This is a genomic window from Streptococcus sp. Marseille-P6264 (assembly GCF_902460355.1).
In the GTDB taxonomy this organism is placed as follows: Bacteria; Bacillota; Bacilli; order Lactobacillales; family Streptococcaceae; genus Streptococcus.
In genome coordinates this window covers 57,472-162,264 of record NZ_CABPTO010000006.1, presented here as the reverse complement: position 1 = coordinate 162,264, position 104,793 = coordinate 57,472, and the positions used below count along the sequence as shown (strand labels likewise).

Genomic DNA, 104,793 nt, shown 5'->3' with positions numbered 1-104,793 from the left:
AAAATAACCATTTATAACTATATCGAGATAATATAAATGAAAGTAACACGACAGCAATATAATATATAGACTCACTAATCGTTAATATATCAGAGACATTATTGATTACATCTTTCTGTTCAGTAACAATCAAATGGTATACTAAATAATGGTTAATTAAAACGAATAATATAACAATACTGGTCAGCAATAAACCATATTGTTGCAAAATTTTTTTCATCCTCATATTTACTCAATCACCTATAATCCTCTTCACAATATACTTAATTGCTCTTGCTGGTCCAATAAAGATGTATTTCATCGCCCCCTTGATTCCACCAATCTGGTTAAAATCTACAAAGGTATGAGGCTGTAAATCTTCTCGATTATTTAGTTGCTTGTTATCAATAAAAGCTGTTAGACCGAGTTGATTATAAGAAATCTTAAAGTCATACTGCTTGTCCCAAGCAATATAAACCAAAAGTCTTTCTATCGCATGAAGAATGGAATTTTGTGGAAGTGGTTCACTCGGAACATCCTCCTCCGTCAAGTTTAAATCAAATAAAGGAGACAAGGCATCATATTTAAACCAAACAAAGGTTCCATAGCTCATGACAAAGGTATTCATTTGCTTAAAGTCAACTTCTTTTTGACAATTCATGTGCTCCCACAGTTTATTCATCTCAGGAGAAATCAGAGCTTCATTCCAGGCTACTACAATCCTGTTAAAGCGGAAGAAGCTAGGAATGTCAGCTATGACCAGCCCTAAGCGATCATCTTGTCCTAATTGACTAACTATCTGGTCTGCTGGATGAACAAGCATGTTAATTAGCTCTTTACGCCAACTTTCTCCAGCCCAATAATCAGCTTCTTTGGATTTTTTTGTATGAAAATGCCCAATATAGTCATACTGAGATAGATGTCTCTTTAATTTGAGCATAGGAAGAACATCTCGCCCAACATTTCCTGTTACAAAAACTTCTGCTTTTGCTTGTTTTTCCTCTAAAATACCAAGTATCTCGTTCTTTTTCTTTTCGCTATCTGTTGTAATGAATAAGTCATAAGAGAAATGGAAAGATTCAAATGCATGAAGGAATTCAGCTAGTAAATCCACATAAAAAACATGAAGGTGGACAGCTATTTTCTTATCAGGTAGAGAAATTGGAAGAGACAAATCTAAAATTTTCCTTCCAAGCAAGTAAGGATAGTCAGGCAAATCAATACGAGACATATGTTTGACAATTAAATCAACAGGATAGTCCGTTGTATTTTCAATGTCGTTTAAAATATAAGGTGTTAATCCTTCATTTGCTGCTATTGTTTTTACTTTGATAAACGGCACTCTATTTTTTAGGATAGAGGTTGGATTATAGTAAGAAAAATCCGGATAGAGCATACCTGAAGCATCTGCCTGAATTGTATTAAAAACGGTCTGATAATGAAAACCTGCCTGAACTAAATTGGTTGTAACCTGGGTTTCATAATGATCTATGACATCTTGAACTTCTGTAAAATCCTGAATGTTTTGCCAGAATAGTTGAAAGGCTTCTGAATTGACTACATTTTGCTTAAAAGATAGATAATAACTTTGGATATGCTCGTTAAAATCTTTGTCTTTACGATAATTCGTCATTCCCCAGAAATCAACGTTTCTATCACTTTCAAAATCCTGGTAAATAGGCTCCAAATCCCACAGAGGTCCAAAACATGTGTCATTCATTAAAGTGACTGAATCATAGCATTTTAATTCTTCAAAGCCGACCTTTTTCATTCCATCTCGCCAAGCAGCAAAATCAAAACCGATGTTCTTTCTCAAAAGAACTTCATCAACTAGTTCTTTCTTCAGTTCATCTTCCTGATCTTGGCTTATTTTGCTGTTTGAAATGAAAATCACCTTCCTAAAGAGAGGACGCATTTTTTCAAGCTGATAAAGTACATGTTCACTAAACTGATTGAATTTATTAAAGTGAACATATAAAAGTAATCGTTCCATTTTATTTCCTTATTCTTAAGAATTTCAAGATCTTTGTTGGGATTGTCCAACGTCTTGAATTTATAACAGTCTTGTAAGCTTTTTTCGTAGCCTCTAATTCATCTTCAAGCTCTTCAATCTTATTGCTACTATCCAACATTTCCGCTGTAAATACTTTTCCGATGTAATCAGGAGCATACGCATCATCCATAGAAATCATCTTATAGCTCAATTGATAGATCGCTTCTCCTTCAACTTCATAAATCAACTGCGGGTCAGGTTCGTTAAAGAGATACAAGTCATCAATAATGACACCGTTCGTATAGATAGGAAAGGAGACATTCCCATCAGGCCCTCTCAATTCTACTTCAGAATAGTAACTTGGACGTTCCGAAAGATCTACACGAATGACAGAAGCTCCTTTAGGAATTTCAAAACTTATGCTATCTTCTTTTTGAAGTAGTTTAGTAAAGGTACGATCTTCTGAGTAAGCATTCTCCTCATTGCCAAAATAAACTGTAACAGACTCCATCCCAATATGAGACAGAGAATCCATAGGCTTGGATAGACGAATTTCGTAAGTATTATTTCGTTCAAGAAGAATCTTAGTCATCTCTTTAAAATTTGCGTTGGGATATTTATCAAGATAATCTAGTTGTGTTTCTAACAACTTTTGAAAACGACGTTCTAATTTTCTAAAATCACAAGGCCGCGAATCCGAACCTTGATTAATTGTATACGCAACCATCGCTTCATCTAGGAAAGCTAAAGAAGTACGTTGAAAGAGCTCCATTTGCAGATTAAAGGTGTCATCTGATGTAGTCAAATCCAACTCTTGATTCACTTCTAACATTAGATCCCTATCAACCAACCAGGTGGATGCCATAGTAAAACCCCGAGTGGCAAGCATTTTTTCATAGGTATCTGCAAGAAGGATTGTTTTATTGGCAAATCCTGCCTTCGAAACAAGATCTCCCTTTTCATTATAGATATCAAAATCTGTATTAGACCATTTACAATCAGGCTTGCTCTTTAATAAGTCTACTTGCTTCTGAAGTTTTAGAGGATCCAACCAGAAATCATCTCCGTCACAGCGCGCTATATAGTTCCCTCGCGCTTCTCTACAAATGGAAACCCATGTTTTAGCAATTCCTTGATTTTCATCCTGGTAAAAGGCACGAATCAAATCAGGGAAATTAGCTTGATAATCTTGTATAATTCGGCGAGATCCATCACTTGAGGCATCATCCACCAAAATAATCTCAAAAGCGAAATTTGTTTTCTGAGCTAAAAAACTATCAATAGTTTTTTTCAACCACGGTTCTTTGTTAAAAACAGTACAAATAATTGAAACAAAAGGTATCATGTCCATATCTCCCTCAGTCTAATCCATCATTGACCAGGTTCCATTGCGCTGGATTAAGCCACTTGCTGAATCCATTGCTGATTTATCATCTAAAGCTATATCATCTCGATTGATAAAGATCAGTGGGGTTTGCGTAGCATCTGAAAAAGCCAGCATTTGCCCTTCAGCATCCCGTACTGTCACTTCTAATTTCATTTTCAAGTCATTCACCGTTGGAAGGGAACAAGTGTAGTGAACCGTTTTATGACCAACCCCACTCATCAGCTGATCCATAGAATTATCATTGTAGATCCAAATATTCCGATCGATATCTGTTAAAGAAAGAGCAATATAAGTTTGAATATCCTCTCGAACATCAAAGTCAATCTGGAACTGAATTGGATCTTGTGGGCGTAACTTATTCGAACTTATCAACTGTAATTGAAAGTTTTCAACCAAAACTTGTTCATCCGAAGAAGCTTGTACATCTCCAGTCACTTCTCCTCCGTGTTGCAAAGGTGCTGTATTATCAAAACTATACTGGTTGGCTACATTTTCTGGACTACCAATTGCCTTTACCAAACCATTTTCAATCAAAACAGCCTTGTTACAATACTTCTTGACAGCTCCCATATCATGGGTGACAAGGATAGTGGTCTTCCCTGACTTTTTTCGTTCTTGGAAGTAATCATTACACTTACGCTGGAAGGCCTCGTCTCCTACTGCGAGAACCTCATCCAAAATCAAAATATCACCTTGGGCCTTTATCGCAACCGAAAAGGCAAGACGAACCTGCATCCCAGATGAATAGTTCTTGAGCTTTTGGTTCATAAATTCATGCAATTCAGCAAAGTCTACGATGTCATCATACATGGCATCAATTTCAGCTGTTGAGAAGCCGAGCATGGCACCATTCATGTAGACATTTTCACGACCCGTCAGTTCGGGGTTAAAACCGACTCCTAGCTCAATGAAAGAAACTAACTTTCCATCGATTGTGACAGAACCTTTTTCAGGAACGTAGATTTCAGAAATAATTTTTAAGAGAGTAGACTTCCCTGAACCATTTCGACCCAAGATTCCAAAAAAGTCTCCTTTTTCTACTTCAAAGGAAATATCATTAAGAACGTGCTGTTCTTTATAGCCTTTAATTCCTTTAAAGCGATTGACCATAGCAGTACGAAGACTGTTAGTTGCCTCAGTTGGTAACTTAAAGTACTTGCTGACATGGTCTACTTTTACTGCAATTTGTTTATCTGTCATTAGAGAATCTCCGCAAATTTCTTAGCATGTTTGTTAAAGTAAGCAAAGCCAGCTAGGAAAATAAGAATTGGCAATACATAAGGAATAAGAACCAAGAACTTATTTTCAACCAAAAGCCAGACTGGTGTATTGGCCTTATCAATCAAGAAATAACGCATGTCTTGGATAATCTGAGCCAGTGGATTCATCATAACTAATTTGGCAGCCCATGGATTGCGATCCGCAATAAATGTAATGGGATAAATAATTGGTGTCGCATATAAGCCGGCTTGCAGCACTACTTCCCAAATTTGAGATAAATCACGGAAGCGGACAAAGAAAGTTGATAAGATCAAAGCACAACCTGTTGCCATCAAAAACAACTCAAAAAAGAGAGGGATTACCATCAAAGCCGACCAACTGAAGGTCACTCCATTAAAAAGTGAAAAAAATAAGACCACGACTAAATTGATGGAAAAGTTAATGGCAGCACCTGAAATAGCTGACAAAACAATAATATGCTTTGAAAAGTTTAGCTTACGCAAAAGATCGCCCCTACTAACAACTGATACCATCCCCATAGAAGTTGCTTCTGAGAAAAATCCCCAAATAACGTTGGCTAATAACAAAGCAACTGGGAAATGAGGAACATCTCCACCTAAGCGTAAGAAACGGATGAAGACGATATACATAATACTAAAGGTCATCAATGGCTTCAAAATCGACCAGAGATAGCCAACTAAGGATCCTTGATAACGTAATTTGAAGTCTGTTTTAACCAATTCTCTCAAGAGAATCCAGTTTTTTTGGCTAAAATAATCTAGCATGCATATTACTCCTTATAAGCAAATTTTGTGAGAATAAGTGTCGTGAAAACCAAAGTATGAAAGGCACGATTTTTTCTGTAGCCATACTTTCGAATACGTCGCAGTCGCTCTACAAAAGGAACTTCCATGATTGTCACAAAATTTTCAATAATTTCTCTATTTTCAGTTGTCAGAGGCTGGCTGAGAAGGTTGCGAGCCTGTGTCTGACTGTCTTTTATCAATTTCCAATATTTAGCAAATAGACGGCTAGGATGAATCCAGTTCTTCATTCGCTTGCGTAAAGTCCGGGCTCCTAACACATTATTGGAATGTTGGCGGTAGAGTTCACCTGGCTGATCTAGATAAACGAGTTTCCCAAAGGCCGAAGCCAACAAGCCCAGATACCAATCGTGCATAAGCAGTTCATGCTCCTCCTGCCCTGTCCACAAATCAGCCAGAGCGCGGTTGATCATCGAAACGCCACCTGTCACCGTATTTTCCGTCAATTCTTGAATCAATTCTGTATTGGCATGGTCAGACTGCGTCCGAATCATACTTTCGTGAACAACATTTAGCTCCTGATCTACTACTTTTAAATCCGTATAAACCAGCAAAGGTACGGAAGCATCATAGTTTTCTGCTGTCGCCAACTGAATCGCCAACTTATCTGGCAACCAGACATCATCCTGATCGCTAAAAAAGTAAAAATCCGAATCCTGATATTTAAGCAAGCTATGAAAACTCTTAATGACACCCAAATTTTGAGCTTCTTCTGGATTGATAAAGCAAATCCGGCTATCTTGACGACAAAAATCCTCAATAATCGCTCGCGTCCCATCACTAGAGCCATCATCTCGAATCAAAAGCTGCCAGTCCCTATAAGTTTGGGCTTGAATGCTTTCAATCTGCTCTGCCAAAAACTTCTCACCATTATAGGTCGACAGAAGAATGGTCACTTTCATGATAAAAATAGCTCCTCGTATTCACCCACAATTTTTTCCCAGGTGTAGTTTTCTTTCATATTTTCTTTGGCCGCCTGACCTAGCTCCGTAGAATCTGTTTGAGCATCTACTCGGTCAATCAGCTGAGCCAACTGCCCCTCTTCTTTTTGCCAATACAAAGCTGTTTCTTGGGCTACTTGATGGTTGAAGTCCACGTCCAAAACCAAATTGGCATCAGTCTGAGCCAGAGCTTCCAGAAGTCCAGGATTAGTTCCACCGACTTCGTGTCCATGCAAATAGGCAAAGGCTTGATTACGGATATATTTGAGTAGTTCCTGATCATAGACTGTCCCGACAAACTTAATCCGAGAATCCTTATCAAAACCCGTTTTCTGCTTAAGCTCTTCATAATAAGGATTTCCCTCATGATTGCAGATAATCAGCAAGTCACGTTGGGTTTTGGATTTCATAAATTCCTGAATGATGGTCTCGTAGTTGTTTTCTGGCACAAAACGTCCAACAATCAAATAATATTCCTTTTCTCTGCTCTGCCATTTCTCAAAAAAATCACGCACGCGAGCATCCTGAGAGTCAAGAGAAGATAGCTGGAGGTCTGTCCCATAGGCAATGAAAGACGTCTTAGACCAAGGATAGGACTGTTTTATATAGCTTTCAATGCCTTGGTTGTCCGCAATGACCAGATCAGCATGCTTGGTCATAACCTTCTCAGAATATTTAAGATAGGATTGAACTGGCTTAGGCCACTTAGCTCGCTTCCATTCCAGACCATCTGGATTGATAAAGAAAGTCCCGCCTACTTTATGAATTTTATGAGCAAAAGGTGCCACAAATGCCCCAATCGTATTACCCAAAATATAAAAAATTGGACGCTCAATCTGCTGCTCTTGCACTAACTTTAAAGAATAATTGATGGCCATCATATCATAGGCAATCACCCGAGCTGGCCCCAACTGAGGAGCCTTAATTGTGAAGCAATCCACTCCCTTGTAATCAAAATGATGAAAAGCTTCATCATCCGACAAACAAGCCACATGATACTGAATTTGGGAAGAAACCTTATTTTCAACTAATTTTTCAACAAAAGTTTCAAATCCGCCATATTTAGCAGGAAGTCCGCGACTTCCGATGATGAAGACATGTCTCATGCTTTTCCTCAATTCAAAGATTTACAATCTAATCTATTATATCATTTTCTTGGTGATTTGTGGAACTTTCAACTAGGCTTAATAAAGTGGTGAAGCCTTAAATAGACTAGTTCGAAGCGAACTAGTCTATCAACGCCCTATTTCCTTACTTCCTGCTTGTAAAACTCTTTCAAAGCATCCTGCCAAGTTGGAATGACAAAGCCTGTAGCCTTGGCCTTGGCCAGACTCATAGTTGAGTTGAAAGGTCGCTTAGCCTTAGCTGGGAATTTGCTAGAATCAACTGGCTGGACTTCCACATCCGTATCTTTGAGAATTTCCACTGCAAAGTCATACCAAGTTGTATCCTCTGCCGCGTCATTAGACAGATGGTAATAACCAAATTCCTTTTGATTTTCAGCCAGATAGGTCATAAACTCAGCCAGCGTACGAGTCCAGGTCGGACGGCCATGCTGGTCATTAACTACTGTCAGAGTTTTATGTGTCTTAGCAAGATTTTGCATGGTAAAGACAAAGTTTTTACCGTAGTTCCCAAAGACCCAAGCAGTACGGATAATGTAGAAACGGCTGGAATATTTCTCAACCAGCTCCTCACCCATGCGCTTGGTACGGCCATACTCGGTCTGCGGATCTGGTCGATCGTCTACTTCCCACTCCTCTCCGACAGGCTTTTGTCCGTCAAAGACATAGTCTGTTGAGATGTAGACCATGGTCGCCCCGTGCGCTTCTGCTGCTTTTGCCACATTTTCGGTTCCGGTCACATTGATGGCATAGTCCAGCTCTTTTCCTTCGTCCTCAGCCGCATCAACTGCAGTATAAGCTGCGCAGTGATAAACCAAGCTTGGCTTGACTTCCGCAAAGACCTTGTCTACCATTTGGGCATTGGTAATATCCATTTCTGCCACATCAACAGCTACATACTCCTCATTGCGTTCATCCAAAAGATAGCGAAGCTCTGTACCCAACTGTCCATTCGCACCTGTAATTAAAATCATTTGTTTTTCCTTTCAGATCATAAATATTCGATGAATTTATTATACCAAAAAAAGCAGAAAAAATCTGCTTCTTTACTTACTCTTCTCCTTAATCACATAAACAGGGCGTTTCTTGGTTTCCATGAAGATTTTGCCGATGTATTTACCTAGGATACCGATGGTCAGCAACTGGAAGCCGCCGATGAGTAAAATGACAGTCATGAGGGACGGCCAGCCCGATGTTGGGTCCCCAAAAACCAAGGTACGGATAATAATAACCGCCATCAGGATAAAGGCTAAAATCCAAGACAGGATACCTCCTAAAAATGCAATGTTGAGCGGCGCATCAGAGAAATTGACGATGCCTTCCAAAGAATAGTTGAACAGAGACCAGAAATTCCAAGAGGTCTTACCAGCCACTCGTTCGACATTTTTGTATTCCAAGTACTCGGTATTGAAGCCAACCCAGGCAAAAATTCCCTTGGAGAAGCGATTGTACTCTGAAACTTCCAGAATGGCTTCTACCATCTGGCGGCGCATCAGTCGGAAGTCACGCGCACCATCTACCATCTCTACCTGACTAATCTTGTTAATCAGCTTATAGAACAAATTGGCAAAAAAGCTTCGGATTGGCGGCTCTCCCTCGCGAGTAGTCCGACGAGTCCCCACACAGTCCAGCTCAGGATTCGAGTCCAGCATGGCCTTCATCTCAATCAGGAGCTCGGGCGGATCCTGCAAATCCACATCCATGACTGTCACCAAATCCCCGCTCGCCTCTTGCAAACCAGCATAGAGGGCTGCTTCTTTTCCGAAATTACGAGAAAAGGACAGATAGTGCACATCTGGACAGCGACTGCTGAGCTCACGCAAAACAGCCAAGGTTTGGTCTGTCGATCCGTCATTGACAAAAATATATTCAAACTGGTCACGGATTTGATATTTCACCGCTTCCATGGCTTCATGAAACAGAGGAATAGACTCTTCTTCATTGAAGCACGGAACGATTATTGATATTATCATGATTGCTCCTTTAAGAGTTCATTGTAGGATGAATTGCTATTATATAAAACAACCCATCCTCTTATATTATAGTAGATAGTAAAATAAAAGAGAAGCAAATATCCAGATAGAAAATCATATCAAGTAATGTCTTCAAATAACAATTATCAATTTTCATATTACAGTCATATTATAAAAGTATATGATCTAACTTCGTATAACCTTAATAAGTAGGATTAAAAATCTAAAACAAGCGATTCTTTCCGTAGTCAATATAGTCTAACTAACAACAAGCATTAATATTTCTAAGAAAACAAAAGCGATTGTTAAGGAAAAGGAGATAATAATCGAATAAACTACACAAAAATTAGGCAGATATTATAAACACAAAAGGAAAGTAAATATGAATAGCCAGAAATTCATTTGACAATGATCAGAAAAACAGGCCAATATAACTAGTCCTATATTAGATATAATATTGAACGATTGTGGTCAGAAGAGTCACCATTATAAATAATATTGCTATAAAGAATAAAGAATCTTCAACCTTTTCTTTTTTACATTCTTTTATAGAAAGGTTGTTGTCTTGAATCATTAGCTGAGCAGAAATATTTACAGCCAGTGCAAGCAATACAATGACACCTGAAAAGTACCTTCCTTGTATTCCTTTAATAGACATATCCGTTATTTCTCCCCACATTAAATACGCAGTCATTAGAATTCCAAAGATAATACCTAATGAAACAAAACAGACACCCAGTTTACTAATCTTATTCATTTTAGGTGCTTTCGGAGAAATTAAAATCGCGATACTTATAAAAACTAAATAAAGCCAAATAAAAGCTTTTACATCATACGAAAGCCAACCGAAAGTAAAAAGAGACTGGAGTTTAAAAGGAATAAAGTTTACACCTTCTTTTACCATCATTCGAACAAACTCAGGCATATTCTCAATTGTATACTTTATTTTCTCTAGTGGATTTATATGGGGATTTACATTAATAACATTTAAGTTTAGAGAGCTGGTTATTTTTAACCATAGTAAACTACACAAAGCCGCCGTTCCTATCAATAATGCTACAGTTAAATACTTCTTCTGAGACATCTTCTCTTTAGGAATGAATAAAAGTAAGCCAATTAATAACACATACGGCAATTTAGATAAGGCTATTAATACAGATAAGAGGAAATAAATAAATAAATCTTTATAGCTAACCTTATCCTTATCTAAGAAGGAATAAAACAGGCCAATTGCTAAAAATATAAGACCATTTGCCACTGCATCCTGATTAAAGGAAGCAGCAATATATATATTGATTGGTACTATTGCTAATATACCAAAGATTTGTTGGCGCGGACCTGATTTTTTAACAGCTAATCTACATAGGAGAGCAAAGGCTAATAGATTAAAAAACCTACCAAGTAAAATGGATGCGGAAATACTTAAATGGAATACCTTGGCTATCAATATCCCAAAAGTTTGTGGTATATAACTGGCAAAGGAATAACCATTTGTATTAGCTAAATTATTATACTGAACTTTTTTTGAAGACACTTCTTTTCTTCCCAAATCAGTATTCACTAAAGGTTTTTTGAAAAATTTTTCAACATCAGAAATATCTGACGAAACTAATAAATCCTGTTTATTGCTAGGTAAATAAAGATGCCCTTCACTAATGTACAAGGCTCTTGAATAATGAAAATTTTCGTCTGGCGAATCCATTACAGGAGTAAAAAAACAAAAGAAAGATCCTGTCAGTATTATAATCGAGAAAACCTTGTTATACACTTTCCCCTTTATAAATAATAGAGCACTTAAAGAAAGCCCCAGCAATAGAAAAGTTTTCTTTGGAAGAAATGCTAAATGTCCATCTAAGTATACATAAGTTATAATCAACGTTACCCAAATAGTAATTAAATAATATTTCTTTTCATACAGTTCTTTAAGAAAAGAATGTGAAAATTTAGATGATCTTTTTTCCATCACTATTTTCCCTTGTCTAGTTCTTCAAACAGCTGATACCATTGATTTAAAATTATATCCTCTGAATAATAATCGATAATATGTTTCTTTCCCTTAAGGGCAAGTTCTTCCAATTGATGAGGATTTTGTAGATAAAATTTCATTTTATCAGCTAACTCTTCAATAGAATTGTTTACTAATAGTTCTGAAGTTGCCGATTGAATCTCCTCAACTCCTTGACTACAATTATAGGTTATTGCCGGAGTTCCAGCTACGATAGATTCAACAACAGACATTGGAAAAGCTTCAGATTTTGAAGTTAACAGAGTAAAGTATGATTTTTGATAAACTTCTAAAACCTTACTCGTTCTTCCTTTCAGTTTAACAAACTCTTCTAAAGAAAGTGATTTGATTAAAGATTCTAACTTCTGTCTCTCACCCCCCTCACCGTAGATTTCCAAAGTGATATCAGGAAAATATTGTTGAATTTTAGAAAAAGCTAAAATAATATGATCAATCTGCTTAACTGGATCCAGGCGTCCAACAAATGAAATAATCGATTTATTAAAACTAGTTCCACTGTTAGAAATATTTATATAACGGGGTAAAGGATTTGCAATTGCTCCCAGTTTCTTTAAAGGTATTTGATAGACTTCACTAATCTTCTTAGAATAATCGTCTGATAGAAAGAGAATCTTATCTAGTTTCGGATACTTATTTTTAATTATATAAGGGTAAATAGAATAAAGGCCCTTTGAATCAAAAACAAAATCAGCAGAACTATGCATTTGTCCAATGAATATAACTGTATTAGAGTATAATTTTATCACTCTCTCCATCAATAAGTAAACAATTGGATTTGCAAGAATAACTATTGGATTTTTAGCCTTTTCTAAGACTTGAATCAAATTTTTCTCTAATTTTTTAGTAATAAATTTTTCTTGAAAAAAAATCCAAGGTTTTTGAAAGAAGATATCTTGAGGATATAATAAGATTTCTTCATAATTTTTTGGTATTTTCTGATAACTTTCACCAGATTGAACACCACAACCAAAGACTGTTACTCTATTACCTGAACTTGCAAAACTTTCTGCCAGCTGATCTACAACTCTTTGTACACCTCCCAACCCTCCAAGGTGATGGGTTACAAAAATAATGTCTCTATTCATTTTCCATTCTCTTTCTATGTATAGTAATCAGATACATTGCCCCGTTTCCCATAACATAAACTAACATAACAATAAAAAAACTAATCGCGGCACCAAGCATACCTTTTTGATAAATAAATGGTTCTGTGATCAATTTAGTAAGTATCAAAAGAACAATATACAAGCCAACTAAAAGATGCTGTTTACGTATAATCGTTAAAATATTCTCAAAAACAATTGCTAAAGCATATAAAACTCCTGAGAATATCAGAATAGTAAAAGAAAATACATATTTGTTTAAATCCACGCCAAATATTAGACTAAGTACTGGCACACCAAATAAATAGGCTATAAATGTGACGAACAAACCACCTAAAGATAGGAATCCTAATAATCTTTTTATAATTAATGAGAATTCTTTATATTCTTTTTTATTCCATAAAATGGCTAATTTTGTAATAAGGGGTCTAACAATTAAAATAATAAGACTCATAAAGAACACAGGCATAAACAGAATATTAAAATCACGTTGCATGCCAGTTTGTAAAAAGCCCTGATTAAGACCTTTTTCAATGATTATTTTAGGCTCATTTAAAATATATAACAAAATAAATCCATTTACAAATAGTGGCCAACAAGCTAACAATATATCCTTTATATCTTTTTTATAGCGAGTAGACAACAATTCTCGGACTTGAATTTTTTCGAAATATGCTACAAAACGCATCTCGTAGGAAAAAATGAGTAGCCCATTCCACAGAACTAAAGAAAGCAAAGCAAGCAGAACAGACTCTGATAATAGCAACGTTATTAGTAATACTAAAACACTCGTAGAATATCGCACAAACATTGTTTTACCAGCAATGTCCATACGCTCTCTTTGCTGAAACAATCCTTGAAATAGATCTGATACTGCATCCCACATGCGATAAAGAATCATAAGAAAGGTTAATAGAAGAGTTTCTAATGAATAACGGCCTTCACCAATTATATATAAATATGGAAACAAGGTGAGGATCATCATCGTAATTGTGAGGATGCGCGTCTGAAAATAACCTATAAAAGTATGCCGCTGCTTTACATCTGTTCCTTGATAATTCCGAACTTGAAATAAACCGATAACTATCCACAGTGTTCCGATGGAATTAGCTAGGCTAAATTGATCTGCTACTTTAGCAGAACTCAATCTTGTGATAATTAAAAGATATAATACTGATACCCCAGATGCTGCTAGATTTCCCAACAAATTCCAAAAATATATTTCTTTATCCGAGGGATTAGTTCGTATCTTCATCTTTATTCCTCAATGCAATTATCTGTACTAGATTTTTAAACTTTGTATCTAATTTTGATAACTTTAAAGTTAGTTGAAACTGATTAATCAACAATAAAAAAATGATAAATAAAAAGATAAAGTTAACGGCTGAAACTATTCCTAAAGCATTCGCAATTTTTTCTGCTAATTTTGGGAAAATACTGAAGACTAATAAAACTATTGAGAAAAATATCCAAAATAAGGCATCATTAATTTGAACTTGTGATTTTCTGATACTACGTAAAATGAAACTACATGTCAAAATAGATACAACCGTTAATACAACTTGAAACCAAATCGTCATTCTTTTAGCCTCTCTTTCTAAAGTTTTGGATAATCAAAATAGATGCAAACATATGTGTCATATACTGAATAGAGCGCGAAAGCGTCAGATAACTTTCACCTGCTTGACGCTCTTCCATCCGTACCTGAGCTTCTGCGACCTTTACTCCATGACGAATTAAATAGGAAACTGTATCTGGTTCTGGCCCATAATTGATATTAAGTGCAAATTCTTTGATCAAATTCTCAGAAAACATCCGCATCCCTGATGTAGGATCATTAATCGTTTTACCTGTTGTTAATTTAATTGCTCCGCTAATCAACGTATTCCCTAACATTCTGAGAGAATTTTCTCGTTTTTCTGTAACAAAACGAGAACCAATCACCATTTCATACCCCGAATCAATCATTTCTTCTAAAACAGATATATATTCAGGTAAGTGTTGGCCATCGGCATCAAACTGCACTGCTTTTTTATATCCTTTTTCATAAGCATATCGAAGCCCCGTCTGAAAAGCTCCTGCCAACCCCAAATTTACTGGTAAATCAACAATATTATAGCCTTTAGCATGAGAAATTACTGATGTTTGATCTTTTGAACCGTCATTAATAATAACATAGTCATATTGAGAATAATTTTGAATAATATTATCTACAACACTAACAATTGATGCTTCCTCATTATAGGCTGGAATAATAATTAACAAATCTGAAGATTTCACTGATTTGATCTCTCCTTAAAATAGTTTACTCCTATTATACAATATATAGGCCTCATTTTCTACTGTGTAAATGATTATAATAGGCTCAAGCATAAAACAATTTAGAATACTCAAAGACTGAGATTTCTTTATATCTAACTTTTATAAGCCAAAATAAGATAAAAATACGAATAAACTCAGATTAGTGTTCACTAATTCCGAGAATTTATTCGCATTTATCTGTCAATATAGAAGAAACTAGATTTTCACTTAAAACACCCTAGTCATCAAAACCATTCGGATGCTTACTCTGCCAACGCCAAGCATCTTGACACATTCGTTCAATATCAAACTTAGCTTCCCATCCTAGTTCATCTTTAGCTTTTTTTGAATCTGCATAGCAAGAAGCTATATCTCCCGCACGCCGTTCTGTAATCTCATACGGAATTTTCTTTCCAACTGCTTTTTCCATATTTTTTATAATTTCTAGAACAGAGTAACCTTTTCCTGTTCCGAGATTATAAATATTCAGTCCAGACTTACCTTCTAGCTTCTGAAGCGCAGCAACATGCCCTCTTGCCAAATCTACAACATGAATATAATCTCTAACGCCTGTTCCATCAACTGTAGGATAGTCATTACCGAATACTCGTACTGATGTCAATTTTCCTACCGCAACTTGAGTTACATAAGGAAGAAGGTTATTTGGGATTCCATTCGGATTTTCCCCTAAATCTCCGCTTTCATGTGCACCAATAGGGTTAAAATAACGAAGAATCACCACATTCCAACTCATATCGGCTTTATAAATATCTGTCAAAATTTCTTCTGTCATTAATTTTGTTCGGCCATATGGATTTGTAACTGAAAGTGGAAAATCTTCTAAAATTGGAACTGTGTGAGGATCCCCATACACAGTTGCTGAAGAGCTAAAAATAATGTTTTTACAATTAACCTCTTCCATCACTTTTAAAAGCGTCAAAACACCTGTGATATTATTCTTATAATACGCAAGAGGTATTTGCGTAGATTCCCCTACTGCCTTTAATGCAGCAAAATGAATGACCCCCGTAGGTTTTTCTTTCGTAAAAATTTCAAACAGTTTTTCCTCATCACAGACATCTGCTATATAAAATGGAATGTTTTGCCCAACAATTTTTTCAACAATTTCAATACTTTTTTTGTTGCTATTGATTAAATTATCAACTACTACTACTTCATGACCAGCATTAACTAGTTCAATAACAGTATGAGTACCTATAAAACCGGCCCCACCTGTAACTAAAATTTTATGTCTCATTTAAATCAACCCTCACTAATTAAAATATACTGACATTATCTCACAAAAAATCATTATATTCAAAAAAAAAATAGAATATTTAAAAATTCAATTTCTAAATATTCTAAATTATAGCTATTATTTGTTAAATAGATTCCAAAGCGATTCTCAAATCCTCTATCAAGTCATCCACGTTTTCCAAGCCGATAGAGAGTCGGATTTGATTTGGTGTAATGCCTGCTGCCAGCTGAGCCTCTGGAGACATCTGTCCGTGAGTTGTCGTAGCTGGATGGACAACCAAGGACTTAGCATCTGCTACATTGGCCAAGTCAGAGAAAATCTCCAGACTGTCAATAATCTTACGAGCTTCTTTCTCCCCACCTTTGACATTAAAGGTAAAGATAGAGCCCACGCCTTTAGGGAAATATTTTTCTGCCAAAGCATGATAAGGACTGTCAGCAAGCTTGGGATAATTGACCTGCTCAACCTTAGGATGCCCTGCTAGGAAATCTACAATCTTCTCGGCATTAGACACATGGCGCTCTACGCGCAAAGAGAGAGTTTCTAACCCTTGCAGGAAGAGAAAGGCATTGAAGGGAGACATGGCAGCGCCTGTATCGCGCAAGAGCTGAGTCCGGACAGCAGTGACAAAAGCTGCCGCTCCGACATCGCGCGTATAACTGATATCATGATAACTCGGGTCTGGATCAACAAACTGCGGAAACTTGCCAGAAGCTTCCCAATCGAAACGACCGCTGTCCACAATCACACCTCCGATGCTAGTTCCATGACCGCCAATAAACTTAGTAGCAGAATGAACTGCAATGTCCACTCCATGAGAAAAAACATTGATCAGATAAGGTGTAGCAAAGGTATTGTCAGAAATCAGCGGAATTTTATGAGCATGAACCAGCTCAGCTAGAGTATCAAAGTCAGGAATATTAATCAGCGGATTACCCAAACTTTCAATCAAAACCAACTTTGTATTGTCCTGAATGGCTGCTTCTACTTCAGCCAGATTTTCAATATCCACAAAAGTCGTGGTAATGCCATAGCGAGGCAGGGTTTCCTTGAGCAGATTAAAGGTACCACCGTAGATGGTAGAGGCTGCTACTACGTGGTCGCCAGCATGGGCCAAAGCTAGAATGGTGTAGGTAACAGCTGCCATACCAGAAGCTGTTGCTAGAGATCCAACCCCACCCTCCAAAGCCGCAATCCGCTCTTCAAAAGCAGACAGGGTCGGATTGGTAATCCGAGTGTAGATATTGCCCGGTTTGCGTAGGGCAAAAAGATCTTCTCCCTCCTGAGTATCGTCAAACACATAGGAAGTTGTCTGGTAAATAGGCAGAGCCCGCGACTTAGTTGTCGGGTCAACTGTCTGTCCGGCATGAAGCTGCAGAGTTTCAAATTTGAATTCACGTGTCATAAGGTCACCTCACTATAGTTATGTGATAAGTCTACCACTAAACGGCTCGCTTGACTAATAGAATTTCCTTATCAAAAGAAATAAAGAGAAGCTATATCTTATAGCTTCTCAGATATAATCTCAAAAGTCGCTTGATTACTTTGCCAGTACAGCTGCGACGAAACTTTGTCTAACGCTATCCACTGAGCTCCCACATGCTCATCAGAAATCCGGATTTCCTTCTGTTCTGTCAGAACTAGAAAGAGATTTTTGTGGATGGTCAGATTTTCATCAATCTTTACTGTGAAATTTCCAAGACCTGTCAGGTTTGAACGATGTAAGAGCAAGCCAGTCTCTTCTTTTATTTCACGAAGGCAGGCTTCTTCTGGACTCTCGCCGCTCTCAATCCCACCCGTAATGGGCTGCCAAAAGGAGACTTTCTCATCCTCAACTTTCAAGAGCAAGATTTCTCGCTCCTCTGGATGATAGATCCAGGCTTCAATTGACTGTCTTATCATGATTTTTTCTCAATTGGCGCTATGCTGGCCAGTACTTTCTTCAGCCCAACTTCTGGGAAATTAATTTTAAGCTCTTGGCTGTTTCCACTCCCGGAGACTGCCAGAACTGTACCATCGCCCCATTTTTTATGGTGGGCAATATCCCCGATAGCCCAAGCAACTTCTGGTTTAGATGGCTGGCTCTGACTGTTCTTTCCAAAAGGCAGACTGTTTGTAGAAATCGAACTAGGAGCCGCTTGACGTTTCCGCTCTTGTAGCGCTTGAGCCAGACTCATGCCCTGACCAAATTTGCTAGTATCGCTATTGGTATAACTAACCTTAAAAGAGCTGTTTGCCGGTCGAGCCAGTCCCTGATAGTCTAGCAAGTCTGAGCTGATTTCTCTCAAGAAGCGGGTCGGCTGGTTGTAGTTGGTACGACCGTAAAGTAGGCGGGAATTGGCATTGGTCAGATAGAGAATCTTTTCTGCTCGGGTGATACCGACATAGGCCAGACGCCGCTCCTCTTCCAGCTCATCCTCATCTTCAGAGGCTCGGCTCAGAGGAAAGACATTTTCCTCCATACCGACTAGAAAGACGACTGGAAACTCTAGTCCCTTGGCCGCATGGAGGGTCATCAGAGTCACTTCCGAACTCTCCTGATCTCCGTCATCTGTGTCTGCGATCAAGGCTAGGTCATTGAGAAAACGGCTGAGCTTATCCAGACCCGTCTCATCAGCAGGATTGTCTGGATTTTCATCAAAGTTCTTGGTCACAGACAAGAATTCTTCAATATTTTCAATCCGAGCTTGGCTTTCCAAGGTTGCCTGAGCTGCCAAAGCGGCAGAGTAACCTGTCTTTTTCAGAACAAGCTCGACTAGCTCAGTCACACTATAGTCATCCAAACGATCCCGCAAGTCGAGTATCAAATTGGCAAACTCATATACCGCCTGAGCCGCCTTGCCCTTGACTGGCGAAAGCATGATATTGGCTGACGCATCCAGCAAAGAAATTTCTTGACTAGCCGCAAAATTCCGAATCTTGTCTACCGTTCCCGGTCCGACACCACGTTTGGGCTCATTGACCACGCGCTCATAGCTGATATTGTCGCTAGGATTGGCGATGAGATTGAGGTAAGAAATAACATCACGGATTTCTTTACGGCTGTAAAACTTAGTGCCGCCCACCATGGTGTAGGGAATATTGGCCTTGAGCAGGGCTTCCTCCACCGTCCGTGACTGGGCATTGGTCCGGTAAAGAACTGCAAAATCCTTATGACTGTAACCTTCTCGGCTCAGCTGATCAATAGTCCGAGCGACAAAGAGAGCCTCGTCCTGCTCATCATTAGCCCGATAGTAGACAATTTCCTCACCGTCTTCGTTTTGAGTCCAGAGATTCTTAGGACGGCGGTTGCGGTTGTTTCGGATGACTTCATTAGCCGCCCGAAGAATGGTCTTGGTGGAACGATAATTTTCCTCAAGGAGAACTACCTTAGCTTCTGGATAATCCTTTTCAAAGTCCAAGATATTCTGCATATCGGCTCCCCGCCAGCCATAGATAGACTGGTCAGCATCTCCGACCACGCAGATATTCTTAAAGCGGGAAGCCAAGAGTTTGACTAGTTGGTACTGAGCATGGTTGGTATCCTGATACTCGTCTACATGGATGTACTGGTAACGTTGCTGGTAATAGGTCAGGACATCTGGATTTTGGTCAAAAAGCCGCAAGGTCAGCATAATCAAATCGTCAAAGTCCATGGCCTCAGACTGGCGCAATTCCTTTTGATAGGCCGTGTAGCACTTGGCCACAATCTCCGTATACATATCACCAGCTAGATTCACATAGGCCACCTCGTCAATCAGGTCATTCTTAGCATTGGAAATAGTACCCAGAATGGCGCGCTCATTCCACTTTTTAGGATCTAGATTGAGGTTTTTGAGAATCCGTTTCATCAGTGTTCGCTGCTCACCCGGATCAACGATCGTAAAGTTGCGATTGTAGCCAATATGGTCAGCTTCTCGCCGCAGAATACGCACACACATGGAGTGGAAGGTAGCGATTAAGCAATCTTGGGTGGCTGGATTGAGCGCTGCTGCCCGCTCTTTCATCTCCCGCGCCGCCTTATTGGTAAAGGTAATGGCTAGGATATTCCAAGGATTGATCATCTTCTCGTCAATCAAATAGGCAATGCGATGGGTCAGGACTCGAGTCTTTCCCGAACCAGCTCCCGCCATAATCAACAAGGGGCCTTCTGTCGTCTGGACCGCTTCGGCCTGACGGTCATTCATACCGTTTAATAAGGGATTCATCTTCTATCCTTTCAATGTAAAATCAAACTGAAAATCAATGCTTCCATTATATCAAAATTCGAGCGAATTTGTTATCGAAAAGGCAACTGTCCTCAATTGAAATTCAAGTGTGAAAAAGCTATAATAGTAGTCTAGAAAGGAGCAGCCATGCACAATCATCCAAGCGACAATCTCAAACTTGCCGAACGAGGCGCCCTCCTAGCCATTGCCACCTACATTGGCCTATCCGTTACAAAAATCATTGCAGGTGCAGCACTGACATCCTCCAGTTTGATGGCGGATGGTTTCAACAACGTCTCCGATATCGTTGCCAATCTAGCAGTCTTAATCGGCCTACGCATGGCAAGAAAACCAGCGGATAAGGACCACCGCTTCGGCCATTGGAAGATTGAAGATCTGGCCAGCCTAATTACTTCTTTCATCATGTTTTTTGTCGGTTTCAATGTCCTCATTGATACGGCTCAAAAAATCATTAATAAGGAAGAAACCTTGATTGATCCTGTGGGGGCCATCGTTGGGATTGTATCGGCCATCATCATGTTTGGTGTTTATCTTTACAATAAAAACCTAGCCAAAAGGGTAAAATCCAAAGCTCTGGATGCGGCTGCCAAGGACAATCTCTCGGATGCCATCACTTCTCTGGGCACATCGGTTGCCATTATTGCCAGCTCCCTGAAATTCCCTATCGTTGATAAGCTAGCAGCCATCATTATTACGTTTTTCATTCTAAAAACAGCTTATGACATCTTCATAGAGTCCTCCTTCAGCCTGTCAGACGGCTTTGATCAGGACCTTTTAGACGATTACAAGCGCGCTATCCTGGAAATTCCCAAAATCACACGCGTCAAATCCCAGCGTGGCCGGACCTATGGTAGTAATATCTATCTGGATATTATACTAGAAATGAACCCTGACCTCTCTGTCTTTGAAAGCCACGAAATCGCTGACCAGGTAGAGGATATGCTCAAGGAAAACTTTGGCGTCTTCGACATTGATATTCATATTGAGCCAGCTCCAATTCCTGAAGATGAGATTCTGGATAATGTCTATCAAAAACTCCTGATGCGTGAGCAATTAGTCGACCAAGGCAGTCAATTGGAGGCGCTCCTTTCCTCTGATTTTGTCTACATTTCCCAAGATGGTCGCCAGCTGAACAAAGAGGAATTTCAACTAGAGAGAGCTCAAACTTCTCCTATCAAAAATTTAGAAATTACATCCGTCAGCCAAAAAACTAAACTGATTCGCTATCAAATCGGGGATGTCATCCATACCAGCCTCTGGCGTCGCCACGAAGTCTGGCAAAATATCTTCCACCAAGAAACACGAAAAAACAACTAGCAGAAAACTAGTTGTTTTTATATGCTTTCACTTGGTCTGTCGCAACATCCTCTCCAAACCACTTCTCAGCGATTTTCTGGAATTTTCCCTCTTGGTATAATTTCCCAAAAGCAGCATTTACTTTTTCTACTAAAGTACGGTCCGCCTTTCTAGCTCCGACCGCAAAGGCCTCGCTCTCAAATCCAACTGAAAAGACTGAATATTGATCTAAAATTCCTTCTTCTGTCAGATAATAATTGGCATAAACGCGGTCAATCAAGAGACCATCAATTCGGTCGTTTTGCAAGTCAATCAAAGCCTCGTTGAAGCTTTGGTACTGAGTCGCTGTATGATTTTTGACAAAGGTTTTCAATATTTCAGGATTGCTTTCAAATGCTACATAGCCAGAAGATCCCGTTTGAGCACCCAATACTTTTCCTGCCATATCACTGGCCTGTGAGATATGAGAGGACTTTTTGCTGACCAAAACCTGCTCATTTTTCATATAAGGAATGGTAAATTGCACCTTTTCCATTCTCTCATCCGTTGCGGAGTAGCCATTCCAGATAAGGTCAATCGTGCCGTTGGTCAACTCTGTTTCTTTCATATCCCAATCAATCGGCTGCCATTTCACCTTAATTCCATATTCCTCAAAAACAGCGTTGGCCAAATCAATGTCAAATCCTGCATAAGTGCCATCTTTTTGCTCAAATCCCATGGGGACAAAGGTATTATCAAAGCCGATTGTAATCTGTTTTTTCTCCCCATACTTGCTCCAGTTGTCTAGGCTGGGGTCACTGACATTGGAACTACAACCATCGAGCAGAAAAGTTAGGATCAAGGTCAAACAGGCCAAAAAAATATTCTTTAGTTTCATCTGGGCCTCCCTTATTTTGGTGTGACTTTGAGAATAGAATCCGCAATGTTTTCCGCAAACTGCAAATCATGTGTGACCACAATTTGTGTCATCCCCATTTCCCGATTTTGGAGGATGAGTTTTTCTACTTCCAAGCGTAAGGCAGGATCCAAGGCAGAAGTCGGCTCATCATATCCGATAATTTCTGGATTAATCATCATAGCACGAGCCAAAGCGACCCGCTGTTTTTGCCCGCCTGACAGCGAATAAGGATAGGCCTTGGCATGCTCGGACAAGCCTAAGCGGGCCAATAAGCCCTGCGCCTTCTCTTCAGCTTCTTCTTTGGAAACATTCATTGTATGTATTGGTGATAAGGTCAAATTTTCCAAGACAGACAAATGAGGAAAGAGCTGAAAATCTTGAAAGACGAAGCCTAGAAGATTGCGCTTTTCAAGTTCAGTGACATCCAAAATCTCTCCATTATAAATTACTTGTCCCGAATCAATTGTCTCCAAGCCTGCCAGCATACGCAGAAGGGTCGTCTTCCCTCCGCCTGAAGGTCCAACAATGGCCAATACTTGCTTTTCAGGCACAATCAAATTAAAATCCTTTAGAATCTGCTTATCACCAAATTTTTTACTAATATTTCGTAATTCTAACATAATAGCACCTACTTATAATAACTGAATTTCTTTTCGACCTGTTTTGCAACCAGCGTAGCCAGACCGATTAAGAGTAAATAAATCAAGCCTGCAACAAACATCGGTGCCAGACTGGCATCTCGGTTGGCCGCTGTACGACTAGCCAAAATTAAGTCTGAAATGCCTAAAGCATAAACCAAAGAGGTATCTTTCACCAAAGTCATGATTTCATTAAAGACACTAGGTAGCACAATTTTTACGACTTGCGGCAAAATAATCAGGCGAATCGTCTGAACAGGAGTAAATTTCAAAACCTTCGCAGCTTCGTACTGTCCAGTCGGAATGGAAGAAATGCCTCCGCGGAAGATCTCCGCAAAATAAGCAGCATAGTTTAGTGTAAAGGCAATAATCGCTGCAGGAATCCGATCCAGCCGAATGCCGATACTTGGCAACACATAGTAAATGAAGATTAACTGCAATAAAAGTGGCGTCCCGCGCATGATCCAAATATAAATATTAAGCAGCCATTGCAGAGGCTTCAAGCGAATTTGCATCGAAAATGCCAGCATAATTCCCAAAGGAATCGAAAAAAACAAGACCAAAGCAAACACTTGCAAGGTAGTTGCCGCTCCACTTAGAAGACTGGGTAAAATTTCCAAAATATAGCTCATTCTCTTCCTCCTAAATAAATATTATACCATTATAGCAGAATTTTAAAAAAATACAACCAGAAATTACAAAAAAATTATAGTACAAAAGTCGAAGTCGAATAAAATTAAAATCCGACTCTCTTTTCAAGAATCGGATTTATTTGACTATGGGGAGCTTCGTGTCGTTTTGGAACCATTCGAAACAACACAGCTCTAAAACTGACAAATAACCTTCCAACCAAAAGGAGAGGTTAGCTCTTTGTTAACCGCAGTAGGTTCCATTCTGGGAGGGAGCGACTGGTTATTTTGAGGTTATCAAGCGTGAGGGTGTTATTTCAATCCACGCCCCCGTGAAGGGAGCGACATAGCCCGATTTGCGGGGCTTTGTTTAAATACAAATTTCAATCCACGCCCCCGTGAAGGGAGCGACAGCTTATTGACCTGCATAGCGTCAAACAGTCTATAATTTCAATCCACGCCCCCGTGAAGGGAGCGACATTAACAGGCTCAACGAGCGAGTCGAACAGCTCATTTCAATCCACGCCCCCGTGAAGGGAGCGACGATAATTATCGTTACATGAAGGGATTTCCAAAAATTTCAATCCACGCCCCCGTGAAGGGAGCGACAGGTTACTTCCAAAGATACTGCCCTATTTGCATAATTTCAATCCACGCCCCCGTGAAGGGAGCGACCTTGTTAGAAAATGACTACTTTAGCTGGATCAACATTTCAATCCACGCCCCCGTGAAGGGAGCGACATTTAGGCTATAGTATAAATTACCTCTATACTTTATTTCAATCCACGCCCCCGTGAAGGGAGCGACGCTAATCCCTTCTGTTAATAGCAATCCAAGACCAATTTCAATCCACGCCCCCGTGAAGGGAGCGACAGAAGATTTGTCTAGAGTGAATTACTACACACCTATTTCAATCCACGCCCCCGTGAAGGGAGCGACTGATGCCATTGTAGGTTTCGGGAAAGCTGCATTTATTTCAATCCACGCCCCCGTGAAGGGAGCGACCGTATTTTATCCATGCGCTAAATGTGACCTTGCGATTTCAATCCACGCCCCCGTGAAGGGAGCGACATTAAGGAACTGTGGCAAAATAATGAAGGTTTTAGATTTCAATCCACGCCCCCGTGAAGGGAGCGACAGTTGTCTTGGCGGACTATTTATTAGATATTTAGATTTCAATCCACGCCCCCGTGAAGGGAGCGACAAATTTAGGGCGTGGGATAAAGAGACGCAAACCATATTTCAATCCACGCCCCCGTGAAGGGAGCGACGGCCTGCTGGTAAGGCTTCGACTACAGGATTGCCAATTTCAATCCACGCCCCCGTGAAGGGAGCGACCAACACGATCATCAACACAAACTTGTCCAGTGAGATTTCAATCCACGCCCCCGTGAAGGGAGCGACGAAGCGAAAGCGGAAAGATTTAGAAAGAGACAAAATTTCAATCCACGCCCCCGTGAAGGGAGCGACGGAAAGACTGCTCATAATATGTTAGCAGGTATGATTTCAATCCACGCCCCCGTGAAGGGAGCGACATTATAACAAAAGGAGTGATTAAATGCAAAATTTTATTTCAATCCACGCCCCCGTGAAGGGAGCGACTAGGCCCAGCGTCTTCCGTCGATCTCCAGGAAGATTTCAATCCACGCCCCCGTGAAGGGAGCGACTAATTGTTTTTTGACGTAGGGTAACCCCATCGTATTTCAATCCACGCCCCCGTGAAGGGAGCGACAGTGTTGTGACGCAGGCGATGACGCCCGGCGTCTGATTTCAATCCACGCCCCCGTGAAGGGAGCGACTAGACCCTTCGATTTTTGCTACGTCTGTATCATAATTTCAATCCACGCCCCCGTGAAGGGAGCGACATGTGACAAAAAGTATTGACGAGTGATAGAAAAATTTCAATCCACGCCCCCGTGAAGGGAGCGACAGTGCTATTGAGTTATGATGTAACAGATTCATTATTTCAATCCACGCCCCCGTGAAGGGAGCGACTTACATTCAAAATCGAATGGAAGAGTTGCAAGATATTTCAATCCACGCCCCCGTGAAGGGAGCGACGTGATATTATGGTATTGTCGAAAAAGTGAAAACATTTCAATCCACGCCCCCGTGAAGGGAGCGACATTGCGACCTCCAATGCTGGATTAGCTGAAATCATATTTCAATCCACGCCCCCGTGAAGGGAGCGACGAATGCCATTCACATGGAACTACCGCATTGTAAATTTCAATCCACGCCCCCGTGAAGGGAGCGACAAGCAAGCCCTCTGTCAAAAGGACATTTTTAGTTATTTCAATCCACGCCCCCGTGAAGGGAGCGACTTTGGTTAATTACTCATCGATGGAGATGGAGTTTATTTCAATCCACGCCCCCGTGAAGGGAGCGACTTGCATAACCTGACCTGCCTGTACCTCTCGGTTAATTTCAATCCACGCCCCCGTGAAGGGAGCGACGGTTACTAACCTATCCATTTGTTCAAGTGGCAGACAAATTTCAATCCACGCCCCCGTGAAGGGAGCGACGAACTTTAGCAACTTGATCGTGCCTACGAAAAATCTATTTCAATCCACGCCCCCGTGAAGGGAGCGACGATTTGGTCGGACATTCAAAAGATAGTCCCAGTTGATTTCAATCCACGCCCCCGTGAAGGGAGCGACGCAGGTTCACCATCAGCTGTATTACTTTCGATGAATTTCAATCCACGCCCCCGTGAAGGGAGCGACCAAGCTTACCTATGTATTGTCTGTAACCAATCGAATTTCAATCCACGCCCCCGTGAAGGGAGCGACACCTCAAAACGCTAGATATTTAGCTATATCATTTATTTCAATCCACGCCCCCGTGAAGGGAGCGACCAAAGTTGTTTACGACTTTTTAAACGATCGCAATATTTCAATCCACGCCCCCGTGAAGGGAGCGACGGAATGGAGAGATGTGGGAAAAGCGCATCGACACTATTTCAATCCACGCCCCCGTGAAGGGAGCGACTATACAAAGAGTTAAAAGAGCAAACAAGCGATCAAATTTCAATCCACGCCCCCGTGAAGGGAGCGACGTTAAAGGGTGAAAAAAGGTGTATAATTTTATTAATTTCAATCCACGCCCCCGTGAAGGGAGCGACGCAAGTCTGAGCTCACGCAGACTGCGGAAGAGCTATTTCAATCCACGCCCCCGTGAAGGGAGCGACATGAAGTATAAAAAGTTTAGATGGCACTGAAAAATTTCAATCCACGCCCCCGTGAAGGGAGCGACAGAAGCTGTAAAGAGTAAAGCAATATGGTCATAGATTTCAATCCACGCCCCCGTGAAGGGAGCGACTCTTCGTTATCAATAATTGGAATACCTGCTAATTATTTCAATCCACGCCCCCGTGAAGGGAGCGACGAACTGGACGAGTCCTGTCAAGTTATGACGATCCAATTTCAATCCACGCCCCCGTGAAGGGAGCGACTAGAGAAGGACTGCAAAATCCGACACGTCCAATTGATTTCAATCCACGCCCCCGTGAAGGGAGCGACTTTTTCGTGTGTTATAATATAGATAAATTACAGATTTCAATCCACGCCCCCGTGAAGGGAGCGACGAAAACCGTGATATTATTATTTTTTTCTAATTTTATTTCAATCCACGCCCCCGTGAAGGGAGCGACATTTTGACTTTGTCGCTGGCGCGACCATGGACAGAAAATTTCAATCCACGCCCCCGTGAAGGGAGCGAATAGACCCTTCGATTTTTGCTACGTCTGTATCATAATTTCAATCCACGCCCCCGTGAAGGGAGCGACCTGACAAATTCTCATGTTGAAAAGGTGTATTAGAATTTCAATCCACGCCCCCGTGAAGGGAGCGACGCACGCGCCTTACAAAAATCCACTACTCATTTATATTTCAATCCACGCCCCCGTGAAGGGAGCGACTATCTCCTCCTAGACCTTGTAACAAGGTCGCTGAATTTCAATCCACGCCCCCGTGAAGGGAGCGACTTAACAGGGGTTCCATCTGCATTCTGGATTGTTATTTCAATCCACGCCCCCGTGAAGGGAGCGACACTACAGCCTTGATTACGGTTGAGAAATAATCACATTTCAATCCACGCCCCCGTGAAGGGAGCGACGGGAATAGCAATGGAACAGAAAACCACTTGGGATAATTTCAATCCACGCCCCCGTGAAGGGAGCGACAGCAAAAGGTTGTAAAGGGTTAATACTGATTCGTATTTCAATCCACGCCCCCGTGAAGGGAGCGACAGCGCGTAGTTGCACTGTTTTAGGCAAAAATTATCTTTCGAGGAAAGTAAACTCTTCTAGAATTTCGAATTTTTGCCTTATTTTTGTTTATTTTTTGCGCGAAAGTCCTGCTTTTTTCTGAGTAACATCCATTCGCACTAGACTATTTAAAGGAGTAATACCCCTATATCAGGATCATAACTTGTATCACGTCCAATCGTTTCTAGACGATTTTGCCAGTTTTTTCCTAGCAAATAAAAACGAATACTGTCAGACTCAGTGTCAATTATACTCAAAAGCTTAGCTTTTATTTCTACAAATTCTGCAGGAGTTACCGAGCATTCAAAAACTGAATTCTGCACGCGTTGCCCATAATCAACGCATAATTTTGCCACATGACGTAATCTTTTCCTGCCTTGCGCAGTTTCAGTATTCACATCATATGTTACTAATACCATCATAAACCGGCTCCTATATTAAAAACGGTGGATAGGATTCCAATTCTCCACGGATTGCCTTGGCCAATAACTGTGCTTGGACATAGGGCAGTAACATCAATTTCACTTTTTCTTTAGTGAAAGGATGTTCTACTTCCTGATGTTTCCGCTTTTGCCAGGCTTCAATAAAAATTGCACGCCCTTTTTCAGTTAATATGACACTTCCATTTTCCTTAAAGTCAAAATGTTTTTTGCTTAACTGAGCTTTATTTATCAAAGAAAATACAAATCTGTCAACTATATAAACACGAAATTCTTCGACTAAATCCAATGCCAAGCTAGCACGACCTGGCCTATCTGTATGAAAGAAGCCAACATAACTATCCAGCCCTACTGCTTCCAAAGCAGATTGGCATTCATATGTTAATAAACTATAGCCAAATGATAACAAAGCATTGACACAATCTAATGGAGGGCGTCTAGTTCGCCCATTAAACTGAAAAGTCTCCTTATCAGTTAATACTAAATCATTAAAAATACGAAAATATTGGTTTGCTGCCTGACCCTCTATTCCTAAAAGAGAATCCTTGTTTTCAGCTGCTTGAACCTGTTCCAAGGCCCAAGTCAATTCCGTATTCACTTCTTCAAATAGTTGGCTATCAATCCGATCGCGATGATCACGCTTAAAACGTAGTAAATATTTTCTAGAATTTGAAATTTTAGCAAGAATAAAATGTTTTGCATATTCTAGAGATTGTTCTTCATCAGCCAAACGATAATGCTGCCTTCTTAGCAAAACATTCCCATTTGTTTGCCCAACAAATCGACCGCAAAAGCGTCCTTGCGGGGTATGGAAGGACAAATTAATCTGATTCTCAGCACAGAGTTCAATCAAAGAAGGAGACGCTCCCAAATAAGAAAAACAAACAATTCCGTCAATAATTCGATATGGGAAACGACTGATAACTTTACCTTCTTGCTTGATAACGATATTATCTCTTTCACGGGTTAAATAAAAATTATCTTGAGTCAAATATAGAGTATTAAGTAGCTTTTTCATAAGCTATCCTCACTTTTTAATGCTTGGAAAATGTAATTGTCAATATTGCGCGCCTTTTTACTCAAACGCGGCATGCAAATATCAACTAAGGAGCATAACTGACAGTTTTTAAAATATTCAGCTTTTGGAATAAGCTTTTTGTCATAATATTCATGCATTTGGCAAGCTAACTCGGCTACTTCTTTTCGTAAATCAGAGGTGATTTCTATTTGCCTCTTTTGATTCACACTATGGTAATAAAGATAACCATACTCGATTGCGCACCCAAGAGTTTCTTCAAGACAAATCGTTTGAGCAACCAGCTGAACAATATCCCGAGTATCTCTTTTTGGTTTTCCACGCTTATATTCAATAATGACAGGAAGCCATTTGCCACGTTTTCCTTTTAGCGGAACTCCTTTTTCATCCTTATGGAATTCAACCACATCCAATATCCCATAGAGACCAAGCTCTTTTGATGAGACATGCATAGCTCGTGAGGTTATGACATCCTTTCGCTTTTCTTTAATATAAGGATTATCCGCCTTTTGATGCAAAATCTGCCCATGAGCTGTCGCTTCGTTTTCAACCCACTGCTGCTCAATATGAATCAAACTCCATTGGCGCTTGCAGAATTGGAAATGCTGAATACCAGATAACATCAAATAGTCACTTTCAGCATAAACCATTTTACAGTCCTTCTAAGATATCAACTTTCAATCCTTTAGCTTCATATTCTGCTAATTTTTCTTGATTCAGATGAATGCGGTAGTCATCGTAACTATCTTTATCCTGTTTTTCTTTGTCAAATTCAATCAAATCAAAAACACGCGCACTGGAAACATTTCCTAACTTATTAGAATGAGTAAACCAGAAGACTTCCCTCACGCGCATAGAACCTTCTGGACGAGCAGAAGAAGCATCGTTTTCAAAAAGACTAACGAGCACTTCCTTAATAACTTCAGCATCTTCGTTAGAGAATCCTGTTTTTTCAGCAAAATTTGGATTAATAGAACCTTTGATGACATAGACACCATAGTCCACAAAATGCTTGGTCCCCATCGTATCAGATGAACGTCCACCTGCTTTTTTAGGTTCGACACCATTTGTGCTTCGAGTAATCTGTAAACTAGAGATGATGATTGGATCCAAAGATTTAGCCATGCTGACAGAAACCGGTCCACGAATAGCAAACGAGCGATCTTTTAGATAAGTGAACACTTGACCAAACGAACGGACATCCATCCATAATTGATTGGCTTTTTCATTAATTTCTTCATCTGATTCTTTTCCTGTAAATTGAGTCTTAAACCGTTTCTCAAGTGAATTAAGCCCATCCTCAATGCGATCGTTTGCTTGTACAAAGATGGTGTGGCCAAAATCCTGCATCCGATTGCGGATTTTTCGCTTGATGGCTACATCGCTGATTAAGCCTTGATTGGCTGCATTTGTTCTTGGCATATTTCCTGACAAGGGATCTCCATTTGCATTAGCTTCCCTCACTTCAACCGTTACCATAAAATCAATCTTGTGTTCCAACATCTGCTATTCCTCGCTTTCATTTTTTTCTTGTTTTGTATAAAAGAATTGCTTTTCAGCATAGTAACCAAAAATAAATTGATAATCCAAGGGATCATTGATATCCTTCTTTGCCATTAGGGGGCTGAGTAATTGGACAATTTCTGCTCGCTCTTTGTCTAATTTATGAAAGATTCCATGAGCGTTTAATTTCACAGCCTCTTCATAAGGCTTGATTTTATTTACTAAATTCATCATTAATTTAGCTGGCTGGCTGGTATAGGCATTCCAGTACCTCTCGGCATTTGTTATCCTATTAGATTCTTTCTTGTCCTTATTTGGATTCTCAATTTCATATTTTTTCAATTCCATCAATTCAAAAATAACTAATAATCTTCCGAAGAGATAGGAACGATTAGTATTTTCGTGATCTAACATTGGTTTAAACTCCCTTCCATATTGTTTGTGTAAAATCGCTAAACTTATTTGCTGCACCTGAGACCAGTGATTAGGGTACTTTTGTCGCTGTTTAATATTCGTTTCTAACTTCTTAACGATAGTACTAGGCACTGGATTCCCATCAATCAAAGCTGTTACTAATTGCTGATATTGATCGCTCTTAAAACTGTCATTGTCCAATTCTAAATATTGTTCTCTATCAACACCGTAAGCAGCATTAATAATCTCACTAAAAGTAGGCGTTCTAAATTTATAATTTTCTACTTTAGTTTTTGGTTCCCAAGAGTAATTTTCCTGCCATGATTCCAGATTTTTCAATAATTGTGAGATCTGGAGCTGACGGAAATATTTTAAAGCAATACGACCATTGCTTGTTTTATTTAGTATTGCAACGTAGTAGGTTGCATCATTGCCAAATAATTTTCTTCCTTTAATAAACGAAGACCTTATTTTTTTATTTACTTGGTTCGGTTTGAGGAAAACCGAACTGTCTTTTTGGTCTATATCATCTTCAAATAATTCATTAAAAACCGGCTTAACAATATCCAATTGACTCTCATTCGCTAAATCATCACTAAACCAATTGATGAGATATTGTGACGATCCTAGCCAAGTACTACTGTTTTTATTTTCTAGCAGATACTTAATCATTAAATGAATTTTTTCTGAAGTTTCATAGCCAACACTAAAAACATCTTCTCGCTCCTTAAAGCGCCCTTTATAGGCCTCTCCTTTATTACTAACCGAAATAATTTTAGCATTCCCCATCAGTCCTCGATGCTTATTGGTAATTTGCTCCGTTCGTCCGCTAATATTACATATTCCCAAATTATCCTGATTAGCTCTTACAAATGAAATATATGATTGATGTAATTCCTTGTAGCTAGTCACTGATTCATCTTTAAAATCATTAAATCGTACAATTGAAAACTCTAGGAAATAAGCGGATAAATCAACAGTCTTGTTTTTTCCATCAGAGTCAGAATAGGTGATTTTCAATCCCTCTCTTTGGTAATGCTCACCATATAAAGACTGAAGAATGCTACTTAGAAAATCTGTTTGGAGAATAAAATGCTGAATTTTTATCAAAAATTCCTTGACTCTACCTTCCTCACAGTAAGCAATCCAACTAGCTAATTGTTTATGAAAATCATCATATTGCGATTGACTCACTTCTGGTATATAATAAGAAAACTTGTCTACAAGAGGATGTGGAGCAGGATTGCTACCAGATCTTGCTACAGAATTTGCAGTCACAGGAAATATAATCGTTTGATTATCATACATGAATTCTGCCTTATAGAAACTGCCATCCTGATCCAACTTAACTGCAATAATATTTTTACCATTTGACTTCAAACTAGTATGATAAATCGGAAGCAAAACAGGATTGTCCCCACTTTGTTGGTCAACTAAGCCAATTTCTTCTGCTTTTTCATAAGCTTTTAAGAGAGAAGTAAAAAAATCCATTAGCCTTCTCCTTTCTCCATAGCATCATATTCCCTAAGTTCATCATCAACGGACTTAATCTGGCCAGGTGTCTTAAAGGTGTAACTAGATAAAGTATTTACAATTTCACACTCAGACTGAGGCTTAAACTTAATCAACCCATTCTCCATCACTGTTTTTGTGAAATAAGATTTTAACGGTGTCGTTTCGTCTTTTGGGTAGGCGAAAGAATGAAACATAATACCCAAATCAATAGTAATGCCATCGTAGTAAGAAGGAGTATTCTCATACTCTTCCTGACTAATTTCATCGACTAAGCCAAAGCATTCGCTGGTTCCTAAAAAAATATTGCGTCGCCCACCTTTTCGAATGGAACGTTCCATAATGGCTTCATGCTTTTTAGGTAGCCTATCTTGCATCAAATCTTCACGATTTTCATTCCAAATGAAATGGAATTTCACTAGATATTCCACATCACTCAAGTATGAAACATAACTCAAATCCGCACTGTAATCATGTAACAAAGCACGAACACCATGTAGCTCTGTCTGAATTTGATTCATGACCTTAACTTCAGTAACAACATTTGTGAAAGTCGGCTTGTAGTACACAGCATCAATTATGCCTTGGAGAGCTTGTCGAGTAGGAACTTGGTACGACGATCTCTCTCCACCACCTTTAGTTGCAGGATTTGTAAAAAGAGCCTGTCCGCTACGTATCTTTACATAGAAATTTCTTGATCTGTACAAGGTTAAAACCTCCTTCTGTGATTCTATAAACCTATCTTAGCACTTGAGATTTCAAAAGTCAATTATTTTCTTTCTATATTTAGTGTTTATAAAATAGTTATTGATTATATGGATCAATTTTGATATAATCTAGCCATCATAGTGCTATCTATGTGGATTGAAATTATATTTAGTGCTTATTTATACTGAATTACAGGTCAACGAAGTCCTCTACTGACTCTCGTCGACCTGTTTTCTTTTAATTTTTACATCAGAAAACTTCCTGACTCTAGGGTGATCCCCTTTTTCTCATCATAATAACCATCTGACAATATCTGAATTTGCCCATTCAAATATGATTTTGTCGCTTCAAGTATTTGATCGTGCTGACGAACATTTACCGTATAGGGCTGCAATTCCTTTAAAAGCGCTTTTATTGTTTGATAGTCTTCGACAGATGGGTAATCATATTCACACAATTCTTCTAAAACCAACAACTTTTCAATAGCGTCTCCATACGGAACCAACACCCCTATTGTGTCATTGTTTATTAAATTCATTTTCAAACCAGCAGTTTTAAAGGCTTGTTTTAACTTTCCTTTAAAATCATTACTGTCTTGATATGAATTTATGCTTAAATAATCATAAACTGATTCACCATGCGATAAAGGATAATCCATTGAACCTTGATTATTAGCATAATAATATTCAAAAAAATCCCGATTTAAAAGTGACATTTCAATAGGCGATGAGATCTTATGGATAATATGCTCTGTGGCGTCTTTCTTAGCTTTTATTTCTTTCAAGCGTGATAGATTTTCCTCTTCAGAGGTAAGATTGACTAAGGTAACTTGACCTTTATCACGTTTACCTTCACGATTGCATCGGCCACTAGCTTGCACAATTGAGTCAACTCCTGCATAAGATCGGATGACGCGATTAAAATCAATGTCAACTCCAGCTTCAATTAGTTGCGTACTAATACAAATAATAGGTATTCCTTTTTTAAGATGTTGTTTAATTTCCGCTATAATGTCTAATCTGTGCTGAGCACACATATTAGTCGAAAGTTGATAAATAGGTCTATCAGTCAATCCTTCAAGCATCATATAGAATTTATCAACTGTCTTCTTGGTGTTAAAAATCGCAAGAATAGACTCGTCATTTTCCAGTACAAAATCTACTAAATCTGACAGGTTCGAATGTTGATTATTTTCATCAAATTTTCTAAGTTCTGTTCTTGAAAAGACTGCTTTTTCTTCATGAGTTAACTCAACAATATCAGCAGCTTCACCATATTTCCCACCATAGAAAAGTTTATGTTTGATAGTAGCAGAATCATAAGCAGGCTGTGTAGCCGTACATAAGATAATAGTCGTGTTCATAACTTTATTTAAGAAATTCATGGTTAAATTAAATAAAGTTGTCACCTCAATAGGCAATGATTGCACTTCATCTAAAATCAAAACACTATTCGCTAAACTAGAAAAACGGCGAATATTTGCTGATTTAGTTTTAAATAAAGTTTGAAAAAATTGAACCATTGATGTCAAAACGACTGGACTATCCCAACTTTCTATCAGGTACTCTGGTAATAAGCTCTCTTTTTCGTCTCCCTTATCCTCGTTCTCTTGTTTGTTCTGTACAACATTTGAATGATGCTCTAGTACCCCATCTTCTCCAATAACTTTTTTAATAGCTGCCGCATTTTGTTCTAAAACAGATAAAAAAGGCGTAATATAGAAAAATCTTGATTTATTTTGATCAACTAACTGATGAAAGGCATATCTCATACTAAGATTCGTTTTCCCAGCGCCAGTAGGAAGATCTAAGCGATAGATTCCCGTTGAATCTTTTTCCCCTCTACTCTTAACTCGTTCACCAATTTGTGAACGAATCTCATTCAGTCTTGTAGTTGGATGACCAAAGCTACGATATTTTCGCTCAATAGCTTCAAGATAAGAAGCATTTAGTTTTTGTTTTTCTTCATCTTTTAAAGGTTCAATGATCAGGCCATAAGCATTGACAGTATCTAGTATATCTGCATTCTTCAAAAAGGATAAGTACATCCGAATAAAACAACCACTATAATATTCTTTCTCACTTTCATCAGACCAACTAAGTTTAGACCAGGCTTGCTGGTAATTTGCAAATGCTTTTTCGATTAAATCGTTTAAATCACAGTAACCATGAGGATTTAATTCAGCTTCTAATTCTTGAGCAAAAGGTAGAATATCTTCTTGGTAAGCAAGATTATTCATACATTTTGTCATTCTATGCCTTAATTTATTGAATGCAAATTGTTCTGCTTGAACACCATCATCTTCCAGAAAAATATTATACATACCGTGGTGAGCTGAAATAACATAAGCACTGATCTCCTGAAAAAGTATCCTATCTTCCATTGGAATACTTGATTTTTTTAAACATGCTTGTATACTTTGAAAGAGATAGATAGCTCCAGCAGATGAATGATCAACATGCTTGTTAGGTTGCATTTCCAATTTATCTTGAAAAGCTTTATTTGCCTTGCCTAAATCATGATATAAGCCTAGCAAAAAAAGCACATCACCCTGTCCTAAAAGTTTCGCTTCTTTTCTTCCACTTTCAGCAACATTTATTAAATGTATTTTTAGCGATTGCATTTCGTTCGTATCACGATTATAATGAGCTTTTATCATTTTTACCCTCATTTCATTTAGTGTTAATGTTGGAAAAAATAATCCAACCTTAAATTTATAATTTAGATTAAAGCGCCTAAAAAAATAAAGCGCTTTCATTTTTAAAGACAATAGTTTTTGAAGTATTATAGACAGATTACAGAATACTTAAAAGAATAATGCCTTAGTCCTAGAAAATGAATCCTTTATCAATGCGACCATATAGATTAAAACATTACTAATGACCTATACTATAATTATTTATCTTCAATAAAAATCACTGATAATCTTCATAGGAACATATTCAAAACACTATATTGATATCATTGTAAACTTAAAAACTAAAAATTTCAATAGATTATGAGTATTTTTGTTACTTTCTATTAAAAAACGCTACAACATTTGCTGTATCACTCATTTTCCATTCTTCTATATCTCCATATCTACAGTTATAAAGACTGATATTACTCTCGTTACTCGGTAATGACAGTAAGCCATCTGGCTCCTTTAGGCTGAGGATTTCCACTAATCCTAGAAGAAAATAGTTTTGTTGTAATTATTTTAGAACGATTTTATGAACAATCTTTTGTCCACACTCCTCTTTAATTTTTGTAAAAAGTGAGCGCTAATGCTTGTGTGCTCCACTGCAAAAAACTTACTTTCATCATCTAGCTTCCGATAGACCAATCTCTTTTGAGCATGTATAAGTCTATACCCATCATTTAAAACAACAAAAAGAAGAAATCATAACCAAATCAGAAAAATCTTTGCCCATTTTGTGCCCCTTGGCTAAAATTTAGACACACTAAAACCCTTGAAAACACTGTATTTTCAAGGGTTGTTTCAATATGATATATGTCCCCTGCCGGAATCGAACCAGCAACTACTCCTTAGGAGGGAGTTGTTATATCCATTGAACTAAGGGGACTAGAGAAAAACTCTGCCAAGTGACAGAGTCATTTCTGATATTAACGACGGATTTCTTTGATACGCGCTGCCTTACCTTGCAATGCACGAAGGTAGTACAATTTAGCACGACGAACTTTACCGTAACGAACGACTTCAATCTTGTCAACACGTGGAGTGTGGATTGGGAAAGTACGTTCAACACCTACACCGTTAGAGATTTTACGAACTGTGTAGTTTTCTGAGATTCCAGCACCTTTGCGAGCGATAACGACACCTTCAAAGATCTGGATACGTTCGCGAGTTCCTTCGACAACTTTCGCGTGAACGCGGACAGTGTCACCAGGACGGAATGCAGGGATATCTGAGCGAAGTTGACCTTCAGTCAAGCTTTGAATTAATGGATTCATTTTTTCTCCTATCTTGCTAATCTTGTAGCTCTAGACGACAGCGGATTAGCCGTTTTTTTAGTGCATCCATTTATGCACAAAGTATATTATATCAAAATTCTAGTAAAAGTAAAGATTTTTAGATAAAAATTCCTAAAATAATCGCTAAAAATCCTAAAAAGTAAGTCAGCATCAGATAGAAGCTAAACTTCTTCTTATCTGAGAACAGCTCTGCTAATTCCGCATTAAAGGTGGAAAGAGTTGTTAAACCGCCACAGAAACCTGTTGCCAAAATGCTATACAGCTGCTTATCTTGGATATGATTGTAAAAATATCCAATCAAAGAGGCTCCCAGTACATTAGCCATCAAGGTGCCTATTGGCAAAGCAGCTCTGCTATTAACCTTAGAAAAAAAGTAACGGACAAGAGCGCCTAGACCGCAAGCAATGAGCAAAAACAAAATCATGCGGTCACCTTCCTTCCAGCCCATAAAGCAATGCAAAGGCTACCTCCGATACTCAAGACAAGATATACGATTAATTCTGGATAACGGCCTAAATCCAGCAATTTGAGCGAATCTAATAGAAGACTAGAAAAAGTTGTCAAGCCACCACAAAATCCTGTCGACAAAGCCAATAACAAACGCTTGGAAACTTGCTTGCGACGGAGATAGCCTTTAACCAAATAGACTAACAAGAAAGTTCCCAAATAGTTGACCAAAAGTGTCGCTAGCGGAAAATGTCCCGTAAATGTGAAAAAGGATGAGCATTGATAACGAAGTAAACCGCCTAGCATAGCTCCAAAGAAGATTGCTAAAGAATTTTTTACTTCACTCATCTTATTTTCTTCTCCTGAAAAGCGCGTGAATGCTTTAGGATATCCGTAAAGGTTGCAAGAATCGGCTCTTGATAATTCGTATTTTCGATCTTACTCGCAACTTTAGCAAAAATCCTTTCTTCTCGTTTAGGATCTGCAACGGCCTTCCCAGTCGATTTTTTAATAGCCACAACTTGGCCGACCAGATTCATGCGTCTCTCTAGTAAGGCAACGAGCGCATCATCCACTTGATCAATTTCCTGTCTAATTTCTTCTAGCTTCATCTACTTCCTCCTTGTATGCTATCTATCATAACAAAAATTAGGAAAATGTTCTAGTTTTATCCTAAATAAAAAAGGTCCTAAAGACCTTAAATTAAAAGAAAACTCGCTTAAGCGAGTTTTTATCCGCAACCTAAAATAGTCCCCTGGACTGTTTTAGCCAACGGACCCTTCCATGCTCATGTTGATGAGTTGGTTGAGTTCAACGGCGTATTCCATTGGAAGTTCTTTGGTAATGGGTTCCATAAATCCGTTGATAATCATAGCTGTAGCTTCTTCTTCACTGATGCCTCGGCTCATCAGGTAGTAGAGCTGATCCTCGGACACTTTGGAAACCTTGGCTTCATGCTCTAACGCGACATTGGAATTATGGATTTCATTAAAAGGAATGGTGTCCGAACTGGATTCACCATCCATCAGAATGGTATCGCATTCGATATGGGATTTGGAGCCAGCGCTATTCTTGCCAAAGCGAACCTGACCACGATAGTCAGTCTTTCCACCATCCTTAGCCACTGATTTAGAAATCAAAGTACTGGATGTCTTGGGCGCATTATGAAAAACCTTGCAGCCCGCATCTAAGTGCTGGCCATAGTTGGCAAAAGACATGGATAGAACAGAAGTTCTTGCGTTGCGGCCGTTGAGAACACTGCAGGGATATTTCATATTGACCTTACTGCCTAAGTTACCATCAATCCACTCCAAGGTTCCGCCTTCTTCAACAATCCCCCGCTCCGTTACGAGGTTATAGACATTGTCCGACCAGTTTTGAATGGTCGTATAGCGGAAAAAGGCATCCTTTTTGACAATGATTTCGACATTTGCTGCATGAAGGCTATTAGTCGTATAAGTTGGTGCTGTACAGCCCTCAATATACTGGATGGAGCCGCCCTCCTCGATAATCATCAAGGAACGCTCAAACTGGCCGGCATTTTCACCATTGATACGAAAATAGGTCTGAACAGGAACTTGGCACTGGACGTTCTTGGGCACATAGATAAAGGTTCCGCCAGACCAAACCGCACTATTAAGCGCAGAAAATTTATGCTCAGCATTTGAAATCACTGTACCAAAATACCGCTTAACCAAGTCTGGATATTCCTGAACAGCCGTATCCGTATCAGTAAAGATAATCCCCAACTTGGCAAACTCTTCCTTCATATTGTGATAAACCACTTCCGATTCGTACTGTGCCACAGCTCCAGACAGAAACTGCTTCTCAGCTTCTGGAATTCCCAAGCGGTCAAAGGTCTCCTTAATCTCTTCTGGGACTTCATCCCAACTACGAGCCCGATCTCCGCTTAGTTTCTGGTAGTAGATAATATCATCAAAGCGAATACCTGATAAATCTGGTCCAAAGTTAGGCATGGGTAACTTATGAAAAAGTTCCAAGGAGCGGAGGCGATAATCCAACATCCACTGGGGCTCATTCTTGATTTCTGAGATTTCTCGAACTACTTCTTCGGTCAAACCTTTACCAGTTGAAAAGAGTGGCTTGACATTATCATGAAAGCCAAAGGCATAGTCGCGTTCTTTCATAGAAATTCCTCCTTTATCTAAGGGATAACGCTTACTTATATTATACTCCTAATCATGAGAATTGTCAGAAAATAATACTTTAACAAAAGAAAAACGGCCACAGCCGCTTTCCATATTGTCTTTTTAAACTTTACTTACCAACTCTTCCGCAAATGCTTCCAAGCGCTCAATATCATCTTCCTCTGCAGAAAGATCTACTTTGACACATTCTGAACCTTTCACTGCTCCTGTAGCCGCAAAAACAGCATCAAAATCATCAACAGCCTTGCAGAATTCATCATAGAAAGTATCGCCTGAACCGACCACTCCGTAGACCTTGCCAGACAAGTCCAAACCAGACAAGTCTTCGTAGAAGTCCATCATCTCATCCGGCAGCTCACCGTCACCGTAGGTATAGGTCGCTACAATCGTAATATCCGCTTCCAAGAAATCTTCTGCATCGACAGTGGTACACTCGTCCACTTCAACTTCTACATCTAGTTCTCTTAGCTTATCCGCCACAATATCGGCAATTTCCTCGGTGTTTCCAGTCATACTGGCAAATACAATTTTCGCTAAGGTCATAGTTCCCTCCAAATTATAATCTTCATTCATTATAACACATCTTTTTTATTTTAAAAATAAAAATTCTTGTGCTACAATAACTAGAGAAAGTTTAAGAGGTTTACAATGAGTATCTATAGTAAAATTCTGAAAAAAATGAAAGAATACGATAAAATTATCATCCACCGCCACATGCGCCCCGACCCAGATGCAATTGGCAGTCAAGTCGGCTTACAAAAACTTCTCCAGCTCAACTTTCCTGAAAAATCTATCAAAGTAACAGGTTACGACGAGCCTAGTCTTACTTGGCTAGCAAAGATGGATGAGGTCACAGATGCGGACTATGAGCAGGCCTTAGTAATCGTATGCGATACAGCCAACACTCCCCGCATTGATGATCAGCGCTACAGCATGGGCGACTTTTTGATTAAAATCGACCATCATCCCAACGATGATGCCTACGGAGATTTGCTGCTGGTTGATACAGATGCTAGTAGCACAAGCGAAATTATCGCTCTTCTTGCCTTCGAAAATCACTTAGAAGTAAATGACTATATCGCTAAACTTCTCTATGCTGGCATTGTTGGAGATACAGGGCGCTTCCTCTATCCAGCGACTACTGCACTCACATTTGAAGTTGCTGGAAAACTTCGCCAATACGCTTTTAATTTTTCAGAGCTTTCTCGAAAAATGGACTCCATCACACATCAAGTTGCCAAACTTCAGGGCTATGTCTACGATAATCTGGAAGTGGATGAAAATGGTGCTGCGCGTGTTATCCTATCTCAGCAATTATTGAAAGAAAATCAGCTGACAGATGCTGATACTTCAGCTATTGTAGCTGCACCCGGACGGATCGAAGATGTCCAGATGTGGGCCATCTTTGTCGAACAGCCTGACGGCCATTATCGTGTGCGGATGCGCAGTAAATTTACTCCAATCAATGAAATTGCCAAGCAACATGATGGAGGTGGCCACCCACTTGCCAGCGGTGCCAATGCTTATTCCAAAGATGAAGTGGACTTAATTTATCAAAAATTAAAAGAAAGAGCAAAAAAGTAAGAAAATCATCCAAAAGACTTGTCAAATCATTTAGAATTTGATAAACTATCAAAGTAACTAATCTATGGCTCGCAAAGAGTCCATGGCAGAAAGGATTTTTTTAAAATGAGAAAAGACATTCACCCAGAATACCGTCAAGTTGTATTTATGGACACTACTACTGGCTACAAGTTCCTTAGCGGTTCAACTAAACGTTCAAACGAAACTGTTGAATTCGAAGGCGAAACTTACCCATTGATCCGTGTCGAAATTTCATCAGACTCACACCCATTCTACACTGGACGTCAAAAGTTCACTCAAGCAGATGGACGTGTGGATCGTTTCAACAAGAAATACGGTCTCAAATAAGAACCGTATTGACATTAAAAAGAATGTTGATACAAAGCCATTTCCGAGAAATCGGATTTGGTTTTTTTATTTTTCCAATAGAAAATCCTTTGGAAGCTGGAATGAGGCAGCATGACTACTGTCACTCATTCCTTCATCTCAAAGGACTGGTTTCAATTATTGATCTTCTTTCAATTTTTCTCGCTCAAGGCGAAGTTTGCGATTTGGATTCAGCCGGTTGAATAGTTCTTCCAGCTTTTTTGCATTCCAAACATCTGCTGCTGAGACAAAGTTGCCATTTTCATCTCGAAAAGATATCGGTTTATCACCCATTACATATCTCCTTAGTCAACAAATTCAAACTCAAACTTACCGATGCGAACCAGATCTCCGTCCTTGGCACCACGCGCACGAAGTGCTTCGTCAACGCCCATACCGCGCAACTGACGGGAGAATTTCATGATGGACTCATCGCGGTCAAAGTTGGTCATTGTAAAGAGTTTTTCTAGTTTATCACCTGAAAGTACCCATGTAGCATCATCATCACGGGAGATTTCGAAGGCTGGTGCTTCTTCATCAAAGCCATAATAAGCCTCGTCTTCCATATCGGATTCTTCATAAAGCAGAAACTCAGGTGTCTTATCCAGCAGCTCAGCCGTCGCATCCAAGAGCGTGGCAAGTCCCTGCTTGGTCAGACTAGAAATAGGGAAAATCTGTGGTAACTCTTCAAATTCATCATAGTTGGCAGCTAGTTTTTTCTTGAATTCTTTCAAGTTTTCTGCGCTATCAGGCATATCCATCTTGTTGGCTACAATGATCTGCGGCCGTTCCATCAAGCGCAAATTATAGGATTCCAATTCCTTATTGATCGCAAGGTAATCCTCATAAGGATCGCGTCCCTCACTAGCAGACATATCAATAACATGCAAAATGACCCGTGTCCGCTCAATATGTCGAAGAAACTGGGTACCTAGGCCCACTCCCTGACTGGCTCCTTCGATCAAACCTGGTAGATCGGCTACAGCAAAAGATTCTCCAGACTGAGTCCGAACCATGCCCAGATTAGGAACAATCGTAGTAAAGTGATAGGCTCCGATTTTTGGCTTAGCTGATGTAATCACACTCAGAAGGGTTGATTTGCCAACCGAAGGAAAACCAACCAAACCAACATCGGCCAGCACTTTTAGCTCCAGCAGTAATTCTCTTTCCTGACCCGGCTCCCCATTTTCAGAAATCTCAGGAGCAGGATTTTTAGGTGTAGCAAAGCGAATATTGCCACGACCGCCACGACCGCCATGCGCTACGACGAAACGTTGACCGTGTTCAATCAAATCCGTAATGACCTTGCCAGTTTCAGCATCACGCACAGTCGTCCCCTGTGGTACACGGACAATCAAATCCTCCGCTCCTCGACCATGCATTCCCTTAGTCATTCCTTTTTCACCTGATTGAGCCTTGAAATGACGATTGTAACGGAAATCCATCAAGGTGCGCAGACCTTCATCCACGACAAAAATCACATCGCCACCACGGCCGCCATCGCCGCCCCAAGGTCCGCCATTGGGTACATATTTTTCTCGGCGAAAAGCCACCATGCCGTCGCCGCCCTTGCCAGCCTTGACCTGAATCTTGGCTGTATCTAAAAACATACTCATATAAATTCTCGCTTCTTTTTTACTCTAAAAAAACGCCTTGCAGCGTTTAGGATTAGAAGATTACGCCGATAGCTTGTGCAAAAATTGCACCAATCGTTACAAGTAACATGATTACCACGACCAGCATTGTCAATTTTTCAAATCCAGTTTTTTTACGTTGTCCATTATCTCCAAAAGCCACTTTATTACCTCAATTCCTAGATTACTCCCTATATTTTAACACGATTAGCATACTTTTTCAAATATTTACGAGATGAAAAAGAAAAAGAGAGATTTTGCTCTATTAGCCAAAGAATTCTAAAGGATATTTATGAAAATAATTTAAAAAGATTGAAAAACTCACTCCAAATAGGAGGCTTCTCCAATCTTTTGACTTTTATTCGATACCAATTTCAGCACGGACGACATCCGCAATTGTGTCCACATAATAGTCCACTTCTTCGTGAGTTGGCGCTTCAGCCATGACACGCAGAAGCGGTTCTGTCCCACTTGGGCGGACAAGGATACGGCCGTTTCCTGCCATTTCAATTTCCATTTTTTCAATAATGGCTCTGATGGCTGCTACTTCCATTGCCTTATCTTTCATGGCATTTTCGACACGGATATTGACCAATTTTTGTGGGTAAATGGTCACTTCTGCCGCAAGTTCAGACAAGCTCTTGCCAGTTTCTTTCATCACTTTGGTTAATTGTACCGCTGACAATTGACCATCACCAGTGGTATTATAATCCATGATAATAACATGTCCAGATTGCTCGCCACCTAGATTATAACCGTTCTTGCGCATTTCTTCTACCACATAGCGATCACCAACGGCAGTCACTACTTTATTGATGCCTTCGCGCTCTAAGGCTTTATGGAAACCAAGGTTGGACATAACGGTAGTCACAATTGTATTTTGAGCCAATTGGCCTTTTTCAGACAGATGCTTGCCGATGATGTACATAATCTTGTCACCATCTACAATATCGCCATTTTCATCAACGGCAATCAATCGGTCACTGTCGCCATCAAAAGCGAGTCCAATTGCCGCCCCTGATTCACGGACTGTTTCTTGTAAGCCTTCTGGATGAGTAGAGCCTACATTTAAGTTAATGTTGAGGCCATCTGGATTTTCTCCGATAACAGTCAGCTGGGCACCCAAATCAGCAAAAATTTGACGGGCACTAGTTGAAGCAGCGCCATTTGCCGTATCAAGGGCAACATGCATTCCTTCAAGATCTAAACCAGTTGACACGATATATTGTTGGTACTTACGCAGACCTTCTGGATAGTCCACGACTTTTCCTAAGCCCTCTGCACTTGGACGTGGAAGGGTATCTTCTACTGCGTCCAGCAAAGCTTCGATTTCAAGCTCGCGCTCATCATCCAGTTTATAACCATCGCCACCAAAGAATTTGATGCCGTTATCGAGAGCAGGATTGTGGCTAGCTGAAATCATGACACCCGCGCTAGCTTTTTCGGATTTAACCAAGTAAGCAACACCTGGAGTAGCAATCACACCAAGTTTGTAGACGTGAATCCCCACAGAAAGCAGACCTGCAATCAAGGCACTTTCCAGCATTTCTCCCGAAATGCGTGTATCACGGCCAACAAACACTCGAGGAACTTCACTTTCGTGTTGGCTCAGAACATACCCACCAAAACGGCCCAGTTTAAAGGCCAATTCCGGCGTCAATTCCACATTGGCTTCTCCACGAACACCATCGGTTCCAAAATATTTACCCATTTTTAAAATTTTCCTTTCAAATCTTGCATTTATTTACTAGATGAATTCGAACTTGAGCTCGATTTGGAGCTTGACGAATTCGAATGTGTGGTTTTGGTCGTAACTTTCATCGTTGTTTCAAACGGTGTCACAACACTTGGCAAAACATTCCCATTGGCATCCATGGCCTGCAAGGAGGCTACCCCACTATAATTTCCTGAAATAGTGACATTGCTTGGTAAGACTGCTGCGACATGATTAACTTTTTCCAAAGTTTCTTCATCGCTTGTCACTGTAACTTCTTCGTGCTCCAAGCTCACATTTGTGATAGAGATATCTTCTGCAACCTGACTGCCTGTGATGAGATACTTCACTGGCACTTTCTTGCTTGCTTTTTTACCTATCTTGACTGAAATTTTTTGCGGATTAACCGTAGCAGACAGGCCGCTAGGTAGATTTTCGACTTTCAGCTGCACTTCGACTGTTCCTTCTGATGCATTGGATAAATCCGCTACCACATGGAACTTCCGTGTACTTTCCTGCATTTCGCTACTTAAAGCCACTCTATTAGAACCCGTCAAAACAACGCTAGCTTCGGAAGTGAAGCCACTAATGAAGTACCGTTCACTATCATACTTGATATCAATCGGGACATTAGAAATCGTATTGCTGTAAGTTTCCGAGGTCACTTGGCGAATGCTGATACTATTTTGAAAACTACTGGACGTCGCATAAATAAACAAAACCAAAGCAAAAAATATGGAGGAGATAATATAGAGAATTTTTTTACTTTCTTTCATTCTTCCATCCTCCTAGGATACGATTCTTTAGGCTCATTTTCTCATGCTTGTCTGATAAGAGAACTTCCCGCAGTTGTGATTCGAACTCGCTCAAACTCAAGTCATGCTTGAAGACTCCATTATGTGTCGTAGAGATACCGCCTGTCTCCTCAGACACGACAAAAGTAAAGGCATCTGAAACTTCTGAAAGGCCAATCGCAGCCCGGTGACGAGTCCCAAATTCCTTGGAAATACCTGTGCTTTCTGTAAGCGGCAAATAGGCACACGAAGCAGCAATCTTATTATCTTTGATAATAACCGCCCCATCATGCAGAGGCGTATTAGGAATGAAAATATTGATCAACAGTTCCCCAGAGATATCCGCATCCAGTGGGATTCCCGTTGCAATGTATTCCTGCAACGTTCGAGCGCCCTGAATAGCCACCAAGGCACCGATCTTACGCGGACTCATGTAAGCTACTGCCTTAACAAAGGCTTGAATCAATTTCTCCTCGCTGCTGACTGGCGTGGCTGAAAAAATCTCGGTCGCTCTACCCAACTTTTCGAGACCAGTCCGAATCTCAGGCGAGAAAATCACCACCGCCGCAATGACCCCGTAGGTAATAACCTGATTGATCAACCATGAAATGGTCGTCAAACCAATAATATTCGCTAAAAACTGTGCCAAGATGAAGAAGAGCACTCCTCGAACCAGAATCATAATTTTAGTCCCGGCAATTGCTTTAGTAAAATGATATAAAATCCAGGTGACTAAAGCAATATCAATAATGTTGATTAAAATATTCCAAGGATTACTGAATACATTAGCCCAGTATTGGAGATTGGTTAATTGTTGAAAGTTCATTGCATAGTGGCCCTCCCAGTCAAAAACAAACAGTTCTCAACCATTATATCACTTTTAAGGATATTTTTCTGTAACCTTCTTTACTTTTTTATGATAAAATATTTCTTATGAAGATAAATACAGCATTGGGCCTCTTGGCAGGCAAGTCCTCTCACTTTGTTCTCAGCAAAATGGGACGCGGCTCGACTCTGCCAGGGAAAGTTGCCCTCACATTTGACAAAAACATTCTGCAAAACTTGGCCAAGAACTACGAAGTTGTGGTTATTACAGGAACAAACGGAAAAACGCTGACTACAGCTTTGACAGTAGGCATTCTCAAGGAAGCTTTTGGCGAAGTGGTGACCAATCCCAGCGGCGCCAATATGATTACGGGGATTACCACAACCTTCCTAACCGCTAAGAAAGGCAAATCTGGCAAAAATATCGCTGTGCTGGAAATAGATGAAGCCAGCCTGTCTCGGATTTGTGATTACATCAAGCCTAGCCTCTTCGTCTTTACCAATATTTTCCGTGATCAAATGGACCGCTACGGTGAGATCTACACGACCTACCAGATGATTTTGGATGCTGCTGCAAAAGTGCCTGAAGCGACTGTACTGATGAATGGTGACAGCCCGCTCTTTAACTCGGTCAGCCTGAAGAATCCTGTCCGCTACTATGGATTTGACACGGAGAAAAGTCAACCTAAGCTAGCCCACTACAATACAGAGGGCATCCTCTGTCCTAAGTGCGAGCATATCCTCAAGTACGAGCTCAATACTTATGCAAATCTAGGAGCTTATATCTGTGAAGACTGCGGCTTCAAGCGTCCTAAGCTAGACTATAGCCTGACCACTCTCAAGACACTTGAGCACAATCGCTCTGCCTTTACCATTGATGGGCAAGACTATCAGATCAATATCGGCGGTCTCTACAATATCTACAATGCCTTGGCCGCTGTGTCAGTTGCTCAGTTCTTCGGAGTTGAGCCGGCTACCATCAAGGCTGGCTTTGACAAGAGCCGGGCTGTCTTTGGTCGTCAAGAAACTTTCAAAATCGGCGATAAGGAATGTACCTTGGTCTTGATCAAAAATCCGGTCGGAGCTACCCAAGCCTTGGAAATGATTGAGCTGGCACCTTTTGATTTTAGCCTATCTGTCCTGCTCAATGCCAACTATGCGGACGGTATTGATACTAGCTGGATCTGGGATGCTAATTTTGAGAAAATTCTAGAGATGAATATTCCTCAGGTCATTGCAGGTGGTGTGCGCCACTCAGAGATTGCTCGTCGACTGCGGGTAACGGGTTATCCAGCAGATCAGATTACCGAAGTCAAAGATTTGGAAGCAGTCTTTAAGTTGATTGAAGAACAAGAAACCAAGCACGCCTATATCCTAGCTACTTATACCGCTATGCTGGAATTCCGCGAGTTGCTGGCAGAACGACAAGTCATCAGAAAGGAGATGAACTAATGGTTTATAGATCCCTCGTTTCTCCTGAAAACCAGGATTATCACTATGACTTAAAAATTGCTCATCTCTACGGCGACCTTATGAATACCTATGGCGACAACGGCAATGTCCTCATGCTCAAGTATGTGGCCGAAAAGCTAGGCGCTAGGGTTGAGGTCGATATTGTCTCCCTAGAGGATGACTTTGATAAGGATAACTATGACATCGTCTTCTTTGGCGGAGGTCAAGACTATGAGCAAACGATTGTGGCTCGTGACTTGCCAGCTAAAAAGGAAGCTTTGGAAAATTTTATCAATGAAAACGGCGTTGTACTAGCTATTTGCGGTGGCTTCCAACTCTTAGGCCAATACTATATCGAAGCTTCTGGTCGACGAATCGAAGGTCTGGGTATCATGGGACACTACACTCTCAACCAAGTCAAGAATCGCTATATTGGTGACATTAAGATTCATAACGAAGAATTCAATGAGACCTACTACGGCTTTGAAAATCACCAAGGACGGACTTTCCTCTCCGACGACGAAAAACCTCTGGGCAAAGTCGTCTATGGAAATGGCAACAACCAAGAGGATGGTTGCGAAGGTGTTCATTATAAGAATGTCTTTGGCTCCTACTTCCATGGCCCCATCTTGTCCCGTAATGCGAACTTGGCCTACCGTCTAGTAACCACTGCTCTGAAAAATAAGTATGGCTCTGCCATTGAACTGGCGGCTTATGAGGATATCCTAGCCCAAGAAACTCAAGAAGAATATGGCGATATCAAGAGCAAGGCTGAATTTGAATAATTGGGAGATCGTTATGAAAGAAAAATTACACTATATCCTTCTATTGATTACCATCCTATTGGTTGCTAGCATTTCCTTAGCAAATATGCAGAGCGTCAATGTTAGCTTTATCCTCTTCAGCTTTAAACTTCCCTTAATCATTTTGATTTTGGTCTCTGTCCTCCTGGGCTCGGTCACGACCTTTCTCATCAGCATGTCAAAAAATTTCTCGCTGAAAAAAGAGCTTAAAAAAACCAAAGAAATTCTTAAAACATCTCAAAAAGAAAACTAGGCTGGAAATTCCAACCTAGTTTTTTTGCTACTTTGTTTCAACAAAACCAAATTTATTTAAGGGAGAAATACGGAATTCTACAATTCCCTTAATCTGCTCCTTTTTGATCAGACCAAATTCTCGACTGTCTTTGGTATTTTCCCGTCGATCATTCAAGATGAGAAAAGAATTTTTAGGGATGGTATCAGAAGTCGCTCCTTTTAAGTCAACAACAGAAAAATCGTGGGTATAATAGCCCGTGCTGGTAGCCGAAGCCAGATATTTCTCTCGCATCTTTTCGATATATTGCTCTGATTGCACCTGATTGTTCAAATACAGCAAGTTATCCATATAGGTCACCTTGTCATTTTCCTTAGCAATGACACGGCCGACATACTCTTTTCCATCGACCTCATAGAGGGCAAATTCCCCACGAGCAAGCTTGGCTGTCTTATCCGCCAAGACCAAATCATTTTCCGCCAAGAAAGAATTGGCATCTTGCTTGGTGATACGATAAGGTGTATAGACAAACAAGCGTAGCCCCACCAGAATGGCAATAAATACCGTCACAATGATAATATTTCTCAGTAAATCTCTCTTTAACATCTCTCTCCCCTGTCCTTTTATTCTATTATATCATTTTTCATGGGATTAGACAAAACACTGAGATGAGAGAGGGTTACGTTTAACAAAATTGTAAAAAATGAAAAGGCAAAGCCTATTGAGGAGCTCTCTCAATCGAATTTGCCTTTTTTATTTTAATCTTCTTTAGCCACGCGTGATTTGTTGGCAATATCAGCAAGGATAGCTTGAACAAATTCATCAACTGAAACAGTTTGTGTTTCTTTTTGTCCATAGCGACGAACGTTGACTGTTCCGTCTTCCATTTCCTTGTCTCCAACGATCAATTGGTAAGGAATTTTGCTAGTTTGTGAAGCGCGGATCTTGAACTGCATTTTTTCATTGCGCTCATCTACGTCTGCACGGACACCACGGTCACGGAGTTTCTTAGCCACTTCCCAAGCGTAGTCCACGTGTTTTTCGTTAGATACTGGGATGAGGGTTACTTGGTGCGGTGCCAGCCATGTTGGGAAGGCACCCTTGTAGTTTTCAATCAAGATAGCTGTGAAGCGTTCCATGGTTGAGATAACACCACGGTGAATCATAACTGGACGGTGCTCTTCGCCATCAGCTCCGATGTATTTGAGGTCGAAGCGTTCTGGAAGCAAGAAGTCAAGCTGGATAGTTGAAAGTGTTTCTTCTTTACCAAGGGCAGTTTTAACCTGAATATCCAATTTTGGACCGTAGAAGGCTGCTTCACCTTCGGATTCAAAGTAGTCCACACCCATTTCATCAAGGGCAGCACGAAGCATGGTTTGGGCATTTTCCCACATCTCATCGTTATCAAAGTACTTGTGAGTATCTTGAGGGTCGCGAAGAGAGAGACGGAAGCGGTATTCAGTCAAGTTGAAGTCTTCATAAACATCGATAATCAACTGCAGAGCACGCTGGAATTCTTCTTGGATTTGTTCTGGGGTAACGAAGAGGTGACCGTCGTTGAGAGACATTTCACGTACACGCTGAAGACCTGTGAGGGCACCAGATTTTTCATAGCGGTGCATCATTCCGATCTCAGCAATACGGATTGGCAATTCACGGTAAGAGTGAACATGGTGTTTGAAGACTTGAATGTGGTGTGGGCAGTTCATTGGACGAAGGACAAATTCTTCCCCGTCACCCATGTCCATGGTTGGGAACATATCTTCACGGTAGTGATCCCAGTGACCAGAAGTCTTGTAAAGTTCCACAGAGGCAAGTGGTGGAGTGTAAACGTGTTGGTAGCCTGCAGCTATTTCCTTATCGACAATATAGCGTTCCAATTCACGACGGATTGTCGCACCATTTGGCAACCAGAATGGCAAACCTTGTCCAACTTCTTGAGAAATCATGAAGAGGTCAAGCTCTTTACCAAGTTTACGGTGGTCACGTTCTTTGGCCTCTTCACGCATTTGAAGATAGTTCTTCAAATCTTTCTTGTCAAACCAAGCTGTACCATAGATCCGTTGCATCATGGCGTTATCGCTATTCCCACGCCAATAGGCACCAGCTACATGGAGAAGGTGGAAGATTTGGATACGGCCTGTTGATGGAACGTGAGGTCCACGGCAAAGGTCCACGTATTCACCCTGACGGTAGATGGTCAAACCACCCTCATCTTCTGAGTGTTCCTCGATCAATTCTAACTTGTAAGGGTCGTTTTTGAAGATTTCACGGGCCTCGTCTTTAGTAACTTCCTCACGAATAGATGGGAAGTTTTCTTTGACGATTTTTTGCATTTCTTCTTCGATACGAGGCAGGTCTTCGTTAGAGATTTGACCAGCTGTGTTGTCCGTATCGTAGTAGAAGCCATCTTCAATCGCTGGACCAACACCCAAGTGAATATCTGGAAAGAGGCGACGAGCTGCTTGGGCGAACAAGTGAGCCGCTGAGTGGCGCAAGATTGGAAGGGCATCTTCGTGATCAGGTGTCACGATTTCGATGCTTCCATCTTCAGTGATAGCGCGAGTCGTGTCGATGAGTTTGCCGTTAAATTTACCAGCCAAGGCTTTTTTTGCTAGGGAATTGCTGATACTTTGTGCAACTTCAAAAGTAGTCACGCCAGATTCGAATTCACGAACAGCACCATCTGGGAAAGTAATCTTAATCATGGTTTTCTCCTTAAAATTTTATCATATTTTATAACTGAAGGTTGAAGAACTGGGAAACTAGCTATCAACAAAGAATGATAACAATCGATTTGCTCAATCAATTCATTTTAGCTTTTTCATTCTGAAAATAAAGAAAAGTGTAGAAATACATAGATAGCATACCAAGGAAAGAATGAGAGAAAGATATTCCTCCTGAGTCATTTCACCTCTCATGTATATTCTTATAGGATAGCTTTTTGTCGCATTGACCAAATAGATAACAGCTGTCCAACTTAAAAGATACCCTGTTATAATAAGTTTCTTGTTGTTGAAAAACATTAAGATACCAAGAAAGGGGGCAAGAAAGGGCAAGAGAGGAATGAGTAGAAAAAATGAAAAGACGACAATATTTTCCGTTCCCCATAGACTGAGCGTATTCATTAGCCAGACATAGACAAATAGGAAGCTACAAGTCATCATCCAAGATAATATTTTCTTCAAATCTATCACCTCATTCAATACTTGGCTAAATTCATTTTAACTTTGTCGTAACTATTCTCCATACAAAAAACGACATCCTCAAAAGGACGTCGCAACGTGGTTCCACCTACATTTATGTTCCTCAAAAAAGAGGAACACCTCTGATTGGCTCTAACGTAGCCACCGTTTTATGTTTTCATAAAAGCCAGTAGAGTAGTCCCAACTGCATCCTCTGCGCGATTTCCAGCTCCACGCGCTCTCTAAAAGATTTCCTGCAGGTGATATGTCTCTAAAAATTATTATAGCACGATTGAAAAAATTTGCAAGAACTTTTATTGGTTTTCAGCTCTGCTATTTTTCCTACTAAATAGATAAATCAAGTGTCCCAAGCCATTTCCAGCTAGTGAGAAAAGGAAATAAGCGGCATGATAAAGAGGAATCCATTCCCCACAGGTGAAAATAGTCAGGAAAAATAAGAGGGCAACCAAGAAAGAAAAGCGCAAAGAAAAGCCATGAAAAGCTGCATAGAGCAGGGACACCAAGAAGGTTGCCAGAGGGGAGTAGATGAGAACATTTCCAACTACCAGCCCCTTACTTAAGATGGCATCCATAGGCAAATATCGTAACAGTATATAAAAGACAAAATAGAAAAAGAAAAGGGGGAGCAAAAAGAAAATTTCTTTTTTATGAACTTTCATAAGAGCACCTCCATTCATTAGGTCTTATAAGGAAGTTTATTCCCAATATTTCCGAATATTCTTAATCTGCTTCTTAGATGCTTTCATGATTCGTGTAGAACCACTTACTGGCAGAGAAATAATCTTACCTGGCAAATAGACAATGGTCTTGGCTAAGCGTTTGGCCATCGTTTCTTCAGGATTGAGATCATTATGAAAATCCTTGCTAATGGTCAAATCTAGGTAAAATTCATAGACACGACGACCAAAATTCTCGGCGGAAATCTCGTATAATTTATCAGCTAACTTTTTCTCGTCCATATCTGGCGTTGCCAAAATGGCCTCCAAAATAGCTCCTGCCAAATCTCGACTTTCATAATACAGTGTACCAAAAGTTTTATCGCTGATGACATTGTCCAGATAAGGATTGCCATGGGCGATGATGGGCGTACCGCTGGCTAAGCTTTCCAGATAAGTCAGCCCCTGAGTCTCACTGGTTGAAGCCGAAATAAAGAAATCTGCCGCCTTATAGTAGAGTGCCGTATCGCTCGGTGCAATCATTCCTGTGAAAATGACAGCATCCTCAATATGAAGCTGGGCTACCAAGGCTTTCAAGTCCTCAGCATAAGGCCCATCTCCAACAATGACCAACTTCACCTTGGCATTTTCTTCCAAAACCATTGGCAGTGCTTCAACAATCGCCTGGATATTCTTCTCATAGGAAATTCTTGATAAACTGAGCAACATGATTTCGTCTTCTGCTATGCCCAGTTTAAAGCGCAGTTTCTTAATGTCTTCCTGTGAAAGTTCTGGGCGGTCAAACTTGGCCAAATCGATTCCTGTTGGAATGACCCGTTTTTCCGCCTTGATTTTGTAACCTACCAAAAGATCATAAACAATCTCAGAAGGACAAATGACACCATCCAAATCGCTCATAAAGCCACGCACGATGTACTTGACCATACTTGGACGAATCACCATTCCCTTGGCAAGATAGTGCACATAGTCCTCATACTGGGTATGGTAGGTATGAACCACTGGAATCCGTAGTTCCTTGGCAATCCAGATGCCCAAGAGCCCCAGCGAAAACTCTGTCTGGGTATGGATGATATCGAGCTGGTACTGGCGGGCAATTTCTAAGGCATTGGAAAAACCACGATAAGCTACGCGCCGATCCTTAAAAGCGAAGAAAGGCACGCTGGGAATACGGATAATCTGCCAATCCTCATAGCGGTTGACATCCTTATCCGTCGTAGTAAAAATAAAGACTTTGTGACCTAGTTTCTCTAGCTCAGTCTTGAGGGTGCGAATGCTCGTCGCCACCCCGGAAACCTGAGGAAAATAGGTATCTGTAAAAAGACCAATCCGCATATCACATCTCCAAAACTGTTTGGTAAGCCTTGACTAACTGAAGTGCGACGTCATCGATAGAGCGGCTCTCCGCAACACGATAACCTGCCTCACGTTTATCCACTTTTCCGTCAAGAACCTTACGAAGCGATTCGACAAACTCATCTACATTATGACAAAGCTCCGCCGACTCTTCATCAATCCAGCCATTATAAACAGGAATATCACGCAGGACCACGTGTTGTCCGCTGGCTAACGCTTCTAGGACCACAATCCCTTCTGTCTCTTCATAAGACGGGAAAAAGAAGGCGTCACTACCTGACATGGCTCCTTGGAAGACTGCACCTTTGAAATAACCTGGAAATTCCACGTTTTCTGGATGATTATAGAGGACAAGATCTCGAATCTTACGTGGAATAAGCCAAAGATTGATAGAACCCAGCCAGATAAAGCGGACATCTGGCATTCTGCGAGCTACTTCGACAAAGTCTTCGATTCCTTTTCGTCTGAAATAAAGACCGGCACAGATTACGACTTTCTGCCCATCTGCAATCTGAAAATGTTTTTTAAAGACTTCTTCCTTGCGTTCATCTTTCTTGTATTTCGACAGGTCAATGCCGTTTGAGACAGCCATGATGGGGGTCGTCACACCGTAGGATTCAATCAATTTTTTCGAATACTCAGACGGAGTAATGATAAAGTCCGCCATCTTATACATGTGCGCTAGATATTTGCCAAACAAGGGCGCAAAAAGATTAGAACCAATAAAAGAATTTTCGAAGTCTTCTTTGGTCGAATGTCCGTGCATGATCACTTTTTTGCCTCCCCGCTTAGCCGCGTGAAGAAGAAGCAAGCTACGAGGTCCGTAAGTGTTGATGTGCACGACATCATAATCTCCTAAAACATCTGTTGTATAAGGAATTCCTGCCAGATCCAGTGCATGCATTTGATGCTGCAGGGCACGGCCGATGCCTGATTTTTCTAAAACAGACTTTCCTTCTAGATATAGTAATACTTTCATATCTTCTATTATACCCAAAAGAAGCAAAAAAAGAAACGCCAAGGGAAGATTGGCAGTTAAATAATGCACTCAACCTTCCCACAAGCATTTTCCTTAGTAATATCCATTCTCGCTGGGATTTATTCAGTTCACAAGCAGACTAGTCCACCTTGACTACCTGCAGTTCAGTACCTCCCAGTAGAATCAGATATTTGTCTACTTGGCTAAGACCATAGGAACGGCTGAGTGCTTCAGCATAGAGATCCAGCTGAGCTCGGTAGCGATCCACCAACTCTGTCGGCTCATGATAGCGATCAGTCTTATAGTCAAAGAGGACAATACGATCATCAAAGAGCAAGTAGCCGTCTAAGATTCCCCGAACAACAAAGTCTTGACCACTGGCCCGATCCTGCTTGAGCATGGCAAAAGGGGCTTCCCGATGGAGATGATTGGCCTCCTGCTGGATTAGCTGACCTAGTTCTGTAGTGAAAAATGCTTCAATCTTAGCTAAATCAATCCCTTTCTTGACTGACGCATCTGCCTGAACCTGAGTCAAGGCTTGACGAATGCTAGTTTTAGTAATAGGACGATCCAGCGGAATCCTTTGCATGAGTTCATGGACAGCAGAACCGATTTGAGCTCCTGTGATTTGCTTCTTCTTGCCAAAATCAGGCAGATCAAAAGTCAGCTGGGGCTGATAACTTCGAGGCGCATCCATAATGTCCAGCCCTTCTGAGTCCATAACTGGTTCATAGAACTTCTTGATTTGGCTGGGCGTGCGGACACTAGGTAATTCAATAGCTGCTTGATAAAGACTGTTGAGCCGGTCTACATTCTCCAAGATATCCAGAGCTCGGCGGATATCTTCTGACTGACGGTTGCCCGTCAAATCATCTACTGGAATAGGATCAGCCTGCTCCACTACTCCAATCTGCTCGTCTGTCAGCTCTTGATCGGTCACAAAACGGGTCTGATAAGCCAGATTTTCCTCCTCAAACACAGACTGGATGGCATAGAGCCAATCCTGAAAATTGGTCAGCTGGCTTCGAAGACTGCTGGATAAGCGGCCATTTTGGCTAGTCCCCCACTTGCGCTCTTGGAGCTTGACTTGATTGCCCTTGCCGACCAAATAAAGCTTGGTCTCAGCCCGCGTCATGGCCACATAGAGTAGACGCATCTGCTCAGACAGGCTAGCCAGCTTGAGTTCTTCGGCATTCTGCTGATAGGGTAGGGTCTCCATGGAAATGCGGATCTGCTTGGGCGCATGAGGAGCCTGAGCCTCAACATCCACATCAGCCACATATTTGATTCCGATGCCTTTTTGTCGGCTGAGGATAATAGCAGAGCTGCTATCCTGACGATTGAAGGCCTTGTCCATATTTAGCAGAAAGACATACTTAAACTCTAAACCCTTACTCTTATGGATGGTCATTAGCTGGACAGCATTTTTCGGAGCAGCTAGAGGGACACTGGCTAAATCGTGCTCATTTTTCAAAATTCGGTCAATCATGCTGATAAACCGGGACAGTCCCTTGAAACTTGACTTTTCATAATCGTTGGCCCGCAAGGACAGGGCATAGAGATTAGCCTGACGCTGTTCGCCGTTTGGAAAAGCCCCTACCATATCATAGTAAAAACGATCCTGATAAATCTTCCAGATTAAATCATAGAGAGAATGGGTCTTGGAATAGCTGCGCCAGTCATTCAGCGTTGTCTGGAAATGCTGCAGTTTCTTGCGCAATTCACCATGGATGAGCTGAGGTTCCAGACCTTGATCAGCCAGAGCATTCCTCAGCTTTTCGTAGAGATTTTCCATAGACTTGGTACTGGAGGCTTGCAAGGCTAGCCGAGCCAATTCATCCTCATTAAAGTCAAACATCGGCGACTTGAGAAGGGCAGTCAGAGCAAAGTCATTGAGAGGATTGTTAATGGTTCGCAAGGTATCCAGCATCACCATTACCTCTACCGACTGGAGATAATTGGTCTCGCCATCATCAGGCACAATCGGGATATGATGTCGGTCAAACTCTGCCAAAATCAGATCATTGCGGGTCCGCGAAGCTGTCAGCAAGGTCATGTCCTTGAAATCCACTCCTTCTTGATTATGAAGGCGGATGATTTCCTTGATTACTAAGGCTACCTCACCCGCTGAAATGCTGGGCAAACCTTGGTCAGAATCCTCTTCTTCGCTATCAGCGCTACCGTCATAAAGCAGAAATTCTGCCTGATTGGCTGGGTTAGGCTCCCGTTTGGCTGGATTTCCCGCCACCAAGTAGTGGGTCTCATTGTAGTCAATCTCGCCGACTTCCTCGTCCATGAGTCGTTTAAAAACATCATTGGTCGCTTCCAGCACCTCGATGTGACTGCGGAAATTTTCCTTGAGGATAATCAACTTGCCCTGACTAGGATCGGCCTGATAGAGTTTAAATTTATCATTAAAAATCTGCGGATCGGCCTGACGGAATCGATAGATGGACTGCTTTATGTCGCCGACCATAAAGCGATTATTTCCTCGAGCCAGCAATTCCAGCATTCGCTCCTGAGTATGGTTGGTGTCTTGGTACTCATCGACCATGATCTCATGGTACTTATCCTGATAAAAACGCCGCACTTCTGGATAATTTTCTAAAATTTCAATAGCAAAATGACTGATATCACCAAATTCAAAGGCATTTTCCGCTACTTTGCGCTCCAGATAAGCGTATGAAAAATCTCGGACAAAATCGCGTAACAAATCCAGTAGGGGAAGAGCTTCCGCCTGATGCTGCTCCATAAAGTTCAGATGATAGAGGCGGACATCCAGCTCTTTAATTCGCTCTATCAAGGGCTTGCGGGCTTCATTATAGGTCTGAGCCAGCTCTTTTTTTAGTTCGTCCGCATTCTTACCGACTCGGGCAGTAAAAGCCTGATGGTTAGAGGTCTTAGCCAATTCTAAAAAGCGCTGAATTAGGTCTAGCAACTGCTCAGATCCAGTCTGCTCTGTCAGCTCAGCCAAGATATCTAAGGCCGCCTGAACATTTTCCTGATATTTAGCGCCAGCAAAGGCTTGGCCTTCATGAGCTAGATGGCTCTGGAAAAAATCTTCCAAATCCAGCAAAGACTGCCTAGCTCCAGATAGTATTCGCTCCCGCTCTGCTCCAAAATCACTGGTTTCATAACCTAGAAGAAAGGTTTCCTCCAACCATTTCCGCGGATTGCTGGTAGACTGGAGAAAACTATAAATACTATAAATCTGCTGGCGGAAACCAGCAATGTCCTTGCGCTTGCCAGTGAAATTTTTGACCAAGCGACTGAATAATTCCTGTCGATCACTCTCATAGTAGGTATCGAAAAGCTGGTCAAAGACTTCATTTTGCAGAATGAGCTGCTCACTAGCCGACTGTAAAATCCGAAAATGCGGTGCCAGCCCCAGCAAATAGCCGTACTTATTGACCACTTTCTGGGTAAAGGCATCCATGGTGCCAATATCCGCATTGGCAATCTCAGCCAACTGCTGAGCCAGATGCTGGCGGAGTTCCTGATCTGAAGTCTCCTTGAGTACCAGACTCAGCTCCTTCTCCAGCCGTTCCTTGAGCTCACCTGCCGCCTTGACAGTAAAGGTGGAGATGAAGAGTTGGATGACCTCCACACCCCTGAGAATCTGGTCAATAATCCGCTGAACCATAACATAGGTCTTACCAGATCCAGCCGAAGCTGAGACGAGAATATTCTGACCAGAGGAGTAGATGGCCTGGATCTGCTCTGGTGTGCGCTTTTGTGGCTTGTCAGAAGCAGCTTCCTCAGCCTGCTTGACTAGGATATCCTGCTCGTTTAAAAAGGGGATCCGTCTCATTTGTCCAACTCCTCCTTGATTTTTTCTAGCCAGGCTTGACGCAGCTTCTCGCCTGTCGGCCGTTTATCGTACTGCTCAAGATTTAACTTGGTCAGCTGTCTAGCCTGCCCCAGATGGAGATTAGCCTCAAAGCCTGTAATAGCCTTAAACTGGTCCACGTAAGGGGCAATACTGCGGCCATTTTCTGTATAAGGATTGATGGCAAAACGGCCAGCTAAAATGCCTTCTGCGGCTTGCTGATAGAGATAAGCATTATAAGCCAAAATCACTTCCAATTCTTCCTTAGTCAGCAGATTAACCTTGCTTTTCTCATAGTTAGCGCCCAAGTCCTTGGCTCGATCAGCCAGAAAGAGGCCCTTATATACCTGACTTTTCATGACTTGTTTCACAGCCTCGTCCAGTGCCTTGGTCTCCTTGAGGCTGGCTAGGGGCTCCGTCATCTGTAGGTACATGGCTCCGAAAATCCCCTTGTCTTCTTGGTATTCTGGCATTTCTCGGATAGCCGCTAGGTAGGTCGGCAACTGAGAGTTAAGCCCATTAAAGAACTTCTCAAAGCTGAATTTGGTATCGCCAGACTTGTAATCCACAACTCCCAGACTCCCCGTCTCCGTCAGACGATCAATCCGATCCACCTTACCGCTCACTTGAAGAGCTCTGTCATTTTCCAAAATCAAGAAAGGCCGATCATCCCGACCAAAGTCAGTTTCCTCACCGATGATCTCCAGCCCATCCGACTGAGCTAAGATACGGCCAGTAGCTCGAGCTGTGTCCAATAGTAAACGACGAGCAAATTGGGTCTCCCCATTTTCACCATAGACAGTTTCAAACTCAGGCTCCCAGCTAGTCTCCTCCATAGCCCGTTGTAAGCGAGTGTCGAAGTCCTGATCCAAGTGCTCCTTCATAACCTTTTCAAAGATTCGGTGGAGGAAAATCCCGTGACTGCGCGCATCCGGCTGAATCGTCCACTCCTCCTGCAGCCGCAAGACATACTTAAGAAAATAGGCATACTGGTTTTTAAAGTATTCATTGAGGGCAGAAGCCGACAGTTTCAAAGGCTGCTCTGAAGGATAAAGAGCTTGGAGGGTTTCTGACTTGAGAGTCTCCGTCTTCAATTCCTTGCTGATCTGGGGAATGGAAATTCCCTCAGCTGCCAACTTCTTGCGCAAGACTCGAACCGCCACTGCCCAGAAGGTCTGTTCCTCCGGCGTCCATTCACGGTCAATATCTTCTTGATAAAGGTCAATCACGCGCGCCAACAAAGCCCGATAAGTCCCAATATCGTCGCTACTAGCCTGTGGCTGCTTGCTGATGATAGGCAGGGAAATAGGCGCTATTTCCAGCTCCGTCAAATAGGAAGACATGGCATCTTCTACTTCATTGGTCAAGACAGGAGCAGACAGAACCAAATCCTCTGTCGCTGAATTAAGCAAAGATAACGCTGCAAATCGGTTTTTCTTGAGATTTTCGCTGCTGGCTACCTGCAACTCTGACTCGTCCCCAGTTGCTTGATTTAAGGCCTGCCGTTCTTCGTCACTGAGCAGACTTTTATTTTGCGCTAACTTGGGCAAGCGCTCCTGCGTCAGCCCGATAGCATAGACATAAGGCGCAGCCATGGGCTCAATCAAATCATAGGATTGAACGGTCACCACATCCACTGTCGCTGGTACCATTCGATATTTAGCCAAAAGCATGCCAGACAGAATCAGAGCCAGAAAATCATCTATCTTGAGCTTGCTACCATCAAACACCTGACCAAGCTGCTCCAAGACATGGCAGAAGGTCTTCCAGACTTCATCCTGCCGTTCTACTTCCTGCTGGCTTGCTCCTTCCAGCAGCCTCATCAGATTGGCATCCAAGCGAACCTCTTTGATAAAGTTGGTAAATTTAGCCAAGAGACCAGTCGCTGTCTGACTACGAGATTTGAAAAAATCTAACAGAGGCGTGATAAGACTCCGACGCATGACATTGAGCCGCTTCAGGTCAAATTTCTCCTGACGGTTGATGGTGAAATCTCTCCCCAGTTTGGCTGCCCCTTTAATCTCAGCAAATCGAAGGTACTGCTCAAAACTATCCAGCTCCTCCTGACTCAAATCACCATACAGGCCAGTTTTTAAAAGATTGAGTAAATCTTCTGTCTGAAAATTATAGCGTTTCAAGCGCTCCAGTGACTCTAAAAACTGGACCAAAGGATGCTGAGACATGGACTCAGACCGCCCTAAATAAAAGGGAATCTGATATTGGTCAAAAATAGTCTTCAGCTGGAGTTGGTAGGCCTCCACATCACCCAAAAGCAGGCGGATATCCTTGTAGCGGGCACCATCATGAAGCCGCTGGCGGATGGACTTGGCCACATATTCCAGTTCTTCTTTTTGATTGCGTACCGACCAAATCTCTAGGTGAGAGCGATCCTCCGCAGTCAATTCCACATGGGTTTCAGAAAAATCATAGCGACTCTCTAAAATCTTGGAAATCTTGCCAAAGGCATCATCAGATTGATTCGAATCGCCTGCCAGATACTCTGGCTTGACCTGATAGGTTTGAGCCAGCTTGAGCAAAAATTCGACGCTGGCCTGATAAAGATTGCCCTCACAAAAGGCTGTCCGATAGGCTTTTTGACTAGCATAAACGCCAATGACAATCTCCACTCCCTTACGATGCAGCAAATCCACTAGGTATTCCTCCTCTGCCGAAAAGCGGGTAAAGCCGTCAATAACCAGCGCGAGATTAGCCAATTCCCCATCCAAATCTCCAGCTAGAATATGCTGAGCGAAGATTGTGAGCTTAGAAGTCGCATCATAATTTCCCGCCTGAAGAGCATCTGAAAAGGCCGTGAAAATTTTGAGCAAATCCTCACGCTTCTCTGGCTCCTCTAGATGGCACAAATCCGCAAAAGTCATCTGGGCTGTCTGAAGCTCATGATAAAGGTCTATCAGTTGCTGGATAAATTGTGCATCCTTTTTAATCCACCCATAAACCTTTAGTTCTCGATCATCCATTTCCGATAATATTCGGTAAAATAGCATACCTAGGCCAATGTCGTCCAAAGGCTGTCCATCTTGAACATCATTAAGGACAAAATAGCGAGCCATCTGAGCAAAACGTGTCACCGTAATAGCAAAAGAAGCCTGATTTTCCAATGCCTCCAAAACTGCTCGCTCCTTTTCAAAAGAAAGCGAGTTGGGTGCTATATAAAAGACCCGCTTGCCGGACGCTGCTAAGTCCTGAGCTTGCTTAGCCAAATGCGCCGTCAAAGGACTGCGGATGTCCGTATAAAGTAATTTCATACCGTCTCTTTTCAACAACAAAATATAAAAACATTATATCATGTTTGCGAGAAAAAGGCTTTGTCTAAAAGAAAAAGCCCCGCCGAAGCGAGACTTTTCGTGTCTGATTTTATAATTGTTATCTGGGAACGAAATCGAATTAAGCTTCGATTTCAGTAACCATACCTGAACCAACAGTACGTCCACCTTCACGGATAGAGAAAGTAGTACCTTGTTCAACGGCGATTGGGTGGATCAACTCAACGTCGATAGTTACGTTATCACCAGGCATTACCATTTCAGTACCTGCTGGAAGTTCGATTGAACCTGTAACGTCAGTTGTACGGAAGTAGAACTGTGGACGGTAGTTGTTGAAGAATGGAGTATGACGTCCACCTTCTTCTTTAGTAAGGATGTAAACTTCACCCTTGAATTTAGTGTGTGGGTTGATTGAACCTGGTTTAGCAATAACTTGACCACGTTCGATTTCATCACGTTGGATACCACGAAGAAGCACACCTACGTTGTCCCCTGCAAGACCTTCGTCAAGTTGTTTACGGAACATTTCAACACCAGTAACAACTGCTTTTTGGATTTCTTCTTTGATACCAACGATTTCGATTTCGTCGTTAACACGAACAGTACCACGGTCGATACGTCCTGAAGCAACTGTACCACGACCAGTGATTGAGAATACGTCTTCGACTGGAAGAAGAAGAGGTTTGTCAGTATCACGTTCTGGTTCTGGGATGTACTCATCAACAGTGTTCATCAATTCCATGATGATGTCTTCGTACTTAGTATCACCTTCAAGAGCTTTAAGAGCTGAACCTTGGATAACTGGAAGATCGTCACCTGGGAAGTCGTATTCTGACAAGAGGTCACGGATTTCCATTTCAACCAATTCAAGCAATTCTTCGTCATCTACCAAGTCAATTTTGTTCATGAAGACGATAAGGTGTTTAACACCAACCTGACGAGAAAGAAGGATGTGCTCACGAGTTTGTGGCATTGGTCCATCAGTTGAAGCTACTACAAGGATAGCTCCGTCCATTTGAGCGGCACCAGTGATCATGTTTTTAACGTAGTCTGCGTGTCCTGGAGCGTCGATGTGAGCATAGTGACGTTTTTCAGTTTCGTACTCAACGTGCGCAGTGTTGATAGTGATACCGCGTTCGCGTTCTTCTGGAGCAGCATCGATAGACGCATAGTCTTTTGGTTGGTTAACTGATGAAGGCAAGCGACGTGCCAATACAGTTGTGATAGCTGCTGTCAAAGTAGTTTTACCGTGGTCAACGTGTCCGATAGTACCAATGTTAACGTGTGGTTTACTACGATCGTATTTTTCTTTTGCCATTTGAGTAAAAGCCTCCAATAAAATATATTTTATAGATAGACAGTAGGCAATACAGTCTAACTTTCCTTACTATTTTATCAAATTTCACTGAAAATGCAAGCCTTTTACACATTTTTTGTCAATTATTCCTTATCTAGCTTATAGTAAGGCTGATTGGGAACGGAAGCACCAATACTGGAAGCATAAATCCATTCTTTTTCTTCTAATTGAGCGAAATTTTCAGCTTTTCCAGTCAAGATGACGCCAGAGAAAGTTAATTGATCACGATTTTCTTCTTCACGAATATCTAGCTGACCAAATTTCTTGAGATAGGACTCCACATCATTGTACGTGTTGTACCCACTAACACTTGGGAAAAGATTTTTATCTGCCTTTTTCAGATAATCCAAGAAAGTCTGCTGCTCTTTCTTAGCCTCTTTTGCCTTCTTTCTAACATCTGAATCATAAGTAAAGAGAAGACCAGCGTTAGCTCCGTAAGTCGTCTTAGGATCAGTGCGCAATGCCCCAGTATTGTCAACATCTTCTGACTGACTGCCAATCCAGTACCAGTTAATCTTGAGGTTGCTCGGTATCATCTGCTGGATTTCCTTATAGGTATAAGCTTTATCAAAAGTCAAAGCTACTTCCACCAATTGATTCGGCATTTCTTTGACAGAAGCAAGTTCTTGAGGGATTCGCTTTGTATCTATTGTTCCTTTAGCATTAATATTGTAAAAGACCGGATATTTCTGCCGAAGTTCTCGCGTATAGGTTCCTGAGAGAGACAAATAAGTCCCTTCCGCAGTCGGATCCCTAAAAGCACCTATGAGAGAATAGTTTCCCTCATAGGAAGGATAAGTTACCTTCACTCCATCTAAATCCTTGAAACGATCAGAATGTAAGGTTCCTGAAAACAAAGAATTTTGAGTGTAGTAAAGACTGTCATAGTCAACATTAGGGTAGGCGATTTCCGACATAACTTCATACTCTTTCTGCAAATTTCGACCATTACTAGAGGCTAATTCTATCAATCCCTTCCCTAGTAGAAGCAATAAAGCTAAGGAAACAAGGCTACTGATGGCAACTGTCTTCCAAAGTCGTTTTCTCTTACTTTTCTTCGCTAAAATTTCAAATGTTTCCATTTCTATATCCTTTCTTTTCCAATTTATGGCGAAGCTTAACTCGGCTACGCATGAGTTGTACTTTCACTTTACTTACAGAATACGACATAATATGAGCGATTTCCTTTACTGTAAAATTTTGGAAATAATAAAGATCTAGAAGCATTGCTTCCTTAGTTGGAAGCTCTTCTATCGTCGACCTTAACAGCTCATAATGGTCGTTTTCAAATGGTTGAATCACATCTTGTTTGAAAAATTCCTTTTGCAAAATTTCTAGATAATGCTGATCGCGCCTATAGCGATCGATATAGCGGCGGATAGAAACCCGATACATCCAAGCTCGCATCTTCTCTGATGGGATAACCAGATCAGTCTCTAACATTTTGACAAAAACATCCTGCACCACATCCTCTGCCTCTGCCTTAGAAGCTCCTGACTTTTGCAGGTAGAAAACAATCTCTCGAGCAAAGCCAACCAAGATGTTTTCGTATTCATCCAGTTTGATAATCTCACCTCCCCACAACTTCTCCTCAAATCTCTCCTTACTTGCATTCCTTTAAATAGCAGAATAATAGTAAAAAGTCTTTCTAATCCAAAGCTCGCAGCTGCTACTTCTCATTTGAAACTGCTTTTCTCTATTTAATACTTTTTTATTCATCCCCTTTTCTACTAGTATAACGAATCGAAAGTCATTTTGGTTACAAAAATTTCAAACATGACAAAGAAACCCCAGATAGGTTGAAACTATCTAGGGTTGATATCTTATAGATTTTACTGAGAGATTGACTCTGAGTTAGTGATTTGTTCAGAAGCAGTTCCCAGAGCCTGTTCTGCAGTTGCAGCTTGAGACTGATGAGCTTCTACTGAATGAACTGATTCAGCTGATCCTGAAACTGATGCTGAAAATGCTGATTGGGTTGACTCTTGAGTTTGGGCTTGGCTAGCAGCAAACGGTTGAGTTGGCTGGTTCACTTGATTTTGACCAAAAGGTTGCTGAGGCTGACCAAATTCTGGATTCTGAACTGGTGCTTGTTGCTGAGCAAATGGTTGCTCTTGGTTAACAGGCTGACTAAACTGTTGGTTTTGAGCTGGCTGTTGAGCTTGACCAAATTGTTGGTTTTGTGTCGGCTGTTGTTGTCCTTGGAATCCAGGCTGAGCAAACTGTTGGTTTTGAACCGGTTGTTGTGCTTGGCCAAATTGCTGACCTTGGAATCCTTGTTGACCATAAGGAGCCCCATTAACTGACTGAGCTGGTTTGCTAGCTTGGCAAAGGAGGACTATCAAGGCAATACCACATGGCAGAGAAACCAAAGCAGCCAAAATATTCAAAACTGGAATGAGTGAAGCTATTGATGGCCCTACTCCCAGAAAAATAAATGCCCAGTGGAAACCAGCGTCGCGAAGACGACGAACTGTGATAGCAAGATGAGGAACGATCGTTGCAAGTCCATAGATAGCAAGCAAGAACATTATGAACGCAGCAAAACCAGCGCCAGCCATAGCTCCAGAAAAATCTGGTTCATAACCGTACAATCCCGCATAATAAACTTCACTAAAAAGCGGAATGAGAAAACCAAAAAGGGCAATCAACGAAAATGGTAAGGTAATCAAAAAATTACATAGGACAACCCACCAGTAATCCGAACGACTTGAACGACCACTAAAGTCTGCATAACGAGTCCAAAATTTTTTATAAGCAGAAAACATAGAAATCTCCTCTAAATTTTTATTAACAGGATTCATTGTATCATAATTTTAGCTCGAAATCAAGGTAAGTTAATCCTAGCTCCGTCTCAGAGCAAGGAAACAGGAATTACTTTACCGTTTCGATTTCCCATGAATCCCAGCCACTGAAGCGAATGGCTCCTTGTTCATCTGTACGGAAAATCTGTGTCTGAATGTTCTCAAATCTGTCCAGAGTTTCCTGATGAGGATGCTTGTAGCGGTTATTCCTACCTGCAGATATGAGGGCAATTTTGGGCTGAAGCTGATGTAAAAATTCTGGGCTAGAGGAGCCCTTAGAACCGTGGTGGCCTGCTTTTAAAACATCCACCTTGAGTTGCGGAAAACGCCGCATCAAGGTAGCTTCGCCATTCTCCTCTAAGTCTCCCGTAAACAAAAAGCTAGTTCCAAAAAACTTCCCGTACAAAACGACAGAGTCATCATTGCTACCGTCGCCTGTATCCTCAGGATAGAGAACCTGCAGAGCACTATCAAAAATCGGAAGGCTATCTCCTACTTCTACCGCATGGACTCTCGTCTGCATCCGCTCCAGTTTCTCCACAAAATCCGACTGGGTCAAGCTTCCCTTAGATACATAAATTTCCTTTATAGAAAAATGCTCGGCTACTTCCAACATATCGCCCATATGGTCCGTATCGGTGTGGGTCAAAACCAGCACATCCAAGTGACTCACTCCCCGACTTTTCAGATAGGGAATCAAGGTCTTTTCTGCATTTGTCGCAGAAATCCGCTTTTGCCAAGCTTCTTTCTTGCCAATCTCCACTCGACCACCCACATCAATCAGAACAGATTTCCCCCGCCAATCGCGCAAGAAAATGCTATCTCCCTGCCCAATATCGATAACTGTAATTTCATTTTGCAAGGGATGCTTTGTGACGAAAAAGAGCAGAGCAAGAACCAAGCTAAGTAAGGTCACAACTTTTTTCTGTCTGCGAAAATCATAGAGCAAGCAAAGAGTGATAAGCAGGCCTAGCATCATCCAGATAGATGGCTGACCAAAAACCACTGGCCGTGAGGAAATAGCCGCCGTCCAGCGAATCAGCCCTTCCAGCAGTTCAAATAAGGCATTGACCTGACTGATTTTCAAAAGAGGCGATAGGGCAAAAATAAAGGTTAGGGCTGGAAGCATAAAAAGATCAAAAACAACTGAAAATAGAAAAGTCAGCAGAATAGACCAAGGCTGAAATTCAGAAAAATAGAAAATCAGAATCGGCAAAATCCCCAGTGAAATGGTCAGACTTTCTGCCAGCACCTTTCGCACGGGAGGTAAATGCTCAAAATCCATGACCGAAATAACAAAAGCATAGGCACAGGAAAGAACGCCACCCGTCGTCAATAGAAAATTGGGCATAAAAATGGATAGGAGCATGATCGTTAAAGCAAAATTATCCAGCTTAGTCACACCAAACTGCGAGAGCAGCTTTTGCACTAAACTCCTCACGACCGATACTGAAAAGCCCGTCAAACCCGCATAGATGAAGGAAAAGGGCAACTGAAGCCAATCGACGGTTTCCCTTTTTAAACCAGATTTCAGGAGAAGCCTGCGAAAACCATCCATGAAATAGCCGACCTGCATGCCAGATAGGGCAAAGAGATGGATAATCCCCAGACTAGAATAAAGTTCATTCATCTCAGCAAAATCTGTGTCCAATTCACCAAACAAGAGTCCAGTCATATAGTGACTCATGGGGCTAGGAAAATTTTCCTTGATATAAACCAAGGCTTTTCTGCGCCAGACCGACAGCCAATCCCAAGGATTAAGACTGCTAAAATGTTGACTGGACTTAATTTGATTGATTTTCAAAATCCTGTAAATCCCCTGCGTTTTCAGATAAGCCCGATAGTCAAAACCTGAAAAATTACGCTGGTCTTCTGCTAAACTAAGCTCTCCATCAATCTCCAAAAGCAGTTGATCGCTCAGCTTTTGAAAAGCTTGTTTTTCCTGTTCTGACTGGATTTTATAAAAAGCCTGATAAGTCCGACCATTGGAATAGCCACGAAAAGAAAGCGAATCCCCATTGACTTTGATCGTATCCGGCTTCATCACAATGGCAGGGATAGTTTTCGGTTCATCTTGAAAGGCTTGATTAGCCATTTCTCTCCGAAATAAGAAAAATCCTGCAAAAAGACTCAAAAACATCAAAACAAGCAGACTATTCTTCGTCGAATAAAGGCAAAATAGCCGAACAAGGAGAGCTGCCAAACCCAGATAAGCTGGCAGACTGCCTGTGTAAACAGCAAAGTAGGTCAACACTAGCAACAGACAAAAATAGATAGGTTTGATGGGAAATTCATTTATCCACTGTGACATAGTCTTTTAACTTTTCTAAGGTTTTAGCACCGATTCCTGAAACATTTTTCAGCTCATCTACTGACTTAAACTTGCCATTGGCTTCCCGATAAGCGATGATGTCTTGCGCTTTCTTTTGACCGATACCTGAAACCGTCTGAAGTTCAGCTTCGGTCGCCGTATTGAGATTGACCAAGCCAGGCTTCCCCTTTGCCGTTTCTCCATTTCCAGCGGGCGTCTGACTAGCTTGTGTCACATCTGCGCCTTCCTCACCGACTCTAGCTACATAAACAACCGCCTCATCTGTTAATTTTTGAGCTTGGTTGATGGATTTTGGCTCAGCATCTGGCAGTAGACCACCTGCTTTTTGTAAGGCATCATGCACACGCGCTCCTGCCCGCAACTGATAAACTCCAGGATTTTTGACAGCTCCTTTGACATCAACGGTGACTTCTTCATCAGATTCCTCTGAATGCATATCCTTTTCTGAGTTGATCTTTTCTTGATTGATATTTCTTTTTTCTACATCGGTTTCAGATGAAGCCGATGTGACCACTTCCTGAGCCAGTGCAGGGACCTGATTCTGTGGCTGATCGTTGCCCTTCAGCAAGAAAAATCCAGCCAAGATGATTCCCAGCAAGGAAAGTCCAACAAAAATCTTGTATTCCTTTAATTTTTCAACTATTTCTTCAAACATCATTTTTCTCCTTTATCTTTCTATTCGTAAAAGAAAAGGAAAAAAATAGAAATCTGAAACAAAGTTTCAAATACAAATAAGAAAAACTAAAACAGAGGCTGGGACAAAAGTCCTAGCCTCTCAATTATCTTTGGATTGTCGAGCAAGACGCAGTGGTTGAGTGGGCTCTATTACGCTGATTTCATCAGCTTTTACAGCCCTACTCAACTGTGAGGAGGTGGAACGACGAAATCGAATTCTAACGAATTACCGATTTCTGTCCCACTCTCTGTCGGCATTATTTTCTGTGCTTCTCTGGATCCCAGACGAAGCTTGCAAGGAAACTAAAAATGAAGGTCAGAATACCAATCAAGGCAGCTGGAATAAAGGCTAATGCTCGTAAAATCCGCCAGAAGATATTTGGTTTTTTACCTGTCTGATAAGGCGCCACTTCTGCGTCTAAACGGTCAAATTCAGCCTGAATCCGACGAGCCACTTCCTCAACTCCCTCATCGTTCATCTTTTTGATGTCAGAAATATCAATAGGATTGCCGAAGTTCATATCCACGCGCTCACCAGCTGCCAAGCCCTTGAGGCTCATGGGACCAGCATAGACTACTGGCATGATACGGACTTTAGCCATCTTGGCAATCACTGCCACTCCTCCCTTTACATCCGTAGAATGGCGGCTACCGCTCGGGAACATAATCAGGGAACGATTGCTCTTTTTCAGCATATTGACAGGGTATTTAATCGCTGACGGACCAGGATTTTCCCGGTCGATAGGAAAGGCACCACACATGCGAATCCACCAGCCAAACACCCGATTTTCAAAGAGCTGTTTCTTGGCCATGAAAATGAACTGCTTGGGCTTGGTCGCAAAAGCCATGTAAACAGGATCCCACCATGTCCGGTGAGGGGCCACCAAGATATAATTTTCATCTTGTGAAGGAATCTTCTCTTTATTATGGTAATGGGCATTTCCATTCAAAGCCCAGAGGATAAAAATCACCAGACCTCGCAAATAGGTATAAAACATAAACTCTCCTTATTTCAAACCGTGATTGTACTTGAAATTTATTACATCCTTTCTCATTATACCCTATCCCCTTATAGTCTGCAATATTTTTCCAAACTTTGGCTGTAACAGCTGATTCTGATAGCTATTTCTATAAAAAAATGGTATCATTAATCTCATGAACAAAAAAGAATTAATCGGTTTAAACCAAACCCAAGTAGATGAGAAGATTTCGCAGGGCTTGACCAACGATTTTACAAGTGACACCAGTACTAGTAACTGGCAAATCGTTAAGCGGAATGTTTTCACCCTTTTTAATGCCCTTAACTTTGTTATTGCTGTAGCCTTGGTCTCTGTCCAAGCCTGGAGCAATCTGGTCTTCTTCGCAGTCATCAGTTTTAATGCTGTCACTGGTATTATTACAGAGCTGCGAGCCAAACACATGATTGACAAGCTCAATCTGGTCAGCCGAGAGCTGGTCACAGTCATCCGCGACGGCCAGGAAGTCAAGATTCAGCCAGAAGAAATTGTACTGGGCGATCTGATCAAGCTGTCAGCCGGCGAGCAAATTCCCAGTGACGCCCATGTAGTAGTGGGTGTTGCCGAGGCCAATGAAGCCATGCTGACAGGTGAGAGTGATTTGGTTCTCAAGGAAGAAGGCGCCGAGCTGCTGTCTGGTAGCTTTTTGGCCAGTGGGCAGATCTATGCTAAGGTGCACCATGTCGGCGCAGACAACTATGCCAACAAGCTCATGACTGAGGCTAAAACACTCAAGCCTATCAACTCGCGCATTCTTTACAATCTTGGCAAAATTTCCCGCTTTACTGGAAAAATCATCATTCCTTTTGGATTGGCACTCTTCTTTGAAGCCCTGATGATAAAGGGACTGCCTGTCAAAAACTCTGTCATTACCAGCTCGACAGCCCTTTTGGGTATGCTGCCTAAGGGAATCGCCTTGCTGACAGTCACGTCACTCCTGACAGCTGTCATCAAGCTAGGTATGCGCAAGGTTCTTGTTCAGGAAATGTATTCTGTTGAAACCTTGGCTCGAGTAGACACTCTCTGTCTGGACAAGACCGGAACAATTACCCAAGGAAAGATGACTATTGAAGCCTTGCATAGTCTGTCAGATAAGTTTTCTGATGAGACCGTCGGTCAAATCTTAGCAGCCTACATCCAAACCAGTGAGGATAATAACCCAACAGCCCAGGCTATCCGCAAGGGCTACGGCCATTTAGAGCACACCTATACTAGCGACAATGTCATCCCATTTTCTAGTGACCGAAAATGGGGGGCTATGCATTTATCCAGTGTCGGAACTATCTTTTTGGGGGCACCAGAAATGCTACTGGACAGCAATCCTGCAGCGGTTGGAGAGGCTCAAAAACGCGGATCACGGGTTTTGGTGCTGGCTCACAGCGACCAAGTGCTAGACAAACACAGTATCCAACTGCCTGAAGATATGACCGCTTTAGCTGTTCTGGAAATCACTGATCCTATCCGTGAGGGAGCGGCCGAGACACTGGACTACCTGCGTTCTCAGGATGTTGATCTGAAAATCATCTCTGGTGACAATCCTGTGACCGTTTCTCATATCGCGAGCCAGGCTGGATTTGCCAACTACGACAGCTACATCGACTGCTCTAAAATCAGCGATCAAGAACTGGTTGAGCAAGCAGAAGAAACAGCCATCTTTGGCCGTGTTTCTCCCCATCAGAAGAAGCTGCTCATCCAGACTCTCAAGGCCGCTGGTCGGACAACAGCCATGACCGGAGATGGGGTTAATGATATTTTGGCCTTGCGTGAAGCAGACTGTTCCATCGTCATGGCCGAGGGCGACCCAGCAACTCGGCAAATTGCCAACTTGGTCCTTCTTAACTCCGACTTTAACGATGTCCCTGAGATTCTTTTTGAAGGCCGCCGTGTTGTTAACAATATCGGCCGGATTGCTCCGATTTTCTTCATCAAGACCATTTATTCCTTCCTCCTAGCTATCATCTGTATCGCCAGTATCCTGCTAGGCAAGCCAGAATACCTCTTGATTTTCCCATTCATTCCGATTCAAATCACCTTGATTGACCAGTTTGTCGAAGGTTTCCCACCCTTTGTCCTCACCTTTGAGCGCAATATTAAGCCAGTTGAAAAGCACTTCCTCAAACGCTCCCTGCAGCTGGCTCTGCCAAGCTCCCTCATGATTATCTTCAGTGTGTTATTTGTCCGCATCTGGGGCAGCAGCCATGGCTGGAGCGACATTGAAATGGCAACTCTGACCTACTACTTGCTAGGCAGCATTAGCTTCCTGTCAGTCATCCGAGCCTGCCTACCACTCAACCTCTGGCGCGCTCTTCTGATCATTTTTTCAGTCGCAGGCTTCTATCTATCAGCCTTTGTCCTGCAGCACCTATTGGAAATTGCAACGCTGACAGCCGCAACCTTGCCAGTCTACCTGATTCTCATGGTTTTCTTTATCGGAATTTTCATCGCTTGTACCATCAAGCAAAAATATGAATTCAACTAAAATTCGCACCTGGCTATATCTGTCAGGTGTTTTTTGCTATAAAATTTCTCTTTCTTCTTTGGAATAGCACTTAATCATGCTATAATGTTGGTATGACAGAAGCAAAATTAAAAGCTGGAGAAAGAGTTAATCAGCTCTTTTCCACTGATATTAAAATCATTCAAAATAGCGAGGTCTTTAGCTATTCAGTCGATAGTGTCCTGCTTTCTCGCTTTCCAAAATTACCCAAACGAGGGCTCATCGTTGATCTCTGTGCTGGAAACGGGGCTGTTGGTCTCTTTGCTAGCACACGGACTCAGGCCCAGATTTTAGCAGTGGAAATTCAGGAGCGTTTGGCCGATATGGCCCAGCGTTCCATTGAACTAAATGACCTTGCTCAACAGATGCAGGTTATCCATGACGACTTGAAAAATCTAGGCAACCACATCTCTGGCAGCAAGGTTGACATCATTCTCTGCAATCCTCCTTATTTCAAGGTCGATGAACATTCCAATCTCAACGGCAGTGAACATTATTTGCTAGCGCGTCACGAAGTCGCTACGAATTTAGAAGAAATTTGCACGATTGCCCAGCGAGTCCTCAAGTCCAATGGTCGCTTAGCCATGGTCCATCGTCCTGACCGATTTTTGGATATTTTAGAGACCATGAAAGGCCATAATCTAGCGCCCAAGCGCATCCAGTTTGTCTATCCCAAGCAGGGTAGGGAAGCCAACATGCTCTTAATTGAGGCAATCAAGGATGGTTCACCGGACGGTCTGAAAATCCTCCCGCCTCTCTTTATCCACGAGCAAGACGGCAGCTATACACCAGAAATTCAAGAGATTTACTATGGAAAATAAAGCCTATATGTACGTCCTTGAATGTGGAGACGGCACCCTCTACACAGGCTATACAACTGATGTAGAAGCTCGTCTCAAAACACATCAGTCTGGAAAAGGAGCCAAGTACACTCGCGCCCGATTGCCCGTCACACTCATCTATCAAGAAGAATACCCCGACAAATCTGCAGCCATGTCGGCTGAAGCCCACTTCAAAAAGAAGAAACGAGCTGAAAAACTAGCTTATATAGAAGAAAAACGTAGCAAGTCCTAAAACTTACTACGTTTTTTTATTTCTACATTCAAGATTAAATTAGATACGTTCTTTCCATGAAGTCGCTGTTGTTTGAAGAACTTTATTGAGTTCGTCAATATTCTCAAATCCAGTTGTGCGAAGCCATTCACGAGCTGCTGCCTCACCGTCCTTGATGTAGGCTTCAACTGATCCAGCCCAGGTTGCACGTCCACAAAGAACGCCGTTGAAGTTTGCGCCTGATTCGTGGGCAAAGACAAGTGTTTCTTGGAAGAGTTTAGCTGACACACCTGCACTCAAGTAGATGTATGGCAAGTTAGTCGCTTCATCTTGTGCTTTGAAGAAAGCCGCTGCTTCTTCACGTGTATGCACGATTTCACCATCGCCAAATCCTTCAACGTATTTGACGTTGACTGGAACTTCCACTTTCAAGACATCGATGTTGAAGCGAGGGTCTGAGAAGACTTTCATGGCACCGATAACCTTGTGTGGTTTTACTTTGGCGTATTCAGCAGAGCTCGCGTCAGCGATTTTTTCATCGTAAGCAAGGATTTCAAGGAAGAATGGAATATCTTCCGCCACACACTCAGAACCGATGCGTTCGATGTAGGCTTGTTTTTGTTGGTTAAGTTCGTCAGAGCTGTCTACATCATAGTAAAGCAAGAACTTAACAGCGTCAGCGCCTTGTTCTTTGATGCGTTTGGCAGACCAAACATCCAAGCAGTCTGGCAAGCGTTTAGTGCTAGTTGTGTCGTATCCTGTTTTTTCATAAGCAAGGAGAAGACCAGCATTTGGTGCAAGAGCTTTTGTAGCTGGAAGTCCATACTCTGGGTCTAAAAGCATAGATGACGCGTATTTTGTCAATTCATCTGCAACCAAGACTTTGAGTTCTTCCATTTGAGCTACTGTTGGTTCCTCTGTTTGGTATTGAGCCATGAGGCGTTTCAAAGCACCACGTTGGTCAAAGGCAAGAGCTGAGATGATGCCGTTCTCGTCAGAAAGTTTTTCTAAATATTTGCGTTTTTGTTCTGTTAAAGCCATTTTATACCTCTTTTACTATTAATTGATCATATAGAGCTTGATAGTTGGCCACATTGACATGACCTGTCATTTTTTCTTGGGCATTGAGCATGCCGAGCACATTTGCCTTTGTGAGCAATGCCTCGTCAGCTTCCTTATGGTAGAGACCTGAGGAAATACCTGCCACCGTTGAGTCACCAGAGCCAACTGGATTGACCACTTGGATTCTAGGAATATCTACCTTGTAGAAAGTAGCACCATGTTTTGCAAAAGCACCGTCTGCACCAAGTGATACGATTATCCACTCAATACCTTCAAATAGCGGTTCTGAAAGAACTTCTTTTAATTCATCCAAATCCTCAGAAACTTCTCTTCCTAGAAGCTGAGACAATTCTTCGTTATTCGGTTTGATGACTGTTGGTTTATGTGGTGATGCAAGAACAGCCTGAAGAGCCGCACCCGAGCAATCTAGAACAACAGGTTTCCCTGCTTGGTTAGCAAGTCCAACCAAGTCAGCGTAGTAATCAACTGGAAGACCAGCTGGCAGACTGCCTGAGATCGCGACTACTTCCACAGTGTCAAGAAGATTTTCGAAATGAGCCAAGAAATCTTGACCTTCGTGTTCCAGAACCTCAGGCCCTTTCTCAAGGATTTCTGTTTGGTTATCTCCGTGTAGAATAGCGATACAGTTACGAGTCTCTCCTTGAATGGTGAAGAAATGTTTACTGACCTTATCATCAATATGTTCTACCAAAAACTCACCAAGTTTACCACCAACTAAACCTGTAGCAGCAACAGAATCACCAAATTCTGAAAGCACTCGTGTAACATTGAGCCCTTTACCTCCGGCTGTTTTGGTCACGTCCACCACACGGTTGACAGTATCAATTTTTAATTCATCCAAAGGATAAGAAATATCAATGGATGGATTCATTGTGACAGTTAAAATCATGCGTCACCTCTTAGTCGTGGTATTCACCGCGATCCCATTTTTCAAGGAATTCTGTAAAGAAGTTTGCATCTGCTTGATGAGCATTGTGAGTTTCAACGTGCTCGATTTTAGCAATTAATTTTTTGTTTTCTTCAGATGGTTTGTATTCAGCATTGATGAAAGCTTCAATAATATCGCACATCAGCAATTCACCAGTGATTTTACCACCAAAACCGATAACGTTGGCATTGAGTTGTTCTTTAGCATAGAGTGCTGTTGTCATATCACGAACCAAGGCAGAACGTACACCTGGAACTTTGTTAACTGCGTTATTGATACCTACACCTGTACCACAGATACAAACCCCAAGATCAGCTTGACCGCTTGTAACGGCTTCACCAACTTTTTTACCAAAGATTGGGTAGTGAGTACGTGTGTGGTCATAGGTACCAAAGTCGATGACTTCATATCCTTTTGATTTCAAAAATTCTGAAACCGCCATTTTTTCATCTGTTACGATGTGGTCACATCCAATTGCAATTCTCATTAGTTATTCCCTCCGATTAATTATATAAATCTCATATCATTTATCCTTACTCAAGAAAAATCAAGATTAGCTTAGGAAGCGAGCTGCGAGCATAACTGAAGTTAGCTAAAGTGAGCTGACGACAGATTATCTTGATTTTTGAAGAGTATTAGCACATTTTGTTCAACATGTCGACACGAATCTGGTGACGGCCACCGTCGTATTTACCGTTAACAAATCCTTTAGCAATGTTTTTCGCCAATTCATCACCAACAGTTTCTGCTCCCATAGTAATCATACGTGAGTTATTGTGGCCACGAGTCATATAAGCTGAACGTTCGTCTGAAACCTCTGCGGCAACCATTCCTTTGATTTTTGTTGCGACCATAAATGGACCAGCACCATAGGCATCAATCACGATACCAAGGTTTTGTTCTTCTTTGTTTACTTCTGCAGCAACAGCAAGAGTCACATCGACAAAGTCTTGACCTTCAGTCGTAACATCCACTACGTGGAAGTTTTCTTTTTCCAAGAAGTCTTTCACAACTTCTTTCAATCTCAAACCTGCAGCATCTGCACCAATGATAATAGACATATTAAGTCCTCCTTTAATTTTCTATATAATGAACTAAAATGTTTTAAAACATTAAATGTTATTTGATTCACAAGTTTATAATACAACATTTCGTGTTCGTTGTCAACATTATATGTTTGTTTTTAAACATTTTTAAAATTTTTCTTTAAAAAATAGTAATATCAAATCCAATTTCTTCTTTTTCTCCTGCTGGGAGTAGACGGACATTTTTCTTGCTTTCTAAATAATCACCCTCTTCTAACGAGGACGACAAACCTGACCAAGGTTCTAAGGCTATAAATGGTCCTTTGTTAATAGTTGACCAGATAATTAGATTTGGAAATTCTTGAAAATCCAAACGTAACCCTTTATCATGATTCCAAGAACGAAGAGCAACAGTCCGCGATTTTAGCTCATCAAGGGTCACTGCATCTTTAGCAAAGATAGCATAGTCCAAATTTAGTTCTTTTTGATGATCTAGGAAGCTTGAACGTTCGAGAAAGTTCAACATACCAGTTTCAGGATAAGAGAGAGGAACACTGCAGGTTTCTTCCTGTTCAAACTCCAAATAGTAATCCTCATACTTTTCATCATCAAATAAAGGGCAGTTAAAGCCGGGATGACCTCCGATAAAGTACGGCATGGCGCCACTATCTCCACGATTTTCTACGATATACTGGGTACGAAGCTTTTTACCAGTCAAGCTATAGCGAATTGATAGGCGAAAATGATAGGGATAGTTCTGAAACATTTCCTCTGTATTCTCAATAACAAAGGTCACACTCGTATCCGTTTGTTCAACCACTTCAAATTCTTTCTTGCGAACGAGACCATGCCGAGGAATGACTCCACTCGCTTTTTGACCATCTTTTAATTCATAGTGAGCGGTGTCATTGCGCAAACTCCCACAAATGGGGAAAAGAACTGGAGCTTGACCGCTCCAATAAGTTGCATCACCCTGCCAGAGGTATTCCACGCCATCCTTATCCTTGATTGAAGAAAGCGCTCCTCCCAATTTCTCAAACTGCACTGTCAATTCATCATTTTGTAGCACAATCACCATCCAAATTTCCTCTCTACTTCAGAGAAGAAGCCAGACTTCTGACCTCTCTCTGCATAGCTTTTCTATTCATTACATAGGAAAAGCTAGATTATCAACATTCCCATTTGGAAATGGACAATCTAGCCTCCCAAGTCTTACAATATTTAACAATAGTTAACGGATATTATTTTGCTTTTGCTGCGTATTCTGCATTCCGTTTGATCATTTGCTTTCTGTACCAAGCAAAGATTCCAATATAAGCACCAAGGAAGACAATAGCACCAATGATTGCTTTGATATCACCTGTAGTAGTATTACCAATAGTCCAACCCAAAAGTTTTTCGATTGGTCCTTCAAGTGTTGAGTGAGTAATCAATTGAGTTTGGCTAACTCCTTCAGGGAAAGCACCAACACCTTTAGCAAGTTCTGTTGCAAATGGTGCAATCAGTGTACCTGAGAGAAGGAAGAGTGGTAACAAGAGAGTTCCAAAGACAATCATACGAAGCAATTTACCACGTGTAACAACCAGAAGGGCAGGTGTCACACCCATTGCGATGATACCAGCCAACGGCAAGATACCGTTTCCTACATTAGAAAGCAGAACTGCTTCAATCAACATGATTGGGGCAAGTACGTTAGCGCAGGCCCAGATTTCTGCACGACCAGCGATAAACGGCCAGTCAAGACCGATGTTGAATTTACGTCCTTGAAGACGTTTTGTTGCTACGTTTGTAATACCTTGTGAAAGTGGTTCAACGGCTGCTATAAACCATGATCCGATAAGTGAGAAGAGTTCCAAGGAGACACCGGCAGTCAAACCAAGAGACAACCATCCTTTAATAACAAGTGACCATTTTGCTGCTTCCTCAACGCCAGATACTGGATGCGGCGTTCCCATGATACCGATGACGATACCAAGAAGGAAACCGATGAAGAATTTAGATCCCCAGAAGCCAATTTTCTTGTTCAAAGCGGCAGCATCGAAGTCATATTTATCCAACCCAGGGAAGAATTTGTCAAAAATCTTATCCAAAACCATGATAACAGGGTTCATCATGTAGTTCATGTGAGTTGAAGTCATTGGTGATGAACTTGGCGCATTCAACAAATCATCAAAAGTTGGTTTCATCAAGTCAGAGTTGATAATCTTCAAGACACCAACCAAGACAACTGCTAAAGTTGCAATCAAGAGTGACACAGCAGGACTTACATGGCTCTTATCTGCATACCATTTGATGAGCAAGCCAGTAATTGACAAGTGCCAGATATCAAAGATATCCACGTCCAATGTATCTGTTTTTTTCATAGCTAACATTGCCACATTGACAATGAGCATGATGAGCAAGAAATACAAGGTCCATGGAGAACCCCAAGTGATGGTTGCAAGTGGTGCCCAACCAACGTCGGTGATGTTCAACTGGATACCAGTATTTTCAACGAACTTCGCAAGTGAAGCTGAGAAAGCTCCGTTAAGCATACCGATGATGGCACCGATACCAGTAAGAGCGATGGCAAGTTTGATACCACCTTCAAGCGCTTTGGAGAATTTTACTCCAAATAGTAAGGCCAATACTGTCAAGATGATCAGCATGATGATAGGACCACCCATTTCCAAGACTGGCTTGAAAATCTTATTGGCTAGGTCAATAATGACATCCATAATAATTCCTCCCTTTTTTTGTTATATGAATGTTAACAAGATAAAGAATAGATTAACTTAGTCCGTGCTCTTTAATTGCTGCTTCAATATTGTCAAACACTGGAGCGCTCATTGCAGGAATACGGAACAAGATTGGTCCAGCTTCGATAACTGGGATTCCTGGTTCAAAACCAAGATCTGTTGCAGCGATTGGCGTGAAGATATCATAACCTTGCATTAGATCTTCATTGACATCCTTAACCATCACGGCATCACAATGTACATCATAACCGCGGTTTGACAACTCTTCCTCAAGAGCACTCTTTATTTGGTGACTTGAGTTTACCCCTGCTCCGCAGGCTGCTAAAATTTTAATCATAATAAAATCCTCCGATTTATTTATTTAATAACTTTTGAAATATATTGGAACAACTCTTCTTTTGAGTTCAAAGAAGCTAAACCAGCTAGATTTCCTTCGCTAGTGAAGAAATCCATTAACTGTGCTAAGATATTGGTCTGGCTTGAGCTAGAGTTGTTGATGATAAAGAACAAGAGAGACACTTCAACGGTTTGCGTAGGAGAAATCATATTGTGGAAGGTTACAGGCTGATCTAGCTTAACAACTACCACATTTTCAGTCAAATTATGCGCAATATCCGTATGAGGTATGGCAACATTCGGCAAATCTTTGCCTAAAAATTCCATATCCAAACCAGTCGGAAATGACTTTTCTCTTTCAAGTAAGGCCTTTCGATAAGAAGAAGTTACGACTTCTCTTTCTTCTAATAAATCAGCTACTTGATGAAAAAGATCTTCCTGATTATCAGCATGTAAACAAAATATCAATTTTTCATCAAATAATTGGGCAAGCGCCATTTCATCATCTCTCCTTTTGTTTCTTTTTGTTCGTTTAATTAATTATATCATTATATGATAGCGCTGTCAATAGTTTGTTTTGTTATTTTTTGTTTATTTATCTAATGACTTAAAATTTTAATGTTCATATGAAGATGGGACATTTCGTCATTCTGCATGGCTGAAGAATAACACGAGTCATAAAAATATCCTTAGCAAGTCTAAGTTGATATACAAGAACTTTTCGCCCACTATTAAATGCAATTCATTTGAAACAAGAAATAAAAGCTACGAAATTCGCAGCTTTCAGAATCTCAAATTAACATTCATGACAACGCGATCAAATCAGAGAACCTTGGTGTAAGAACTATATTTTGCTCTCACTTTCGGAGAGATATGGTCATCCGTTACAATCGCGTCAATATTGTCCAAACGGTAAAAACTATAGAAAGAATAGCTATCAAATTTGCTATTATCTGCAACAATGTATTTTTCAATTGCATTGTTGAGAATAATGGCGTTTCCATTCCCCTCTTCTTCATTGGCAGTCGTCACATTGTGACCATCAATTCCGTTCACTCCAATAAAGGCCTTAGACACCTTGATTTCTCGTAGAAGTTTATTAGCAAACTGCCCCACAAAAGTCTGGGTCTTGACCCGATAGCGCCCTCCAATCAATATCAAATCAAAATTAGGGTAATCCTTCAATTTTTCGAAAATAGGGAGTGAATTGGTTACAATACTGATATTTTTCCCCTCTAAATAATCGCCGATAAAATCCGTTGTAGTACCCGATCCGATAAAAACTGTATCTCCTTCAGCAATCAAATCAGCACATTTCTTAGCAATCAGCTTCTTTTCTTCGATATTTAACATCGTTTTTTCAGAATGCGAAGCTTCATTCAAGCTATCTTTCACCTTTTTATGAGCCCCACCATGCACCCGAATCAAAAGTCCTTGCTTCTCAAGATCAATCAAATCTCGCCGAATGGTCATATCTGTTACATTCAGCAATTCCTTCAGATTTTTAACAGACACAACTCCCGTCTGGTCCAGCTCTTGTAAGATCACTTTATGACGACTTTCCTTCATGTACAATCCTCCTTGTTGTTGATGTCTAGAGACGTCTCATCAAAGTTTCCCCTTTGATTCTTAGGTTCCTTGGACACCTCAAATCACTTTAATGTCCATGCACCATTGCTTATATCATTATACTACAATTTTTTCATATAAACAAAAAAATGTATACTTTTTTTCAAAAAAATAGATTATTGTTTGTTTATGCGTTTTCATTATGCTGTTTTCAAACAAATCTTGAAAGATACACAAATTATTTTCAATAGAAAAATCCGATGTCAGCTGACATCGGATTTTTTGTTTATTTATCGCCTTTATTACGGATAACAAAGCCGGTTTTCTTTTCGCTGGAAATACGGTGTGGCCGTTTATTTCCTTTACTCTCGAAATCACGACTGTTCTTGTTTGACTTGCGTTTAAAGTCACGACGGCCTCCATCTCGGTCTTCGCGTCCACCACGACGATCACGACCTTGGTCACCTCGACGACCGTTGGCACGACCACTCTTGCCTTTTCCACCAAAACCGCCACCAGATGCTTTAAATGGCAATGGTTTTTCTCGGGCAATTTCTACTTCAGGAAGGGTATCTGGATCCTGTACCGTCAAGCTGAGGATATACATAGCCAGCTCTTCTGGGCTGAATTCTGCTGCCAACTTGCGGGCATCCTTACTGAATTTCTCAAAGTTAGAACGGATGCTTTCGTCCGCAAAATCGCGTTCAATCTTCTTAAGGGCAACTCTTTTCTTAGCTTGGAAAGCTTCTTCTGCAGTCGCTGGCTTGAGGCCTTTCATGCGCTTCTTGGTCAGATTTTCGATAATCTGCAGATAACCCATTTCATTTGGCGCTACGAACGTGATAGACTGACCTGACTTACCAGCACGACCAGTCCGACCAATCCGGTGAACATAGCTTTCCGGATCCTGCGGAATATCATAGTTGTAGACGTGGGTCACACCAGAAATGTCCAAACCACGCGCGGCCACGTCTGTCGCCACTAAGACATCCAGATTGCCGTTTTTAAAGTCGCGCAAAACGCGGAGGCGCTTGCCTTGATCCAAATCACCATGGATACCCTCTGCTCGGAAACCGCGGATTTTCAGGCCACGAGTCAGTTCATCCACCCGTCGCTTGGTCCGGCCAAAGACGATAGACAGCTCAGGCTGCTCCACATCCATCAAGCGAGTCATGGTATCAAATTTTTCATTTTCCTTGACACGGATATAATACTGGTCTACCAGCTCCGTCGTCAGCTCTTTAGCCGCAATCTTGACGTGCTCAGGCTCCTTCATAAACTGCACACCGATACGCTTGATAGCATCTGGCATGGTCGCTGAAAAGAGCAAGGTCTGACGATCTTCTGGTACGCGTGAAATGATAGACTCAATATCTTCCAAAAAGCCCATGTTAAGCATTTCATCCGCTTCGTCCAAGATCAAGGTTTCAATCTGATTCAGCTTAAGCGCCTTGCGTTTGATCAAATCCAAGAGACGACCAGGTGTTCCTACGACAATATGAGCACCAGATTTGAGGGCCTTGATTTGCTTTTCGATGCTGGAACCACCGTAGACAGAGCGTACCTTGACACCCTTGCTGCGGCCAAAACGGAACAGCTCTTCCTGACTCTGCACAGCCAATTCACGGGTTGGAGCGATAATCAAAGCCTGCACAGCAGGATTATCTGTATCAATCTTCTCCAGAGTTGGGAAGCCAAAGGCCGCTGTCTTTCCTGTCCCTGTCTGGGCCTGACCAATGACATCCTTACCTGCCATGGCAAGTGGAATCGTCTGTTCTTGGATAGGGCTTGCTTCTACAAAGCCAGCTTTTTCAATCTCTGCTAGTAATTCAGCAGATAAATGTAATTCATTAAATTTCAATGTTCTTCTTCTTTCTAAAGGCGGTGCGAAGCCACCTTATAAGGCTTTTAATACTCAACTATCGAAACATACCAAGTGCTTTTCTCATGCTAAATCTCGATTTCCTGAGAGTATTCGCTCTTCTCTTCATAAATATGGTCTCTCAAGTCCAGGCACTAAAAAAGCGCCGACTCGGTCGCTAGTTCCCACTGAATAGAAAAACTGTATTTCTGCAACTAGTCTAGTATACCACAAAAGTACCTAAAAAGATAGAACTTGCTTGTGAAATATTTTATTAAAGATCTCTCTTGTAAAAAATGAAAACTTGAAAATCATTTTCAAAAATAATATAATCTATAAAGAAGAAAGGAGATAGGTATGAATAAATTTTTACGAGTGACTTTCATTTTACTGATCTTAGCTATGCTGGGCGCGGCTATAATCCAGATTTTCCAGCCCCAACTCTTGGGAAATGAGTCCATCTACGGCCTAGCTCCCTACTGGCAGCGGGAAATTGGTTTCTGGAATCTGGCTATTCTACCTTTAGTCATTGCCGCCAATATAAAGTATGATTGGTTCTATCTGCGTATGACCTTGCTAGCACTGATTCTGGGTGGACTGGGCTTTGGTACCAATCATCTGCTGGGCTATCTTGAAAAAGCGAATCAAGCCAATCTACTGGGCTGGATTGAAAATTACCTGCTAGTCTGCTGCTGGATCATCGGTTGGGTATTAGAATCTAGAAAAGAAAAAAAGTGATATAGAGAGTATCTACTAACTAATAGTGTAACGATAATCCATAATTATCATAGTTACACTATTGTTTTTATTCCTTATAAATTGTGGTCAATTGAAGAAAATATTAAATCTGGAGAAGATCATAAGGTTCTTCTCCTTTTTGATATGCAAAATGTTAATATTCTTATTTTGAAGTTTTCACAATTACGAAATCAATTAAAAACTCTAGAACAAAAAATAAACCGATAGAATGGATCTATCGGTTTTTGTATGCTATGAAATAAATTAACGTACTGTACGGATACGCATTGTGTTTGTACGAACCGCTTCGCCAAGTGGTACACCTGCAACGATAACGATATCGTCACCAGACTCAACAAGACCTGCTTCAACTGCTTTACGTTCAGCGATTTCGAACATATCATCAGTTGATGAAGGTGTTTCTGTCAACATTGGGATAACACCCCAGTTCAACATCAAGCCACGTTCTGTCAATTCATCGAATGTCAATGCCAAGATATCAGCATTTGGACGGTATTTAGAAATCAAACGAGCAGTGTGACCAGTCTTAGTCAAAGTAACAACCAATTTGATATTCATTGAGTTAGTAGCATCTTTAACAGCTGAAGCCATAACTTCTGTCTTAGAGTTACGTTCGAAAGTGTCTGAGTTCAAACGTCCGTATTCATTAAGAAGAGTTTGAGCGTTCTTGTCGATTGTAGCCATTGTAGTTACTGACTCAAGTGGGTATTTACCGTTTGCAGACTCACCTGAAAGCATTGTAGCGTCAGTTCCGTCGATAACAGCGTTAAATACGTCTGATACTTCTGAACGAGTTGCACGTGGTTTTTCAGTCATTGTTTCAAGCATGTTTGTTGCTGTGATAACAACTTTACCAGCTGCATTGACTTTAGTAATGATCATTTTTTGGTAAACTGGAACCATTTCGAATGGTACTTCGATACCCATGTCACCACGAGCGATCATGATACCGTCAGCAGCTTCGATGATTTCATCCAAGTTGTCAATACCTTGTTGGTTTTCAATTTTCGCAAACAATTGAACGTGACCGTTACCAGTTTCTTCACAGATTGCACGAACTTCGTTGACATCTTTTGCAGTACGTACAAATGAAATCGCGATGAAGTTGATACCTTGTTCCAAACCAAAGCGGATATCGTCGTTATCGCGCTCAGCAAGAGCTGGGAAAGGAATTTTAGTGTTAGGGATGTTTACACCTTTTTGTTTAGCGATAACACCGTCATTTTCAACTTCAACTACAAATTCACGAGTTGCATCATCTTTTTCTACAACGCGAAGACCAAGCTTACCATCGTCAACCAATACTTGGCGACCTACTTCAACATCATCGTAGATATCAAGTCCACCAGCAACGTTCAAAGCAATCACATCGCGAGTTGATTTGATTCCTTGTTTAGTTGCAACACGGATTTTTTCACCAGTTTTGTATGAGTACTCTTTTGCTTCGCCTTCGAACAATTCTGTACGGATTTCTGGACCTTTAGTGTCAAGAAGGAAACCAACTTTTTTACCAGCAATTTCTTCCGCACGTTTAACAGTTGCCATACGTTCACCTTGTTCTTGGTGGTCACCGTGTGAGAAGTTGAAACGGAAAGTATTTGCTCCTGCTTCAATCAATTTTGCAATATTTTGAGCTGAAGCTTCAACGTCCAGTTTTTCACCCCAGTATCCGTCTTCACCGAATTTTTTACCGCCACGGATTTCTACCGCAGGACCTAAAGTTGCAACGATTTTTACGCGTTTGTTCATGATATTAAGAAACTCCTTCTACTATTTGGGGTTTTCACCCCTGATTGACCAATTAAATATTAATGCTGCGATTGAGCTCTGCCAAGCCGATATCAGCTTTATGTGGATTGTTGACAACGATTTTGCCGTCTGCAGTCAGGCTAAAGAGTGCGCCTTCTTCTGCAGTTCCTAAGATTGGGCTTTCCACCATTTTTTCATTACGGATACCTACGGCAACACCACCGATACCTTCTTTAAGTAGTTTAACGGCATGCGCTCCCATACGAGAAGCCAATACACGGTCGCGGGCAGTTGGTGAACCACCACGTTGGATGTGACCAAGTTCAGTCACACGGAGATCGCTAGTATCACCAGCTTCTTTCAGCTTTTTACCAAACTCATCTGCTGACATAACACCTTCAGCAAGAACAATGATATTATGCTTCTTACCTTTTTCATAGCCACGTTTGATGCTGGCAACGATATCTTCCATCTTGAAGCCTTCTTCAGGAATGATAATTTCATCTGCACCTGTAGCAATACCTGCCCAAAGTGCGATATCACCAGCGTTACGTCCCATTACTTCAACAACGAAAGTACGACGGTGACTGGATGATGTATCACGAATCTTGTCAATCGCATCCATAGCTGTAGTCACAGCAGTATCAAAACCGATAGTGAAATCTGTACCAACGATATCATTATCAATTGTTCCAGGCACACCAACCGCTGGGAAACCATGCTCTGTCAAGCGCATAGCACCGTGGTAAGAACCATCTCCACCGATAACAACGACACCTTCAATACCATGTCTCTTGAGTTGTTCGATTCCTTTTAATTGGCCTTCAAGTTTAGCAAACTCTGGATAGCGTGCTGAGTGAAGGAAAGTTCCTCCGCGAGAGATGATATCTCCAACTGAAGTTGCATCAAGTGGATAAATATCTCCAGCAACCATTCCAGCATAGCCACCATAAATTCCGTAAACTTCCATTCCTTCGGAAATTGCTTTACGAACAACTGCACGAATGGCAGCATTCATACCAGGGGCATCTCCACCACTGGTCAAAACAGCAATACGTTTCATTTCGTAATGTGCTCCTTTATCTTTTTAACATTCTTATAGATTATACCATAATCAGAATAAAAATTCTCTTATTTTCCTGATTTTTTACCGAAAAACCGTTTTCATGCTATAAGTTTTTAGTTCAGTTTGAAGCTGGTCTGTTTTTTGAACACGAAAGCCTGTTGCAGGAACCGTTTTCTTTTCATTCTCATAGCGTAGCACTACGGGAATATTTCCTGGGTATCGCTGCAATATCTCCGCAATCTGCTTGTCATGACTAGCATCCGCTAATTGGATCCAAAAACGTTCTGAGCTTGCTTCCTCCGCTTCTGCTAAAATCATCTGCAACCGCCCATCTCTCTCCTGAATTTTTCCAGTCAGATAGTAATGACCTTTTTCTTGGATTTTCTTGGCAAAACGGCGGTAAACTTCAGGAAATAAAGTAACATCTAACTTTTTCTTGGTATCCGTCACTTGCATAAAGGCCATGTTTTCACCGTTTTTTGTGCGAATAATCTTGATCGACTGGACCTCTACTAGAATGGTCGCCTTGCTATTTTCCGCCAACTCTTCAATCCAGACAAAAGGCTGATGGGCTTTCTTAGCTAGGCTAATGAGGGGATGGTCACTAAGGCCAACTCCAATCAGGGCTTGCTCCTGCTCAAACTTTTCTGCAGTGGTAAAATCCTCAGCATCCATCCATGAATAGCTAGTATCAGCAAATAAACTGCCCAGCTCATCCGCAAAGACAAAAAGATTCGGTAGATTGTGCAAAATCTTCTGCCGATTGGGCTCAAAAACATCAAAGAGTCCCAATTGCACCAGTGGGTTTAAAAGTGGCAACTTATGATAAGTCTGCGGCAGGCGTAAGATAAAATCTTCCACACTACTGAAGGGATTCTTTTGACGCTCTTCTATGATCCAGAAAGCAAAATCTCTTGGCAAGCCCTTGATATTTTTCAAACCAAGATAGATTTTTCGCTCCTGAAACTTATCTTTATAGGGAATGTTATGAATGGTCAAGGGAGCTAGCTCAAAGCCAAAGCCGAGTGCATCCGTTATATAGTCCGAACTAGAATAATTAAGCATGACATCAAAGAAGATGTCTGGATAATGAGCCTTGAAGTAGGCCAACTGAAAAGCTAAAGCCGAGTAAGCATAGGCATGACTGCGGTTGAAGCCATAACCAGCAAATTTCTCCATGACCGCAAAAACCTCCTTGGCCTTAGTCTCTGAGTACCCCAATTTGACAGCTCCCTCGACAAATTCTTCCTCCATTTTATGCATTTCAGCAGCATTTTTCTTACCCATCGCCCGCCGTAAAATATCGGCCTTCCCTAGGCTAAAACCACCAAAACGCTGGGCGACCTGCATGACCTGCTCTTGGTAAAGCATGATACCATAGGTTGGAGCCAAGATATCCTCCAAGCTCGGATCAATCATCTCCACGCGCTCACGACCATGCTTGCGCTTGACAAAATTATCAATATAGTCACTAGCGCCGGGACGATTGAGAGAGGTGGTAGCCACTACTTCTTCAAATTGGACGGGTTGGACTCTTTTCAAAAGACTGATGGCACCTGCTTGTTCAAACTGGAAAATACCCTTGGTATTGCCTGCTGCAAAGAGACGCAGAGTTTCCTCGTCCTCCAAGTCAATACGAGCAATATCAATATCAACTCCGTATTTTTCTAGAGCTGCTTCTTTCATCCGCTGAACAAAGGTCAAATTGCGCAGGCCCAGAAAGTCCATCTTAAGCAGTCCATTGCTTTCGACACCGTGGGCATCGTACTGGGTGATATACATGTCTTCCCCATATTTTAAGGGGATTTGATTTGTCAAATCATCGTCACTCATGACGACACCAGCAGCATGGATTGAGGTCTGACGTGGATTGCCTTCGATTTTTTTGGCAATTTCAAAGGCCTTCTGATATTCTAGTTTGCTATTGATAATCTGACGAAAAGCTATATTTCGCTCATAAGCAGTGGTTAAATTGTCTCGAAAGCCAATTTTTTTGGTAATATTGGTCAGCTCGTACTCTGGTAAACCAAAGCGCTTAAAAACATCTCGGATGGCCTGCTTGGCCCCAAAAGTTGAGTAGGTCACAATCTGAGCTGCATGCATGCTACCGTAGCGATCCCGAACATAGCGGATAAACTCTGGCCGATACACATCGGGAATATCAATATCAATATCGGGCATGGTATAGCGTTCTAGGTTTAGGAAACGTTCAAACAGCAAATTCTTTTCTACTGGGTCAATGCCTGTAATCTCCAAAGCATAGGCCACCAGACTGCCAACTGCAGAGCCACGTCCCATCCCCATGTAATAGCCTTGACTGCGGCCAAAGCGCAGCAAATCCCAGACAATAAGGAAATAATCATCAAAGCCCATCTGATGAATGACATCCAGCTCCTGATCCAGCCTTGCTTGATAGTCTTCCCCTGCAAGTCCCCTCTTGGCTAATCCCTCCTCAGCCAACTCCCGCAGCTCCTCTACAGCAGGTCTCTCAGGATTGAAACGTGGAAGTTTCAACTCAGTGTTGATTTCATAGTGGACATCAGCTATCAATTGCTCCAAGTTGGTCAAACTCTCTGGAAAATTTTCAGTGAAAGCTTCCTCTAAAGAGGCTGGCGCTAATAAAAATTCATGGCTCGACAGATGACCGACCTCTCGCAAGCTGATATTGTCCCGAATCGCCCTCAACATCTGCAAGGTTTCCAAGTCTCCCTGCTCAAAATAACGAACCGTATGTAAGGGCAGGACTGACCTAGTCAATTCCTGCCTAGGCGTATCTGGAAAGACCCCAACATAAAAGTCTAAGCCAAGATCTAGTTGATCCACGCCCTCAAAGATTGGTACAATCAGAGCCAGCCCCTTCAAAAGATGTTGAAAGTCTTCCCAATTTTGACGATTCATCATTTTCAAAGTGGAAATCTTCATCAAATTGCGATAACCCTGACTATCCAAGGCCAACAGTCTCAGATTGAGAGGATTTCCATCTTTATAAATTTCCATTTCCAGACCTAGCAAGGGCTGAAGTCCTGCCGCTTTTGCCTCCTCTAGAAAATGATAAGCCCCATAAAGATTGTCCACATCCATCATACCCAGACTTTTGTAGCCCAAGTCCTTTGCCCGTTGAACATATTTTTTGATAGAGACTAAACTATCCATAAAGCTATAAACAGTCTTGGTATCTAGTTGTGTAATCACAAAATTCTCCTTGATACAGCTACGATAAATGATGCCTACTAGTAAAAAGAAGACAGAAAACAATATATTTCCACTTCTTTATTTTTACATTTTTGCTGAAAACCTATGCCAAATCTTGGCTAAATCCTGACTTCTTCATTCCTATCAGTTAAGCAGATTGGACAAGCAATGATTTTCAACATTCCTGCTTCTATTATACCTAAATTTCTGTAAAGAAGAAACTCAGAGTCTCTTATATTCGGCAACCGTGTTTAACTAAAACAAAAAATGAGACAGAACTAAATTCTTCCAAAATTTAATTCTGTCCCATGCCGAATCAATTTTATTATTTACGAGTTGATTTACGTTCAGTGATCGTATGAGCTAGGAGGACTTCGCGCTCTTCCAACTCTTCTTTATGCATAATCTTCGTCAGCATCCGCATACTAATTGCACCGATGTCATACAGAGGTTGTCCGATAGTAGACAAATTAGGACGAGTAAAGCGAGCAATTTGCGAATCATCGCTAGTAATGATTTCAAAGTCTTCAGGAATACGAACACCTAGATCAGCCAAACCATTAAGCAAACCTGCCGCTAACTCATCTCCAGTCACAAAGGCCGCCGTAGCCTTCGAAGCAATCAGACGTTCAGCTAGATGATAACCATCATCGTAGCTATACTTAGACTCGAAGACCAAGCCTTCGCTGTATGAAATTTTCTTACCCTTCAGAGCTTCTTTGTAGCCAGACAAGCGGATTTTACCATTGATATCATCTACCAAAGGACCGCTGACAAAAGCAATTTTCTTGTTGCGCTTAGCCAATAGTTCCACAGCATCAACCGTTGCCTGTTTATAATCAATATTGACACTTGGCAATTGATGCTCTACATCTACCGTGCCTGCTAGAACCACGGGTGTCCGTGAACGTGAAAATTCTGAACGAATTTTCTCTGTCAGATGGTAGCCCATAAAAATAATACCATCTACTTGCTTAGAGAAAAGGGTATTAACAACCGAAACTTCCTTGTCATCATCTTCATCGCTGTTTGCCAGGACGATATTGTACTTATACATTTCAGCAATATCATCAATCCCTTTAGCTAAAGTAGAGAAGTAACTATTCGTGATATTAGGAATTACAACACCAACTGTGGTCGTCTTTTTGCTAGCCAAACCGCGGGCAACTGCATTAGGACGATAGTCAAGACGTTCAATTACTTCTAGTACTTTTTTTCGTGTATTTTCTTTTACATTCTTGTTGCCATTTACAACTCGGCTGACTGTCGCCATTGAAACTCCCGCTTCACGGGCGACATCATAAATGGTTACTGTGTCGTCTGTGTTCATATAGTTTCCTTTCTTTTGTTGAAAATATCGTTTTCATTTTTCTACACTTATCATTGTATCACTAATTGTAAACACTTTCAAGTATTTTAGCGCACAGATATGAAAACTTTTTCATTTTTTATTTACACGAATCGCAGGAAATAAGTTATGGACTCAAAATAGTTTAAACTCAAAAAAATCGGCTTCTGAGCCGATTTTTTATTGAGTTCTTTTAAAGCTCCTTGTGCATCAACCAGAATTTCGTAGTCCTGTCGCAATTCCATTGATGGTAATGTGGATCAAACGTTCTTGTTCTGGTGAAAGTTCTCCTCGCCGTTGACGCTTAATCAGCTCAAGCTGAATATAGTTCAAAACATTGAAATAAGGCATCCGATAGTTCAAACTATCCTTGAGATAGGCATTTTCTGCTAAGAGCTCGTCATGACCTTCAATCGCCAAGATAACATCCTTGGTCAGCTGCCATTCATCTAGGATTGTATTGAAAATATCTCGTACATTTTGGTCTTCACAAAGTCGCGCATATTCAAAGGCAATATTCATATTGGACTTGGATAGCACCATATCGACATTTGATAAGAGGGACTGGAAGAATGGCCATCTCTGATACATAAATTGAAGGAAGGCAAGATTCTTTTCAGGATCTTCATCGATAAATTCTTTGAAGCTAGAGCCAACACCATACCAACCAGGGAACATCACCCGACTTTGAGACCATGAGAAGACCCAAGGAATGGCTCTCAGACCCCCAATTTCAGTAATCGTTTTACGGGCCGCTGGACGAGAACCGATATTAAAGCTAGAAATGGCCTTAATAGGACTAGACTCAAAGAAATAATCGTAGAAACGTTCGTCGCCAAAGACTAGATCACGATAGATTTGGTAGCTTCGATCAACCACTCGATCCATCACTCTTTCATATTCATTGGTCGTATTACTATCACTCTTCTTATAGCTTATCATGCGGTTAATAGCCGCAGATACGAGCATTTCCAGATTATAGTAAGCTGCATCCTTATTACCGTATTTATTACCAATGACCTCTCCTTGCTCTGTCAGGCGGATACGATCATTGATACTTCGCAATGGTTGTGAAGTGATTGCCTCATAAGTTGGGCCACCGCCACGACCGACAGTTCCTCCACGACCATGGAAGAAGGTAATCTTGACGCCAAACTTATCACCGATAGCTGTCAGTTGTTGTTGAGCCTTGTAAAGTGTCCAACATGATGATAAATAGCCACCGTCCTTGTTACTGTCTGAGTAGCCCAGCATGATTTCTTGGTAGTTGTTTTTAGAAGCGATCCATTTTTGAGCAATTGGCAGAGACAGATATTTCTCCATAGTATCGCAGGAGTTATCCAAGTCCTCAATCGTTTCAAAAAGTGGGACAATCTGCACACGCGCCCCTTCTTCATCGATCAAACCTACTTCTTTAAGCATAATCGCCAGCTCTAGCAGATCTGACACACTAGTTGAATGGGAAATAATATTTTGCTTGATAACATCTTCGCCAATCGCATCCTTAAGCTGACGAGCCGTCTTGAAAATTTCCAATTCTTTTTGTAGAAGTTCAGATTTAGGTGCATGAGTGGCTGACAAGATCCGTGGGTCCTCCAGAAGCTGCTTGAGAAGGACTTGGCATTTTTCTTCCTCTGACAAGCTGCTGTAATCTTTCACAATATTAGCAGAAGCCAAGAGCTCCGCCACACAAGCCTCATGGACACTAGAATCCTGACGCATGTCAATGCTGGCCAAGAAGAAACCAAAAATGTCAACCGCTTGTAGCAATTCAGTAAGTTCTCCAGTCACCAGAGCTTGTCCATTGTGCTCCAGCAAAGAATCACGAATAACAAGGAGATCTTCCTTAAATTCTTGCGCATCTTTATAAGATGGAAGTTGTTCTTTTCGTAATTCATCTAAACTACCACTAAGTTTAGACTGGATATAATTTGGAATGATTTCCCTACCATTATGGCTGACTGAAGTGGCTGAATTTGCATGCAGGACTGCTTCAGCTTTATCAGCCAAACGGTGCCCTTCACCAGAAAAATTACCTTCTTTCAGATAAAGTAAGGTCTGAATCAACTTGGACTGAATGTAATGAAAAGCACGGCGATAAGGCTCATTTTCCCGATAAACAGACTTGTCGCTTGACAAAGCTGCCATCTTGGCTACAGCTTCACTGGTTTTTGAAAGATTAGTAGACAGGGAAAAATTACGATAGAGCGTATAAACCTTGTCAATGTAGTAATTCAGAATAACTTCGCTCTGTACCGTCGCAGACAATTTCAGAGTTTCAGCGGTTACAAATGGATTTCCATCGCGGTCGCCACCAATCCACATTCCCATGGTGATGGGCTTAGGATTTTCCAAATGAATTCCTTTTTCTTCTGCCAAGCGTTTATACTCTAGCATTAGGTTCGTGATTGCCTGAAGAAAAGAACTGTTATAGTATTCCATAACGTTAGTAATTTCATTGGTAACCTTAAGTTTCTTTTCCCGAATCATGTCGGTCTGCATCATCAGCTCAATATAGCGACGGAGATTAGCTAACCATTTCTTTTCGTTCACCAGACCAGCTTTAACATCACGATGCTGACGCAACAGTGTGTGGATATGATTTGTCAAATCCAGCATGGTCTTGCGCTGAACCTGAGTCGGATGAGCAGTCAAAACAGGAACAACATTTAGATTTTCCAGGATTTCTTGTGCATTTTCTCGTGTTGAAACCAAATCAATCGTCGTCGAAAGCTTACCAAGGTAGTCTTGGTCGATATTATTTTGATGATTGATCTCATAAGCCAAATCGACATCTTCTGAGATATTGATGAGCAGAGGTAAAATAGCAAAATAGCGTGAGATATAGACCATATCATCCGTGGATAATTCTTCTACTACTGCTTTCAGCTCTTGGTATTTAGATTGAACTGCTAGTTCTTCAATCATGGAGATTTTAGCAAAAGTGTCAGGACTGAGAATATCCCGGGTAATATCTACCAACAAGTCCGTTAAAATAGAAACTTCTTCTCGAATCATTTCTTTATTGCTATAATTTTCTAATTTTGTAAATGACATTATTTACACCTTTCTATTGTTGAAGAGCTAACATACAAGAAGATCTTTTAGGATTGACTTACTTCTAGTTCCTGATACATGGCGTTTCGTCGCTCATTAGCATCAATATTTAAAACAAAGGCAATGGCAACCGATAAAACCAATAAACTATTTCCCCCCTGAGATAAGAATGGGAAGGTTACACCGGTTGAAGGAATCAAGCCCGAAATACCACCAATATTGACAAAGGTTTGCATCAGAATCATACCGCCAATTCCCAAAGCCATCATAGAATTAAATGGATCTTTAGCCCTTGTACCTACGAGAATAATTCGTAAAATCAAGAAAAAGAGCAGGGCTAAAATTAAAGTAGCTCCAAAGAATCCAACTTCCTCAATAACAATCGAGAAAACAAAGTCTGTATGAGCCTCTGGTAGATAACCTCGTTTTTCAATGGAGTTTCCTAAACCTAAGCCAAACCAACCACCATTACTCATGGCATAGTAAGAATTGGCCAACTGGTGACCTGAGCCAGACAAATCGTCGAAAGGGTTGAAAAAAGCACTAAAACGCTTTGCAACATATCCAAAAACAGGAACTTGCTCAACACGCTTGACACCTATCAACCAAATACTCGCTAAAACTGCTGCCGACCCTCCTACAACAGCACCAAGCATGGTCGAGAACCATCTGTAAGCAATTCCGCTGGTGGAAATTACAATCAAAACTGTTAAGAGCAAAATGGTCGCATTTCCTAAGTCGGGCATGATAACCACAAGACCAATCAAGAAAGTAACAATAACCCGCCAATCCGTAACGGCACGCGGAATCAACTGATTAAAGGTGATTGCTTGATAATCATATACTTCTATTTGCTCTTGTTTCTTAGAAAACTGTAGGGCCAAATACCAGACCAAAATAATCTTCAGGTATTCTGCCGGCTGAGCAGTAACTGGGCCGATTTTGAGCCAACCGTGTGCCCCATTGATCGTTCCTGTGATAAAGCGTGAGAGTAAAAGCAGAATAATTTCAGCTATGATAACAAACGTAATCACTCCTGGCCTCTTCAGAAAATCCAGCTTCATTCGGTAAATAATCCCAATCATCACCAAGCTGAAGAGCCAAAAACCTGCTTGAGTGGCGACCATTCGAAAACTATTGAGCCCATTTTGAATGAGGATGGGGCTCGTCGTGGAATAAACGACAATCAAGCCAATGCCAGATAACAGCATGTACGGAATCAAAATTGAGTAATTCAATAAATGCTTTTTGTCAATTTTCATATTTCACCATTTAATTTCTAAAATTCAACCTTCATTATACCACCTTTTGACTCGAAAAAAAAGCATTAGGATAGCTTCAAAAGATTTTTGCTTATTTATCGCCTCAAAAATTCTATTATTTCAAATTGTTTTATCTTCTATTGCAATCAGATTACATTTTCGTATTTCGCTGGGAATATGGATAAATACTTTGCTTTTCTATTTATTTTACGTTACAATGAAACAGTATGAGAAAAAGGATTAAACCGCTTGCACTCTTGCTATTTTTTGCTTGCTTTATTCTATACATTGTCATAAGCAAACACCATCTTGATGTGCAAATTAAACAAGCCCAAACAAAAAAAACTCAAGTCAGTCAGGTGACAACCAAGAAAAAAAAGGAGGAAACTCCTTCAGACGAACCTGAGGAAGAATTGCTTAATAAGCCTATCGTTGACCTTTCTGGTTGGCAATTGCCCAGCGAAATAGACTATGATACCTTATCAACAAATATTTCTGGTGCTATCATTCGCGTGCATAGTGGAGCTCAAGCAAAAAAAGAAAATGTTGCCACTCATTTAAATGGACTTGACAAATCATTTGCTACCCATATTCAAGAGTTTCAAAAACGGGGGATTCCTGTGGCTGTCTATGCTTATATAGCAGCAGGAAATATCAAAGAAATGGAAAAAGAAGCTGAAAGCTTCTACAAGGCATCTTCGAAATATAAACCTACCTTTTACTGGCTTGATGTTGAAGAAAAGACCATGGGCGACATGAACGCAGGAATTGAGGCTTTTCGTGCCAAACTTGAAAGTCTTGGAGCTCAAAATATTGGCATCTACATCGGTACCTATTTCATGGAAGAGCACAGTATCTCAACTGAGAAATTTACTGCCGTTTGGATTCCAACTTATGGCTATAATGACGGCTACTATAACGCTGCTCCAAATACTGAACAGCCCTATGACCTACATCAATACACCTCAGAAGGTAAATTGGAAGGTTTCCCACATAACTTAGACCTCAATCAGCTCTCTCCTGTACAGGATAAAAAAGAGACTTACAAGAAATTATTTTCAACACCAAAATAAAAAAGATGCAAGATAATTGTTAGGAAATCTTGTATCTTTTTTTCTCTGTACAAGATATTTTTCTTGCTTTTTTCAGAAAAGTATGTATCTTTATGGTACAATAGTCTAATGAAAAAGACTTGTAGGGAGATATTATGATTTCATGGATTGCTAGGATGTTAAAAGGAATGATTATCGCGCTTGGCTTCATCCTACCTGGTGTGTCTGGCGGTGTATTAGCCGCGATTTTGGGGATTTATGAGCGAATGATTCGCTTTTTAGCCCATATCAAAGAAAATTTTGTCGAGAATGTTCTCTACTTCACTCCTGTAGCTATTGGGATGGTTTTAGGGATCGCAGCCTTCTCTTATCCGGTCAATCTCTTGCTGGATAATTACAAGGTTATCGTTCTCTGGGGCTTTGCTGGAGCTATCATCGGTACCATTCCCAGCTTGATTAAAGAATCCGTCAAGGAATCCGACAGAGATCGAGCTGATACAATTACCTTCTGGCTTAGTTTCATCTTGTCGGGCGTCTTCCTCTATTCACTGAATGGAATGGTGGGAACACTGCCAGCTAACTTCTTATCCTTTATTTTAGCGGGTGCCCTTATCGCTTTAGGAATCTTGATTCCGGGACTCAGCCCTTCAAATCTGCTATTGATTCTAGGGCTCTATACTCCCATGCTGACAGGATTTAAACGTCTGGATTTATTTGGCACCTTTCTGCCTATCGGCATCGGTGGCGCTCTGGCTCTGATTCTCTTTTCAAAAGCCATGGATTACATTTTGAAGCATTATCATTCCCGCGTTTACCATTTTATCATTGGCATTGTATTGTCCAGTACCTTGCTCATTGTTCTCCCTCAAAGTGGCAACAGTGAGAGCATTAGTTATGCAGGAGTATCCATTTTCACACTCGTTCTTGCCGCCTTTTTCTTTGGACTAGGTATCTGGCTAGGAATTTGGATGTCCCAATTAGAAGAGAAGTATAAATAATGGCAAAAAAGACAAAACTCAAAAAAACACTGGTTGAGCAAATTTTAAACAAGGCAAAAATTGAGCACCAAGGCTTGCAAATTAATGCTTTGGATGATAACCTAACTGAAGAATTTGACCGCTCGCAAATTTATAAAACACTGGCTTTAAACGGGGATAAAACAGGAACAGTCATTGGCATCCTGCCTATCACCGAACATCTGTCGGAAAAGAAATTAGCAAAAATTTCAGGCAATAAAAAAGTTAGCATGATTCCGCAAAAAGATTTAGAAAAAACGACTGGTTACATCCATGGTGCCAATAATCCTATCGGAATTCGCCAAAAGCACTCCTTCCCAATTTTCATTGACCAAACGGCTCTAAGTCGCGAAAGCATCATTGTTTCTGCTGGTGAGATCGGCCGTAGCATCCAGATCAAGGCTCAGGACTTGGCTGACTTTGTTCAAGCACAGTTCGCGGACTTGAAAGAGGACTAAGTTTTTAGCTTCAAAAGAAAAAAGGATCTTGATATGAAATTGTATTTTATCCGACATGGAAAAACCGAATGGAATCTAGAAATGCGTTTCCAAGGGGCAAGCGGAGATTCTCCACTGCTTGAAACCTCTATTGACGAGCTCAAGCGCTTGGGCAAGCACTTGTCAAACGTTAAATTCGATAAAATCTACTCCAGCGATTTGCCGCGCGCTTACCGTTCTGCAGAGATTATTCAAAGTGAAAACCAGCATCAAACCGATATCATTCCGACTCCTCAACTAAGAGAGTGGGCTCTTGGAAAACTAGAAGGAGGCAAAATTGCTACTGTAGAAGACACCTATCCTCAGCAGATGTGGGCCTTCCGCCACGATCTATCCCAGTTTGATCACCAACTATTTGGAGCAGAATCCGTTGATCAAACCACCCAGCGGACAATTTCCTTCGTGAAATCTCTCAAAGGGAAAGATTTTCAAAATGTCCTAATTGTCGGACATGGTGCCAACCTAACTGCCAGCATTCGGCGCCTGCTCGGTTACGAAACATCTTTGCTCCGTAAGGACGGAGGCTTGGCCAATGCTAGCCTCACCATTTTGGAAACAGACAATTTTGACTCTTTCAAGTTACTTGCTTGGAACAACCTAGATTACATGCGAACAGATGAAACTGCGAATCTTTGAACATCGCAGTTTTTCTATTTTTATCGATAATTATTGCTGAATTTCCTTTTATTTTGTGATAGAATAGAAGGGAAAGCCTTAGGAGGAAGAAAATGACTACTGAACATATTGAAGAACTAAATGACCAGCAGATTATTCGCCGTGAAAAAATGGCCGCGCTGGCTGAGCAAGGAATTGATCCTTTTGGAAAACGTTTTGAACGTACTGCAAATTCTGCTCAACTCAAAGAAAAATACAGCGACAAATCCAAAGAAGAATTACATGAATTAAACGAAAAAGCAACTATTGCTGGTCGTTTGATGACTAAACGTGGAAAAGGGAAAGTCGGCTTTGCCCACATCCAAGACCGTGAAGGCCAAATCCAGATTTACGTTCGTAAGGACGAAGTTGGTGAAGAAAACTATGAGATTTTCAAAAAGGCTGACTTGGGTGACTTCTTGGGAATTGAAGGCGATGTGATGCGCACAGATATGGGAGAACTCTCTATCAAAGCAACGCATATTACTCACCTTTCAAAAGCTCTGCGTCCCCTTCCAGAGAAATTCCACGGTTTGACCGACGTTGAAACCATCTACCGCAAACGTTATTTGGACTTGATTTCCAACCGTGAGAGCTTTGAGCGCTTTGTCACTCGCTCAAAAATCATCTCAGAAATCCGTCGCTATCTTGATGGACAAGGATTCCTTGAAGTTGAAACTCCTGTTCTCCACAACGAAGCAGGCGGCGCTGCTGCTCGTCCATTCATTACGCACCACAATGCCCAAAACATTGACATGGTGCTGCGGATTGCGACTGAGCTTCACTTGAAACGCCTTATCGTCGGTGGTATGGAACGCGTCTATGAAATTGGTCGTATTTTCCGTAACGAAGGTATGGACGCCACTCATAATCCTGAGTTCACTTCTATCGAAGTATACCAAGCCTATGCGGACTTCCAAGATATCATGGACTTGACAGAAGGTATTATCCAACATGCAGCCATTTCTGTAAAAGGAGATGGACCAGTCAACTACCAAGGCACTGAGATCAAGATCAACGAGCCATTCAAACGTGTTCACATGGTGGATGCTATTAAAGAGATCACTGGCGTAGACTTCTGGCAAGATATGACCTTCGAAGAGGCTGCTGCCTTGGCTAAAGAAAAGAAAGTACCAGTTGAAAAACATTATACTGAAGTTGGACACATCATCAATGCTTTCTTTGAAGAATTTGTTGAAGAAACCTTGATTCAGCCAACCTTTGTCTATGGTCACCCTGTCGCTGTGTCACCTCTGGCTAAGAAAAACCCAGAAGACCCACGCTTCACGGACCGCTTCGAGCTCTTCATCATGACCAAAGAATATGCCAACGCCTTCACTGAGTTGAACGATCCAATCGATCAATTATCTCGTTTTGAAGCACAGGCAAAAGCTAAAGAACTGGGTGATGACGAAGCAACTGGCATCGACTATGATTACGTTGAAGCCTTGGAATACGGTATGCCACCAACTGGAGGCCTCGGAATCGGTATCGACCGTCTCGTAATGTTGCTCACAGATGTGACTACGATTCGCGATGTATTGCTCTTCCCTACGATGAAGTAATCTAAAACTTACATAATTTTAAGTAAGCAAATCCCGCTGGACTTCCAGCGGGATTTTTCACATGACAAAGAGAGTGGGACAGAAATCGGTAATTCGTTAGAATTCGATTTCGTCGTCCCACCTCCTCACAGTTGAGTAGGGCTGTAAAAGCTGATGAAATCAGCGTAGTAGAGCCCACTCAACCACTGCGTCTTGCTCTACAATCCAAAGAAAAAATGAGGCTAGGACTTCTGTCCCAGCCTCTTGATGACATTATTCATATCTCAGCGCTTCAATCGGATCTAGTTTAGAGGCTTTATTAGCCGGCAAGATACCAAAGACAATACCAACCATGGCTGAGAAGACAAGGCTTCCAACTGCTGCAGTGACAGAGACAACTGGTGGGCCTCCAAATACGTTTTCAGGCACGACTGCAGCTAGCAAAGCATTGATTCCATAGGCAAGGCTAAGACCAAGCAGGCCACCGATAAGGGTCAATACCATGGATTCAATCAAGAACTGCGTGAGAATATTTCCACGCGTTGCTCCAAGAGCTTTTCGCAAACCAATTTCCCGTGTTCGCTCTGTAACGGATACCAACATGATATTCATCACACCGATACCACCAACAAAGAGGGAAATTCCTGCAATAGCTCCGATAACACCGGTCATAGTTCCTGTGATTTGATTGTACTGCTCCAGCAAGGTATCCATATTCAGGATTTGATATTCTCCTTGACGAGTCCCTGATAGAGCCGTCAATTCTTTGGCTGCTTCTACACCGACTTCGTTGATGCGTTCCACTTCTGGTACATAGATATAGACAGTTGCAATTTCATCTGTCTGAAATTCAGAGGCCACCTGTGTATTAGCCATCAAGGCGCTACCTGAGCTCATACTCCTGCTCTGACCAGCATTGGGATCCTTATAGATACCAACAACTCGGTAGTTGCTGTCACCGACTGAAACTACTTTATTCAGGGCTTCTGCACTACTTCCAAACAGGCTGTTCGCCACTGTTTCATCGATCATCATCACATTAGAAAAACTTTGATAGTCACTAGGCAGGAGAGTCCGTCCAGCTAAAATCTCATATTTTCTAATTTTAAAGAATGTAGCATTCACACCCGTAATGTTGACCTTATCAGACTTCTTGTTTTGATAAGAAAAATCAGCTGTCGAACCATTGGTCACATAATAACCCTTGACTCCATCAATCTTCAGTAGTTCCTTGACCCAAGACTCTTGAACAACAGGTGGTTCTTCTAGTATCTCACTATCTGCATCTGGACCACCACCGGTATCCATCAAGTTGACTCCCATCGTATAATTACTTTTAGTAGGAGAATAAAGCAAGCTTACATACTGTTGTTCTTTGGTGATGCTCTTGGTGACTCCCTGTTGCATTCCATTTCCCAGTGCCAAGATGACGACAACAGACGCAACCCCGATGATAATCCCAATCATGGTCAGAAAAGCCCGCATCTTGTGCCCAAGAATGGAACTAATGGCAAATTTAAAATTTTGCATTAATCACGTTCCTCCTTCTCAGCACTATCTGAAGAGATAACTCCATCACGAATGACAATCTGACGCTTAGCATAGGCAGCAATTTCAGGTTCATGAGTAACCATAATAATCGTTTTTCCTTCAGCGTTCAACTCCGTCAAGAGTTCCATAATTTGCTCTCCAGTTTTGGTATCAAGGGCTCCTGTCGGCTCGTCGGCAAGAATAATCGAAGGATTATTTACCAAGGCACGCGCGATAGCAACACGTTGCTTCTGCCCCCCAGACAATTCTGAGGGCAAGTGAGTCATACGAGTACCCAAATCTACTTTTTCCAAATACTGCTTAGCTAGATTTCTGCGACTTCCTTGTGACGCCCCTGCATAAATCAGCGGGAGTTCTACATTTTGAAGGGCATTTAATTTAGATAAGAGGAAAAATTGCTGAAAAACGAAGCCGATTTGATTATTTCGAACCTTGGCTAATTTTTTATCACCCAGGTTTGCAACATCTTCATTTCCTAAAAAATACTCACCAGTAGAAGGACGATCCAACATCCCGATAATATTCATCAGGGTTGACTTTCCGGAACCAGACGGCCCCATGATAGCCACAAACTCGCCCTCTTCAACTGTCAAATTGATATTTTTTAAGACTTTAAGTTCTTGATCACCATTCCGATAGGTCTTATTAATATTTCGTAGATCAATGAGTTTTTTCATCCGCTTTCACCTCTTGACCATCTTTCAAGCTATCTGTTGGATTGGTGATAACTTTACTATCTTTTGTCAAACCAGATGAGATTTCTTGATTTTCAGCATCAGCATTTCCTAAGGTCACTTCCACTTTCTTTGCTTTACCTTTTTCGACAGTCCAAACGTAGTTCTTGTCTCCGTCTGAGATAATACTGCTTGCTGGTACAAGAATCCCTTTTGTATTGTTTTTCACTTCAACGCTGACAGAGAAACCTTGCTTCAAATCACCAATTTCACTTGTAATATCGACTGTAAATGGATATTTTGCAGAGGAAGCTGCGCCACCTGTATTGGTTGATGAAGTTTGCTGTCCGTCCTTAGGATAGTTGGAAATATAGCTAATTTTACCTGTCCATTTTTTGTCAGGATATACTTTAGAAGTAATGCTTACTTCTTGTCCAACTGACAAATTAGCCAGATTATATTCAGAGAGTTCTCCCTTGATTTGAAGGCTGCCGTTGCTGACAATGTGCACCAAGGTTTGGTTGGTTCCTGTTGTTGATTTGGATACATCGCGGTTTACTTCTACTACTGTTCCCTCAACAGTGCTCGTAACAGTCGCTGCATTTAACAAAGCTTGCGCCTTATTCATATTGTCCACAGCGTCTGAACGTGCATCGCGCAAATCAGCAAGTTGAGAATCGACAGTCCGTTGAGCAGAGGCAAGGGATTTATTATCCGTTTCTTCATCGCCAGTTTTTTCTACTGTCGCTCCATTGGTCTGTAAGTCATAAATCTGACGGTCAGCCTTATTGACAGCACGAACTGCTGCATCATAATTGGCTTGTGCTTCTGCACTCTTATATTGAACAAGCGCTTGGCCTACCGTTACTTGGTCGCCAACATTTACTAGGACAGATTCCAAGTCTCCCTTGGTAGCATCATAATAAACATACTGCTCTGAGTTAGCAGTTACGGTTCCCGTCAACAGGACAGATGAGGCTATGCTACCTTCTTTTGCCTGCTGCACAATTGGTGCAACTTCCTTAGGTTCTGTTGTAGAACTAAGATTGCTCAGGACTATTGCAGAAATTGCTCCCAATACAACTACAACAGCAACT

At 41.3% G+C, this 104,793-nt stretch carries 89 protein-coding genes, 1 tRNA gene and 1 CRISPR repeat array (1 of these 91 only partly in view); of the genes, 15 read left to right on the top strand and 75 right to left on the bottom strand.

Annotation, left to right across the window (positions count from 1 at the left end; translation table 11 throughout):
• From FZ941_RS10665 to pcrA, 18 genes are all read right to left on the bottom strand, one after another.
• A partial coding sequence (locus FZ941_RS10665; protein ID WP_222861810.1) for a hypothetical protein occupies positions 1–220 on the bottom strand: 220 nt, incomplete at its 3' end.
• A gap of 12 nt (positions 221–232) precedes the next feature.
• On the bottom strand, positions 233–1,972 hold the full coding sequence (locus tag FZ941_RS08795) for a rhamnan synthesis F family protein (protein WP_148887593.1): 1,740 nt from the start codon (positions 1,970–1,972) through the stop codon (positions 233–235).
• A 1-nt stretch (position 1,973) separates the two neighbouring features.
• Complete coding sequence (locus tag FZ941_RS08790) at positions 1,974–3,323, bottom strand: glycosyltransferase family 2 protein (RefSeq protein WP_148887592.1); 1,350 nt, start codon at positions 3,321–3,323, stop codon at positions 1,974–1,976.
• 12 nt (positions 3,324–3,335) lie between these two features.
• Positions 3,336–4,559 carry an ABC transporter ATP-binding protein gene (locus tag FZ941_RS08785; RefSeq protein WP_148887591.1) on the bottom strand — a complete coding sequence of 408 codons (1,224 nt, stop codon included), beginning with the start codon at positions 4,557–4,559 and terminating at the stop codon, positions 3,336–3,338.
• Positions 4,559–5,365: an ABC transporter permease gene (locus tag FZ941_RS08780; RefSeq protein ID WP_148887590.1), complete on the bottom strand. Its 807-nt coding sequence runs from the start codon at positions 5,363–5,365 to the stop codon at positions 4,559–4,561. Before FZ941_RS08780 ends, FZ941_RS08785 begins: the two co-directional genes overlap by 1 nt.
• Positions 5,366–5,370: 5 nt before the next feature.
• Positions 5,371–6,306, bottom strand: a complete 936-nt coding sequence (locus FZ941_RS08775; protein WP_148887589.1) for a glycosyltransferase family 2 protein — start codon at positions 6,304–6,306, stop codon at positions 5,371–5,373.
• On the bottom strand, positions 6,303–7,451 hold the full coding sequence (cps2T, locus tag FZ941_RS08770; protein WP_148887588.1) for a beta 1-4 rhamnosyltransferase Cps2T: 1,149 nt from the start codon (positions 7,449–7,451) through the stop codon (positions 6,303–6,305). The genes FZ941_RS08775 and cps2T overlap by 4 nt, the downstream gene beginning before the upstream one ends.
• Positions 7,452–7,588: 137 nt before the next feature.
• Complete coding sequence (gene rfbD / locus FZ941_RS08765) at positions 7,589–8,443, bottom strand: dTDP-4-dehydrorhamnose reductase (protein ID WP_148887587.1); 855 nt, start codon at positions 8,441–8,443, stop codon at positions 7,589–7,591.
• Between the two features lie 72 nt (positions 8,444–8,515).
• Complete coding sequence (locus tag FZ941_RS08760; RefSeq protein WP_148887586.1) at positions 8,516–9,442, bottom strand: glycosyltransferase family 2 protein; 927 nt, start codon at positions 9,440–9,442, stop codon at positions 8,516–8,518.
• A gap of 445 nt (positions 9,443–9,887) precedes the next feature.
• Positions 9,888–11,405 carry a DUF2142 domain-containing protein gene (locus FZ941_RS08755; RefSeq protein WP_148887585.1) on the bottom strand — a complete coding sequence of 506 codons (1,518 nt, stop codon included), beginning with the start codon at positions 11,403–11,405 and terminating at the stop codon, positions 9,888–9,890.
• A gap of 2 nt (positions 11,406–11,407) precedes the next feature.
• A complete protein-coding gene (locus FZ941_RS08750) occupies positions 11,408–12,553 on the bottom strand; it encodes a glycosyltransferase (RefSeq protein ID WP_148887584.1) in 1,146 nt (381 codons plus the stop codon).
• Positions 12,546–13,826 carry a lipopolysaccharide biosynthesis protein gene (locus tag FZ941_RS08745; RefSeq protein ID WP_148887583.1) on the bottom strand — a complete coding sequence of 427 codons (1,281 nt, stop codon included), beginning with the start codon at positions 13,824–13,826 and terminating at the stop codon, positions 12,546–12,548. Before FZ941_RS08745 ends, FZ941_RS08750 begins: the two co-directional genes overlap by 8 nt.
• Positions 13,810–14,151, bottom strand: coding sequence for a DUF2304 domain-containing protein (locus FZ941_RS08740; protein WP_148887582.1), 342 nt, complete (start codon positions 14,149–14,151; stop codon positions 13,810–13,812). The genes FZ941_RS08745 and FZ941_RS08740 overlap by 17 nt, the downstream gene beginning before the upstream one ends.
• 4 nt (positions 14,152–14,155) lie before the next feature.
• On the bottom strand, positions 14,156–14,851 hold the full coding sequence (locus tag FZ941_RS08735) for a glycosyltransferase family 2 protein (protein WP_125390639.1): 696 nt from the start codon (positions 14,849–14,851) through the stop codon (positions 14,156–14,158).
• 259 nt (positions 14,852–15,110) lie between these two features.
• Entirely contained in the window at positions 15,111–16,130 is a 1,020-nt protein-coding gene (galE, locus tag FZ941_RS08730; RefSeq protein WP_148887581.1) for a UDP-glucose 4-epimerase GalE, read from the bottom strand.
• 124 nt (positions 16,131–16,254) lie between these two features.
• Positions 16,255–17,535 carry an O-acetylhomoserine aminocarboxypropyltransferase/cysteine synthase family protein gene (locus FZ941_RS08725; RefSeq protein ID WP_148887580.1) on the bottom strand — a complete coding sequence of 427 codons (1,281 nt, stop codon included), beginning with the start codon at positions 17,533–17,535 and terminating at the stop codon, positions 16,255–16,257.
• A 98-nt stretch (positions 17,536–17,633) separates the two neighbouring features.
• Positions 17,634–18,032, bottom strand: coding sequence for an NUDIX pyrophosphatase (locus tag FZ941_RS08720; protein ID WP_148887579.1), 399 nt, complete (start codon positions 18,030–18,032; stop codon positions 17,634–17,636).
• A complete protein-coding gene (gene pcrA / locus FZ941_RS08715) occupies positions 18,029–20,317 on the bottom strand; it encodes a DNA helicase PcrA (RefSeq protein WP_148887578.1) in 2,289 nt (762 codons plus the stop codon). The genes FZ941_RS08720 and pcrA overlap by 4 nt, the downstream gene beginning before the upstream one ends.
• 147 nt (positions 20,318–20,464) lie before the next feature.
• On the opposite strand from pcrA, the gene FZ941_RS08710 reads away from it, so the two are divergent.
• On the top strand, positions 20,465–21,655 hold the full coding sequence (locus FZ941_RS08710; protein ID WP_148887577.1) for a cation diffusion facilitator family transporter: 1,191 nt from the start codon (positions 20,465–20,467) through the stop codon (positions 21,653–21,655).
• 7 nt (positions 21,656–21,662) lie between these two features.
• On the opposite strand, the gene FZ941_RS08705 is transcribed toward FZ941_RS08710, so the two are convergent.
• The 17 genes from FZ941_RS08705 to FZ941_RS08625 form a co-directional block, all read right to left on the bottom strand.
• The gene (locus FZ941_RS08705) at positions 21,663–22,511 is read right to left on the bottom strand and encodes an amino acid ABC transporter substrate-binding protein (RefSeq protein WP_148887576.1); all 849 of its coding nucleotides are present in this window, start codon (positions 22,509–22,511) and stop codon (positions 21,663–21,665) included.
• An 11-nt stretch (positions 22,512–22,522) separates the two neighbouring features.
• Entirely contained in the window at positions 22,523–23,152 is a 630-nt protein-coding gene (locus tag FZ941_RS08700; protein WP_148887575.1) for an amino acid ABC transporter ATP-binding protein, read from the bottom strand.
• A gap of 8 nt (positions 23,153–23,160) precedes the next feature.
• Positions 23,161–23,802, bottom strand: coding sequence for an amino acid ABC transporter permease (locus FZ941_RS08695; RefSeq protein ID WP_148887574.1), 642 nt, complete (start codon positions 23,800–23,802; stop codon positions 23,161–23,163).
• A 311-nt stretch (positions 23,803–24,113) separates the two neighbouring features.
• Positions 24,114–28,048: direct repeats of the CRISPR family, unit length 32 nt; unit sequence ATTTCAATCCACGCCCCCGTGAAGGGAGCGAC.
• Between the two features lie 146 nt (positions 28,049–28,194).
• Entirely contained in the window at positions 28,195–28,488 is a 294-nt protein-coding gene (gene cas2 / locus FZ941_RS08690; protein ID WP_002930608.1) for a CRISPR-associated endonuclease Cas2, read from the bottom strand.
• Positions 28,489–28,498: 10 nt separating this feature from the next.
• A complete protein-coding gene (gene cas1c, locus FZ941_RS08685) occupies positions 28,499–29,524 on the bottom strand; it encodes a type I-C CRISPR-associated endonuclease Cas1c (protein WP_148887573.1) in 1,026 nt (341 codons plus the stop codon).
• The gene (gene cas4, locus FZ941_RS08680; RefSeq protein WP_187418407.1) at positions 29,521–30,192 is read right to left on the bottom strand and encodes a CRISPR-associated protein Cas4; all 672 of its coding nucleotides are present in this window, start codon (positions 30,190–30,192) and stop codon (positions 29,521–29,523) included. The genes cas1c and cas4 overlap by 4 nt, the downstream gene beginning before the upstream one ends.
• Before the next feature lies 1 nt (position 30,193).
• A complete protein-coding gene (gene cas7c, locus FZ941_RS08675) occupies positions 30,194–31,045 on the bottom strand; it encodes a type I-C CRISPR-associated protein Cas7/Csd2 (protein WP_148887572.1) in 852 nt (283 codons plus the stop codon).
• 3 nt (positions 31,046–31,048) lie between these two features.
• On the bottom strand, positions 31,049–32,950 hold the full coding sequence (gene cas8c / locus FZ941_RS08670; protein ID WP_148887571.1) for a type I-C CRISPR-associated protein Cas8c/Csd1: 1,902 nt from the start codon (positions 32,948–32,950) through the stop codon (positions 31,049–31,051).
• Positions 32,950–33,678, bottom strand: coding sequence for a type I-C CRISPR-associated protein Cas5c (cas5c, locus tag FZ941_RS08665; RefSeq protein WP_148887570.1), 729 nt, complete (start codon positions 33,676–33,678; stop codon positions 32,950–32,952). Before cas5c ends, cas8c begins: the two co-directional genes overlap by 1 nt.
• A gap of 245 nt (positions 33,679–33,923) precedes the next feature.
• Complete coding sequence (cas3, locus tag FZ941_RS08660; RefSeq protein WP_187418406.1) at positions 33,924–36,338, bottom strand: CRISPR-associated helicase Cas3'; 2,415 nt, start codon at positions 36,336–36,338, stop codon at positions 33,924–33,926.
• An 835-nt stretch (positions 36,339–37,173) separates the two neighbouring features.
• A tRNA-Arg gene (locus FZ941_RS08655) sits at positions 37,174–37,245 on the bottom strand.
• A gap of 40 nt (positions 37,246–37,285) precedes the next feature.
• Positions 37,286–37,633 carry a 50S ribosomal protein L19 gene (rplS, locus tag FZ941_RS08650; RefSeq protein ID WP_005590628.1) on the bottom strand — a complete coding sequence of 116 codons (348 nt, stop codon included), beginning with the start codon at positions 37,631–37,633 and terminating at the stop codon, positions 37,286–37,288.
• A 118-nt stretch (positions 37,634–37,751) separates the two neighbouring features.
• Positions 37,752–38,078 (bottom strand): fluoride efflux transporter CrcB, encoded by a 327-nt coding sequence (gene crcB, locus FZ941_RS08645; protein WP_148887569.1) that lies wholly within the window; start codon positions 38,076–38,078, stop codon positions 37,752–37,754.
• A complete protein-coding gene (gene crcB, locus FZ941_RS08640; protein WP_148887568.1) occupies positions 38,075–38,449 on the bottom strand; it encodes a fluoride efflux transporter CrcB in 375 nt (124 codons plus the stop codon). Before crcB (FZ941_RS08640) ends, crcB (FZ941_RS08645) begins: the two co-directional genes overlap by 4 nt.
• Positions 38,446–38,712 carry a chorismate mutase gene (locus FZ941_RS08635; protein WP_148887567.1) on the bottom strand — a complete coding sequence of 89 codons (267 nt, stop codon included), beginning with the start codon at positions 38,710–38,712 and terminating at the stop codon, positions 38,446–38,448. The genes crcB (FZ941_RS08640) and FZ941_RS08635 overlap by 4 nt, the downstream gene beginning before the upstream one ends.
• Before the next feature lie 153 nt (positions 38,713–38,865).
• Positions 38,866–40,248, bottom strand: a complete 1,383-nt coding sequence (sufB, locus tag FZ941_RS08630; protein WP_148887566.1) for a Fe-S cluster assembly protein SufB — start codon at positions 40,246–40,248, stop codon at positions 38,866–38,868.
• A gap of 123 nt (positions 40,249–40,371) precedes the next feature.
• Positions 40,372–40,812: a flavodoxin gene (locus tag FZ941_RS08625; protein WP_037586414.1), complete on the bottom strand. Its 441-nt coding sequence runs from the start codon at positions 40,810–40,812 to the stop codon at positions 40,372–40,374.
• 105 nt (positions 40,813–40,917) lie between these two features.
• Here FZ941_RS08625 and FZ941_RS08620 point away from each other — a divergent pair, with 105 nt between their 5' ends.
• Both FZ941_RS08620 and FZ941_RS08615 read left to right on the top strand, forming a co-directional pair.
• Complete coding sequence (locus tag FZ941_RS08620) at positions 40,918–41,853, top strand: bifunctional oligoribonuclease/PAP phosphatase NrnA (RefSeq protein WP_148887565.1); 936 nt, start codon at positions 40,918–40,920, stop codon at positions 41,851–41,853.
• Positions 41,854–41,958: 105 nt separating this feature from the next.
• Positions 41,959–42,201: a type B 50S ribosomal protein L31 gene (locus FZ941_RS08615; protein WP_048763695.1), complete on the top strand. Its 243-nt coding sequence runs from the start codon at positions 41,959–41,961 to the stop codon at positions 42,199–42,201.
• A 156-nt stretch (positions 42,202–42,357) separates the two neighbouring features.
• On the opposite strand, the gene FZ941_RS08610 is transcribed toward FZ941_RS08615, so the two are convergent.
• From FZ941_RS08610 to cdaA, 6 genes are all read right to left on the bottom strand, one after another.
• On the bottom strand, positions 42,358–42,513 hold the full coding sequence (locus tag FZ941_RS08610; protein ID WP_125387654.1) for a hypothetical protein: 156 nt from the start codon (positions 42,511–42,513) through the stop codon (positions 42,358–42,360).
• A gap of 11 nt (positions 42,514–42,524) precedes the next feature.
• Positions 42,525–43,835 (bottom strand): GTPase ObgE, encoded by a 1,311-nt coding sequence (gene obgE, locus FZ941_RS08605; RefSeq protein WP_125390624.1) that lies wholly within the window; start codon positions 43,833–43,835, stop codon positions 42,525–42,527.
• 52 nt (positions 43,836–43,887) lie between these two features.
• Entirely contained in the window at positions 43,888–44,016 is a 129-nt protein-coding gene (locus FZ941_RS08600) for a DUF4044 domain-containing protein (protein WP_065426516.1), read from the bottom strand.
• Positions 44,017–44,211: 195 nt separating this feature from the next.
• The gene (gene glmM / locus FZ941_RS08595) at positions 44,212–45,564 is read right to left on the bottom strand and encodes a phosphoglucosamine mutase (protein ID WP_148887564.1); all 1,353 of its coding nucleotides are present in this window, start codon (positions 45,562–45,564) and stop codon (positions 44,212–44,214) included.
• A 29-nt stretch (positions 45,565–45,593) separates the two neighbouring features.
• Positions 45,594–46,343, bottom strand: a complete 750-nt coding sequence (locus FZ941_RS08590) for a YbbR-like domain-containing protein (protein ID WP_148887563.1) — start codon at positions 46,341–46,343, stop codon at positions 45,594–45,596.
• On the bottom strand, positions 46,330–47,187 hold the full coding sequence (gene cdaA, locus FZ941_RS08585; RefSeq protein ID WP_148877496.1) for a diadenylate cyclase CdaA: 858 nt from the start codon (positions 47,185–47,187) through the stop codon (positions 46,330–46,332). The genes FZ941_RS08590 and cdaA overlap by 14 nt, the downstream gene beginning before the upstream one ends.
• A gap of 107 nt (positions 47,188–47,294) precedes the next feature.
• Between cdaA and murT the strand changes: the two genes are divergently transcribed.
• The 3 genes from murT to FZ941_RS08570 are packed head-to-tail and all read left to right on the top strand — an operon-like array spanning position 47,295 to position 49,694.
• Positions 47,295–48,638, top strand: a complete 1,344-nt coding sequence (gene murT, locus FZ941_RS08580) for a lipid II isoglutaminyl synthase subunit MurT (protein WP_148887562.1) — start codon at positions 47,295–47,297, stop codon at positions 48,636–48,638.
• The gene (gene gatD / locus FZ941_RS08575; protein WP_148887561.1) at positions 48,638–49,423 is read left to right on the top strand and encodes a lipid II isoglutaminyl synthase subunit GatD; all 786 of its coding nucleotides are present in this window, start codon (positions 48,638–48,640) and stop codon (positions 49,421–49,423) included. Before murT ends, gatD begins: the two co-directional genes overlap by 1 nt.
• Before the next feature lie 13 nt (positions 49,424–49,436).
• Entirely contained in the window at positions 49,437–49,694 is a 258-nt protein-coding gene (locus FZ941_RS08570; RefSeq protein ID WP_148887560.1) for a LapA family protein, read from the top strand.
• Positions 49,695–49,721: 27 nt separating this feature from the next.
• Here the strand turns inward: FZ941_RS08570 and lepB are convergent, their stop codons facing one another.
• The 15 genes from lepB to FZ941_RS08485 all read right to left on the bottom strand — a co-directional run bounded on the left by lepB (position 49,722) and on the right by FZ941_RS08485 (position 71,167).
• Complete coding sequence (gene lepB, locus FZ941_RS08565; protein ID WP_148887559.1) at positions 49,722–50,279, bottom strand: signal peptidase I; 558 nt, start codon at positions 50,277–50,279, stop codon at positions 49,722–49,724.
• Between the two features lie 152 nt (positions 50,280–50,431).
• Entirely contained in the window at positions 50,432–52,381 is a 1,950-nt protein-coding gene (thrS, locus tag FZ941_RS08560) for a threonine--tRNA ligase (protein ID WP_148887558.1), read from the bottom strand.
• A gap of 102 nt (positions 52,382–52,483) precedes the next feature.
• On the bottom strand, positions 52,484–52,840 hold the full coding sequence (locus FZ941_RS10815) for a hypothetical protein (RefSeq protein WP_148887597.1): 357 nt from the start codon (positions 52,838–52,840) through the stop codon (positions 52,484–52,486).
• A 332-nt stretch (positions 52,841–53,172) separates the two neighbouring features.
• A complete protein-coding gene (locus tag FZ941_RS08545; RefSeq protein WP_148887557.1) occupies positions 53,173–53,538 on the bottom strand; it encodes a hypothetical protein in 366 nt (121 codons plus the stop codon).
• Between the two features lie 36 nt (positions 53,539–53,574).
• A complete protein-coding gene (locus tag FZ941_RS08540) occupies positions 53,575–54,888 on the bottom strand; it encodes a glycosyltransferase family 4 protein (protein WP_148887556.1) in 1,314 nt (437 codons plus the stop codon).
• A gap of 1 nt (position 54,889) precedes the next feature.
• A complete protein-coding gene (locus FZ941_RS08535; RefSeq protein WP_061422587.1) occupies positions 54,890–55,888 on the bottom strand; it encodes a glycosyltransferase family 4 protein in 999 nt (332 codons plus the stop codon).
• Between the two features lie 139 nt (positions 55,889–56,027).
• The gene (gene addA / locus FZ941_RS08530) at positions 56,028–59,699 is read right to left on the bottom strand and encodes a helicase-exonuclease AddAB subunit AddA (RefSeq protein ID WP_148887555.1); all 3,672 of its coding nucleotides are present in this window, start codon (positions 59,697–59,699) and stop codon (positions 56,028–56,030) included.
• Positions 59,696–62,983 carry an ATP-dependent nuclease subunit B gene (gene rexB / locus FZ941_RS08525; RefSeq protein ID WP_148887554.1) on the bottom strand — a complete coding sequence of 1,096 codons (3,288 nt, stop codon included), beginning with the start codon at positions 62,981–62,983 and terminating at the stop codon, positions 59,696–59,698. Before rexB ends, addA begins: the two co-directional genes overlap by 4 nt.
• Before the next feature lie 139 nt (positions 62,984–63,122).
• The gene (tuf, locus tag FZ941_RS08520; RefSeq protein WP_005590656.1) at positions 63,123–64,319 is read right to left on the bottom strand and encodes an elongation factor Tu; all 1,197 of its coding nucleotides are present in this window, start codon (positions 64,317–64,319) and stop codon (positions 63,123–63,125) included.
• Between the two features lie 122 nt (positions 64,320–64,441).
• The gene (locus FZ941_RS08515) at positions 64,442–65,440 is read right to left on the bottom strand and encodes an anti sigma factor C-terminal domain-containing protein (RefSeq protein ID WP_148887553.1); all 999 of its coding nucleotides are present in this window, start codon (positions 65,438–65,440) and stop codon (positions 64,442–64,444) included.
• Positions 65,427–65,897, bottom strand: coding sequence for an RNA polymerase sigma factor (locus FZ941_RS08510; protein WP_187418409.1), 471 nt, complete (start codon positions 65,895–65,897; stop codon positions 65,427–65,429). Before FZ941_RS08510 ends, FZ941_RS08515 begins: the two co-directional genes overlap by 14 nt.
• Before the next feature lie 293 nt (positions 65,898–66,190).
• Entirely contained in the window at positions 66,191–67,126 is a 936-nt protein-coding gene (locus FZ941_RS08505) for a DUF805 domain-containing protein (protein WP_148887551.1), read from the bottom strand.
• A 106-nt stretch (positions 67,127–67,232) separates the two neighbouring features.
• Complete coding sequence (locus tag FZ941_RS08500) at positions 67,233–69,473, bottom strand: DNA internalization-related competence protein ComEC/Rec2 (protein ID WP_148887550.1); 2,241 nt, start codon at positions 69,471–69,473, stop codon at positions 67,233–67,235.
• Positions 69,454–70,149 carry a helix-hairpin-helix domain-containing protein gene (locus FZ941_RS08495; protein WP_148887549.1) on the bottom strand — a complete coding sequence of 232 codons (696 nt, stop codon included), beginning with the start codon at positions 70,147–70,149 and terminating at the stop codon, positions 69,454–69,456. The genes FZ941_RS08500 and FZ941_RS08495 overlap by 20 nt, the downstream gene beginning before the upstream one ends.
• Positions 70,150–70,426: 277 nt before the next feature.
• Positions 70,427–71,167, bottom strand: a complete 741-nt coding sequence (locus FZ941_RS08485) for a 1-acyl-sn-glycerol-3-phosphate acyltransferase (RefSeq protein WP_148887548.1) — start codon at positions 71,165–71,167, stop codon at positions 70,427–70,429.
• Between the two features lie 157 nt (positions 71,168–71,324).
• Here FZ941_RS08485 and FZ941_RS08480 point away from each other — a divergent pair, with 157 nt between their 5' ends.
• The 3 genes from FZ941_RS08480 to FZ941_RS08470 all read left to right on the top strand — a co-directional run bounded on the left by FZ941_RS08480 (position 71,325) and on the right by FZ941_RS08470 (position 74,756).
• Positions 71,325–73,664: a cation-translocating P-type ATPase gene (locus FZ941_RS08480; protein WP_148887547.1), complete on the top strand. Its 2,340-nt coding sequence runs from the start codon at positions 71,325–71,327 to the stop codon at positions 73,662–73,664.
• Between the two features lie 92 nt (positions 73,665–73,756).
• Complete coding sequence (locus tag FZ941_RS08475) at positions 73,757–74,503, top strand: tRNA1(Val) (adenine(37)-N6)-methyltransferase (protein WP_148887546.1); 747 nt, start codon at positions 73,757–73,759, stop codon at positions 74,501–74,503.
• Positions 74,493–74,756 carry a GIY-YIG nuclease family protein gene (locus tag FZ941_RS08470; protein ID WP_148887545.1) on the top strand — a complete coding sequence of 88 codons (264 nt, stop codon included), beginning with the start codon at positions 74,493–74,495 and terminating at the stop codon, positions 74,754–74,756. The genes FZ941_RS08475 and FZ941_RS08470 overlap by 11 nt, the downstream gene beginning before the upstream one ends.
• A gap of 39 nt (positions 74,757–74,795) precedes the next feature.
• On the opposite strand, the gene lacD is transcribed toward FZ941_RS08470, so the two are convergent.
• The 10 genes from lacD to FZ941_RS08420 all read right to left on the bottom strand — a co-directional run bounded on the left by lacD (position 74,796) and on the right by FZ941_RS08420 (position 84,275).
• On the bottom strand, positions 74,796–75,776 hold the full coding sequence (gene lacD / locus FZ941_RS08465; protein ID WP_148887544.1) for a tagatose-bisphosphate aldolase: 981 nt from the start codon (positions 75,774–75,776) through the stop codon (positions 74,796–74,798).
• Between the two features lies 1 nt (position 75,777).
• The gene (locus tag FZ941_RS08460) at positions 75,778–76,707 is read right to left on the bottom strand and encodes a tagatose-6-phosphate kinase (RefSeq protein ID WP_148887543.1); all 930 of its coding nucleotides are present in this window, start codon (positions 76,705–76,707) and stop codon (positions 75,778–75,780) included.
• A 10-nt stretch (positions 76,708–76,717) separates the two neighbouring features.
• Positions 76,718–77,233, bottom strand: a complete 516-nt coding sequence (lacB, locus tag FZ941_RS08455; RefSeq protein ID WP_001216921.1) for a galactose-6-phosphate isomerase subunit LacB — start codon at positions 77,231–77,233, stop codon at positions 76,718–76,720.
• A 148-nt stretch (positions 77,234–77,381) separates the two neighbouring features.
• On the bottom strand, positions 77,382–77,807 hold the full coding sequence (gene lacA, locus FZ941_RS08450; RefSeq protein ID WP_148887542.1) for a galactose-6-phosphate isomerase subunit LacA: 426 nt from the start codon (positions 77,805–77,807) through the stop codon (positions 77,382–77,384).
• 145 nt (positions 77,808–77,952) lie between these two features.
• Complete coding sequence (locus FZ941_RS08445) at positions 77,953–78,849, bottom strand: aldose 1-epimerase family protein (protein WP_148887541.1); 897 nt, start codon at positions 78,847–78,849, stop codon at positions 77,953–77,955.
• 163 nt (positions 78,850–79,012) lie between these two features.
• The gene (locus FZ941_RS08440) at positions 79,013–80,488 is read right to left on the bottom strand and encodes a PTS galactitol transporter subunit IIC (protein ID WP_148887540.1); all 1,476 of its coding nucleotides are present in this window, start codon (positions 80,486–80,488) and stop codon (positions 79,013–79,015) included.
• A 52-nt stretch (positions 80,489–80,540) separates the two neighbouring features.
• Complete coding sequence (locus FZ941_RS08435) at positions 80,541–80,846, bottom strand: PTS sugar transporter subunit IIB (protein ID WP_005590672.1); 306 nt, start codon at positions 80,844–80,846, stop codon at positions 80,541–80,543.
• A 20-nt stretch (positions 80,847–80,866) separates the two neighbouring features.
• Positions 80,867–81,343, bottom strand: coding sequence for a PTS sugar transporter subunit IIA (locus FZ941_RS08430; RefSeq protein ID WP_148887539.1), 477 nt, complete (start codon positions 81,341–81,343; stop codon positions 80,867–80,869).
• A gap of 324 nt (positions 81,344–81,667) precedes the next feature.
• Positions 81,668–82,414 (bottom strand): DeoR/GlpR family DNA-binding transcription regulator, encoded by a 747-nt coding sequence (locus tag FZ941_RS08425; protein ID WP_005590674.1) that lies wholly within the window; start codon positions 82,412–82,414, stop codon positions 81,668–81,670.
• 286 nt (positions 82,415–82,700) lie between these two features.
• On the bottom strand, positions 82,701–84,275 hold the full coding sequence (locus tag FZ941_RS08420) for a DEAD/DEAH box helicase (RefSeq protein WP_148887538.1): 1,575 nt from the start codon (positions 84,273–84,275) through the stop codon (positions 82,701–82,703).
• 357 nt (positions 84,276–84,632) lie between these two features.
• On the opposite strand from FZ941_RS08420, the gene FZ941_RS08405 reads away from it, so the two are divergent.
• The gene (locus FZ941_RS08405) at positions 84,633–85,013 is read left to right on the top strand and encodes a hypothetical protein (RefSeq protein ID WP_005590678.1); all 381 of its coding nucleotides are present in this window, start codon (positions 84,633–84,635) and stop codon (positions 85,011–85,013) included.
• 264 nt (positions 85,014–85,277) lie between these two features.
• Here FZ941_RS08405 and pyk read toward each other — a convergent pair whose 3' ends face one another.
• The 6 genes from pyk to ftsW all read right to left on the bottom strand — a co-directional run bounded on the left by pyk (position 85,278) and on the right by ftsW (position 96,708).
• Positions 85,278–86,783 (bottom strand): pyruvate kinase, encoded by a 1,506-nt coding sequence (pyk, locus tag FZ941_RS08400; RefSeq protein WP_148887536.1) that lies wholly within the window; start codon positions 86,781–86,783, stop codon positions 85,278–85,280.
• Between the two features lie 52 nt (positions 86,784–86,835).
• Positions 86,836–87,846 (bottom strand): 6-phosphofructokinase, encoded by a 1,011-nt coding sequence (pfkA, locus tag FZ941_RS08395; protein WP_148887535.1) that lies wholly within the window; start codon positions 87,844–87,846, stop codon positions 86,836–86,838.
• 84 nt (positions 87,847–87,930) lie between these two features.
• Positions 87,931–91,041: a DNA polymerase III subunit alpha gene (locus tag FZ941_RS08390; protein WP_148887534.1), complete on the bottom strand. Its 3,111-nt coding sequence runs from the start codon at positions 91,039–91,041 to the stop codon at positions 87,931–87,933.
• Between the two features lie 325 nt (positions 91,042–91,366).
• On the bottom strand, positions 91,367–92,371 hold the full coding sequence (gene ccpA, locus FZ941_RS08385; protein WP_148887533.1) for a catabolite control protein A: 1,005 nt from the start codon (positions 92,369–92,371) through the stop codon (positions 91,367–91,369).
• A gap of 228 nt (positions 92,372–92,599) precedes the next feature.
• Positions 92,600–95,446 carry a phosphoenolpyruvate carboxylase gene (gene ppc / locus FZ941_RS08380; protein ID WP_148887532.1) on the bottom strand — a complete coding sequence of 949 codons (2,847 nt, stop codon included), beginning with the start codon at positions 95,444–95,446 and terminating at the stop codon, positions 92,600–92,602.
• Positions 95,447–95,493: 47 nt separating this feature from the next.
• The gene (gene ftsW / locus FZ941_RS08375) at positions 95,494–96,708 is read right to left on the bottom strand and encodes a cell division peptidoglycan polymerase FtsW (RefSeq protein WP_125370645.1); all 1,215 of its coding nucleotides are present in this window, start codon (positions 96,706–96,708) and stop codon (positions 95,494–95,496) included.
• 227 nt (positions 96,709–96,935) lie between these two features.
• Here ftsW and FZ941_RS08370 point away from each other — a divergent pair, with 227 nt between their 5' ends.
• The 5 genes from FZ941_RS08370 to lysS all read left to right on the top strand — a co-directional run bounded on the left by FZ941_RS08370 (position 96,936) and on the right by lysS (position 101,492).
• Positions 96,936–97,781, top strand: coding sequence for a glycoside hydrolase family 25 protein (locus FZ941_RS08370; protein WP_125370646.1), 846 nt, complete (start codon positions 96,936–96,938; stop codon positions 97,779–97,781).
• A 134-nt stretch (positions 97,782–97,915) separates the two neighbouring features.
• Positions 97,916–98,758, top strand: a complete 843-nt coding sequence (locus tag FZ941_RS08365; RefSeq protein ID WP_148887531.1) for a DUF368 domain-containing protein — start codon at positions 97,916–97,918, stop codon at positions 98,756–98,758.
• Positions 98,758–99,234 (top strand): aminoacyl-tRNA deacylase, encoded by a 477-nt coding sequence (locus FZ941_RS08360; RefSeq protein ID WP_148887530.1) that lies wholly within the window; start codon positions 98,758–98,760, stop codon positions 99,232–99,234. The genes FZ941_RS08365 and FZ941_RS08360 overlap by 1 nt, the downstream gene beginning before the upstream one ends.
• 33 nt (positions 99,235–99,267) lie before the next feature.
• Entirely contained in the window at positions 99,268–99,909 is a 642-nt protein-coding gene (locus FZ941_RS08355; RefSeq protein WP_148887529.1) for a histidine phosphatase family protein, read from the top strand.
• Positions 99,910–100,001: 92 nt separating this feature from the next.
• Entirely contained in the window at positions 100,002–101,492 is a 1,491-nt protein-coding gene (lysS, locus tag FZ941_RS08350) for a lysine--tRNA ligase (protein ID WP_045499284.1), read from the top strand.
• Between the two features lie 252 nt (positions 101,493–101,744).
• Here the strand turns inward: lysS and FZ941_RS08340 are convergent, their stop codons facing one another.
• The 3 genes in view from FZ941_RS08340 to FZ941_RS08330 are tightly spaced (each overlapping or abutting the next) and all read right to left on the bottom strand, a layout consistent with a single transcriptional unit that may run on beyond the window.
• A complete protein-coding gene (locus FZ941_RS08340; protein ID WP_045499281.1) occupies positions 101,745–103,001 on the bottom strand; it encodes an ABC transporter permease in 1,257 nt (418 codons plus the stop codon).
• The gene (locus FZ941_RS08335) at positions 103,001–103,699 is read right to left on the bottom strand and encodes an ABC transporter ATP-binding protein (RefSeq protein WP_045499278.1); all 699 of its coding nucleotides are present in this window, start codon (positions 103,697–103,699) and stop codon (positions 103,001–103,003) included. Before FZ941_RS08335 ends, FZ941_RS08340 begins: the two co-directional genes overlap by 1 nt.
• Positions 103,683–104,793 carry the 3' portion of an efflux RND transporter periplasmic adaptor subunit gene (locus FZ941_RS08330; protein WP_045499275.1) on the bottom strand. 41 nt of this gene lie beyond the right edge of the window, so 1,111 of the gene's 1,152 nt are visible here — the last part of the coding sequence; the start codon falls outside the window, past its right edge — the gene reads right to left on this strand; the stop codon is at positions 103,683–103,685. Before FZ941_RS08330 ends, FZ941_RS08335 begins: the two co-directional genes overlap by 17 nt.

Coding starts and splice junctions, on each gene's coding strand:
- pcrA (WP_148887578.1), bottom strand. CDS start 20,317: ATGAATCCCTTATTAAACGGTATGAATGACCGTCAGGCCGAAGCGGTC.
- FZ941_RS08740 (WP_148887582.1), bottom strand. CDS start 14,151: ATGACGATTTGGTTTCAAGTTGTATTAACGGTTGTATCTATTTTGACA.
- ccpA (WP_148887533.1), bottom strand. CDS start 92,371: ATGAACACAGACGACACAGTAACCATTTATGATGTCGCCCGTGAAGCG.
- FZ941_RS08775 (WP_148887589.1), bottom strand. CDS start 6,306: ATGAAAGTGACCATTCTTCTGTCGACCTATAATGGTGAGAAGTTTTTG.
- FZ941_RS08440 (WP_148887540.1), bottom strand. CDS start 80,488: ATGGATGTCATTATTGACCTAGCCAATAAGATTTTCAAGCCAGTCTTG.
- FZ941_RS08340 (WP_045499281.1), bottom strand. CDS start 103,001: ATGCAAAATTTTAAATTTGCCATTAGTTCCATTCTTGGGCACAAGATG.
- FZ941_RS08760 (WP_148887586.1), bottom strand. CDS start 9,442: ATGATAATATCAATAATCGTTCCGTGCTTCAATGAAGAAGAGTCTATT.
- lepB (WP_148887559.1), bottom strand. CDS start 50,279: ATGTTAAAGAGAGATTTACTGAGAAATATTATCATTGTGACGGTATTT.
- FZ941_RS08725 (WP_148887580.1), bottom strand. CDS start 17,535: ATGACACGTGAATTCAAATTTGAAACTCTGCAGCTTCATGCCGGACAG.
- crcB (WP_148887568.1), bottom strand. CDS start 38,449: ATGAGTGAAGTAAAAAATTCTTTAGCAATCTTCTTTGGAGCTATGCTA.
- FZ941_RS08780 (WP_148887590.1), bottom strand. CDS start 5,365: ATGCTAGATTATTTTAGCCAAAAAAACTGGATTCTCTTGAGAGAATTG.
- FZ941_RS08360 (WP_148887530.1), top strand. CDS start 98,758: ATGGCAAAAAAGACAAAACTCAAAAAAACACTGGTTGAGCAAATTTTA.
- FZ941_RS08500 (WP_148887550.1), bottom strand. CDS start 69,473: ATGTCACAGTGGATAAATGAATTTCCCATCAAACCTATCTATTTTTGT.
- obgE (WP_125390624.1), bottom strand. CDS start 43,835: ATGAGTATGTTTTTAGATACAGCCAAGATTCAGGTCAAGGCTGGCAAG.
- FZ941_RS08570 (WP_148887560.1), top strand. CDS start 49,437: ATGAAAGAAAAATTACACTATATCCTTCTATTGATTACCATCCTATTG.
- FZ941_RS08445 (WP_148887541.1), bottom strand. CDS start 78,849: ATGGTGATTGTGCTACAAAATGATGAATTGACAGTGCAGTTTGAGAAA.
- lacD (WP_148887544.1), bottom strand. CDS start 75,776: ATGGCTTTAACAGAACAAAAACGCAAATATTTAGAAAAACTTTCTGAC.
- FZ941_RS08470 (WP_148887545.1), top strand. CDS start 74,493: ATGGAAAATAAAGCCTATATGTACGTCCTTGAATGTGGAGACGGCACC.
- galE (WP_148887581.1), bottom strand. CDS start 16,130: ATGAGACATAAAATTTTAGTTACAGGTGGGGCCGGTTTTATAGGTACT.
- addA (WP_148887555.1), bottom strand. CDS start 59,699: ATGAGACGGATCCCCTTTTTAAACGAGCAGGATATCCTAGTCAAGCAG.
- FZ941_RS08430 (WP_148887539.1), bottom strand. CDS start 81,343: ATGGCGCTTGCCCAATTATTTGATGAAAAATTGATATTTTGTTTACAT.
- crcB (WP_148887569.1), bottom strand. CDS start 38,078: ATGATTTTGTTTTTGCTCATTGCTTGCGGTCTAGGCGCTCTTGTCCGT.
- FZ941_RS08610 (WP_125387654.1), bottom strand. CDS start 42,513: ATGGGTGATAAACCGATATCTTTTCGAGATGAAAATGGCAACTTTGTC.
- FZ941_RS08355 (WP_148887529.1), top strand. CDS start 99,268: ATGAAATTGTATTTTATCCGACATGGAAAAACCGAATGGAATCTAGAA.
- FZ941_RS08705 (WP_148887576.1), bottom strand. CDS start 22,511: ATGAAACTAAAGAATATTTTTTTGGCCTGTTTGACCTTGATCCTAACT.
- cdaA (WP_148877496.1), bottom strand. CDS start 47,187: ATGAACTTTCAACAATTAACCAATCTCCAATACTGGGCTAATGTATTC.
- cas4 (WP_187418407.1), bottom strand. CDS start 30,192: ATGGTTTATGCTGAAAGTGACTATTTGATGTTATCTGGTATTCAGCAT.
- FZ941_RS08700 (WP_148887575.1), bottom strand. CDS start 23,152: ATGTTAGAATTACGAAATATTAGTAAAAAATTTGGTGATAAGCAGATT.
- FZ941_RS08625 (WP_037586414.1), bottom strand. CDS start 40,812: ATGACCTTAGCGAAAATTGTATTTGCCAGTATGACTGGAAACACCGAG.
- cas8c (WP_148887571.1), bottom strand. CDS start 32,950: ATGGATTTTTTTACTTCTCTCTTAAAAGCTTATGAAAAAGCAGAAGAA.
- FZ941_RS08590 (WP_148887563.1), bottom strand. CDS start 46,343: ATGAAAGAAAGTAAAAAAATTCTCTATATTATCTCCTCCATATTTTTT.
- FZ941_RS08710 (WP_148887577.1), top strand. CDS start 20,465: ATGCACAATCATCCAAGCGACAATCTCAAACTTGCCGAACGAGGCGCC.
- FZ941_RS08495 (WP_148887549.1), bottom strand. CDS start 70,149: ATGTTTGAAGAAATAGTTGAAAAATTAAAGGAATACAAGATTTTTGTT.
- cas7c (WP_148887572.1), bottom strand. CDS start 31,045: ATGTTGGAACACAAGATTGATTTTATGGTAACGGTTGAAGTGAGGGAA.
- FZ941_RS08745 (WP_148887583.1), bottom strand. CDS start 13,826: ATGAAGATACGAACTAATCCCTCGGATAAAGAAATATATTTTTGGAAT.
- FZ941_RS08405 (WP_005590678.1), top strand. CDS start 84,633: ATGAATAAATTTTTACGAGTGACTTTCATTTTACTGATCTTAGCTATG.
- FZ941_RS08635 (WP_148887567.1), bottom strand. CDS start 38,712: ATGAAGCTAGAAGAAATTAGACAGGAAATTGATCAAGTGGATGATGCG.
- FZ941_RS08435 (WP_005590672.1), bottom strand. CDS start 80,846: ATGATTAAAATTTTAGCAGCCTGCGGAGCAGGGGTAAACTCAAGTCAC.
- FZ941_RS08620 (WP_148887565.1), top strand. CDS start 40,918: ATGAGTATCTATAGTAAAATTCTGAAAAAAATGAAAGAATACGATAAA.
- FZ941_RS10815 (WP_148887597.1), bottom strand. CDS start 52,840: ATGATGACTTGTAGCTTCCTATTTGTCTATGTCTGGCTAATGAATACG.
- FZ941_RS08615 (WP_048763695.1), top strand. CDS start 41,959: ATGAGAAAAGACATTCACCCAGAATACCGTCAAGTTGTATTTATGGAC.
- FZ941_RS08460 (WP_148887543.1), bottom strand. CDS start 76,707: ATGATTTTAACTGTCACAATGAATCCATCCATTGATATTTCTTATCCT.
- FZ941_RS08475 (WP_148887546.1), top strand. CDS start 73,757: ATGACAGAAGCAAAATTAAAAGCTGGAGAAAGAGTTAATCAGCTCTTT.
- ftsW (WP_125370645.1), bottom strand. CDS start 96,708: ATGAAAATTGACAAAAAGCATTTATTGAATTACTCAATTTTGATTCCG.
- lysS (WP_045499284.1), top strand. CDS start 100,002: ATGACTACTGAACATATTGAAGAACTAAATGACCAGCAGATTATTCGC.
- FZ941_RS08785 (WP_148887591.1), bottom strand. CDS start 4,559: ATGACAGATAAACAAATTGCAGTAAAAGTAGACCATGTCAGCAAGTAC.
- FZ941_RS08795 (WP_148887593.1), bottom strand. CDS start 1,972: ATGGAACGATTACTTTTATATGTTCACTTTAATAAATTCAATCAGTTT.
- pyk (WP_148887536.1), bottom strand. CDS start 86,783: ATGAACAAACGCGTAAAAATCGTTGCAACTTTAGGTCCTGCGGTAGAA.
- FZ941_RS08695 (WP_148887574.1), bottom strand. CDS start 23,802: ATGAGCTATATTTTGGAAATTTTACCCAGTCTTCTAAGTGGAGCGGCA.
- cps2T (WP_148887588.1), bottom strand. CDS start 7,451: ATGAGACATGTCTTCATCATCGGAAGTCGCGGACTTCCTGCTAAATAT.
- FZ941_RS08755 (WP_148887585.1), bottom strand. CDS start 11,405: ATGGAAAAAAGATCATCTAAATTTTCACATTCTTTTCTTAAAGAACTG.
- cas1c (WP_148887573.1), bottom strand. CDS start 29,524: ATGAAAAAGCTACTTAATACTCTATATTTGACTCAAGATAATTTTTAT.
- FZ941_RS08720 (WP_148887579.1), bottom strand. CDS start 18,032: ATGATAAGACAGTCAATTGAAGCCTGGATCTATCATCCAGAGGAGCGA.
- rexB (WP_148887554.1), bottom strand. CDS start 62,983: ATGAAATTACTTTATACGGACATCCGCAGTCCTTTGACGGCGCATTTG.
- lacA (WP_148887542.1), bottom strand. CDS start 77,807: ATGTCTATTATCATTGGTGCAGATGCTGCAGGTTTGAGATTGAAAGAA.
- ppc (WP_148887532.1), bottom strand. CDS start 95,446: ATGTCATTTACAAAATTAGAAAATTATAGCAATAAAGAAATGATTCGA.
- glmM (WP_148887564.1), bottom strand. CDS start 45,564: ATGGGTAAATATTTTGGAACCGATGGTGTTCGTGGAGAAGCCAATGTG.
- FZ941_RS08485 (WP_148887548.1), bottom strand. CDS start 71,167: ATGTTTTATACCTATTTGCGAGGTCTGGTGATTTTTATCCTCTGGGCT.
- cas3 (WP_187418406.1), bottom strand. CDS start 36,338: ATGATAAAAGCTCATTATAATCGTGATACGAACGAAATGCAATCGCTA.
- rfbD (WP_148887587.1), bottom strand. CDS start 8,443: ATGATTTTAATTACAGGTGCGAATGGACAGTTGGGTACAGAGCTTCGC.
- pfkA (WP_148887535.1), bottom strand. CDS start 87,846: ATGAAACGTATTGCTGTTTTGACCAGTGGTGGAGATGCCCCTGGTATG.
- FZ941_RS08750 (WP_148887584.1), bottom strand. CDS start 12,553: ATGAATAGAGACATTATTTTTGTAACCCATCACCTTGGAGGGTTGGGA.
- sufB (WP_148887566.1), bottom strand. CDS start 40,248: ATGAAAGAACGCGACTATGCCTTTGGCTTTCATGATAATGTCAAGCCA.
- FZ941_RS08480 (WP_148887547.1), top strand. CDS start 71,325: ATGAACAAAAAAGAATTAATCGGTTTAAACCAAACCCAAGTAGATGAG.
- FZ941_RS08425 (WP_005590674.1), bottom strand. CDS start 82,414: ATGAAGGAAAGTCGTCATAAAGTGATCTTACAAGAGCTGGACCAGACG.
- FZ941_RS08370 (WP_125370646.1), top strand. CDS start 96,936: ATGAGAAAAAGGATTAAACCGCTTGCACTCTTGCTATTTTTTGCTTGC.
- tuf (WP_005590656.1), bottom strand. CDS start 64,319: ATGGCAAAAGAAAAATACGATCGTAGTAAACCACACGTTAACATTGGT.
- FZ941_RS08790 (WP_148887592.1), bottom strand. CDS start 3,323: ATGGACATGATACCTTTTGTTTCAATTATTTGTACTGTTTTTAACAAA.
- FZ941_RS08535 (WP_061422587.1), bottom strand. CDS start 55,888: ATGAAAGTATTACTATATCTAGAAGGAAAGTCTGTTTTAGAAAAATCA.
- gatD (WP_148887561.1), top strand. CDS start 48,638: ATGGTTTATAGATCCCTCGTTTCTCCTGAAAACCAGGATTATCACTAT.
- cas2 (WP_002930608.1), bottom strand. CDS start 28,488: ATGATGGTATTAGTAACATATGATGTGAATACTGAAACTGCGCAAGGC.
- lacB (WP_001216921.1), bottom strand. CDS start 77,233: ATGAGAATTGCAATTGGATGTGACCACATCGTAACAGATGAAAAAATG.
- FZ941_RS08365 (WP_148887531.1), top strand. CDS start 97,916: ATGATTTCATGGATTGCTAGGATGTTAAAAGGAATGATTATCGCGCTT.
- FZ941_RS08505 (WP_148887551.1), bottom strand. CDS start 67,126: ATGTTTTCTGCTTATAAAAAATTTTGGACTCGTTATGCAGACTTTAGT.
- FZ941_RS08545 (WP_148887557.1), bottom strand. CDS start 53,538: ATGAAAGTTCATAAAAAAGAAATTTTCTTTTTGCTCCCCCTTTTCTTT.
- thrS (WP_148887558.1), bottom strand. CDS start 52,381: ATGATTAAGATTACTTTCCCAGATGGTGCTGTTCGTGAATTCGAATCT.
- murT (WP_148887562.1), top strand. CDS start 47,295: ATGAAGATAAATACAGCATTGGGCCTCTTGGCAGGCAAGTCCTCTCAC.
- FZ941_RS08335 (WP_045499278.1), bottom strand. CDS start 103,699: ATGAAAAAACTCATTGATCTACGAAATATTAATAAGACCTATCGGAAT.
- rplS (WP_005590628.1), bottom strand. CDS start 37,633: ATGAATCCATTAATTCAAAGCTTGACTGAAGGTCAACTTCGCTCAGAT.
- FZ941_RS08540 (WP_148887556.1), bottom strand. CDS start 54,888: ATGCGGATTGGTCTTTTTACAGATACCTATTTTCCTCAGGTTTCCGGG.
- FZ941_RS08515 (WP_148887553.1), bottom strand. CDS start 65,440: ATGGAAACATTTGAAATTTTAGCGAAGAAAAGTAAGAGAAAACGACTT.